105 protein-coding genes, 3 tRNA genes, 1 other RNA gene and 2 pseudogenes (1 of these 111 running past the window's edge) are annotated in these 110,552 nt (G+C 73.5%); 57 read left to right on the top strand and 54 right to left on the bottom strand.

The genetic code is table 11. From position 1 onward, the window contains the following. The 6 genes and pseudogenes from AB0N04_RS08035 to AB0N04_RS08010 all read right to left on the bottom strand — a co-directional run. A protein-coding gene (locus tag AB0N04_RS08035) for an NAD(P)-dependent oxidoreductase (RefSeq protein WP_360205688.1) crosses the window boundary here: on the bottom strand, positions 1-186 show its 5' portion. 732 nt of this gene lie to the left of the window's left edge; 186 of the gene's 918 nt are visible here — the first part of the coding sequence; the start codon lies at positions 184-186; its stop codon lies beyond the left edge, outside the window. A gap of 125 nt (positions 187-311) precedes the next feature. Next, a pseudogene (locus AB0N04_RS08030) lies at positions 312-1,013 on the bottom strand (sugar phosphate nucleotidyltransferase); the annotation flags it as partial. Between the two features lie 72 nt (positions 1,014-1,085). Continuing rightward, positions 1,086-2,078: an SDR family NAD(P)-dependent oxidoreductase gene (locus AB0N04_RS08025; RefSeq protein ID WP_360205685.1), complete on the bottom strand. Its 993-nt coding sequence runs from the start codon at positions 2,076-2,078 to the stop codon at positions 1,086-1,088. Between the two features lie 122 nt (positions 2,079-2,200). Continuing rightward, positions 2,201-3,718, bottom strand: coding sequence for a hypothetical protein (locus tag AB0N04_RS08020; RefSeq protein ID WP_360205682.1), 1,518 nt, complete (start codon positions 3,716-3,718; stop codon positions 2,201-2,203). 61 nt (positions 3,719-3,779) lie between these two features. After that, positions 3,780-5,294: a GT4 family glycosyltransferase PelF gene (gene pelF, locus AB0N04_RS08015; RefSeq protein ID WP_360205679.1), complete on the bottom strand. Its 1,515-nt coding sequence runs from the start codon at positions 5,292-5,294 to the stop codon at positions 3,780-3,782. A gap of 115 nt (positions 5,295-5,409) precedes the next feature. Next, positions 5,410-7,728: a hypothetical protein gene (locus tag AB0N04_RS08010; RefSeq protein ID WP_360205676.1), complete on the bottom strand. Its 2,319-nt coding sequence runs from the start codon at positions 7,726-7,728 to the stop codon at positions 5,410-5,412. 414 nt (positions 7,729-8,142) lie between these two features. Between AB0N04_RS08010 and AB0N04_RS08005 the strand changes: the two genes are divergently transcribed. Then, the gene (locus tag AB0N04_RS08005; protein ID WP_360205673.1) at positions 8,143-9,132 is read left to right on the top strand and encodes a tyrosine-protein phosphatase; all 990 of its coding nucleotides are present in this window, start codon (positions 8,143-8,145) and stop codon (positions 9,130-9,132) included. Here the strand turns inward: AB0N04_RS08005 and AB0N04_RS08000 are convergent. From AB0N04_RS08000 to AB0N04_RS07965, 8 genes are all read right to left on the bottom strand, one after another. Next, positions 9,119-10,024, bottom strand: coding sequence for an RNA polymerase sigma factor SigF (locus tag AB0N04_RS08000; RefSeq protein ID WP_360205670.1), 906 nt, complete (start codon positions 10,022-10,024; stop codon positions 9,119-9,121). The two genes, AB0N04_RS08005 and AB0N04_RS08000, sit on opposite strands and share 14 nt — an antisense overlap. A gap of 143 nt (positions 10,025-10,167) precedes the next feature. Then, positions 10,168-10,965 (bottom strand): RNA polymerase sigma factor SigF, encoded by a 798-nt coding sequence (locus AB0N04_RS07995; RefSeq protein ID WP_360205979.1) that lies wholly within the window; start codon positions 10,963-10,965, stop codon positions 10,168-10,170. A 327-nt stretch (positions 10,966-11,292) separates the two neighbouring features. Then, the gene (locus AB0N04_RS07990) at positions 11,293-11,586 is read right to left on the bottom strand and encodes a Dabb family protein (RefSeq protein WP_360205666.1); all 294 of its coding nucleotides are present in this window, start codon (positions 11,584-11,586) and stop codon (positions 11,293-11,295) included. Between the two features lie 139 nt (positions 11,587-11,725). Further along, positions 11,726-11,890, bottom strand: coding sequence for a hypothetical protein (locus tag AB0N04_RS07985; protein ID WP_188304848.1), 165 nt, complete (start codon positions 11,888-11,890; stop codon positions 11,726-11,728). 456 nt (positions 11,891-12,346) lie between these two features. Then, positions 12,347-12,433 (bottom strand) — tRNA-Ser (locus AB0N04_RS07980). Positions 12,434-12,535: 102 nt separating this feature from the next. After that, complete coding sequence (gene tadA / locus AB0N04_RS07975) at positions 12,536-13,045, bottom strand: tRNA adenosine(34) deaminase TadA (RefSeq protein ID WP_360205663.1); 510 nt, start codon at positions 13,043-13,045, stop codon at positions 12,536-12,538. Between the two features lie 44 nt (positions 13,046-13,089). Beyond that, a complete protein-coding gene (locus AB0N04_RS07970) occupies positions 13,090-13,650 on the bottom strand; it encodes a tRNA adenosine deaminase-associated protein (protein ID WP_360205660.1) in 561 nt (186 codons plus the stop codon). Positions 13,651-13,854: 204 nt separating this feature from the next. Next, positions 13,855-14,091, bottom strand: a complete 237-nt coding sequence (locus AB0N04_RS07965) for a hypothetical protein (RefSeq protein WP_360205657.1) — start codon at positions 14,089-14,091, stop codon at positions 13,855-13,857. Between the two features lie 162 nt (positions 14,092-14,253). On the opposite strand from AB0N04_RS07965, the gene upp reads away from it, so the two are divergent. Next, positions 14,254-14,889: a uracil phosphoribosyltransferase gene (gene upp, locus AB0N04_RS07960; protein WP_360205654.1), complete on the top strand. Its 636-nt coding sequence runs from the start codon at positions 14,254-14,256 to the stop codon at positions 14,887-14,889. Positions 14,890-14,965: 76 nt separating this feature from the next. Here upp and AB0N04_RS07955 read toward each other — a convergent pair whose 3' ends face one another. After that, positions 14,966-15,640 carry a LytR C-terminal domain-containing protein gene (locus AB0N04_RS07955; protein ID WP_360205977.1) on the bottom strand — a complete coding sequence of 225 codons (675 nt, stop codon included), beginning with the start codon at positions 15,638-15,640 and terminating at the stop codon, positions 14,966-14,968. Between the two features lie 251 nt (positions 15,641-15,891). Then, positions 15,892-16,188: a type II toxin-antitoxin system VapB family antitoxin gene (locus AB0N04_RS07950; protein ID WP_030061387.1), complete on the bottom strand. Its 297-nt coding sequence runs from the start codon at positions 16,186-16,188 to the stop codon at positions 15,892-15,894. A gap of 169 nt (positions 16,189-16,357) precedes the next feature. On the opposite strand from AB0N04_RS07950, the gene AB0N04_RS07945 reads away from it, so the two are divergent. Beyond that, positions 16,358-17,944 carry a helicase HerA-like domain-containing protein gene (locus tag AB0N04_RS07945; protein WP_360205652.1) on the top strand — a complete coding sequence of 529 codons (1,587 nt, stop codon included), beginning with the start codon at positions 16,358-16,360 and terminating at the stop codon, positions 17,942-17,944. 22 nt (positions 17,945-17,966) lie between these two features. Here the strand turns inward: AB0N04_RS07945 and AB0N04_RS07940 are convergent, their stop codons facing one another. After that, a complete protein-coding gene (locus AB0N04_RS07940; RefSeq protein WP_360205648.1) occupies positions 17,967-19,130 on the bottom strand; it encodes a hypothetical protein in 1,164 nt (387 codons plus the stop codon). A 207-nt stretch (positions 19,131-19,337) separates the two neighbouring features. Between AB0N04_RS07940 and AB0N04_RS07935 the strand changes: the two genes are divergently transcribed. Beyond that, positions 19,338-19,856 (top strand): YbhB/YbcL family Raf kinase inhibitor-like protein, encoded by a 519-nt coding sequence (locus AB0N04_RS07935; protein ID WP_360205645.1) that lies wholly within the window; start codon positions 19,338-19,340, stop codon positions 19,854-19,856. A gap of 46 nt (positions 19,857-19,902) precedes the next feature. Here the strand turns inward: AB0N04_RS07935 and AB0N04_RS07930 are convergent, their stop codons facing one another. Beyond that, positions 19,903-20,868: a YafY family protein gene (locus AB0N04_RS07930; protein ID WP_360205643.1), complete on the bottom strand. Its 966-nt coding sequence runs from the start codon at positions 20,866-20,868 to the stop codon at positions 19,903-19,905. Between the two features lie 95 nt (positions 20,869-20,963). On the opposite strand from AB0N04_RS07930, the gene AB0N04_RS07925 reads away from it, so the two are divergent. After that, positions 20,964-22,466 (top strand): MFS transporter, encoded by a 1,503-nt coding sequence (locus AB0N04_RS07925; protein WP_360205640.1) that lies wholly within the window; start codon positions 20,964-20,966, stop codon positions 22,464-22,466. Between the two features lie 154 nt (positions 22,467-22,620). Here the strand turns inward: AB0N04_RS07925 and AB0N04_RS07920 are convergent, their stop codons facing one another. Beyond that, positions 22,621-23,262 (bottom strand): HhH-GPD-type base excision DNA repair protein, encoded by a 642-nt coding sequence (locus AB0N04_RS07920; RefSeq protein WP_360205638.1) that lies wholly within the window; start codon positions 23,260-23,262, stop codon positions 22,621-22,623. Between the two features lie 396 nt (positions 23,263-23,658). On the opposite strand from AB0N04_RS07920, the gene AB0N04_RS07915 reads away from it, so the two are divergent. Next, positions 23,659-26,139 (top strand): terpene synthase family protein, encoded by a 2,481-nt coding sequence (locus tag AB0N04_RS07915; RefSeq protein ID WP_360205636.1) that lies wholly within the window; start codon positions 23,659-23,661, stop codon positions 26,137-26,139. Between the two features lie 139 nt (positions 26,140-26,278). Next, the gene (locus AB0N04_RS07910; protein ID WP_360205634.1) at positions 26,279-27,076 is read left to right on the top strand and encodes a VOC family protein; all 798 of its coding nucleotides are present in this window, start codon (positions 26,279-26,281) and stop codon (positions 27,074-27,076) included. 79 nt (positions 27,077-27,155) lie between these two features. On the opposite strand, the gene AB0N04_RS07905 is transcribed toward AB0N04_RS07910, so the two are convergent. Next, the gene (locus AB0N04_RS07905) at positions 27,156-27,908 is read right to left on the bottom strand and encodes a TetR/AcrR family transcriptional regulator C-terminal domain-containing protein (RefSeq protein WP_360205632.1); all 753 of its coding nucleotides are present in this window, start codon (positions 27,906-27,908) and stop codon (positions 27,156-27,158) included. A gap of 222 nt (positions 27,909-28,130) precedes the next feature. Between AB0N04_RS07905 and AB0N04_RS07900 the strand changes: the two genes are divergently transcribed. Next, on the top strand, positions 28,131-29,654 hold the full coding sequence (locus AB0N04_RS07900; protein WP_360205629.1) for an MFS transporter: 1,524 nt from the start codon (positions 28,131-28,133) through the stop codon (positions 29,652-29,654). A 33-nt stretch (positions 29,655-29,687) separates the two neighbouring features. On the opposite strand, the gene AB0N04_RS07895 is transcribed toward AB0N04_RS07900, so the two are convergent. After that, complete coding sequence (locus tag AB0N04_RS07895) at positions 29,688-30,695, bottom strand: MerR family transcriptional regulator (RefSeq protein WP_360205627.1); 1,008 nt, start codon at positions 30,693-30,695, stop codon at positions 29,688-29,690. Between the two features lie 94 nt (positions 30,696-30,789). Between AB0N04_RS07895 and AB0N04_RS07890 the strand changes: the two genes are divergently transcribed. Together AB0N04_RS07890 and AB0N04_RS07885 are read left to right on the top strand one after the other, a co-directional pair. Further along, the gene (locus tag AB0N04_RS07890) at positions 30,790-32,298 is read left to right on the top strand and encodes an alpha/beta hydrolase (protein ID WP_360205625.1); all 1,509 of its coding nucleotides are present in this window, start codon (positions 30,790-30,792) and stop codon (positions 32,296-32,298) included. Positions 32,299-32,473: 175 nt separating this feature from the next. Beyond that, complete coding sequence (locus AB0N04_RS07885; protein WP_360205622.1) at positions 32,474-33,196, top strand: helix-turn-helix domain-containing protein; 723 nt, start codon at positions 32,474-32,476, stop codon at positions 33,194-33,196. 36 nt (positions 33,197-33,232) lie between these two features. Here the strand turns inward: AB0N04_RS07885 and AB0N04_RS07880 are convergent, their stop codons facing one another. From AB0N04_RS07880 to AB0N04_RS07865, 4 genes are all read right to left on the bottom strand, one after another. After that, positions 33,233-33,679: a VOC family protein gene (locus tag AB0N04_RS07880; protein WP_360205620.1), complete on the bottom strand. Its 447-nt coding sequence runs from the start codon at positions 33,677-33,679 to the stop codon at positions 33,233-33,235. A gap of 107 nt (positions 33,680-33,786) precedes the next feature. Continuing rightward, the gene (locus AB0N04_RS07875) at positions 33,787-34,233 is read right to left on the bottom strand and encodes a DUF1772 domain-containing protein (protein ID WP_360205617.1); all 447 of its coding nucleotides are present in this window, start codon (positions 34,231-34,233) and stop codon (positions 33,787-33,789) included. Between the two features lie 298 nt (positions 34,234-34,531). After that, positions 34,532-37,012 carry an FtsX-like permease family protein gene (locus tag AB0N04_RS07870; protein ID WP_360205975.1) on the bottom strand — a complete coding sequence of 827 codons (2,481 nt, stop codon included), beginning with the start codon at positions 37,010-37,012 and terminating at the stop codon, positions 34,532-34,534. Continuing rightward, entirely contained in the window at positions 37,009-37,743 is a 735-nt protein-coding gene (locus AB0N04_RS07865; RefSeq protein WP_360205615.1) for an ABC transporter ATP-binding protein, read from the bottom strand. The genes AB0N04_RS07870 and AB0N04_RS07865 overlap by 4 nt, the downstream gene beginning before the upstream one ends. Before the next feature lie 86 nt (positions 37,744-37,829). Here AB0N04_RS07865 and AB0N04_RS07860 point away from each other — a divergent pair, with 86 nt between their 5' ends. After that, positions 37,830-38,438 (top strand): response regulator transcription factor, encoded by a 609-nt coding sequence (locus AB0N04_RS07860; protein WP_360205612.1) that lies wholly within the window; start codon positions 37,830-37,832, stop codon positions 38,436-38,438. A 63-nt stretch (positions 38,439-38,501) separates the two neighbouring features. Here AB0N04_RS07860 and AB0N04_RS07855 read toward each other — a convergent pair whose 3' ends face one another. Continuing rightward, complete coding sequence (locus AB0N04_RS07855; RefSeq protein WP_360205610.1) at positions 38,502-40,556, bottom strand: histidine kinase; 2,055 nt, start codon at positions 40,554-40,556, stop codon at positions 38,502-38,504. A gap of 331 nt (positions 40,557-40,887) precedes the next feature. Here AB0N04_RS07855 and AB0N04_RS07850 point away from each other — a divergent pair, with 331 nt between their 5' ends. From AB0N04_RS07850 to AB0N04_RS07840, 3 genes are all read left to right on the top strand, one after another. Next, on the top strand, positions 40,888-42,093 hold the full coding sequence (locus AB0N04_RS07850; protein ID WP_360205607.1) for a PP2C family protein-serine/threonine phosphatase: 1,206 nt from the start codon (positions 40,888-40,890) through the stop codon (positions 42,091-42,093). Between the two features lie 407 nt (positions 42,094-42,500). Next, positions 42,501-42,746 (top strand): hypothetical protein, encoded by a 246-nt coding sequence (locus AB0N04_RS07845; RefSeq protein ID WP_360205604.1) that lies wholly within the window; start codon positions 42,501-42,503, stop codon positions 42,744-42,746. Positions 42,747-42,900: 154 nt separating this feature from the next. After that, a complete protein-coding gene (locus AB0N04_RS07840) occupies positions 42,901-43,152 on the top strand; it encodes a hypothetical protein (RefSeq protein ID WP_360205601.1) in 252 nt (83 codons plus the stop codon). A 57-nt stretch (positions 43,153-43,209) separates the two neighbouring features. Here AB0N04_RS07840 and AB0N04_RS07835 read toward each other — a convergent pair whose 3' ends face one another. Then, on the bottom strand, positions 43,210-43,794 hold the full coding sequence (locus AB0N04_RS07835; RefSeq protein ID WP_360205599.1) for a DUF5994 family protein: 585 nt from the start codon (positions 43,792-43,794) through the stop codon (positions 43,210-43,212). A 241-nt stretch (positions 43,795-44,035) separates the two neighbouring features. Beyond that, entirely contained in the window at positions 44,036-45,304 is a 1,269-nt protein-coding gene (locus tag AB0N04_RS07830; protein WP_360205596.1) for a GNAT family N-acetyltransferase, read from the bottom strand. 200 nt (positions 45,305-45,504) lie between these two features. Between AB0N04_RS07830 and AB0N04_RS07825 the strand changes: the two genes are divergently transcribed. Then, entirely contained in the window at positions 45,505-45,933 is a 429-nt protein-coding gene (locus AB0N04_RS07825; RefSeq protein WP_360205593.1) for a CBS domain-containing protein, read from the top strand. Between the two features lie 124 nt (positions 45,934-46,057). Here the strand turns inward: AB0N04_RS07825 and AB0N04_RS07820 are convergent, their stop codons facing one another. Both AB0N04_RS07820 and AB0N04_RS07815 read right to left on the bottom strand, forming a co-directional pair. Next, positions 46,058-48,388 carry an FtsX-like permease family protein gene (locus tag AB0N04_RS07820; RefSeq protein ID WP_360205590.1) on the bottom strand — a complete coding sequence of 777 codons (2,331 nt, stop codon included), beginning with the start codon at positions 48,386-48,388 and terminating at the stop codon, positions 46,058-46,060. Continuing rightward, positions 48,385-49,143, bottom strand: a complete 759-nt coding sequence (locus AB0N04_RS07815) for an ABC transporter ATP-binding protein (protein ID WP_360205587.1) — start codon at positions 49,141-49,143, stop codon at positions 48,385-48,387. Before AB0N04_RS07815 ends, AB0N04_RS07820 begins: the two co-directional genes overlap by 4 nt. 134 nt (positions 49,144-49,277) lie before the next feature. Between AB0N04_RS07815 and AB0N04_RS07810 the strand changes: the two genes are divergently transcribed. Beyond that, positions 49,278-50,483 carry a sensor histidine kinase gene (locus AB0N04_RS07810; protein ID WP_360205585.1) on the top strand — a complete coding sequence of 402 codons (1,206 nt, stop codon included), beginning with the start codon at positions 49,278-49,280 and terminating at the stop codon, positions 50,481-50,483. After that, entirely contained in the window at positions 50,483-51,145 is a 663-nt protein-coding gene (locus AB0N04_RS07805) for a response regulator transcription factor (protein WP_360205582.1), read from the top strand. The genes AB0N04_RS07810 and AB0N04_RS07805 overlap by 1 nt, the downstream gene beginning before the upstream one ends. Positions 51,146-51,252: 107 nt before the next feature. Here AB0N04_RS07805 and AB0N04_RS07800 read toward each other — a convergent pair. Beyond that, positions 51,253-51,337 (bottom strand) — tRNA-Ser (locus AB0N04_RS07800). A 110-nt stretch (positions 51,338-51,447) separates the two neighbouring features. Here AB0N04_RS07800 and ffs point away from each other — a divergent pair. The 10 genes from ffs (at position 51,448) to AB0N04_RS07750 (ending at position 61,538) form a co-directional block, all read left to right on the top strand. Next, an RNA gene (ffs, locus tag AB0N04_RS07795) (signal recognition particle sRNA small type) lies at positions 51,448-51,538 on the top strand. Between the two features lie 71 nt (positions 51,539-51,609). Then, a complete protein-coding gene (locus AB0N04_RS07790; protein WP_360205579.1) occupies positions 51,610-53,790 on the top strand; it encodes a DNA polymerase III subunit gamma and tau in 2,181 nt (726 codons plus the stop codon). A 156-nt stretch (positions 53,791-53,946) separates the two neighbouring features. Further along, positions 53,947-54,285: a YbaB/EbfC family nucleoid-associated protein gene (locus tag AB0N04_RS07785; protein WP_148644036.1), complete on the top strand. Its 339-nt coding sequence runs from the start codon at positions 53,947-53,949 to the stop codon at positions 54,283-54,285. A 168-nt stretch (positions 54,286-54,453) separates the two neighbouring features. Then, positions 54,454-55,053, top strand: a complete 600-nt coding sequence (recR, locus tag AB0N04_RS07780) for a recombination mediator RecR (protein ID WP_218198914.1) — start codon at positions 54,454-54,456, stop codon at positions 55,051-55,053. After that, the gene (locus AB0N04_RS07775) at positions 55,046-55,762 is read left to right on the top strand and encodes a DUF5063 domain-containing protein (RefSeq protein ID WP_360205576.1); all 717 of its coding nucleotides are present in this window, start codon (positions 55,046-55,048) and stop codon (positions 55,760-55,762) included. Before recR ends, AB0N04_RS07775 begins: the two co-directional genes overlap by 8 nt. 327 nt (positions 55,763-56,089) lie before the next feature. Then, entirely contained in the window at positions 56,090-57,370 is a 1,281-nt protein-coding gene (locus tag AB0N04_RS07770; RefSeq protein WP_360205574.1) for an aspartate kinase, read from the top strand. Continuing rightward, on the top strand, positions 57,367-58,437 hold the full coding sequence (locus AB0N04_RS07765; protein ID WP_360205571.1) for an aspartate-semialdehyde dehydrogenase: 1,071 nt from the start codon (positions 57,367-57,369) through the stop codon (positions 58,435-58,437). The genes AB0N04_RS07770 and AB0N04_RS07765 overlap by 4 nt, the downstream gene beginning before the upstream one ends. A gap of 413 nt (positions 58,438-58,850) precedes the next feature. Continuing rightward, positions 58,851-59,396, top strand: a complete 546-nt coding sequence (locus tag AB0N04_RS07760) for a SigE family RNA polymerase sigma factor (RefSeq protein WP_360205568.1) — start codon at positions 58,851-58,853, stop codon at positions 59,394-59,396. Then, a complete protein-coding gene (locus AB0N04_RS07755) occupies positions 59,389-60,579 on the top strand; it encodes a hypothetical protein (protein ID WP_360205565.1) in 1,191 nt (396 codons plus the stop codon). The genes AB0N04_RS07760 and AB0N04_RS07755 overlap by 8 nt, the downstream gene beginning before the upstream one ends. Positions 60,580-60,746: 167 nt before the next feature. Next, on the top strand, positions 60,747-61,538 hold the full coding sequence (locus AB0N04_RS07750) for an SURF1 family protein (protein ID WP_360205562.1): 792 nt from the start codon (positions 60,747-60,749) through the stop codon (positions 61,536-61,538). Positions 61,539-61,617: 79 nt separating this feature from the next. Here AB0N04_RS07750 and AB0N04_RS07745 read toward each other — a convergent pair whose 3' ends face one another. Next, a complete protein-coding gene (locus AB0N04_RS07745; protein ID WP_360205559.1) occupies positions 61,618-61,845 on the bottom strand; it encodes a hypothetical protein in 228 nt (75 codons plus the stop codon). Position 61,846: 1 nt separating this feature from the next. Here AB0N04_RS07745 and AB0N04_RS07740 point away from each other — a divergent pair, with 1 nt between their 5' ends. Further along, entirely contained in the window at positions 61,847-62,002 is a 156-nt protein-coding gene (locus AB0N04_RS07740; protein WP_360205556.1) for a hypothetical protein, read from the top strand. A gap of 268 nt (positions 62,003-62,270) precedes the next feature. Here the strand turns inward: AB0N04_RS07740 and AB0N04_RS07735 are convergent, their stop codons facing one another. The 3 genes from AB0N04_RS07735 to AB0N04_RS07725 form a co-directional block, all read right to left on the bottom strand. Then, positions 62,271-64,100 (bottom strand): prolyl oligopeptidase family serine peptidase, encoded by a 1,830-nt coding sequence (locus tag AB0N04_RS07735; protein ID WP_360205553.1) that lies wholly within the window; start codon positions 64,098-64,100, stop codon positions 62,271-62,273. A gap of 114 nt (positions 64,101-64,214) precedes the next feature. Then, entirely contained in the window at positions 64,215-65,669 is a 1,455-nt protein-coding gene (locus tag AB0N04_RS07730) for an MFS transporter (protein ID WP_360205551.1), read from the bottom strand. A 186-nt stretch (positions 65,670-65,855) separates the two neighbouring features. Continuing rightward, positions 65,856-66,233: a nuclear transport factor 2 family protein gene (locus AB0N04_RS07725; RefSeq protein WP_360205549.1), complete on the bottom strand. Its 378-nt coding sequence runs from the start codon at positions 66,231-66,233 to the stop codon at positions 65,856-65,858. Between the two features lie 265 nt (positions 66,234-66,498). Here AB0N04_RS07725 and AB0N04_RS07720 point away from each other — a divergent pair, with 265 nt between their 5' ends. Further along, positions 66,499-69,279, top strand: coding sequence for an AAA family ATPase (locus AB0N04_RS07720; RefSeq protein ID WP_360205546.1), 2,781 nt, complete (start codon positions 66,499-66,501; stop codon positions 69,277-69,279). Positions 69,280-70,681: 1,402 nt separating this feature from the next. Here the strand turns inward: AB0N04_RS07720 and AB0N04_RS07715 are convergent. The 3 genes from AB0N04_RS07715 to AB0N04_RS07705 all read right to left on the bottom strand — a co-directional run bounded on the left by AB0N04_RS07715 (position 70,682) and on the right by AB0N04_RS07705 (position 73,550). Beyond that, positions 70,682-71,686: a hypothetical protein gene (locus AB0N04_RS07715; RefSeq protein ID WP_363363623.1), complete on the bottom strand. Its 1,005-nt coding sequence runs from the start codon at positions 71,684-71,686 to the stop codon at positions 70,682-70,684. 271 nt (positions 71,687-71,957) lie between these two features. Beyond that, positions 71,958-72,527, bottom strand: coding sequence for a hypothetical protein (locus AB0N04_RS07710; RefSeq protein WP_363363620.1), 570 nt, complete (start codon positions 72,525-72,527; stop codon positions 71,958-71,960). 267 nt (positions 72,528-72,794) lie between these two features. Then, complete coding sequence (locus tag AB0N04_RS07705; protein ID WP_363363617.1) at positions 72,795-73,550, bottom strand: GntR family transcriptional regulator; 756 nt, start codon at positions 73,548-73,550, stop codon at positions 72,795-72,797. Positions 73,551-73,630: 80 nt separating this feature from the next. On the opposite strand from AB0N04_RS07705, the gene AB0N04_RS07700 reads away from it, so the two are divergent. From AB0N04_RS07700 to AB0N04_RS07685, 4 genes are all read left to right on the top strand, one after another. Further along, positions 73,631-73,930, top strand: coding sequence for a hypothetical protein (locus AB0N04_RS07700; RefSeq protein WP_363363615.1), 300 nt, complete (start codon positions 73,631-73,633; stop codon positions 73,928-73,930). Positions 73,931-74,086: 156 nt separating this feature from the next. Next, positions 74,087-74,797 (top strand): GntR family transcriptional regulator, encoded by a 711-nt coding sequence (locus tag AB0N04_RS07695; protein ID WP_363363612.1) that lies wholly within the window; start codon positions 74,087-74,089, stop codon positions 74,795-74,797. After that, the gene (locus AB0N04_RS07690) at positions 74,794-75,210 is read left to right on the top strand and encodes an ATP-binding protein (RefSeq protein ID WP_363363610.1); all 417 of its coding nucleotides are present in this window, start codon (positions 74,794-74,796) and stop codon (positions 75,208-75,210) included. The genes AB0N04_RS07695 and AB0N04_RS07690 overlap by 4 nt, the downstream gene beginning before the upstream one ends. Before the next feature lie 116 nt (positions 75,211-75,326). Next, on the top strand, positions 75,327-75,584 hold the full coding sequence (locus tag AB0N04_RS07685; RefSeq protein ID WP_363363607.1) for a hypothetical protein: 258 nt from the start codon (positions 75,327-75,329) through the stop codon (positions 75,582-75,584). Between the two features lie 201 nt (positions 75,585-75,785). Here AB0N04_RS07685 and AB0N04_RS07680 read toward each other — a convergent pair whose 3' ends face one another. Beyond that, a complete protein-coding gene (locus AB0N04_RS07680) occupies positions 75,786-76,544 on the bottom strand; it encodes a glycosyltransferase (RefSeq protein ID WP_363363604.1) in 759 nt (252 codons plus the stop codon). 5 nt (positions 76,545-76,549) lie between these two features. After that, positions 76,550-77,338, bottom strand: a complete 789-nt coding sequence (locus tag AB0N04_RS07675) for a GntR family transcriptional regulator (protein WP_363363755.1) — start codon at positions 77,336-77,338, stop codon at positions 76,550-76,552. Positions 77,339-77,521: 183 nt separating this feature from the next. Here AB0N04_RS07675 and AB0N04_RS07670 point away from each other — a divergent pair, with 183 nt between their 5' ends. The 11 genes from AB0N04_RS07670 to AB0N04_RS07620 all read left to right on the top strand — a co-directional run bounded on the left by AB0N04_RS07670 (position 77,522) and on the right by AB0N04_RS07620 (position 86,286). Beyond that, entirely contained in the window at positions 77,522-77,896 is a 375-nt protein-coding gene (locus AB0N04_RS07670) for a hypothetical protein (protein WP_363363602.1), read from the top strand. Positions 77,897-77,982: 86 nt separating this feature from the next. Next, on the top strand, positions 77,983-78,279 hold the full coding sequence (locus AB0N04_RS07665; RefSeq protein ID WP_363363599.1) for a hypothetical protein: 297 nt from the start codon (positions 77,983-77,985) through the stop codon (positions 78,277-78,279). Beyond that, positions 78,276-79,565 carry a hypothetical protein gene (locus AB0N04_RS07660; protein WP_363363597.1) on the top strand — a complete coding sequence of 430 codons (1,290 nt, stop codon included), beginning with the start codon at positions 78,276-78,278 and terminating at the stop codon, positions 79,563-79,565. Before AB0N04_RS07665 ends, AB0N04_RS07660 begins: the two co-directional genes overlap by 4 nt. A gap of 32 nt (positions 79,566-79,597) precedes the next feature. Next, complete coding sequence (locus AB0N04_RS07655) at positions 79,598-79,918, top strand: hypothetical protein (protein ID WP_363363594.1); 321 nt, start codon at positions 79,598-79,600, stop codon at positions 79,916-79,918. Positions 79,919-80,006: 88 nt separating this feature from the next. Then, positions 80,007-82,220 carry a cell division protein FtsK gene (locus AB0N04_RS07650; protein ID WP_363363591.1) on the top strand — a complete coding sequence of 738 codons (2,214 nt, stop codon included), beginning with the start codon at positions 80,007-80,009 and terminating at the stop codon, positions 82,218-82,220. Between the two features lie 136 nt (positions 82,221-82,356). Further along, positions 82,357-82,608: a hypothetical protein gene (locus AB0N04_RS07645; RefSeq protein ID WP_363363589.1), complete on the top strand. Its 252-nt coding sequence runs from the start codon at positions 82,357-82,359 to the stop codon at positions 82,606-82,608. Between the two features lie 24 nt (positions 82,609-82,632). Further along, positions 82,633-82,815 (top strand): hypothetical protein, encoded by a 183-nt coding sequence (locus AB0N04_RS07640; RefSeq protein ID WP_363363586.1) that lies wholly within the window; start codon positions 82,633-82,635, stop codon positions 82,813-82,815. Positions 82,816-82,968: 153 nt separating this feature from the next. Beyond that, positions 82,969-83,862, top strand: a complete 894-nt coding sequence (locus AB0N04_RS07635) for a bifunctional DNA primase/polymerase (protein ID WP_363363583.1) — start codon at positions 82,969-82,971, stop codon at positions 83,860-83,862. Next, positions 83,859-84,866 (top strand): AAA family ATPase, encoded by a 1,008-nt coding sequence (locus AB0N04_RS07630; RefSeq protein WP_363363580.1) that lies wholly within the window; start codon positions 83,859-83,861, stop codon positions 84,864-84,866. Before AB0N04_RS07635 ends, AB0N04_RS07630 begins: the two co-directional genes overlap by 4 nt. Then, positions 84,863-85,123 (top strand): helix-turn-helix domain-containing protein, encoded by a 261-nt coding sequence (locus AB0N04_RS07625; protein WP_363363578.1) that lies wholly within the window; start codon positions 84,863-84,865, stop codon positions 85,121-85,123. The genes AB0N04_RS07630 and AB0N04_RS07625 overlap by 4 nt, the downstream gene beginning before the upstream one ends. Continuing rightward, complete coding sequence (locus tag AB0N04_RS07620) at positions 85,120-86,286, top strand: site-specific integrase (protein ID WP_363363575.1); 1,167 nt, start codon at positions 85,120-85,122, stop codon at positions 86,284-86,286. Before AB0N04_RS07625 ends, AB0N04_RS07620 begins: the two co-directional genes overlap by 4 nt. A gap of 77 nt (positions 86,287-86,363) precedes the next feature. On the opposite strand, the gene AB0N04_RS07615 is transcribed toward AB0N04_RS07620, so the two are convergent. From AB0N04_RS07615 to AB0N04_RS07605, 3 genes are all read right to left on the bottom strand, one after another. Next, positions 86,364-86,437 (bottom strand) — tRNA-Pro (locus AB0N04_RS07615). Between the two features lie 100 nt (positions 86,438-86,537). Continuing rightward, the gene (locus AB0N04_RS07610; protein ID WP_360205543.1) at positions 86,538-87,482 is read right to left on the bottom strand and encodes a metallophosphoesterase; all 945 of its coding nucleotides are present in this window, start codon (positions 87,480-87,482) and stop codon (positions 86,538-86,540) included. Between the two features lie 82 nt (positions 87,483-87,564). Beyond that, positions 87,565-88,176, bottom strand: coding sequence for an ABATE domain-containing protein (locus tag AB0N04_RS07605; protein WP_360205540.1), 612 nt, complete (start codon positions 88,174-88,176; stop codon positions 87,565-87,567). 122 nt (positions 88,177-88,298) lie between these two features. On the opposite strand from AB0N04_RS07605, the gene AB0N04_RS07600 reads away from it, so the two are divergent. Next, entirely contained in the window at positions 88,299-88,754 is a 456-nt protein-coding gene (locus tag AB0N04_RS07600; protein ID WP_360205537.1) for a GatB/YqeY domain-containing protein, read from the top strand. A gap of 148 nt (positions 88,755-88,902) precedes the next feature. Here AB0N04_RS07600 and AB0N04_RS07595 read toward each other — a convergent pair whose 3' ends face one another. Beyond that, positions 88,903-91,281: a transglycosylase domain-containing protein gene (locus AB0N04_RS07595; RefSeq protein ID WP_360205534.1), complete on the bottom strand. Its 2,379-nt coding sequence runs from the start codon at positions 91,279-91,281 to the stop codon at positions 88,903-88,905. Positions 91,282-91,705: 424 nt separating this feature from the next. On the opposite strand from AB0N04_RS07595, the gene AB0N04_RS07590 reads away from it, so the two are divergent. Next, the gene (locus tag AB0N04_RS07590) at positions 91,706-92,029 is read left to right on the top strand and encodes a WhiB family transcriptional regulator (protein ID WP_030240986.1); all 324 of its coding nucleotides are present in this window, start codon (positions 91,706-91,708) and stop codon (positions 92,027-92,029) included. A 45-nt stretch (positions 92,030-92,074) separates the two neighbouring features. Here the strand turns inward: AB0N04_RS07590 and AB0N04_RS07585 are convergent, their stop codons facing one another. Then, positions 92,075-93,202, bottom strand: coding sequence for an ArsA family ATPase (locus tag AB0N04_RS07585; protein ID WP_360205973.1), 1,128 nt, complete (start codon positions 93,200-93,202; stop codon positions 92,075-92,077). A 119-nt stretch (positions 93,203-93,321) separates the two neighbouring features. Continuing rightward, positions 93,322-94,392, bottom strand: a complete 1,071-nt coding sequence (locus AB0N04_RS07580; RefSeq protein WP_360205532.1) for an ArsA-related P-loop ATPase — start codon at positions 94,390-94,392, stop codon at positions 93,322-93,324. Between the two features lie 240 nt (positions 94,393-94,632). Here AB0N04_RS07580 and AB0N04_RS07575 point away from each other — a divergent pair, with 240 nt between their 5' ends. The 5 genes from AB0N04_RS07575 (at position 94,633) to AB0N04_RS07555 (ending at position 97,335) form a co-directional block, all read left to right on the top strand. Then, positions 94,633-94,791, top strand: a complete 159-nt coding sequence (locus AB0N04_RS07575) for a hypothetical protein (RefSeq protein WP_360205529.1) — start codon at positions 94,633-94,635, stop codon at positions 94,789-94,791. Continuing rightward, a complete protein-coding gene (locus tag AB0N04_RS07570) occupies positions 94,788-95,255 on the top strand; it encodes a RidA family protein (RefSeq protein WP_360205526.1) in 468 nt (155 codons plus the stop codon). The genes AB0N04_RS07575 and AB0N04_RS07570 overlap by 4 nt, the downstream gene beginning before the upstream one ends. 63 nt (positions 95,256-95,318) lie before the next feature. Then, a complete protein-coding gene (locus tag AB0N04_RS07565) occupies positions 95,319-96,185 on the top strand; it encodes an NUDIX hydrolase (protein ID WP_360205524.1) in 867 nt (288 codons plus the stop codon). Positions 96,186-96,331: 146 nt separating this feature from the next. Further along, positions 96,332-96,505 carry a hypothetical protein gene (locus AB0N04_RS07560; protein ID WP_360205521.1) on the top strand — a complete coding sequence of 58 codons (174 nt, stop codon included), beginning with the start codon at positions 96,332-96,334 and terminating at the stop codon, positions 96,503-96,505. Next, the gene (locus tag AB0N04_RS07555) at positions 96,502-97,335 is read left to right on the top strand and encodes an MBL fold metallo-hydrolase (protein WP_360205519.1); all 834 of its coding nucleotides are present in this window, start codon (positions 96,502-96,504) and stop codon (positions 97,333-97,335) included. Before AB0N04_RS07560 ends, AB0N04_RS07555 begins: the two co-directional genes overlap by 4 nt. 136 nt (positions 97,336-97,471) lie before the next feature. Here AB0N04_RS07555 and AB0N04_RS07550 read toward each other — a convergent pair whose 3' ends face one another. Continuing rightward, positions 97,472-98,146, bottom strand: coding sequence for a Crp/Fnr family transcriptional regulator (locus tag AB0N04_RS07550; protein WP_030240972.1), 675 nt, complete (start codon positions 98,144-98,146; stop codon positions 97,472-97,474). Between the two features lie 152 nt (positions 98,147-98,298). Continuing rightward, positions 98,299-99,357, bottom strand: a complete 1,059-nt coding sequence (locus tag AB0N04_RS07545; RefSeq protein WP_360205516.1) for a winged helix-turn-helix domain-containing protein — start codon at positions 99,355-99,357, stop codon at positions 98,299-98,301. 121 nt (positions 99,358-99,478) lie between these two features. Here AB0N04_RS07545 and AB0N04_RS07540 point away from each other — a divergent pair, with 121 nt between their 5' ends. After that, positions 99,479-100,318 carry an isocitrate lyase/phosphoenolpyruvate mutase family protein gene (locus AB0N04_RS07540; RefSeq protein ID WP_360205513.1) on the top strand — a complete coding sequence of 280 codons (840 nt, stop codon included), beginning with the start codon at positions 99,479-99,481 and terminating at the stop codon, positions 100,316-100,318. Between the two features lie 63 nt (positions 100,319-100,381). Here the strand turns inward: AB0N04_RS07540 and AB0N04_RS07535 are convergent, their stop codons facing one another. Next, the gene (locus AB0N04_RS07535) at positions 100,382-100,999 is read right to left on the bottom strand and encodes an RraA family protein (protein ID WP_360205511.1); all 618 of its coding nucleotides are present in this window, start codon (positions 100,997-100,999) and stop codon (positions 100,382-100,384) included. A 171-nt stretch (positions 101,000-101,170) separates the two neighbouring features. Between AB0N04_RS07535 and nth the strand changes: the two genes are divergently transcribed. The 4 genes from nth (at position 101,171) to AB0N04_RS07515 (ending at position 104,945) form a co-directional block, all read left to right on the top strand. Beyond that, complete coding sequence (gene nth / locus AB0N04_RS07530) at positions 101,171-102,040, top strand: endonuclease III (RefSeq protein ID WP_360205508.1); 870 nt, start codon at positions 101,171-101,173, stop codon at positions 102,038-102,040. Positions 102,041-102,057: 17 nt separating this feature from the next. Further along, positions 102,058-102,804 (top strand): CoA pyrophosphatase, encoded by a 747-nt coding sequence (locus AB0N04_RS07525; protein ID WP_360205505.1) that lies wholly within the window; start codon positions 102,058-102,060, stop codon positions 102,802-102,804. 46 nt (positions 102,805-102,850) lie between these two features. Then, on the top strand, positions 102,851-104,035 hold the full coding sequence (locus tag AB0N04_RS07520) for a MarP family serine protease (protein ID WP_360205502.1): 1,185 nt from the start codon (positions 102,851-102,853) through the stop codon (positions 104,033-104,035). Between the two features lie 208 nt (positions 104,036-104,243). Further along, positions 104,244-104,945: a metal-dependent hydrolase gene (locus AB0N04_RS07515; protein WP_360205499.1), complete on the top strand. Its 702-nt coding sequence runs from the start codon at positions 104,244-104,246 to the stop codon at positions 104,943-104,945. Between the two features lie 72 nt (positions 104,946-105,017). On the opposite strand, the gene AB0N04_RS07510 is transcribed toward AB0N04_RS07515, so the two are convergent. The 4 genes from AB0N04_RS07510 to nhaA all read right to left on the bottom strand — a co-directional run bounded on the left by AB0N04_RS07510 (position 105,018) and on the right by nhaA (position 108,594). Next, positions 105,018-105,227, bottom strand: a complete 210-nt coding sequence (locus AB0N04_RS07510) for a hypothetical protein (RefSeq protein ID WP_360205496.1) — start codon at positions 105,225-105,227, stop codon at positions 105,018-105,020. 144 nt (positions 105,228-105,371) lie between these two features. Beyond that, on the bottom strand, positions 105,372-106,391 hold the full coding sequence (locus AB0N04_RS07505; protein ID WP_360205493.1) for an alpha/beta hydrolase: 1,020 nt from the start codon (positions 106,389-106,391) through the stop codon (positions 105,372-105,374). Positions 106,392-106,554: 163 nt separating this feature from the next. Then, positions 106,555-107,031 (bottom strand): phage holin family protein, encoded by a 477-nt coding sequence (locus tag AB0N04_RS07500; RefSeq protein WP_360205490.1) that lies wholly within the window; start codon positions 107,029-107,031, stop codon positions 106,555-106,557. 189 nt (positions 107,032-107,220) lie between these two features. Next, positions 107,221-108,594 carry a Na+/H+ antiporter NhaA gene (gene nhaA, locus AB0N04_RS07495; RefSeq protein WP_360205488.1) on the bottom strand — a complete coding sequence of 458 codons (1,374 nt, stop codon included), beginning with the start codon at positions 108,592-108,594 and terminating at the stop codon, positions 107,221-107,223. 403 nt (positions 108,595-108,997) lie between these two features. On the opposite strand from nhaA, the gene AB0N04_RS07490 reads away from it, so the two are divergent. After that, a complete protein-coding gene (locus AB0N04_RS07490) occupies positions 108,998-110,248 on the top strand; it encodes a serine hydrolase domain-containing protein (protein WP_360205485.1) in 1,251 nt (416 codons plus the stop codon). A gap of 58 nt (positions 110,249-110,306) precedes the next feature. Here the strand turns inward: AB0N04_RS07490 and AB0N04_RS07485 are convergent. Further along, a pseudogene (locus tag AB0N04_RS07485) lies at positions 110,307-110,552 on the bottom strand (acetyl-coenzyme A synthetase); the annotation flags it as partial.

Below are 110,552 nucleotides of genomic sequence, written 5' to 3'. Positions count from 1 at the left end.
CACGTCGGGGGCCAGCTCGGCCAGTTCCTCGCCGAGCGGTCCGGCCTGCGCGGTGGCCAGGTCGAGCCGCAGGTCGTGGGCGGGCCGCCGGCCCGCGGTCAGCACGGTGGCACCGGGCAGTGACCGCAGGACGGCGGTGGCGTGACGGCCCAGGAAGCCGTCGCCGCCGAGAAGCAGGATCCTCACGCGGCCCGTCCGTCACTCTGGGCGCCCGCCGTGGCGGGCTCCTCGGCCTGGTCGTCCGGGGTGGTGCGCGCGGCCGGGAGCGGCAGCTCGGCCACGGCCGGGACCTTCTCGGCCGACTCGAAGGGCATCAGCACCGGGCGGATGGACGAGAACTCGGCGTTGGCCCGGTCGTAGTCGTCCGGGCGGCCGATGTCGAGCCAGTAGCCGCCGAACTCGTAGGCGGACGGCGGGGTCCCGGCGCCCAGCAGGTCCAGCACCAGCTCGTCGAAGCCCAGCGGAAGGCCGGGGGTGTACTTGGCGAGCGCCGAGCGGGAGACGCCGTAGACGCCCATCGACACGCGGTAGTCGATGCTCGGCTTCTCCTGGAAGCCGGTGATGCTGCCGGACTCGGTGGTCAGCACACCGAAGTCGATCTTCACCTGTCGGGCGTAGGTGGCGATGGTCAGCGGCGCACCGGACTCCTCGTGGTGGCGGAGCACCCCGGCGAAGTCCAGGTCGGTCAGGATGTCGCCGTTCATCACCAGGAAGTGCTCGGGCAGGCGGTCCTGCATGGTGAGCAGCGGGCCCATGGTGCCGAGCGGGCTGTCCTCGACGGCGTAGCCGACGCGCAGGCCCCACTGGGACCCGTTGCCGACGTAGGCGCGGATGATGTGGCCGAGGTGGCCGATGGCCAGGGTGACGGTCTTGAAGCCCGCGGCGGCGAGCTGGCGCATCACGATCTCGAGGATCGCGTGCTGGTCGCCGATCGGGACGAGCGGCTTGGGGAGCGCGGTGGTGTACGGGCGGAGTCGGACGCCCTTACCGCCGGCCAGGATCACTGCATGCATGGATTTTCCCCCACGGAAAGGATGTGCAGGACACGAACCTTGGAACCAGGTCGGGCAAGATCGTTACGACGGTCAGACGTTGTAGATGTCGGTCTTGTAGCGGGCCAGGTTGGACGGGTCGCGGAAGAACTCGATGGTCTGCTCCAGACCCTGCTCCAGGCTGAACTGCGGGGCCCAGCCGGTGGCCTCGCGCAGCCGGGTGGCGTCCGCGACCAGGCGCATGACCTCGGAGTTGGCCGGGCGGATGCGCTGCTCGTCCTCCTTCACCACCAGGTCGACGCCCATCAGCTTGCCGACCAGGGTGACCAGGTCGCCGACCGAGATCTCGCCGCCGGTGCCGGCGTTGAAGGTCCGGCCGACCACCGTCTCGGCGGGCGCGGTGCCGACCGTGCGGAAGGCGTTCGCGGTGTCCTTGACGAAGGTGAAGTCACGGGTCGGGCGCAGGTCGCCGAGGGTGATCTCGGTCTCGCCGGCGGCGACCTGGGCGATCACGGTCGGGATGACGGCGCGCATCGACTGGCGCGGGCCGAAGGTGTTGAACGGGCGCAGGGTGACGACCGGGGTCTCGAAGCTGGCGTGGTAGCTGTCGGCCAGCCGGTCCCCGCCGGCCTTGGAGGCGGCGTACGGGGACTGGGTGTTGATCGGGTGGTCCTCGGTGATCGGCACGGTCTGCGCGGTGCCGTAGGTCTCGCTGGTCGAGGTGTGCACCATGCGCGGGATCTCGAGGTGGCGCACCGCCTCCAGCACGTTCAGGGTGCCGGTGACGTTGGTGTCGACGTACGAGTGCGGGGCCCGGTAGGAGTACGGGATCGCGATGAGGGCGGCCAGGTGGTAGACCGCCTCGGTGCCCTTGACCAGGCCGTTGACCGAGCCCGGGTCCCGGACGTCGCCGAGGACGATCTCGACCGAGTCCAGCACCTCCTCGGACAGGGTCTCCAGCCAGCCGAAGGACGAGAAGGAGTTGTACTGGACCATCGCGCGGACCTGGTGCCCGTCGGCGACCAGGGTTTCGACGAGGTGGGAACCGATGAATCCCTCGGCTCCGGTGACCGCGACGCTGCTCATGCGTAATTCGCTTTCTCGATCTTTGGGGAGGCCGGGCTCTCGTGGTGACCGGCCGGTGGTGTTCAGCTGTTCCGGTGAAGCTGTTCAGCGGTGCACGCGGGTGCGTGCGCGTGTTCAGGTGTTCAGCGGTGCTGGGTGGTGCGGCCGAGCGCGGGCCCGGCGATTGCGGTGAGGAGGACGGCGGCCGTCCCGCAGCCGATCAGCTGCAGGACGATCGGGTCCGCCCCGGCCAGCAGCCCGGCGCTCTCGGCACCCGCGGCGGCCAGACAGATGAGGGCGGTGCTCCAGCTGAAGCCGAAGGCGTTCAGCAGCAGCGCCAGCCAGAGCGAGCCGCCGAGGAGCAGCATCGCGCCGAGCTGCGGGACGCCGAGCGCGGGGGCGCCGGGCCACAGCACGGTCGCGGCGGCGTCCAGCGCGGCCACGGTGGTGAGGTAGATGAAGAGGCAGCCGAGCAGGATCCCGCCGGTCCGGCGGGTGAACTGCCCGGAGGTGTGGCTGGTGCGCAGTGCGGCCACGGCCATCGCCCGGTAGCGGAAGAGCAGCCACTCGGCGAGCCCGAGGCTGAGCGTCAGCGCGATCATGGCCGGTCCGGTCGGGGTGGCGCTCGCGCCGTGCGCGGCCCCGGTCTCCACCGCCAGGTGGATGGTCCCGCCGAGGCCGGCGATCAGGGTGAGCGCGCCGCAGGCCAGGCCGAACAGCAGGTGCGGGACCTCCTGGCGGACCGGCAGCCGCAGCTCGACGTCCTCCTTCTCGCCGCGGCGGACGCAGAACAGCAGCTCCCGCGCGGCCAGCCCGACGGCGAGCACCAGCGAGGCGAGCAGCACGACCGTCCGGACGAGTTGCGGGACGTCCACGGCGAGCACCACGCCAGCGCCGACCGAGGCCGGGGCCAGTGCCAGCAGCAGGAACTTCTCCCGCCCGAGCACCAGCAGCACGGTGGCCGCGCCCAGGTAGAGGGACTGCCCGGCGGCGAAGCAGAGCGCCCCCAGCGGGCCGCCGACCACGTACGCGGCCGCCGAGGCCAGCAGCGCCCCCAGCGGTGCGCCGACGGCCAGGCAGACCGCGGCCTCCCGGCGCCGGAGCCGGCCCAGCCAGCGGTACGACCGGTGCGCCAGCGCCTGGTTGAAGCCCCAGCTGACCAGCGTCGCGACGGAGAGCGCGAGCATGCCCGAGGGCAGGCCGAAGCGCATCCGGTCGGCTGCGAACAGGTTGGCGCCGAGCAGGTAGCCGAGCCCGGGCAGGGCGAACACCAGGCCGCGCACCACGCAGCGCCAGGGGTCGGCCCGCCACGGGTTGGCGAACTCGGAGCTCGGGCCGGGGTAGCGGCGCTGGACCTTCTCGAACAGCTCCTCGGCGACGGTGAAGGCGTCCGGGCGGCCGTACAGCAGGGCCGCCTGTTCGTCGGAGAGGCCGTCGGACTCCAGGAACGCGGCGATCTCGTACGGGTGGACGGCGTCGGCGCAGACGTCGCGCAGGCGCTCGGCGAGCTCGTCCAGCGGGTCCGCGGAGAGGTCGAGCTGTTCCTCGGGTTCGGGCTGGACGGGCGCGGCCGGGCGGCGGCGCTTCAGCGGCAGGGTGCGCAGCTGCATCGTCCGCTCGGAGCCGCCCTCGTCCGGCACGAGCCGCAGCGGGCCGCTCATGCCGTCACCTCGGCGAGCTCGGCGGCGTCGCGGCACGCGCGCCCGTCGACGGTTCGCCCGTTCACGCGCCCACCTCGCTCGGCTCCGGGTGGGCGGCGGCGAGCTGCTCGTCCCAGTCGGGTGCGGGGGCCTCGTCGGTGACGGCCACCACGCCGTTGGGCATCCAGCGGGCGGTGCCGAGGAGCTCGGTGTAGATGCCCCGGAAGCCGTCGATGTTCTGGCGGAGGGTGAACTGCTCGATGACCCGCAGCCGGGCCTGCTCGCCGAGCCGACCGCGCCGCTCGGCGTCGCGCAGCAGCTCGATGGCGGCGGCCGCCATCGGCTCGGGCTCGCGCGGCGGGACGACCAGGCCGGTGTCCCCGACGGCCTCGCGGACGCCGCCGACGTCGGTCGAGACGGTCGCGCGGCCGCAGGACATCGCCTCGATCAGGGTGAACGGGAAGCCCTCGCTGATGCTGGAGAGCATGACCACGTTGCCGGCCGCGTACGCGTCGGTGATGTCGGCGACGCGGCCCTCGAACGCCACCGAGTCGGCGATGCCGAGCTCGGCGGCCAGGGCTATGCAGCCGTCCCGGTAGGCCTCGCCGCCCTTGGGAGTTCCGCCGAAGAGCCGCAGCCGCGCCTCGGGGATCTCGCGCTGGACGATGGCGAAGGCCCGGATCAGCGTCTCCAGGTCCTTGATCGGGTCGACCCGGCCGGCCCAGCTGAGGGTCGGCGTCTCGGGTTCGGGTCCGGCCGGCGGGAAGGCCGTCGGGTCCACGCCGTTGTAGACGGTGCGGATGTGCGCGGACGGCGTGCCGCCGCGCTCCTCCCAGCGCCGGTTGTACCGGTTGCCGGGGGTGACCAGCGCCGCCTGCCGGTAGCTCTCCTCGGCGAGCATCCGGTAGAAGCCGAGCAGCAGCGCCTTGACCGGCCACCGGTAGGGGCCGGTGCGGTAGCCGAGGTAGCGCTCGCGCAGGTAGATGCCGTGCTCGGTGAGCAGGAACGGTACGCCGTACTGCTGGGCGGCGATCAGCCCGGGCAGGGTGGCGAGGCCGCCGCTGGCCGCGTGCGCGACGCCGTCGGTGGGCGGCTCGACCGAGAGCGGCCGCAGGGCGTGCTCCAGCAGGTCGGTCGCGTTCAGGGCGTCGTGCAGGGTGGGCCGGGAGACGGCGGTGGGCAGGTAGTCGCGGGTCCAGACGTGCTGGAGGGTGCGCAGCGCGCGTTCGCTGCGCAGCGCAGGGCTGAGCAGGCCGCGCCGGGCGAGGTCGGCGAAGCCGTACAGCTCGGTGCCGAAGTGCGTGGTGTAGACCGGATCGAGGATGGAGTGCAGGAAGCGCTCGTACGCGTTGAGGAAGCGCCGCATCTCCTTGCCGCGGGGCGGTCCGGCCTCCGAGGCCGGTCCCCACAGCGGTGCGGTCGTGACGGACCGCACGTTGGCGGGCAGCTCCCAGGCCAGGGCTTCGTGGCCGGTACCGGTGACGGCGATGACGTCGAAGTCGACGTCGGGCATGCCTTGAACGAGCTGGTCGCACCAGACACTCACGCCGCCGTGCTGGTGCGGATACGTCCCCTCGGTGAGCAGGGTGACGCGCATCTCCTGTCCCCCCTCCTGTTCCTTGCGTCGGTGTCCGGCCTGGGTGGCCGGAACGGGAGCCGTGGCAGGGGCCGGGCCGGTTGCCCGGTCCGGCCCCGCCATCGGGTGCTACGGGTTACCGGTTGCCGGAGCGTCCGGTGGTGGTGGTGCCGAGCGAGGCCGCCCCCCCGGTGGCCTTACCGCCCTTGGCCGCGACGCCCTTGCCGGGCACCGTGACGCCGCTCCCGGGGACCAGGGACTTCGCCTTGGTGCGGGTGGTGTCGCTCGGACCCACCGGGACGGGGGTGGCGACGCCCTGCGGGACGACCTTCTTGTCCGCCGGGGCCGGAGCCGTGACGGAGTTGGCCGCGACACTCGGCGAGACGGCGGCCGGGGTGGCCGGCGCCGACGGGAGCTGCAGGGTGATGCTGCTCTGCAGGGTGCCGCGGGACACCCAGCCGGACAGCGTACCGGCGTAGGCCGAGCCGAACGCGGTCGACCCGATGACCAGCTTCTGGGAGGTGCCCGTCGGCATGGTGGCCTGGACCTGAACGCCGGACGGCGCGTTGACGGTCACCGTGTTGCCGATCCGGTACGCGGTGACCTGGCCGGCGGCCAGCGCCGCGTTCCAGGCCGCGCGCTTCTGGAACTCCTGGCCGATCTCCTTCTCGCCGAGGTTGACGATCGGGGTGTTGTCGGCGTGCAGGGCCCGGTAGTTGCCGAGGACCTTCTCCAGCACCGGGTACAGGATCCGGTCCTCGGAGAGGTTCGACTGGTGGATGAAGTGCGGACGCGGGTCGTTGCTCAGCACGTGGCCGAGGTCGATCCGGGCCTCCAGCGGCACGATGTACGACTGGTAGCCGGTGTTGACGTCCAGCGGGTGCGGCAGGCAGGTCGAGTTCGCGTTGTTCTCGCAGATCCCGCTGCCGCCGTTGGCCGCACTGGTGTAGATCCAGTTGTACTCGTCCGCCTCCTCCTTCGCCGTCCCGGCGTTGTAGAAGACGTTCATCGGGTACCGCGGCACGGTCAGCGTGGACGAGCCGACGGCCCGCTGGGCGGGCTCGCGGGACGCGTCGCTACCCGTGAACTTGATGCCGTTGGCGGCCAGCGCCGGCGCCAGGTACGGGTTGTCGCTGGTCTCCTGCGGGGCGGTCAGCAGACCGGAGTGCTCACCGGTGACGAGCGACTGCGGGTCGACGTTCAGACCGTTGGTCTTGGCCCAGTCGAAGTTGTTCTTGATCTGGGTCGAGATGGTGTTCTGGTCGGTCCAGACGGTGTTGCCCGCGGCGTCCTTGCTGCAGCGCCACGGCACCACCGACACGTCCTGGACGCAGCCCAGGTACGGGTGGGTGTAGGTGTGGTTGACCCACCGGTAGCTGTTCTGGTCGGCGATCATCTGGGTGGCGGTGGGGTCGACCGTGGTCTCGTGGTCGGCCTTCCAGTCCTCGCTGCCGCCACCGTTGAACACCATGTCCAGGGTGAAGTTGTTGGCGGTCTGCCACTGCTTGAGGAACTGCGCGTCCGCCTGCGTCATCCGGATCGGGTTGGCCGTGTCCGGGGTGCCGGGCGGGCAGGTGACGTCGCCGGGGGTGCACTTGAGGGTGGTGTCCCAGCGGTCGTCGGCCAGGAAGACGTCGTCCACGTGCGCCGCGAAGTAGTTGCGGTCGTAGCCGAGGTGGACGCCCTGGGTGATCCAGTCGACCATGCCGCGCGCCAGCAGGCGGTACTGCTGCTGGTACTGGTTGTAGACGAAGGTGACGACCAGTTCCTTGCGGCCGTCGTGGGTGTACTCCCCGACCAGCGAGCCGCGCGAGGTGGTGTTCGGGATCGCGGAGTCGACCAGCGGGACGAACGAGGCACCGGCGGGGAGGCTGGCCAGGGGCGTGGCCAGGTAGCCGTAACTCTCGCTGACGGAAGGGTCGTTGTCCTCGAACGGGACGCTGCCCTTCAGGTACCCGAACGGGCCCGAAGTGCCGGCGGCCGTGGTGGCGCCCTGGAAACCGTCCAGGGTGCCGTAGTAACCGGGATTCACGGCGTAGTTCAGCCCCACCGCGGGGCTGGCGAACGTGTACGCGTCGATCTGCCGGATACCGAATGCGGCTTCGTAGCTCGCGATGGCCGTCATCTCGGCGGCACTGTTGGGGAAGGGGTTTTCGTTGGGCAGCACGATGCCCTGGTACTTCCCGCGGGGCTGACCGTTCACCGTGTCACTCAGGAAAGCCGAGTTGATGACGGGACGGTTGGTGTCGTTGAGGTTGACGACCTTGTACGGGGTGCCCTGGCTCTTGAGCTCGGCGGTGATGGCCGCGACGGAGGGGCCCCCGTCGTCGATGACCAGGATGGTGAGGTCGATCCTGGGCGGCGTCGTGTCGCCGTGGGCCAGGGTGGTCTGCAGGCCGCTGGCCAGCAGAACTGCCGCCGCGCAGGCGGCAACTCTTCGGGTCGCTCGACCCATGGTTGATCCTCCCCTTGGTGCAGGCGCCTCGCTGCTCGGCGCTCGCCTGCCCTGTAGCTGTTCGCGGGCAGCAGGCTGCCCGGCGCCCATCCTGGTCGAGGGTCGGGCCTACGAGGGACCAATTGGGCGAGAGTGCAGCGAACCTGTTACCAACGTTCATGGCGATGCCATGAAGGCGCTGATTGTGACCGGAACTGGACCGGCTATGCAAATAATGAATTGGGAATGAAAAAACGGAAGCTGACCGCTACGCCTCGTTACTGCGCGTGCGCCTTCGGCAGGGCCCCCCGGCGCCTACACTGTCGTCGTCGCGGATGACACTCTTGCACATCTCGCCGACCCATTGGGCAGGTTCATGCAATATCGGGCACCGCTGTGCCATGTGACAGTCCGAATATGCAATGGAGGCGCCGCGTGGCCGATCAGCAGACCCAGTCCGGCGTAATCGGCGGTGCACGGAATACGTCGGCGGGGCCGGGCGGAACGGTGCTGGTCGGGCGCAGTCTCGGGTTGCGCGGCGCGGTCAACGCGCGCGACCTCGGCGGCTACCGGACGGCCGACGGGCGGTTCCTGCGGTCGGGCGTGGCCCTGCGCAGCGATGGCCTGAACCATGTCACCGAGGACGATCTGGGCCCGCTGAGCGCACTCGGCCTGCGCCGCGTGGTGGACCTGCGCAGCCTGGACGAGGTCCGCGCGGCCGGCCCCGACCGGCTGCCCGGCCTCCCGGTCGCCGAGCTCCCGGCCACCGCCCCGGCGACCACCGCGCTGACCGTCGAGGCCGACGGGCCCGGCGGCGTCACCCTGCACCACCTGCCGCTGCTGGCGACGGGCTTCGACATCCACCGGACGCTGCGCGGCGCCCTCGCGGACCGCGACCCCGACCGGCAGCGCGCCGTGCTCGGCGCGGGCCGGGCGGCCGGGATGATGACCGGCCTCTACCGCTGGTTCGTCACCGACCCGGTGGCCCGGGAGCGGTTCGCGACCCTGCTGCGGCTGCTGGCCGCCCCCGGGGGACCGCCGCTGCTGTTCCACTGCTCGGCCGGCAAGGACCGCACCGGCTGGGCCGCCGCGCTCGTGCTGACCGCGCTCGGGGTGGACCGCGGGGCCGTCGTCGCCGACTACCTGCTCACCAACGAGCGCGCCGCCCCGGTCGTCGACCGCGTGCTGGAGGACTTCGGCACCCGCGGCCTGATGCGCGAGCCGGAGCTGCTCCTGCCGGTCTTCCGGGCCGACCCGGACTACCTGGCCGCGGCCTTCGAGGAGGTCGGGGCCGGCTGGTCCGGCTTCGACGGGTACTGGCGGGACGGCCTGGGCCTGGACGACGCCGTCCTGGACGGGCTGCGGGCCAACCTGCTGGACGGCGACGGGGGGCCGGCCCGCGGCGCCCTGATCAGCCCTCGCTGATCAGGCCCTCGCGGAGCTGGGTGAGCGTCCTGGTGAGCAGTCGGGAGACGTGCATCTGGGAGATGCCGATCTCCTCGCCGATCTGCGACTGGGTCAGGTTGCCGAAGAACCGCAGCATGATGATCCGGCGCTCCCGCGGCGGCAGCTTGGCCAGCAGCGGCTTCAGCGACTCCCGGTACTCGACGCCCTCCAGGGCGAGGTCCTCGTAGCCGAGCCGCTCGGCCAGCGGGCCGTCGCCGTCCTCCTCGCCGGGGCTGGAGTCGAGCGAGCTGGCGGTGTAGGCGTTGCCCACCGCGAGGCCCTCGACCACGTCCTCCTCGCTGACGCCCAGGCAGGCGGCCAGCTCGGCGACGGTGGGGGAGCGGTCCAGCCGCTGGGACAGCTCGTCGCCGGCCTTGGTGAGCGCCAGCCGCAGCTCCTGGAGCCGCCGGGGCACCCGGACCGACCAGCTGGTGTCCCGGAAGAAGCGCTTGATCTCGCCGACCACGGTGGGCATCGCGAAGGTGGGGAACTCCACCCCGCGCTCCGGGTCGAACCGGTCGATCGCCTTGATCAGGCCGATGGTGCCGACCTGGACGATGTCCTCCATCGGCTCGTTGCGGCTGCGGAAGCGGGCCGAGGCGTACCGGACCAGCGGCAGGTTGAGCTCGATCAGGGTGTCGCGGACGTAGGCGTGCTCGGTGCTTCCGGGCTCCAGGGCGGCCAGCCGCAGGAACAGCGAGCGGGAGAGCGTCCGGGTGTCCAGGACGGAGCCGGGCGGCGGCTCGGGCGGCGTCTCCGGGCCGGGGGACCCGGCGGACGGGACCCGCTGGAGCGGGATCCGGTCCTCGGCGACCGCCGTACCGTTGGCCTGACCAGCGTGGATCTCCGCAGTGCCCAGCTCTCCGGACATGCACCCACCCCCTCGTGACTGACACTTGAACGGGAGCCGTCGCGCGGAGGTTCCCGCCGGGGCCCTCCCCCTCCATACCGGAACACGGCCCACGGCAAACCCGAACGTCGCGAGATGTCACGCGGGGGTAACGCGCTGCAATCTCAGTCTTCCCACGAGTTGCCGGTCCGAAGCCTCGTCAGGATGCGCGAGAGCAGCCGCGAGACGTGCATCTGGGACATCCCCAGCTCGGTGCTGATCTGCGACTGGGTGAGGTTCGCGAAGAACCGCAGCATCACGATCCGGCGCTCCCGCTCGGGCAGCTGGACCAGCAGGTGGCGGACCATGTCCCGGTGCTCGACCTCGGCCAGCGCGGAGTCCTCGTAGCCGAGCCGGTCGAGCAGGGCGAGCCCGCCCTCGTGCTCCTGCGCGGCCTCCAGGGAGGCCGCGTTGTAGGCCCGCCCGGCGTCCAGGCAGGCCCGGACGTCCTCCTCGGGGATCCGCAGGCTGGCGGCGATCTCGGGGACCTTGGGGGTCCGGCCGTGCAGCACCGTCAGCTCCTCCATCGCGCCGCTGACCTGGACCCAGAGCTCCTGCAGCCGGCGCGGGACGTGCATGGTGCGCACGTTGTCCCGGAAGTAGCGCTTGATCTCGCCGAGGATGGTCGGCAGGGCGTAGGTGGGGAACTGCACCCCGCGGCCGGGGTCGAAGCGGTCGATCGCGTTGATCAGGCCGATGGTGCCGACCTGGACGACGTCCTCCATCGGCTCGCTGCGGCTGCGGAACCGGGTGGCCGCGTACCGGACCAGCGGGATGTTCACCTCGATCAGGGCGGCTCTGACCCGCTCCCGTTCGGGGGCGCCGGCGGGCAGCTCCGCGAGCCGTTCGAAGAGCACCCGGGTCAGTGTCCGGACGTCCACCGCGGGGCGGCCGCCGGGGCCGCGCAGGCCCTCCGGGCGCAGCTCGCCGGCCGGACTGATGATCGCCGCCAAGACCTCGTCCACCGACACGCCACCCCTCCCTAAGTCGACAACGACGGGCCCTGCGGATCGGGTGTCGCGGCTGGTTGATCACCTCGCCATGTCCGGCAAAACCGGTCATAGCATCACAAGGCGGGCGCAGGTCGGGCAAGCACCCGGTGGAGGTGTGTTGGTGCGGCGCCGTCCGTCCGTCCGGGCCCCCGGCGGGGCGCGGCAGGGATCGTTCCGGGACAGAGCAAGCGCCCCGTCCGACGGGCGGACGGGGCGCGGGCGGTCCGTCCGGGGGACGGGCCTCGGGTGCGGCGGGGATCAGACCTCGACGTCGGCGATCACCCAGGTGGCGAACTCGCGCCACTGCCCGGCCGCGGCCTGGTGGGCCGGGTGGGTGAGGTACGCCTGCAGGGCCTCGCGGTCCTCGACCAGGCTGTTGATCGCGTAGTCGTACGCGATGTCGCGCTCGGTGGTGTTCCAGCCGCACTCCCACTCGCGCAGCTCGGGGATCTGCGGGCCGAGCTCCTCGAAGGCCTTGGCGCCGGCGAGCGCCCGGTCGTCGTCCTTGGTGACGCCTTCGTTGAGCTTGAACAGGACCAGGTGCCGGATCACGATTGCCGCTCCTCGCGGACGGGGGTGGGGACCCGCCCACGGTAGCCGGTGGGCGCGGGCCCGGCGACGGCCGTCCGCGGGCTGACCGCCCGCCGGCCGCGGAGGCCGGCCGGGCGGGCCGTTCACGAGGGCCGGGGGCTCACTTGATCAGACCGGTCATGAAGGTGCCGACCGCCTTGGCCGCGTTCGAGATGCCCTCGAAGCCCAGCTGGACGAGCTCGGCCGAGCGGGCCGGGGACGTGATGATCGAATAGAGGACGAAGATGAGCAGGAGGGCCATGCCGATCTTCTTCGCCTGCGCCATCGGTGCCGTCCTCCCTGCCGTGGGCCGCCGCCGTCCTGGTCCCCGATCGGCCCTGCGGAAGCAGCTTATCCACCGGACGGGCTATCAAGTGTGCGACGCGTTCGCCCGACGGGACGAAGGTCCCCGCGAGTGAGGCCTTTCTCCGGGTGCCCGGTCGCGGCTCCGGCGGCAGGATGGAACGCGTACCGGGGATCTGGCAGGAATTCCCGGTGCGTGGATCCGGAGCTCCCCGCTGTGGGGCCGGTGCCGCGGCTTCCCCCCCGACGCGGCGCCGGTTGTGGGACTCCGCAGGGGGGAGCGGCAGTTTCCCCCGAGCCGCTCCCCCTCCAGGCTCCGTACCCTCCGGGCGTTGGTGGTCATCGGCCCGGAGTGCGGAGCCCTTTCCGCGCCCGAGGGTGCGCGGGAACGCCGAAGGCCCGTCCGTTCTGCAACGGACGGGCCTTCGGGCTTTTCCAGCGGTAGCGGTGGGATTCGAACCCACGGTGGAGTTGCCCCCACACACGCTTTCGAGGCGTGCTCCTTTGGCCGCTCGGACACGCTACCGAGGGGAACTCTACCGGACGGGTGGCGCGGTCACGAAATCCGTATCGGCGCGGGGGTCGCGCGCCCGGTGCGGCCGGTGCCGGCGGGGGCGCGGCTGCGGTGTCAGCGGTGGGTGTCGAAGAACTCGCGCAGCTGCTCGCCGCACTCCTCGGCGAGGACGCCCCAGATCACCTCGGGGCGGTGGTTGAGCCGGCGGTCGCGCATCACGTCGAAGAGCGAGCCGGCCGCGCCGGCCTTCTCGTCGAGGGCGCCGTAGACGACCCGGTCGATGCGGGAGAGCACGATGGCCCCGGCGCACATCGTGCAGGGCTCCAGCGTGACGACCAGCGTGCAGCCGCTCAGCCGCCACTCCCCGACCTCCGCGGCCGCCTGCCGGATCGCGACCACCTCGGCGTGCGCGGTGGGGTCGCCGACCGCCTCGCGCTCGTTGTGGCCGCGCCCGATCACCTCGCCGTCCGGGCCCAGGACGAGCGCCCCGACCGGAACGTCCCCGGTGGCCGGCGCCAGGGCGGCCTCGGCGATCGCGAGGCGCATCGGCGCCGCCCAGCGGTCACGGACCGGGTCGGGGCGGACGGGGGCGGGGAGCGGGGCGATCCGGGGGGCGGTCTGCATGGCATCCAGTGTCGGGCATCCGGTGGAGGGCACCGGTGCGGTCGCTACCGGACCGCCTCCAGGACCTCGCCGCAGCCCAGGGCCTCGGCGATCTCCTCCAGGGCGTCGCCCGGGACGGCGCCCTCGCCGCTGAGGGCGAGCAGCTCCTCGGAGGGGAGGCCGAACTCGGTCAGCAGGTGGGAGTCGCCGAGCGGACCGACCGGGACCCCGCCGGGTGCGTCGGCGTCCTCCTCCTGGTCCTCCTCCCCGCTCTCCTCCAGCTCGACGACCAGGTCGTCCAGGTCACCGAACTCGCTCTCGCCGGCCTGGTCGACCAGTTCGTCGGTGAGGACGGAGCCGTAGGAGCTGCGGGCGGCCGCGGCGCCGTCGGAGACGAAGATCCGCGGGTCCTCCTCGCCGTCCACCCGGACGATGGCGAACCAGGCGTCCTCCTGTTCGATGAAGACCAGGACGCTGTCGTCGTCCTGCGCGGAGTCGCGGGCCAGGTCGGTCAGGTCGGCGAGGGTTTCGACGTCGTCGAGCTCCGTCTCGCTCACATCCCACCCGTCCTCGGTGCGAGCAAGCACTGCAGCGAAGTACGCCACCAGGGACACTCCCAAGATCATCGGTCTCGGCTGTCGGCGCGTTCGGGCAACGCGAAGTCTGGCCGCCCCCGCGCCAGAGGCGGTCCGCTTGTTCGGACCGTCCCATCGGAATCGTGACAGAAAGCCCGCCCTCGCGGGGGGTGTTCGGCAGCGCGTCTTTGCAGGTCGTGTCGGAAGGGCGGGGCGGGGGTCGGTGAACCGGGGCGGATCGGGCGGCAGCCCCCGTCAGATCCGGAAGGTTCGCATCCGCATGGCCTCGCGCATCCGCCGCTCCTTGGTCCGCCGGGGCTGCACCCGCTCCCGCAGCTCGCGGGCCTCGGCGAGCTCGCGCAGGAAGACGGCCCGCCGTTTGCGGCGTTCCGCCTCGGTCTCCGGAGGGTCCTGCGGCGGGCCGGCGCGCCCGCCCGACCGGCCGGTGGGCTCGTTCGTCGAGCCGCCCCCCGCGTTCGGGTTGCTCGTCATAAGACGTGACATTCCCAGATCGGCCCGGTTGATACCACAGGAGGTGCTTCCGTCCGGAGATTCGCGGTGCGTCACGGCGTGTCACGGACGGGTGACCGGCGACGCGGCCGGGGCGGACGCGGCGAGTCGTACAGGCGTCCGGCGCCGGGCTAACCTCGGTACATGCGTCTCCACGTCGTCGACCACCCCCTGGTCGCCCACAAGCTCTCCACCCTGCGCGACGAGCGCACCGACTCGCCGACCTTCCGTCGCCTGACCGACGAGCTGGTGACCCTCCTCGCCTATGAGGCCACCCGGGACGTCCGCACCGAAGAGGTGGAGATCACCACGCCCGTGGCGGTCACGCTCGGCACCCGCCTCAGCTACCCGCGCCCCCTCGTCGTGCCGATCCTCCGGGCCGGCCTCGGCATGCTGGACGGGATGACCCGCCTGCTGCCGACCGCCGAGGTCGGCTTCCTCGGCATGGTCCGCAACGAGGAGACCCTCGAGGCCTCCACCTACGCCACCCGGATGCCGGACGACCTGTCCGGTCGCCAGGTCTACGTGCTCGACCCGATGCTGGCCACCGGCGGCACCCTGGTCGCGGCGATCCGGATGCTGATCGAGCGCGGCGCCACCGACGTCACCGCCGTGGTCCTGCTGGCCGCGCCGGAGGGCGTCGAGGTGATGCGGCGCGAGCTGGCGGACCTGCCGGTCACCGTCGTCACCGCCGCCCTGGACGAGCGGCTGAACGAGAACGGCTACATCGTCCCCGGCCTCGGCGACGCGGGCGACCGCCTCTACGGCACCGCGGGCTGAGCGGACCCACCCCCCTGGACGTCGAGAGCCCCCCGGCACCGTGCCGGGGGGCTCTCCGCTGTCGTGGGGCGCCGGGTCAGCAGCTGCCGGTGACGGTCGGGGTGGGGGAGGGCTTGGTGGCCAGGGCGAGGGCCGCGGCGGCCTGGGTCTCGTCCAGCAGGGCGTTGTAGCTGTCGCCGACCACGAAGTCGACGCTGCCGTCGGTGCGGGCGTCGGCGGTGGCGGTGGCCCCGGCGATCTGCGAGGTGAGCAGGGTGGCGGCGCCGGCGCCGGCGGGCCCGGCGATCACCTGGGCGGTCCCGGGCACCTTCTTGTCCAGCTCGGCCGGGGCGTTGCCGACCTTGCCGATGGTGAAGCCGCGCTTCTTGAGCTCGTCGGCGGTCCGCCCGGCCAGCCCGGCCTTGGTGGTGGCGTTGTAGACGTTGACCGTGACCGCGGTCGGCTGCGGGATGGCGTGCGGGTCGCCCTGGGCGGCGGCCGGCGTGCCGGAGGCGGCGGGTGCGGCGCCCGGGGTGGGCGCGGCCAGCGGCTTGCCGGAGGGCGTCGCGCAGGCCTGCGCGGAGGCGTTGCGGTTCTTGCCGCTGAAGATGTCGTAGAGCTGCACGCCGCCGAGGCCGATCAGGGCCAGGGCGACCAGCGCCGCCAGCGCGGCGATCACCTTGCGGCTCTTCTTCGGGGGCCGGCCGAGCCGCGGGTAGGCGTTGCCGGTGACGCGGTACTGCTTCCCCTTGAGGCCTTGGGGAGTCAACATGCTCACGGTTTGTCTCCCCCTCGTGCCGGGGCGGGGTCGGGATGACGGGTCGGCCGGTCCGGTGGTCCCCCGGTGCGGGCGGATCCCCTGGTCGCGGCCGTAGTCAGCAGCCTAGTGCCGACAGGCTGCGAAGGTACTAAATGATCATCATCTGGAGTACTCCGGCACCCGAACGGGGGTACCCGGGTACGCGCGAACCGCCCTCCGCCGGATGGCGAGGGGGCGGTCCGGTGGCCCGTGACGAGGGTCCGTCACTCCATCTCGAGGACGCGGGCGTGCAGCACCTGGCGCTGCTGCAGCGCGGCGCGCACGGCCCGGTGCAGGCCGTCCTCCAGGTAGAGGTCGCCGTGCCACTTCACCACGTGGGCGAAGAGGTCCCCGTAGAAGGTCGAGTCCTCGGCCAGCAGGGTTTCGAGGTCCAGTTGTCCCTTGGTGGTCACCAGCTGGTCGAGCCGCACCGGACGCGGGGCGACGTCAGCCCACTGTCGGGTGCTCGTCCGGCCGTGATCCGGGTACGGCCGCCCATTGCCGATGCGCTTGAAGATCACACGGAAAGCCTACCGTTTGGGCGGCGGATGGCGCAGCAGCCGCGACGCCGCCACGCGCTCCGGTGTGAGCTGCGGGCGTGTGATTGCGGCTGTTTGATGGGAAATGTCGCGAACATCGCCCCGGAATCCCCCCGGGTTCGGACCCCGCCCCTCCCAGGAGTGTGCCCCGATGTCCTCAGCCCCCACCCCGTCGGCCGTCCGGGAGATCGCCGACGGGTACGCCTTCACCGGGCCCGCCCTCGACCTCGGCGCGGTGCTGCTGGACGGCACCGCCCACCGGGACGCGCAGGTCCGCGTCCCGCTCGGCGTGCTCAACCGGCACGGGCTGGTCGCCGGCGCCACCGGCACCGGGAAGACCAAGACCCTCCAGCTGATCGCCGAACAGCTCTCCGAGCAGGGCGTGCCGGTGTTCCTCGCCGACGTCAAGGGGGACGTCTCCGGCGTCGCCGCGCCCGGGGTGCCCAGCGAGCGCACCGGCGCCCGCGCGGCCGAGGTCGGCCAGGACTGGACACCGCAGGGCTGCCCGGTCGAGTTCTACTCGCTCGGCGGCCAGGGCGCGGGCATCCCGATCCGGGCCACCGTCACCAGCTTCGGGCCGCTGCTGCTGGCCAAGGTGCTGGACCTGAACGAGACCCAGGAGTCCTCGCTCAGCCTGGTGTTCCACTACGCCGACGCCAAGGGCCTGGAGCTGTACGACCTCAAGGACCTCACCGCCGTCATCGCCTTCCTCACCTCGCCCGGGGGCAAGGAGGAGCTGCGGACCATCGGCGGCCTCTCGGCGGCCACCGCCGGGGTCATCCTGCGCGGGCTGACGGTGCTGGAGAACGAGGGCGCCGGGGCGTTCTTCGGCGAGCCCGAGTTCGACACCGCGGAACTGCTGCGCACCGCCCCGGACGGTCGCGGCGTCGTGTCGGTGCTGGAGCTGCCCGCCGTGCAGGACCGGCCGCGGCTGTTCTCCACCTTCCTGATGTGGCTGCTCGCCGACCTCTACCAGGAGCTGCCCGAGGTCGGCGACCTCGACCGGCCCAAGCTGGTCTTCTTCTTCGACGAGGCGCACCTGCTGTTCAAGGGCGCCTCCAAGGCCTTCCTGGAGGCCATCACCCAGACCGTCCGGCTGATCCGCTCGAAGGCCGTGGGGATCTTCTTCGTGACCCAGTCGCCGCGCGACGTCCCGTCCGACGTGCTCGCCCAGCTGGGCAACCGGGTGCAGCACGCGCTGCGCGCCTTCACCCCGGACGACGCCAAGGCGCTCAAGGCCACCGTCTCCACCTTCCCGCGGTCCTCCTACGACCTCGGCGAGGTGCTGACCTCGCTCGGCACCGGCGAGGCCGTGGTGACCGTCCTGTCCGAGAAGGGCGCGCCGACCCCGGTCGCGGCGACCAGGCTGCGGGCGCCGCGCTCGCTGATGGGGCCGATCGAGGCGGGTGCGCTGCAGGCCGCCGTGGACGCCTCGCCGCTGACGGCGCGCTACCGGGACGCCGTCGACCGGGAGTCGGCCTACGAGAAGCTGGCGGCGCGGGCGGCCCGCCCGCCGGCGGTGGAGCCGGGACCCGCCCCCGGGCCGCGGGAGCCGGCGGAGCAGGAGCCGGCGCCGCGCGCGCGGCGGGCGGAGCAGGAGGAGCCGGCGGGCGCGGGCGGGCTGCTCGGCTCGCTGCTGAGCAACCCGACGGTGAAGTCCTTCGCGCGCTCGGCGGGGAGGCAGCTCGGGCAGGAGATCTCGCGCAGCCTGTTCGGGACCTCCCGGCGGCGCCGGTAGCGGTGGCGGTGGACGACAAGCCCTAGGCCAGGGCGGCGCCGATCCGGTCCAGCGAGGAGAGCCGCATCAGGCCGTAGTGGTAGAACTCGACCTCCGGGACGCCCAGTTCGCGCAGGACGGCGATCTTGGCGGCGAGGTCGGCCGGGCCGTCGCAGTCCACGGCCATCGGGCGCAGGATCACCGCCAGGTCCTGCGGGCGGACGCCGTGCAGGGCGAAGGCGGCGACCTTCTCGCGGACGGCCTCCGGGGTGCGCGCGTAGCCCAGCGTCTCGATCCGGTCGGCCGCCGCGGCGAGGGCCGGCAGGTCGATGCCGGACAGCCAGCCCCTGCCCGGGCCGGCGCCGTCCATGAAGGTCAGCCGCATGCCGTGGCGCCGGGCCTCCCCGGTCAGGTCGGCGGCGAGCGCGGTGACGGTGGCGGCGGAGGCGTCCACGTAGGCGGCGAACGCGCCGCCGGCGAGCTCGTCCAGGGCGCCCGGCTCGGCCGCCGCGCCCTCGTCGGCCAGCCGGCGGCGCAGCTCGGTGCGGACGGCTGCCGCCACCTCCTCGGCGGGGACGCCCGCGCGGACGGCGGCCGCCTGGCAGTGCTCGCAGAAGCAGACGCCGAGCAGCGCCTCGGCGACCGGGCCCAGTTCCTCGAAGTAGCGCTCGTGGTGGAAGCCGTGGCGCAGCCCGTGGAAGTGCAGCGACTCGGCGCGGACGGCGTCGACGCCGTACCGGGCGAGTTCGGTGACCAGGCCCAGCGCGTACGCGCGGACCTCCGGGTGGGCCGGGCACAGCTCGGTGAGGTGGCGGTCGCCGAAGGCGTTGGCCGGGGCGCAGTCCGGGTGGACGAAGCCGAGCCGGTCGTTGTGGCAGAACACCGTCCAGGCGTGCAGCCGCATCCCCCGGCGGCGGGCCTCGGCGGCGGCCTCGGCGAACGGGTCGCGGTCGCCGATCGCGGTGGACGGGACGGGCGCGAGGCGGCGGCCGCGCCAGTGCGCCGGGTCGGGGCGGAAGTAGGCCGCGCCCGGCTCCAGGTAGCGGATCACCCGGTGCGGGTTGTGCGGGAAGACGTCCCGGGCCTGGTGGTAGACCGAGGCGAGGGTGACGCCGCCGACCCCGGCGCGGTCGGCGAGGTTGCCGAAGAAGGTGTCGGCCCCCTCGTCGAGCAGGTCGGTGGCGAAGGCGAGGACGGACGACTCCACGGTGCGGCTCCGGAGCAGGGGGCGGGTGCGCCGACCACGCTATCCGCAGGGGTGGAATTGGTCTATACCTGGCCACCCGGGCGGACCAGCGGCCCACCGGCGGGGATCGGCCGCCCCGGTGGCGGCCCGCACTACAGTGAGCCGTGTCGTTCCGACCCGGGCTCCCGGCCCGTGGCCGTGCCAGGCCCGTTGAGAGGTGACCGCCAGATGAGCGTCCGTCCGCCGCTGCCGTACGACTTCCTGCCGCAGGTGCCGTCCTTCCCGCTGACCAGCGAGGACGTCACCGAAGGCGGGACGCTGGACCGGGAGTTCGTCCACGCCGGCGGCAACCTCTCGCCGCAGCTCGCCTGGTCGGGCCTGCCGGAGGGCACCCGGAGCATCGCCGTCACCTGCTACGACCCGGACGCCCCCACCGGCTCCGGCTGGTGGCACTGGCTCGCCCTCGGCCTGCCCGCCGACACCGCCGGACTCCCGCGCGGTGCCGGCTCCTCGGACGCCGACCTGCCCGGCGCGGCCTCCTTCCACGGCCGCAACGACTTCCCCGGCAGCCGGTACGACGGCGCGGCCCCGCCGCCCGGCGCCCCGCACCGCTACGTCTTCGCCGTGCACGCCCTGGACGTGGAGAAGCTGGACGTCACGGCCGACACCCCGGCCGCCCAGATCGGCTTCCACCTCACCTTCCACACCCTGGGCCGGGCGCTGCTCACCGCCGAGTACGGGGTCTGAGCGGGCCGTACCGAACCCGGCCGCCGGCCCACCGGGCGGCGGCCGGTCAGCGGTCCTCGCCCGCCGCCCGCGCGGCGCGGCCGGCGAGCGCGCGCAGGTGGGCGACCAGCTCCGGCGGCTCGTGCACCTCGAACTCGCAGCCCAGCATCAGCAGCCGCACCGCCGTCCACTCCGGGGAGTCGGTGCGGGCGCTCAGCCGGCAGCGCTGCCCGTCGACCGGCTGGATCACGGCGTCGTCCTGGTTGAACCGCTGCCGGACGGTGCCCGCAGGGGCGTGCACCGTCGCGACCAGCGTCCGGGTCGGCGCCGGGCGGCGCAGCTTCGCCGCCACGTACGCGGCGGCGTCCTCGGCCGGGAGCCGTCGCGGGGTGAAGCGGGCGCCGGTGGCGAGCGGCTCGCCGAGCCGGTCGACCCGGAAGAGCCGCCAGTCGTCGCGGTCCAGGTCGAAGCCGACCAGGTACCAGCGGCGCCCGGCCGAGACCAGCCGCTCCGGCTCGACGTGGCGCCTGGTCTCGGCGCCGTCGCCGGCGCGGTAGGCGAACCGCAGGCGCTCCCGGTTGGTGACGGCGCCGGCGAGCACGGTGAGGTCGTCCGGATCGACCGTCGGGCCGTCACCGGTGAGCAGCGGTACGGTCGCGGAGTTGAGCGTGCCCACCCGGTGCCGCAGCCGGCCCGGCAGCACCTGGAGCAGCTTGCCCAGGGCCCGCACCGAGGCCTCCTCGATGCCGACCACGGCGTGCCCGGCGGCGGCCCGCAGCCCGACCGCGATGGCGACCGCCTCCTCGTCGTCCAGCAGCAGCGGCGGCATCGCCGTGCCCGCGACCAGCCGGTAGCCGCCGACCGCGCCCATGGTGGCCTGCACCGGGTAGCCCAGCTCGCGCAGCCGGTCGACGTCGCGCCGGATCGTCCGGGGGCTGACGCCGAGCCGCTCGGCCAGCTCGCTGCCCGGCCACTCGCGCGGGGTCTGCAGCAGGGACAGCAGGTTCAGCAGCCGTGCCGGGGTGTCGGTCATGCCCCCAGGATGCCGGAGAACTGGGACAGGACCTGACCTACATGGGCCGTATCGTCTCGGACGTGCCGACGAGCAGGACGAGCGAGGAGTACCGAATGAACACCGCGAAGAGCGCGGACCCGGACCGGCGGAGGTGGATCGCGCTGGCGATCGTGATGGTCGCCTCCTTCATGGACCTGGTGGACGTCACCATCGTCAACATCGCCATCCCCAGCATCCAGCAGGACACCGGCGCCTCCTTCAGCGCCGTCCAGTGGGTCACCGGCGGCTACGCGCTGGCCTTCGCGATCGGGCTGATCACCGGCGGCCGGCTGGGTGACATCCACGGCCGCAAGCGGCTCTTCCTGGTCGGGATCGGCGGGTTCACCCTGGCGTCCGCGCTGTGCGGCCTGGCCACCGGCCCGGAGATGCTGGTCGGGATGCGCCTGCTGCAGGGGGCGACGGCGGCCCTGATGGTGCCGCAGGTGCTGTCGATCATCCACGCCACCTTCCCGGCGGAGGAGCGCGGCAAGGTGTTCGGCATGTTCGGCGCGGTGGTCGGCCTGGGCGCCGTCTCCGGGCCGCTGATCGGCGCGCTGCTCACCGAGTGGGACCTCCTCGGCCTGGCCTGGCGGCCGATCTTCCTGATCAACCTGCCGGTCGGCGTCGCCGGACTCCTGCTCGGGCGCCGCTTCATCGACGAGTCGCGGGCCGAGCAGGCGCTCAAGCTGGACCTGGTGGGCGTCGCGCTGGCGAGCCTCGGCCTGCTGATGCTGATCTACCCGCTGACGCACGGGCGGGAGGCCGACTGGCCGCTCTGGGGGTACCTGTCGATGGCCGGCAGCGTGCCGGTGTTCGCCCTGTTCGTGGCGTACGAGCGGGTCAAGACGCGGCGGGACGGCTCGCCGCTGGTGGAGCTGTCGCTGTTCCGGGTGAAGAGCTTCGCGGCCGGCATCGGCGTGCAGCTGGCCTTCGGCGTGGTCTGCGGGATCTTCTTCCTGGTCTGGACGCTGTACATGCAGGTGGGGCTGGGCTGGAGCCCGCTCAAGGCCGGGTCCACCGGCATCCCGTTCTCGCTCGCGGTCTCCACGGCGGCCGGGCTGTCCGTGCAGAAGCTGGTGCCGCGGTTCGGGCGCCGGGTGCTCCAGGCGGGCGCGCTGGTGATGGCGGCGGGCGTGCTGACCTACATCTGGGAGGCGGACCGGTACGGGACGGCGATCGCGCCCTGGCAGATGGCGCTGCCGCTGGTGGTGATGGGCCTCGGGATGGGCCTGATCGTCGCGCCGATCACCGACGCGATCCTGGCGGAGGTGCCGCGCGAGCACGCCGGCTCGGCGTCCGGGCTGATCAACACCGTCCAGCAGATGGGCAACGCGCTCGGGCTCGGGCTGGTCTCGGTGGCCTTCTTCGGGGCGATGGACGACGTGGTCGCGCCGCAGGCGGTGGGCACCGCGTTCGGCGGGGCGTTCGTGCACGCGATGTGGTGGGTCGCGGGGGCGCTGGCGGTGGTGTTCGTGCTGATGTTCGCGCTGCCGCGGCGCAGGGCGGTCCCCGCGGCCGCTCCGGCGGCCGGTCCGGTCGGCGCCGGGGAGGCGGAGCGCGAGTCCGTCCTGGTCTGAGGGCCGTCCCGGACGGCGGGGCCCCGGTCGCACCGTGCGACCGGGGCCCCGCCGCACGCCGGGAGGGTCGTGGACCGTACGGCGGTGCACTCCTCGGTGCCGGGCCGGCCCCGGGTCGGGCCTGGTGCCGGCCCCGGTGCACCCGGTGGCGGCGTCAGCGCGCGCCGGCCCCGGTCGGGCTCGCGGCCGCCGCCCGGGTGGTGGTCTTCGCCGCGGACTTGGCCTCCTTGGCGGCGCGCTTGATCTCCTGCTTGAACTCCCGTACCAGGTCGAGGGATTCGGGCCCGGTGATGTCGGCGACGGAGCGGTGCGCGCCCTCCTCGCCGTAGCTGCCGGCCGCCTCCCGCCAGCCCTCAGGCTGCACGCCGTACTGCTTGCCGAGCAGGGCCAGGAAGATCTGCGACTTCTGCTTGCCGAAGCCGGGCAGCGCGTTGAGGCGGCTGAGCAGCTCCTTGCCGGTGCGGGCGTCCTTCCACAGCGCGGCGGCCTCGCCGTCGTACTGCGCGACGAGGAACTGGCAGAGCTGCTGGACCCGTTTGGCCATCGCGGCCGGGTAGCGGTGCACGGCGGGTTTCGCGGAGAGCAGCGCCACGAACTCCTCCGGGTTGTACCCGGCGATCTCGTGGGCGTCCAGGTCGTCCCGCCCGAGGCGCCGGGCGATGGTCAGCGGGCCGGTGAACGCCCATTCCATCGGGACCTGTTGGTCCAGCAGCATGCCGACGAGCGCAGCCAGCGCACTCCGTCCGAGCAGTTCGTCGGCCTCGGGCTGCTGTGCGAGCCGGACGGTGACGTTCATGGGCTTGCCCTCCTCGGAGTTGACGTCGGGTCGGCGCCCAGTCTGGTGGACGGGCCGGGAGGGGAGGCGGTCAACACGCCCGTAGCGTGGGAAGTCGTGGAGTTGCCGGCCTTGCCGTGACTGGTTTGTTCGTTGGCGGAGCGGTTGTTGGGGTCACGGGTTCCGGCGGTCGGGGGAATTCGCGGGACATTTTTTGCCCGCAGTCCAGTGGTGGTGGGGAGTTGGGGGAGGGGGCGCCCGGCGGAGGGGGGCGGTGGTGCGGGCGGCGCTCGGGGCGCGGCCCGCGCTCGGCCGCCCGTGGGTCATCTCATATGACTGTTTCCGTTGCGACGGTGCGCGGGCTCGTCCGCGGGTCATTCTTGGTCCAAACGACGCGTCCAGAAAGGCTCGCCCGCCGTGACCCAGCCGTTCGAACTGCCGTCCTTCTACGTGCCGCACCCGGCGCGCCTCAACCCCCATCTGGACGGAGCGCGGGCCCACTCCACCGAATGGGCCCGCGAGATGGGCATGTTGGAAGGGTCCGGGATCTGGGACCAGGCCGACCTGGACGCCCACGACTACGGCCTGCTCTGCGCCTACACCCACCCCGACGCCTCCGCCGAGGCGCTCTCGCTGGTCACCGACTGGTACGTGTGGGTCTTCTTCTTCGACGACCACTTCCTCGACATGTACAAGCGCACCAACGACCGCGCGGCCGGCAAGGCGCACCTCGACCGGCTGCCGCTGTTCATGCCGGCCGACCCGGCGGCCCCGGTGCCCGAGCCGGAGAACCCGGTCGAGGCCGGCCTGGCCGACCTCTGGCGGCGCACGGTGCCGGCGATGGGCGAGGACTGGCGGATCCGCTTCGCGCGGAGCACCCGCAACCTGCTCGACGAGTCGCTCTGGGAACTCGCCAACATCGACGCCGGCCGGATCGCCAACCCCGTCGAGTACATCGAGATGCGCCGCAAGGTCGGCGGCGCCCCGTGGTCCGCCCAGCTCGTCGAGTACGCGGCCAACGCCGAGGTACCGAAGGAGGTTTCGGGCTCGCGCGCGCTCCGGGTGCTGATGGACGCCTTCTCCGACGGCGTGCACCTGCGCAACGACATCTTCTCCTACCAGCGGGAGGTGGAGGACGAGGGCGAGCTCAGCAACGGCATCCTGGTGCTGGAGCGGTTCCTGGACTGCTCCACCCAGGAGGCCGCCGAGGCGGTCAACGACCTGCTCACCTCGCGGCTCCAGCAGTTCGAGAACACCGTGTTCACCGAACTGCCGTTGCTGTTCGCCGAGAAGGGACTCGGCGCAGAGGAACGCGCCCGGGTGATGGCCTACGTCAAGGGGCTGCAGGACTGGCAGTCCGGTGGCCACGAGTGGCACATGCGCTCCAGCCGGTACATGAACGGCGGTGGTGCGGCGGCCGGTTCGGGGAGCGCCGGGGTGGCGCCGGGCACCGGTGGCGCGCTGCCGGGCACGGTGCCCGGTGGCGAGTGGTGGGACCCGTTCCGGATCGGCGGCATCGGCACCGCGGCGCTGGACATCCTGCGCAGCGGGGCGTCGGCCGGCGGGGTCGGCGCCCCCTCCGTCGGCCAGGCGGCCGGCGCGGCCGGCCCGGGCGGGGTCGCGCCGGCGGTGCGGCGGGCGCGGTCGCACAGCCACGTGCCGTTCCGGACCGTCGGGCCGTCCCGACTGCCGGAGTTCGACCTGCCGTTCAGCGTCACGCCGAGCCCGCACCTGGAGGCCGACCGGGAACGCGCCGTCGCCTGGGCGGAGCGGATGGGCATGCTGGAGGCGGACCCGGGCATCCCCGGATCGGGAGTCTGGGACGCCGCGTCCATGCGGGACTACGACCTGCCGCTCTGCTCCGCCGGCATCCACCCCGACGCGACGGCCGAACAACTCGCCCTCACCAGCGACTGGTTGAGTTGGGGCACCTGGGCCGACGACTACTACCCGGCGGTCTTCGGCCGCACCCGCGACCTCGCCGGCGCCAAGCACGCCACCGAACGGCTCTCGCTGTTCATGCCGGTCAACGGCGGACCGGCCCCCGAGCCGGCCAACGCCCTGGAACGCGGCCTCGCCGACCTCTGGCGGCGCACCGCCGGGCCGATGACCGCCGAGGCCCGGCGCACCTTCCGCACCGCCGTCGAGTCCATGACCGCCAGCTGGATCTGGGAGCTGAACAACCAGGTGCAGAACCGGATCCCGGACCCGGTCGACTACCTGGAGATGCGCCGGGCCACCTTCGGGTCGGACCTCACCATGAGCCTCTCCCGCCTCGCCCGGGAGCAGGCCGTGCCGCCCGAGGTGCACGCGCACGGCTCGATGCGCTCCCTGGAGGGCTCGGCCGCGGACTACGCGTGCATGATGAACGACCTCTTCTCGTACCAGAAGGAGATCGAGTACGAGGGCGAGCTGCACAACGCCGTGCTGGTGGTGCAGAACTTCTTCGGCTGCGACTACCCGTCGGCGGTGCGCATCGTCGGGGACCTGATGCACTCCAGGCTGGACCAGTTCCAGCACGTCGTGGCGAAGGAACTCCCCGTCCTGTACGAGGACCTGGACCTCTCCGCGGAGGCGCGCCGGGCGCTGGACGGGTACGTGGTGGAGCTGGAGAACTGGCTCGCGGGGATCCTGGTCTGGCACCGGGACTGCCACCGGTACGGGGAGGAGGACCTGCAGCGGCACTTCGGCGGGGAGCGCGTCCGGGCGACTCCGGCCCGGGTGCCCGCCGCCCCGGCGGCGCGGTCGGCTGCCGCGGCTCCGGCCGTCCCGGCCACCCCGGCTGCCCCGGAGCCGGCCGCGGCGGCGGTGACCGCGGCCCTGCCGCTCGGGCCGACCGGCCTCGGGACGGCCGGGCTGCGGCCGCCGCCGGCCGCCGGGGTGACGGCCCTGGGCTGACCCGGGCCGACCGGGCAGGGCGGGGCACCCGCGCGGACGATCCCGCGCGGGTGCTCCGCCTTCTGGCTAGGGTGGCCCGGTGGGGGGCCGGTGCGCCGCACGCCGCGGGCGCACGTCTCCGCGTGAGAGGGCTGGAACGATGGCCGGATTCCCCGAGGGCGCCCCCTGCTGGGCCGACGCGATGTTCACCGACCTGGAGGGCGCCAAGGCGTTCTACGGCGACGTGCTGGGCTGGACCTTCGGCGAGAGCGCGTCGGAGTACGGCAACTACACGCAGGCGTACTCGGACGGCAAGGCGGTCGCCGCGATCGTGCCGCCGATGCCCGGGCAGCAGGCGCAGTCCGCCTGGTGCCTGTACCTCGCCTCGCCCGACGCCGCGGCCACCGCGCAGCGGATCGGCGCCAACGGCGGGGAGCTGGTGATGGGCCCGATGCAGGTCGGCGACTTCGGCACCATGGTGATCGCCAGGGACCCGGGAGGCGTGGTGTTCGGGGTCTGGCAGGCCGGTTCCCACCAGGGCTTCGAGAAGCAGGGCGAGCCCGGCGCGTACAGCTGGGCCGAGGTGGTGACCCGCGAGCCGGCGAAGGCGGACGCGTTCTTCCCCGCCGTCTTCCCGTACGGGGTCAGGAAGATGGACACCGAACAGGTCGACTACCGGATGTTCCGGGTCGGCGACCTGCCGGTGCTGGGCCGGATGGCGGCGGAGGGCGACTTCCTGCCGCCCGGGGTGCCCTCGTACGTGAGCGTCTACTTCGCGGTGGACGACACCGACGCGGCGATCGAGCGGCTGCGGGCGCGCGGCGGCACGGTGCACTTCGGGCCGATGGACAGCCCGTTCGGCCGGTTCGCGGCGGTCGGCGACCAGCAGGGGGCGGCCTTCGGGATCATCGACCTGGGCCGGACGGAGGGGGAGCAGCCGCCGACGGTGGAGGTCTGATCCGGCCGGTGGTCCGGCCGGCGCGACCTGCCCGGCCTGCTCGACGCTCCGTGCCCCGGGCCGGCCCGGCCGCCCCGCCTCAGCCGGACCGGCGCGCCCGGTGGGCCGCCTCGACGCCGTCCAGGACCAGCCGGACGCCGCTCGCGAAGCCGTCGTCCCGCCCGCGGGCGACCTCGGGCTGCGCCTGGCCGGTGTACAGCCGGTGCAGCCGCGGGTGGCCTTTGGTGGCCTCGATGACGGAGGGCAGCAGCTGGTCCAGCCACTCCTGTTCGTCGCGGCCGCGCCGGGCCAGCGCGCTCAGCCAGGCGGCCTCCACGCTGGCCGCGCCGATGGTGTAGCCGAGGATCGCGCCCATCGCCTCGTTGGCCTCGACGAGTTCGAAGCCGGCCGACTCCAGGAGGGCCAGGAAGGTCTCGGAGAGCCGCATCCAGCTGGGGCCGAAGTAGACCAGCCCGACGTCGCCGAGCACCGAGACGATCCACGGGTGGCGCAGGATGACCGCGCGCACGCCCTCGGCGCAGCCGGTGACGGCCTCGCGCCAGTCGGCCGGGGCCGGGCCGGCGTCGGTGTCCGGCAGCGGGAGCTCGCCGAAGACCTGGTCGACGGCCAGGGCGAGCAGCTCGTCCTTGTTGGCGACGTGGGTGTACATCGAGGTGGCGCCGGCGTTCAGCCGGGCGCCGAGCTTGCGCATGCTCAGGGCCTCGATGCCGTCGCCGTCGAGGATCGCGAGGGCTTCGGTGACGATCTGTTCGCGGCTGAGGGCCGGCTGCTCGCGCCGGCGCGGTCGCTGCGGGCGCGTCCACAGCGACGGGATGTCCTCTGACCTGGCCACCGTCGGGCCTCCTCTCCTCGGCGCGCGCCTGCTCGGCCCGGCCTGTCCCGCTCAGCATAAGCCGGACCGCACACTGTACGGCGTTGCGAACAGTGTGCGGTGACCGTACAGTGTGCGGCGCGGCGCGCGCCGTTCCGACGGGGGTCGGTGGGAGGCGTGCCCGCGGCGACTTCCGCGCGGCACCGGCCGACGCGACGATTCCGACGTTCTGGAGGGGGTGCGGTGAACCGTCATCCGCGACGCTGGCTGATCCTGGTGGTGCTCTGCCTCAGCAGTCTGGTGCTGGTGATCGACAACATGGTGCTCACGGTGTCCGTCCCGCAGATCGCGGCGGACCTGGGCGCCGGGGCGCAGGACATCCAGTGGATCATCGACTCCTACATCCTGGTCTTCGCCGGCCTGCTGCTCACCTCCGGCAGCCTCTCCGACCGGTTCGGGCGGCGGAAGGTGATGATCATCGGCCTGGCGCTGTTCGGCGCCGCCTCGCTGGTCGCCGCCGTCGCCGACAGCCCCGGCCAGCTCATCGCCGGACGCGTCCTGATGGGTGTCGGCGGCGCGCTGGTCATGCCGAGCACCCTGTCCATCCTGATCACCGTCTTCGACGACGCGGAACGCCCCCGGGCGATCGCCGCGTGGAGCGCGGTGGCCATGATCGGGCTGGTGGGCGGCCCGGTGCTCGGCGGTGCGCTGATCGCCCACTACTGGTGGGGCGCCGTCTTCCTGCTCAACGTCCCGGTCGCGGCCGTCGCCGTGCTCGCGGCGGTCCTGCTGATGCCCGAGTCCAGGGGGCCGGTGCGCCGACCCGACCTGCCCGGCATGCTGCTCTCGATGACCGGGATGACCGCCCTGGTCTGGTCGATCATCGTGCTGCCCCGGGACGGCCTCGGCAGTCCGGGCACCCTCGGGCCGCTCGCCGTCGCGGTGCTCGCGCTGGCCGGGTTCGCGCTCCGCCAGGTCCGCACCGACGCGCCGATGGTCCCGCTCTCGCTGTTCCGCGACCGTGCCTTCACCGGGGCCAGCTTCTCGCTCGTCCTGCTGGCCTTCGCCAGCGGCGGGCTGATGCTGGTGCTCACCCAGTACCTCCAGTTCGTCCTGGAGTTCTCGCCCACCGACACCGGCCTCGCGTTCATCCCGCTGGCCGTTGCCTCGCTCGCGTGCAACGCCGCCGGCGCCGCACTCGGCGCCAGGGTCGCCCCGAGGGTGACCACCGCGGTCGGCATGCTCGTCATCGCGGCCGGGTTCGGGCTGCTCGCCACCCTCTCGGTTGGGGACGGCTTCGCCAAGGTCGCGCTCGCCATGCTGGTGCTCGGCGCGGGCTCTGGCCTCGGGATGCCGGCCGCGGCCAACGCGTTGATGAGCGCCGTCCCCGCCGAGCACGCCGGCGTGGGCTCCGCGCTCAACGACACCGTCCAGCAGTCCGGCGCCGCACTCGGCGTGGCCGTCCTCGGCACCGTCCTGTCAAGCTCCTACACCCGGGAGATGCCCGCCGGCGCGCCCGACGCCGCCCGGGGCGCCGTCACCGAAGCGCTCGCCGAAGCCGCCGCCACCGGGGACGGCGGGCTGGCCGCGGCCGCCCGCGACGCCTTCAGCACCGCGACCTCGGTCACCTTCACGGTCGGCGGGGCCGCCGTCCTGGTCGCCGCGGCGCTGACCCCGGTGCTGATGCGGGACGGGGGCGGGCCGGCCGGGGCCGCCGGGGGCGGGGTGGAGCCGGCGGCGGGCTCGGCGGCGGAGCCGGTCGGCTGAGGCGGACGGGCCCGGCTCACCCGCCGGGCCCGTTCACCCGGCCGGGCCCGCCTCCGCGGTCGCGGCGACCAGGGCGGGCGGCAACGGCATCCAGGACTCCGGGGCGGTCGGCCCCTCGCTGGTCAGCTGCTCGTCCAGCGCCGTGCGCAGCCAGGTGTGGGCCGCGCCGAGCGTGGTCTCGCCGGGCCCGGTCAGCTCGCCCGCCAGCTCCCAGTAGCGGCCGATGACCGGATCGTCGGTGATGGTCAGCAGCGCGCTGAGCCGGGTGCGGAAGGCCGGGGTGTCCCGGGTGCTCCAGGAGGCGGCGTGGGCGTCGACGAAGCCGTCCAGCGCCTCGCCCCGGTGCGGCGCCCGCCCGGCCGACAGCTCGGCCGAGGCCAGCGCGTACGCCCCCTCGAGGCCCTGGTAGAGCACCGTCGGCCGGTGGTCCCGGTTCGTCCTGGCCTTCTCGTTCGGGCCGTGGCCCCGGCCCGAGCAGCCCCCGAGGGAGAGCGCGTGCAGCCGGGCGAAGGCCAGCACCTGGCCGGGCGTCGGGTCGGCCGGCGGCTGCGGGACGGCCGCGTCCAGGATCGACGCGGTCAGCCCGGCCGGCATCCGGGGCGGCAGCATCCGGCGCCAGAAGCGCGCCAGCGCGGTCGTGTCGGGCGGCGTGCTCAGCCCGCCGATCAGCGCCAACCGGTCGGCGCGCTCCTCCGGCGGGCAGTCGTGCAGCAGCCGCAGCGCAGCCTCCCGCCAGCGCAGCGCGGTCAGCTGCGAACCCAGCTCGCGCAGCTGCCGGGCCACCGCGTCCTCCAGGGCGTCCCCCAGCACCTCGTCCTGCTCCAGCAGCCGGCCGACCTCCGGGACGGGCAGGTCCAGCGTGCGCAGCGAACGGATCAGCCGCAGCCGTTCCAGCGCCTCCGGCCCGTACCTGCGGTGGCCGCCCGAACTGCGGCCGGCCTCCGGGAGCAGGCCGCGGTCGGAGTAGAAGCGCACGGTCTTGACGGTGACGCCCGCGTGCTCGGCGAGCTCACCGATGCTCCAGAACTCTGCTGGTGACACGACTTGAACCTCCCTCAGGGGGAGTTCCTACGGTACCGGCGAACCCGGACGGCCGGTCGGCCGCCCCGGAGGCACTGACCGCGAGGAGTCGACCATGACCGCGTTCGTACTGGTACCGGGCCACTTCACCGGAGGCTGGATCTGGGGGGCGGTGGCCGACCGGCTGCGGGCGGCCGGAGCCGAGGTCCACGCGGCCACGCTCACCGGGCTGGGGGAGCGGCCCGCACCGCACGCCTCCCTGGACTCCCACGTCGCGGACGTGCTCGGCCTGATCGACGCCGTCGCCGACCCCGAGCTCGTCCTGGTCGGCCACGACTACGGCATCCACCCGGTGCTCGGCGCCGCCGACCTCCGCGCCGACCGGATCGCCCGGATCGTCTACCTCGACGCGGGCCTGCCCACGGACGGCGACCGGGCCGTCCAGCTGGTCCCCGACCAGGCCGCCCGCGAACTGCTGCTCGACCCGGCCGACATCCCCGCCGACGGGCTGCTCCCGGCCCCCGGGCGCGGTGACTGGCACCGCTGGGGCAGCCCGGCCGGCCTCACCGACCAGGACCTCGACCGGCTCACCGCGCACGCCGCCGGCCAGCCGGTGGCCACCCTCACCGAACCGCTGCGGCTCACCGGCGCCGTCGCCGCCGTACCGACCACCGGCGTCTTCGGCACCGCGGGCGGCATCAGCACCGCCACCGTCGAGGCCATGGTCGCGACCGGCATGCCGCAGTTCCGCCCGCTCGCCGACCCCCGGGTGACCTTCTTCGACCTGGACACCGGCCACTGGCCGATGCTCTCCCGCGCCGACGACCTCGCCGACGTGCTGCTGCGGGCCGCCGCCGGCGAGGGCCACCGGATCAGCCCGCCCGACACCGACGGGACGCCCGCCTTCCACCGCCCGCACGTCCTCGACACCCCCGAGCACCCGCTGCCGGACTGCCCGCGCGAGCGCATCGGCAACCTCGACCTCTACCTGCCGCGGGCCGACGGGCCGCAGCCCGCCGTCCTGTTCGTCCACGGCGGCCCCGTCCCCGCCGACGAGCGGCCGCAGGACTGGCCGATCTACACCGGCTACGGCCGCTGGGCGGCGAGCCTCGGCGTCGTCGGGGCCGTCGTCGGCCACGGGCTGCACGACCTCCTCGGATACCCGCAGGCCGCCGCGGAGATCGCCGCCGCCGTCGACGCGCTGCGCGCCGACCCCCGGGTCGACGGCGACCGGATCGCCCTCTGGTTCTTCTCCGGCGGAGGTCTGCTCACCACCGACTGGCTCGCCGCGCCGCCCGCCTGGCTGCGCTGCCTGGCCGCCAACTACCCGGTGCTGGCGCCGCTGCCCGGCTGGGAGGCCGTCGACCGGCGCTTCCGCCCGGCCGAGGCGGTCGCGGGCGCCGGCCGGCTGCCCGTCGTGCTCACCCGGGCCGGACTGGAGGGCGAGGCCATCGCGGCGACCGTCGAGCGCTTCGTCGCGGCGGCGCAGGACGCGAAGGTCGACCTGCAGCTGATCGACGTCCCGCACGGGCAGCACGGCTTCGAGGTCACGGACCACATCGACGAGGTCAGGGACGCGCTGGTCACGGCGGCCGGATCCGTCATCGGCCACCTGCGGGCCTGATCCCGCGGGGGGCCGATCCCGCCGGGGCGGCTCCGGGCGGGGGCGGAGCCGCTCGGGTTCCGTCCACGCCCGGCGGCCCGGGGACCGCTCCCCGCCGGGGCGGCTCCGGCCGCGCGCGGGAGCCCGTCCGGCAGCCACGGGGGTGTCGCCGGACGGGCCCGCGTAGCCTCGTGACATGGCCCCCGAGTACGCGGAGCGGACGTCCCGGCTGTCCGGCGCGGTGGTGTGGACGCGGCAGGCCGTCGGGCCGGACACGGCCGACGGCCCGGCCGGCCTGGTGCTGCCCGACGGCTGCATGGACCTGCTCTGGACCCCGGGCCGGCTCCTCGTCGCCGGCCCGGACAGCCACGCCTTCCGCCCCGGCCCCGGCCTGGCCGGCCCCTGGGCCGGCATCCGCCTCCCGCCCGGCGCGGCCCCCGCCCTGCTCGGCGTCCCCGCGCACGAACTGCGCGACCGGAGGGTCGAGTTGTCCGACGTCCTGGACGGCCCCAGGGTGCGCCGCCTCACCGGGCGGATCGACGCCGCGCCCGACCCGGCGGCCGTCCTGGAGGACCTCGCGCTGCGCCTGGCCGCCGACGCGGCACCCGTCGACCCGCTCGTCCGGGTCGTCGCCACCGCCCTCGCCGCCGGCCGGCCCGTCGCGGCGACGGCCGCCGCCGTCGGCCTCGGAGCCCGGCAGCTCCACCGGCGCTCGCTGACCGCCTTCGGGTACGGCCCCAAGACCCTCGCCCGGATCCTCCGGCTGCAGCGCGCCCTCGCGCTGGCCCGCGCCGGCGCTCCGCTCGCCGACACCGCCGCCCGTGCGGGCTACGCCGACCAGGCCCACCTGGCCCGGGACGTGCGGGAGTTGGCCGGCACCCCGCTGACCGCGCTGCTGCCCCGCCGGGAGGCCCGTTGACCCGGCGGAGCCCGGCCGGGCCGCTCCCCGCCCGGGTCACTCCCCGGCGGGCGGCTCCCCGGCGGGTGGCTCCCCGGCCGACGGGAGGGGCGCGAGCAGGTCGACGCCGTTCCCGTCCGGATCGTGCACCACCGCGTAGCGCTGCCCCCAGAAGGCGTCCCACGGCTTCAACTCCCCGTGGTACCCGGCCTCGACCAGCTCCTCGTACACCGCGTCCACCTGCGCCGGGCTCGCGCACCGGAACGCCAGCGAGACGCGGCCGCCGCCCGACGGTGGCCGCCACTGCGGATGGAACGAGCGGATGGTCGACTCCGGATCGAGCGCCAGGAGCAACCCGCCCGGCAACTCGGCCTCCACGTGGGGCAGTTCCTCGGCCCCGTCGGGGAACTCCAGTCCGAGCCGCCGGTAGAACGCGATCGAGGCGGCCAGATCGGAGACGGCGAGACCCACGAACCCGAACCGCGGCGTTGATGTCCTCTTCATGCCCGCCACGGTAGGCACCCCCGGCCCGCCCGGTCTTGAACGAATCGGACACCGTCGTGCCGGTGCCGGTGCCGGTGCCGGTGTCGCGCACCGCGTCCGGCCCGGCCTCACACGAGGGCGACGACGAGCAGCACGAACGCGGTCACGATGACGGCCACCCGGCCGTAGTGCAGGCGGTCCCAGCGGCCGAGCTGCTCCCGCCAGTCCGCGGGGGCGTTCTCCGGGGTCCACTGCGCGGCCCGGGAGTTGATCGGGACGAGCAGGGCGACGGACATCAGCACGCTGAGGACGAGCAGTCCGGCGGCGGTGGCGACCAGACCCGCCCCGGTGCCGCCCCAGGACACCGCGGACCAGGCCACCCCGAGCACCAGCGAGCCGATGTACCAGAAGGGCATCACCCGCCCGAGCAGCCGGGCCCCGTTGCTGCGGGCGGCGAGGCCGCCGTTGTGCGGCAGCCCGTCGACGATCGGGTTGACGAAGACCGCCACCGCGAACTCCACGCCCACCAGCAGGCCGACGACCACGACGGTGACGACGGCGAGTGCGTTCTGCATGTCCCCTCCCAGGGTTCCGATGCGGCGCGCGAGCTTGTCTAGCGCCGCTAGGTTCTGAGGCAATGCTAGATGTGTCGCCGCTTGAGTTCCTAGCAGTGCTAGGAAACCTTCGGCTCGGCTCGGCTCGGCCCGGCCTGGCCCGGTCGGGACGTGACGGGCCGTGGGGCACTCACGGCGAAGGCCCGGACCGCTCAGCGGTCCGGGCCTTCGGCCGGTGGCGGGCGCGCCTCGGGTGGGGCGCCGGCCGGGCGGTGCCGCGGACAGGCGGCGGTGGGGGCGGCGGGGGTGACGGGAGCGGTCACGCCGGGCGGCGGAGGCCGCGCAGGGTGGTGCGGGCGGGGAGCCAGGTGCCGAGGGCGGCGAGCCCGGCGGCACCCAGCAGGACCAGGGCGAGTTCGGTGACGGGCACGGCGGCCCCCGCGGTGCCGCGGGTGATGCCCTCCGCGTAGGTGGTGAGCACCGCGAAGGCGACGGCGAGACCGAGCACGCCGGCGAGGGCGACGGAGACCACGGTCTCCCAGCCGAGCATCCGCCGGATCTGACGGCGGGTGGCGCCGGTCAGGGCGAGCGCGGCGAACTCGTGGCGGCGGGCGGAGATGCTCATGGCCAGGGTGTTGAGGACGGCGATGGCCACGAAGGCGATGATCAGCCCGAGGGTGACGTAGCCGATCTGGGCGCCGGTCCGGTTCTCCGAGGCCGCCGCGGCGGCGTGGTCGAGCACCCCGAGGCCGGGTTCGCCGTGCAGGGCGGCGGTGAGGGCCTGCCGGGTGAGGCCGTCGCCGCGGACCAGCAGTTCGTCGTCGAGCGGCACGTCGACGTGGGCGGCGACCAGGTGGTGCGCGAGGGTGAGGTCGCCGAATCCGAGGCCGCGGCCGTAGAGGGCGACCACCGTGACCTCGGTCGGGGTGCCGTCGGCGAGGGTGAGGCGGACGCGCTGGCCCAGCCGGTAGCCCAGCCCGTCGGCGGCCGCGGCGGTGTCGTCCTTCAGCGCTCCGAGGTCACCGGCGGTGACACCGAGGTCGAGGGTGTCGGTCAGGCGCTCGGGGGTGACGGCCTGCACGCTGCGCTTGGTCAGTCCGTCGCGGACCTGGCTGTGCAGGACGCGGGTCACGGTCCGGACGCCCGGGACGGCGGCGAGGGACCCGGCGGCGCCGGCCGGGGCGTGCGGGCCGACCACGAAGTCGGCGGTGTTGCCGCGCTCCCGCTGGGCGGCGGCCGCCTGCCCGGTGGTGGTCTGGGTGAACAGGATGGTGCAGGCCATGGCGATCAGCAGGGTCAGCGGGGTCACCACCGAGGCCAGCCGGTGCGCCCCGGCCCGGAGGTTGTGGACGGCGAGGTAGCCGCCGACCCGGGACGCCCTCAGCGGCAGACCGAGGAGGGCCGTGCCGACCCTGGCCACCAGGGGGCCCAGCAGGGAGAACGCGGTGCACCAGAGCAGGACGGCGATGAAGCAGGTCGGGGTCGAGGCCTGGTCGGAGTGCAGGACGGTCAGCAGGGCGGTGAGCACGACGGCCGCGGCGGTGGCGAGCACGCCGAACCCGATCCGGGTCCAGGCCGGCCGGGGCGGCTTGATCTCCGCCTCGCCGAGGGCCTCGACCGGCTTGATGGCGGTGGCGCGCCGGGCCGAGATCCGGGCCGCGCCCCAGCCGGCCAGCAGGGTGGCCGCGGCGGCGGCCAGCACCGGGAAGGGCGAGAGCACGACCGGCAGGTTCGCCGGGATCACGTCCAGGGCGACGAAGCGTCCGTGCAGCCAGCCGCCGAGGGGAAGGCCGGCGGCGGCACCGAGGGCTCCGGCGGCCAGGCCGACGACGAGCGCCTCACCGCCGATCATCTTGCGGACCTGCCGCCCGGTGGCGGCCACGGCCCGCAGGACGGCGATCTCCCGCTGCCGCTGCTGGATCGACAGGCCGAAGGTGCCGACCACGATCAGCAGCGCGACCAGCAGCGAGGTGCCGGCCAGGACGGCGCCCATGCTGACCAGGCGGACCTGGGCGTTGGCGGCGTCCGGGAACTCCACCAGCCCGCGGTCGTCGCCGGTGCGGGCCACGGCGGCCGGGACGGCCGGGACGGCGGGTGCGGCGGCGAGCAGCGCCCGGACGTCCGCCGCCGCGGAGGGGGCGGCCGGGAAGACGCCGATCGCGCTGACCAGGCCGTCGTGGCCGGCGAGCAGCCGGGCCCGGTCGGACGCGAAGAAGACCGCCGCCTGGCTGTCGAACCCCTGGGCGGTGACGCCGACGACGCGGAGGTTCAGCGTCGCCGCGGCCGTCCGGGCCGCCGTGGTGGCACCGGGCGCCAGCCCGGCCCGGGCCGCGGTGGCCGCGTCGACGACGACCTCGTCGGGGGCGGCGGGCGCACGGCCGGCCGCGAGGGTGAGTCCGGCCAGCGGGGCGGACTCCCAACCGTGGCCCCAGGAGTTGCCGGTGGGCCCGGCGGGCAGCAGCACCGGGAAGGTCACCTCGGCGGCGACGGCCCGCACCGACGGCAGCGCGGCGATGCGGTCGGCGAGGGCGGCCGGCACCCAGGCGTGGTCGGCGATCGGCTTGGCCTTCTCCTTGACCTTCCCCTTGCCCTTGTCCACGAAGGAGTGCACGTCCTGGTCCCCGGACACGACGATCGGCGCGGCCGCGTAGCGTTCGGGCCGGACGGTGCCGGTCAGGCCGGTGACCAGGAGGGTCCCGCAGCCGCAGACCAGGGCCGCGGCGCAGAACAGGGCGACGAAGGCTCCGACGAACCCGGCCCGGCGGTGCCGGAGGGTGGTGAGGGCGAGGCTCAGCATCATCGGTTCCACGCTCCCAGGCGGATCATGCGGTCGGCGACCTTGGCGGCGGTCGGCCCGGACATGGTGTCGGCGACCCGGCCGTCGGCCAGGAACAGCACCTCGTCGGCGTAGGACGCGGCGACCGGGTCGTGGGTGACCATGACGATGGTCTGACCGAGCTCGTCGACGGTCTGCCGCAGCAGCGTCAGGACCTCGCGGGCCGTCATGGTGTCCAGCGCGCCGGTGGGTTCGTCGGCGAAGACCACCTCGGGGTTCGAGATCAACGCCCGGGCGATGGCCACGCGTTGCTGCTGGCCGCCGGAGAGCTGCCCGGGCCTGTGCCCGGTGCGCTCCTGCAGGCCCACCCGGCGGACCAGGTCGGCGAGGCGCCCGGCGTCGGCCCGGCGCCCGGCCAGCCGCAGCGGCAGCGTGACGTTCTGCTCGACCGTCAGCGAGGGGATCAGGTTGAACGACTGGAACACGAAACCGGCTCGCTCCCGCCGCAGTTCGGTCAGCTTGGTCTCGCTCAGCCGGGACAGGTCGGTGTCCCCGAGCCGGACGGTGCCGGCGGTCGGGCGGTCCAGCCCCGCCGCGCAGTGCAGGAAGGTGCTCTTGCCCGAACCGGACGGCCCCATCACGGCGGTGAAGCCGCCCTTGGGCAGCCGCACCGTCACCTCGCGCAGCGCGGCGACCGCACCCCGCCCCTTGCCGTAGACCTTGCTCACGGCGTCCAAAGTGATCGCTTCGCTCATGTGCTCCAGCCTGCCGACCCCTGAACCCCCCTCCCAGGGACGCGATCACGCGGCACCCGTGACATCGTCACGGGTAGGGTCGGGACATGATCAGACTCCTGTTGGCCGAGGACCAGCACGTGGTGCGCGGGGCGTTGGTGGCGCTCCTCGAACTGGAGCCCGACCTGGAGGTCGTGGCGGAGACCGACTCGGCCGACGAGGTGGTGCCCCGGGCGATGGTCTTCCTGCCCGACGTGGCGGTGCTGGACATCGAGATGCCGGGCCGGCTGGACGGCCTGCAGGCGGCCGCGGCGCTGAAGGAGAAGCTGCCGGACTGCCGGACGCTGATGCTGACCTCGCTCGGCCGCCCCGGGCTGCTCCGCAAGGCCCTGGACGCCAAGGTGGACGGCTTCCTGCTGAAGACCGTCCCGCCGGCGGAGCTGGTCGCGGCCATCCGTCAGGTGGCCGCGGGCGGAAGGGTGTTGGACCCGGGGCTGGCCGTCGCCGCCTGGGACCTGGCGGACAACCCGCTCACCCCGCGCGAGAACCACGTGCTGCGGGAGCTCGCCGAGGGCGCCGAGCCGCCCGAGATCGCCACCCGGCTGCACCTGTCGACCGGCACCGTGCGCAACGTGCTGACCGCGGTCGTCGGCAAGCTGAACGCCCGCAACCGGACGGACGCGGTGCGGATCGCCCGGGAGGCCGGCTGGCTGTGACGGGGGCCGCCCGCCGGCGGTGATAGCGGGCCGGCCGCGGGCGGTGCTCCCGGGCCCGGCGGGTCAGTCCAGCGGTACCTCGGCGCGCAGCAGGTACCACCCGTCGTCCGGCCCGGCGGCCAGGGTGCCGCCCGCCTCGGCGAGGCGGACCGTCAGACCGCCGATCCCGGAACCCGGCGCGGTGACACCGTCCGGGACGCCGTCGTTCTCCACCTCCAGGCGCGCCGAGCCGCCGGCCACCGAGGTGGCGATCCGGGCGTGCCGGGCGCGACTGTGCCGCAGGATGTTGGTCACGGCCTCCCGCAGGACCACGCCCAGCACGGCGCCCGCCGCGGCCGGCACCGGTTCGTCGTCCAGCTCCACCGTGATGGCGGCGGCTTCCAGGACCCCTGCCGCCGAGGCCAGTTCGGTGGTGAAGGACAGCCTGGGGCTGTCGTCGGCCAGCGCCCCGAGCTCGACCTGCCCGCGCCCGGCCAGGTGCACGATGTCCGCCAGCTCGGCCCGGCAGCGGTCGGGGTCGGTGTCCGTCAGACGCCGGGCGAGTTCGGCCTTGAGCAGGATCGCGGCCAGGCCGTGCCCGAGCAGGTCGTGCAGGTCCCGGGCGGCGCGCAGGCGCTCGGTGACGACGACGGCCCGGGCCAGCCCGGCCGCCGCCCGTTGCAGCTCCCGCACCAACCGGACCAGGCGCAGCACCGCGTACACCACCACACAGGTGATCAGCGCGTTGACGGCGGTCATCAGCACGGCCGCCGGACCGGAGCCGCCGATCGCCCCGGCGGCCACCACCAGCGCGCCGGCCAGGGCCGCGCCCGCGCGCAGCGGCAGGGCGATCAGCAGCGAGCCCGCGAGGATGCCGGCCGCGCCGATCCAGTTCCGGCCGAGCCAGGGCAGCGGCAGCAGGGCGAGCACCGCCGAGGCGAGCAGGGCGCGGCGGGCGTGGCGGGTCGCGTCCTGGATGGAGAACCGGACCTGGAAGGCGCAGAAGGCCGCCGCGCACACCACCCCGAGGGCGAGCCGGGGCGCGGGGACGAACAGCAGCGCCTTGGCGCAGAACACGGCGAGCAGGAAGTAGTACAGGCCGAGCGCGGTGCGCAGCTCGGGCGGATCGGCGGCGGGCGGGGCGGCGGCGGCCGCCACCGACGCCTCCACGGCGAAGCGCCCGTCCGGCTCCAGCCCCGCGGTCAGGCTGCCGCCGGCCTCGCGGACCCGGTCGGCGAGGCCGGCCAGGACGTCCGCGCCGAGCGCCGCCGTCCGCACGCCGTCGCTGACCACGCGCAGCATCACCGTCCCGGCCCGCTCGTCGGTGGAGACCTCGCACCGGCGGGCGTCGCCCACCCGGACCACACCGGTGACCGCCTCGCGCAGCACCGTCGCCAGCACCGTCCCGGCCGGTCCGAGCGGCTCGCGGTGCCCGATCCGGATGTCGGCCGCGACCCCGGCCGAGGCCAGCAGGGCGCGGGCGCTCGCCGCCTCCGGGGCCAGCGAGAGGCTGCGCAGCTCGGCGGCGGTGGCCCGGGCGGCCGCCAGCGTCCGGCGGGCCACCGCGATCAGGGCGTCCAGGGCGGACGGCTCCCGCCGGGCGGCCAGGTCGTGGATCTCGGCCAGCCCCGCGGACAGCCCGCTGCCCAGGCGGGACGCGATGCGCAGCCGCTCGTCGGTGACCGCCGAGGCCGCGAGGGTGAGCCGTGCGGCGTGCACCCGGGTCGCCAGCAGGGCGAGCGTGGTGACGGCGTAGAGCATGGTGCCGCCGAGCGCGACGGTCAGCAGCATGTCGACGGTGTCCCGGACCCCGGCGGCCCGGGCCGCCTCGACCAGCACCGCACCGGCCGCCAGCAGGGGCAGCAGCAGTCGGCGGCGCTCCAGCAGCAGCGAGGCGGCGGGCAGGCAGAGCAGGCCGATCGAGACGTCGAGCGCGCCCACCGCCACGAAGGCGAGCGCCAGCTCCACGGCCGTCCAGCCCTCCCGGGCCGGGGCCGGTACGGGGTCGGGCCGGGTGTGCCGGAGCTGGAGCGCCACCAGCGCGAGGCAGCCGACCACGATCGCCACCCCCGCGACCGGCGCCGTCGGCACCCGCCCGAACCCCTTCAGCAGGTGCGCCGCGGCCAGCGCCGCAGCCACCGAAACCACCAACGCCCGCGCCGTGCGCGGCCCGACACCCCGCCCCCGTGCTGCCTCCACGCGCGCATCGTACGCCGGGACGATCACCGGCCCCGGCCCGTCGGCAGTCGGCCCGGGCCCCGGGCGGATGCTCCGGCGCGGGTGAGCGCGCCGGCGGGCGGCCGGTGGGCAGGAGTGCGACCGGGGGCGGAATGCACCGCCGTCGGGCGTAATGGAAGGACCCGCCCCGGCGAACTGTGCCGGGGTGCCGGGGTGCCGGGGTGCCGGGGTGCCGGGGTGGACCGAGCCGGTGACGGGTGCCGCGACCGGAGGAGGACGGCGGTGAGCGAGGATGAGCGGTGAGCGGCCGTCCGGTGCAGCGGGACGCGACCGGGCGCAGGGGCGCGGCGAGCGGCTGCTGGGCGCGCTGCTCGACCGGGCCCACGAGCTGCCGCCCCAGCTGATCGCCCCGCTGGTCGCCGACGTGGTGCGCGGGCTCGGCGGCCGTGACCCGGCTCTGCTGCTGCAGGACTACGGCCAGCTGGTGCTGGTACCGCTGCTCGGGCGGGGGCCCGCGGCCGGGGAGCCGGTGCCGATCGACGGCTCTCCCGCGGGTGCGGCCTTCCTGCGCGGTGTCCCCGTCGAGGAACGGCAGGCCGACGGGGTACGGGTGTACCTGCCGTTGCTGGACGGCGGTGACGAGGCCGGGATCCTGGCCCTCACGCTGGACGCCGTCGATGACGACGACCGGCGGTTCCTGCGGCGCCTCGCCGCCCTGGCCGCCGATCTGCTGACCACCAGGAGCGGCTACACCGACCGGATCTTCCAGGCCCGCCGCCTGGAACCGATGAGCGTGGCCGCCGAGATCCAGTGGTCGCTGCTGCCGCCGCTGTCGATGACCGTCCACCGGGTCGCCGTGGCCGGCATCCTCGAACCCGCCTACCAGGTGGCCGGTGACAGCTTCGACTACGCGCTCAACGACGACCTCCTGCACGTGGCCACGATCGACGCCATGGGCCACGGGCTCGACGCCGCGACCATGGCGACCGTCGCCATCGGCGCGTACCGGCACGCCCGGCGCGCCGACATCGGGCTCGCCGAGATCTACGCGTTCATGGACCGGGCCGTCGCCGAACAGTTCGGCCCGGACCACTTCGTCACCGCGCAGATGATGCGGCTGGACACCCTGACCGGCCACCTGCAGTGGGTCAACGCCGGACACCCCCGGCCGCTGCTGATCCGCGACCACGTCGTCGTCGAGCGGCTCGACAGCGAGACGACCCTGCCGGTCGGCTTCGGCGGCGAGGAGCCGGTGATCAGCGAGCGGGTGCTGCGGCACGGCGACCAGGTCCTGTGCTTCACCGACGGCCTGGTCGAGGAACGCGAGCCCGGCGGTGAGCAGTTCGGGGAGGAGCAGCTGATCGACTGGGTCAATCGTGTCGAGCGCTCCGTGACCGGGGTGCGGGCCGTGGTGCGGGCGCTCTCCAACGTCCTGAAGGAGAAGCGGGGCGGGCGCACGAGCGACGACGCCACGCTGTTCCTGATCGAGTGGCGCTGACCGGGCCGGCCGGCGTGGACTGAGACGGGACGGCCGACGCCGGGAGGATCGGTACCCCGCGCCGGCTGCCGTGACCGGCCGGGTCGGTGCGGTGCGGGCGGAGTACCGTGGGGATCGGGGCGGCCCGGCCACCGCCGCGCACGGTGGCCGCGTTCACGGGGCGCCGGAGCCGAACCGGCCGGTCCGGTCAGGGCGTTGACCGTACGCCTCGGACCCGTCGCGGGCGTCGGGCCGGACGCCGAAGCCCGGGACGACGTGCCGCCGGGGCAGACGCCCGTCGCCACCGGCACCGGCTCCCCGAGGGGTCGGGCGTGCGTCCGGTCGATGCGTCCTGAGGGACGGCCCAGTGCGACGGCCTCGTGGGACCGGGCTCCTCGGGCAGACAACAGGAGAGGCGGTGCGGCGAGATGTCCGTCTACGTGAAGCTCTCGGCCGATGCCCGCGCGCCGGCGGAGCCCTCGAAGGGCCCACTGGACCTGCAGTACGAGGACGGTGCGGACGGCGTCACCTTCGAGTACGACCTGCATCCGAGCGGGGCGCTGCGCGTCCTGCGGGTCTTCGAGGACACCCCGTACCGGATCGAGGTCTGCTTCGGCCCCGGGGCGTGGCTCCAGGTCGTGGGCAGCTACCTGCGAAGCGGCGCCGAGTACTGACGGCGATCACTGACGGCGCTCCGTGCGGACCGCCGCCCTCGGGGGCGGTCGCCGGGCCGCTCGGCGGTGGCCGGTCGGACTCCACCGGTCGCTGCTGGTCCGCCCCGCCCATACAGTCGTCTCCGGGGCGGGATCGTCGGCACGGGAGGCCATGATGCGGCACTACCGATGGGTTCTGGAGACACAGGACGACGACGGCCACTGGTCCCGGCAGAACGGCGCTCCGCCGCAGGATCCACTGGAGTACGACGGGCCGCCGCAGCAGGCGGCCAACCACCTGCGGGACGTGTTCGTGCGCACGCTCTCCCGGCCCGTGCCCGGGCCCCGGGCGGTCAGGATCCGGCTCTGGGACGGGGCCGACACCGTCGGCCGGCCGCTGGCCGAGGCCGAGTGGTCACGGGAGTGACGCACCCGGCCCGCGGAGCGGTGAGGCCTGTCCGGCGGACGGCTCGCGTGCCGCCGGCTACGCGGGGACCGGCCAGGAGGCGGCCCGGCCGCGGGCGACCTCCGCCCGCCTGCCGGCCTCGCCGGCGCTGCCGGAGGGAGCGACGGCCGAGGGCAGGAAGTCCGGAGGGGACCCCGTCCCCGGTGCGCCGCTGCCGCTGCCCGTCTCCACGGCGAGCAGACCGCTCGCGGCCATGGTGTTCGCGGGGCTCGCGGCTTCGGCCATCAGCCGGGCGGCACCGACGGCATCCGTCTCCGGCGGGACGACCAGCAGGTTCAGCCGGCGCGGGGCGTACGAGAACACCGCGATCGAGTGCTCGTCCTGCTCGGCGGAGAACCAGCCCGCGTGGACGGTGTGCCCGGTGACCGGGATCCGGTGGGGGACGACGGGCCACTGCGCGGGGTTCACGGTGATCCGGGTGATCCGGCCCCACCGCTCGTCGATGTCGGCGGCCAGGGCGGGGAGTTCGAGGAGAAGATCACGCGAGCGGGGCCACCAGGCGCCGTCCAGGCGGCCGGGCCGCACGCCACCAGGCGTGAGGGACAGCCGTGCGGGGGAATCCGGGGCGACCGGCGTCGTCGCACGATCGAGCGTCGTGGTCATGATCGGAAAACCTGTCTCCGGGTCCGGCCCGAGAGGTCGGGCCCGGCATTGCCGTTCGCCGGAGACGACGCCAGTATCCGGTGCCGGCATGCGAAGTGCCTTCGGTGATATCCAGGCTACTCTCGGTCCGGCCCGAACCCGGCATGGTCGCGGTGGTGAGTTCCGCTCGGAGCCGGCGTCTCCGGACGGACCACCGGACCACCGGACCACCGGACCACCGGACACGACGGCGGTGGCCTGCTCAGACCCGCCCGTAGCGGGCCGCCTGGTCGGCGAACTCCCGGGCCATCTCCGCGGAGACGGTCGGACGGGTGCGGTGGATGGCGTCCAGGTACTCCTGGGTTTCCGGCCGGGTCCGCTCGCCCGTGTCGAGGGTGTGCTCGAAGGTGCTCTGGGCGACCGCCATGGCGACCTGCCGGATGTCGGCGGGGGTGAAGCCCTCGCTGGCCGCGGCCAGGACCGCCGTGTCGGCGGCGGTACCCGTCCTCGCCGTGTAGCCGGCCCACAGTGCGTCGCGGGCCGCGGAGTCGGGCGGTCCGACCGGCAGGACGTAGTCGAACCGGCCGTGCCGCAGGAACGCCGGGTCCAGGGCGGCCACCGAGTTGGTGGCGCAGACGAGGAGCCGGTCGTCGCGCTCACGGAACCGCACGATCGACTTGAGGAGTTCGTTGACCACGCCGACCGACGCGGGGGAGGCGAGGCTGCGGGTACCGGCGACCTCCTCGACCTCGTCGATGAACAGCAGCACGTGGTCGAGCTGCGCCACCTCCTCGAAGCGGTGGACGAGTCCGGCGGCCAGCCCGTCCTCGGACGCGAGCCGGGAGGGGAAGAGCTCGATGAACGGCCAGCCGAGCCGACCGGCCACGGCCTTGGCGAACGTGCTCTTGCCGGTGCCCGGAGGGCCGAACAGCACGACCGCGCGGGGAGGTTCCACGCCGTGGGCGTCCGCCAGCTCGGGGTTGGCCAGGGGCAGCACCAGCCGTCGTTCGATGAGCCGCTTCTCGTCGGCCATGCCCGCGAGCCGGTCCCAGAGGTGGGCCTCGGGCATGACCGCGCCCAGCACGGCCAGGACCGTCGCGTCCTGGGCGCCGACCGCCTCCCACTTCTCGAAGTACGTGAGCCCCCGGTGCGGGCGGAACCCGGAGTTGACCAGTGCGGTGGCGCCGGTCTCCCCGTCCGGCAGCAGCGCCGCGACGATCCTGGCGCCGGCGTCCCGCAGGCGGTGCTCCAGCGCCGACAGCAGGGCGGTGCCGATGCCCAGGTGCCGCCAGGCGGGATGCAGGGCGATGCGCAGCACCCACGCGCGGTCCCCGTCCACCCGGCCCACCGCCGCGCCCACGAGGTGTCCGTCGGCCGTCACGACGACGCTCGGGTTCCGCGCCTGCAACGCGGAGACCACGTCGGAGAGGCGGAAGACGGCGGTGTGATCCGTGGTGGCGCTGTCGGCGTCGAGCCGCACCACCGCTTCGAGGTCCTCGGGCGTGAAGTCCCGGACGTGCCAGACAGCCATGTGCCGCTCTCGAAGGTCGCGAGCCCCCGGACTTCCATCATGGGCCGCCCCCGGTGCGTCCGCCCGACTTCCCGGGCGGGGGAGTAGGGTCGGAGTCATCCAGGGCAACCCGCATTCCGGTACCCGTTCCGGCTTCGTCCTGGGTGAAGGGCAGTCCGGCAGCCCGCGGTGGGCGGTCGGAGACGGGAACGGTGAGCACCGTGACCACCCACTCCCCGCAGCCGGTACGGCGCGGCCGCGGCCTCACGGTCGCCGACGCCATGGACCCCTGCGACTACCAGATAGCCGACGACAAGACCGTCGTCCAGGCTGAGGACATCCTCCGCGGGGCGGGCGTCGAGTACCTGCTCGTCCGCGACCACGACGGCCGGTGCGAGGGGCTGGTCACCCGGGCCGCACTCCGCCCGTTCCTGGACCGGCCCTGGGACGGCGAGCGCACCGCGATCAGCGCCACCTCCCACCAGCGCGGCCCGTTCACCTGGCCGACCATGGGCCTGGCGCTGGCCGCGATCGCGATGCGGGTCAAGCACCTGTCGGTCTGGCCCGTCGTGGACGAGGACGGCTACATCCTCGGCGTGCTCACCGCGGACCGCGCCACCCGCCGGCTCACCGTCGCACCGACCGCGTGACGCCGCCGCCCCGGACCGGGTGAGGGGTGGCCCCGACACGCCGCGGAGGCCCGGGCCGCGTCACGCGGTCCGGGCCTCCGACCGGGCGACCCCGCTGCCACTCCGACCGCCGCTCCCTCCCCGGCTACTCCGTCCGCAGGACCTCCGCCACGGGTGCCCGCGCCGCGCTGCGGGCCGGGAGGTAGGCCCCCAGTGCGGCGATCACGGCGCCGGAGAGGGCCAGCAGCGCCACCGCCGGCCAGCTCCACACCCGTAGCAGCGAGTCCGGCAGATCGAGCCCGGTGCCGCGTCCGGTCATCGGGACGATGATCCGGTGCGCGAGCATCCCGAGCGGTGCGCCGATGATCCCGCCGACCGCACCGAGCGCCGCCACGGACGTCACCACCATGGCGGTCACCTGGCGCGGCGTCATGCCGATCGACTTGAGCATCCCCAGGTTCCTGCGCCGCTCGCGGGTGTTGAGGAGCACCGTGTTGAAGACGCCGAGGCCGGAGACGGTGATCAGCATCAGGGTGAGCGTCGACACCACGCTGATGACGACCTTCTCGATGGTGTCGGAGGCGTCGTTCACCGACGCGTGCAGCCCCGGGTCCGTGCCGGCGGCCGCGGCGGCGTAGGCCTGCGGGTCGGTGCCCTCGGTGAGCTGGACGGAGAAGCCCTGGGCGCGCCGGACCGGGCTGAGCGGGATGAACCGGTTCCAGTCGAGGGTGGTCACGTCCCAGCCGTCGGTGGTCTCGCCGACGATCCTCTGCGGCCTCGGCCCGTCGCTGCTGTCCAGCGTGATCGTGTCGCCGAGGGACAGGCCGCGCCGGTGCCAGAACCCGGAGGAGACCACCACCTCGTCCGGCCCCTCGATCCAGCGCCCCCGGACGAGGTCCGGATGCAGCTCGGCCGTGTCGCCGCTCTCGACGCCCACCCTGACGGCGTCCGGCGAGCCGGCCAGACGGGTTTCCACCACGCTCCGCGCGGACACGTGGGCGGTGCCGGGCAGCGAGCGCAGCAGCGCGAGGAGCTGGTCGTCGGAGTGGGCCGGGCCGGGCGGGTTCCACTCGGGGTCGTTGAGGTCGACGCGCACCTGGATCCGGTCGGTCTGGTTCCGCACCTGCCCGAACTCGATGACCGAGGCGGAGATGCCGAGCGCCATCGTCACCGTCATGACGCCGAGCACGACGGTCGACAGCGTCAGGGCGGTACGGCCGGGCCGGGTGAACGGCCACCCCAGGCCGAGGCTGACCGGGCGCGGCAGGCGCGACCCGCCGAGCTTCCGCTGGACGGCCAGTCCGCGTCCGGTCCGCTGGGCGCCGCCCGCGCTGATGGCGACGGCGGCGGGAAGACGGCGGGCGCGCAGCGCCGCGACGAGCGCGGACAGCGCGACGAGCACCGGCATCCCGATCAGCACGACCGGGTGGACCCACGTCGGGACGGTCGCCCTGTCGATGACGAGTTCGTTGCCGAAGATGCCGAAGAACGCCTGGTGCACCAGCTTCTTCCCGACCAGGCCGCCGATCACCGAGCCGAGCGCGCTGCCGATCACCGCCGGGACGGTGACCATGACGAGGTAGACCGCCGTCACCTGGTTCGGCGTGAATCCGAGGGCCTTGAGGACTCCGATGTGCCGGAAGCCCGCGACGACCGCGCCGCTGACGACGTTGCCGACGATCAGCACGGAGACGATCAGTCCCAGGACGCCGAAGACCGTCAGGAACGGCACGTAGGTGTTCGGGCCCTTGGCGAGGTTCGCCTTGAGGGCCAGGTAGGAGCCGGTCCCCGTCAGGGCGTCCGGAGGCAGGCCCCTGGTGGCGGCGGCCGTGCCGGCCTTCAGCGCCGAGTCGGAGCCGGCGTCCGCGAAGCGGTACATCATCTGGAGCGAGGCCGGGTGCAGGGCCCGGGCCTGGTCCGGTGTGACCCAGCCGCCCGCGGACCGGCCGGCAGAGGAGGCGTAGCCGACGACCTTGAGCCGCACGCCGTCCGGGGTGACGACCTCGTGCTCGGACCGGATCTCCAGCCGGCCGATGGACGGGGGCGCGTTCAGGACGATCTCGCCGGGGCCGGTCGGCCAGTGGCCGGCGCCGAGTTCGAGGGTGTCGACCGGGGTGTCCGGCCGGTCGCGGCCGACGACGGTGAACGCACCCGACATCCCGATCGGATGGTCGCCGGTCTCCGAGGGCGAGTGGAGGACTGCCGCGGGATAGGGGCCGGCGACGGCCGTGACGCCGGGGGCGTCCGCGGCCCGGGCGATCTGCGCCGCGGTCACCTTCGAGCCGTCGAACTCGGCGGTGACGTGTGCGCCGTTCGCGGCGTCGTAGGCCCGGTCGAACGGGCCCGACACGGCGGCCAGCAGGCCCAGCGTGGCGACGGCCATGGCGCTGGAGACCATGACGACGACGCCGAGGACGAAGGTCTGGAACCTGCGCCGCCGCACCGCCGCCCGGGCGGCCCGCCAGACGGCGCTCATCGGGCGACCCCCGTGGCGCCCGCGACCCCCGCGCCCACGGTGCCCGTGGCGCCGTCCACCGAGCCGTCCCGGGCGATGCGCCCGTCCGCGACCTCGATGACCCGGCGCGCGCACCGCGCGGCGAGCCGCGGGTCGTGCGTGACGATCAGGAGCGTCTGGCCGAGCCGGTTCAGGTCCGTGAGCAGCTGCATCACCTGGTCGCCGGAGCGGCTGTCCAGGGCGCCGGTCGGCTCGTCGGCCAGCAGCAGCGCCGGCCGGTTCATCAGGGCCCGCGCCGTGGCGACCCGCTGCCGCTCGCCGCCGGACAACGAGGCGGGGTGGATGTCCCTCCGGTCGGCGATCCCGAGCTCGTCCATGAGCTCCAGGGCGCGCTCGCGGGCCGCCCGGGCCTTCATCCCGACCAGCTGTCCGGACAGGGCGACGTTGTCCAGGGCCGGCAGGTCGTCCAGCAGGTTGAAGAACTGGAAGACCATGCCGATCCGGCGGCGGCGGAACAGCGCCAGGCCCTTCTCGCCGAGCCTGGCCAGGTCCTCCCCGCCGACGACGACCGATCCTCCGGTCGGCCGGTCGAGCCCGGACACCATGTTGAGCAGCGTCGACTTCCCGGAGCCCGACGGCCCCATCACGGCGACCGCCTCTCCCGCGCCGATCGTCAGCGAGACGCCGTCCAGCGCCGCGTGGTCGCCGAAGTCCTTCCGCACGTCGGTGAGCCGGACGACGACGTCCCGTTCCTCGTAACCGCCAGTGTTGGTCATGGCGAGAACACTGCCGATCAGCCCGGTCCGGCGGCATCGGAGCGTCGTCCACGTCCCGCGGCCGGGATGCCGACCCCGGGTGTACACCCCCGGTCCGATGCCCCCCCGGACGATCACGTGGCTACGATCGCGCCATGCCCACGACCCCGCCCGCGACGCCGTTCCACCGTGTGACACCCGGCGCGTGGACGGCGCTCGCCTGGTGCGTGTCCACGCTGTACTCGTTCGTCGTCCAGATCCGCTGGCCGGGCGAACAGCTGCAGCCCTGGGGCGAGAAGAGCCACCGCATCGAGCCGTTCGCGATGGACCACCGCGAACTGGCGACGCTGCTGCTCGCGGCGGCCCTGCTGGCCGTCGCCTGCCGGATCCTGACCCGCCGTCCGCTCGCTCCGCTGGCGCTGCTGGTGCTCAGCGCGCTGGTCCTGACCAACGGCCCGCTGCACACCACCAGCATCGCGCCCCAGCAGTACCTGCCGGTCTGTGTGGCCCTCTGCTTCACCGCCGCCACCGAGGCGCGGCGGACGTCGCTGTACGGCGCCGGGCTGGCCCTGGCCGGGCTCCTCGGCTACGTCGGCACGCGCCTGGCGCTGGGGTTCCGGGTGGGCACCTCGGTCGAGGCCGTCGTCCTGATGATGGTCGTGGTCGCCTGGTTGGTCGGGAACTCGCGGCGTCAGGAACGCGAGCACACCGAACAGTTGCGCTCCCGGGTCGCGGAGCAGGCGGTGACGGCCGAACGGCTGCGGATCGCCCGCGAGCTGCACGACATGGTCGCGCACAGCATCGGCGTCGTCGCGATCCAGGCCGGGGCCGCCAAGCGCGTCATCGAGACCCAGCCGGAGGGCGCCCGCAAGGCCCTCGGCGCCATCGAGGACACCAGCCGCGAGACGCTCGCTGGGCTCCGGCGCATGCTCGGCGCCCTCCATGACGCCGAGTCGGGCGGGGCCGGGAAGCCGCTCGCCGGGCTCGGGGACGTCGACAGGCTGGTGGAGAACGTCCGCAGCGCCGGGGTCCGGGTGGACGTCGAGTGGCGCGGGGAGCGGCGCCCGCTGCCGCCCGAGGTCGACCTGTCCGCGTTCCGCATCATCCAGGAGTCCGTCACCAACGTGGTGAAGCACTCCAGGACGCAGCAGTGCCGGGTCTCCGTGGTCTTCCGGGAGGCCGACCTGTCCGTCGTGATCGTCGACAGCGGCTCCGGAACCGGCAGGGGAGAGGGCACCGGCTACGGTATCGCCGGGATGCGCGATCGGGTCAAGCTGCTGAACGGCGACTTCACCGCCGGTCCGCGTCCCGAGGGCGGCTACCGCGTGACCGCCCGTCTCCCCGTCCCGATGGAGGTCTGATGCCGGTCCGCGTGGTGCTCGCCGACGACCAGCCGCTGATCCGCGCCGGCCTCGTCATGGTGATCAACGACATCCCGGACATCGAGGTCGTCGGCGAGGCCGGGAACGGCGCCGAGGCCGTGCAGCTGGTCCGTGAGCTGGCTCCCGACGTGGTCGTCATGGACGTCCGCATGCCCGGCATGGACGGCATCGAGGCCACCCGGATGATCACGCGGGAGGCCGGTGCCCCGCACGTCGTCGTCCTGACGACGTTCGACGACGACGACAACGTCTACGACGCCCTGCGGGCCGGGGCTTCGGGATTCCTCGTCAAGGACATGGCCCTGGACGACATCATCGCCGCGGTCCGGGTCGTGGCCGCCGGGGACGCCCTGATCGCCCCGAAGGTGACGCGCCGCCTGATCGAGGAGTTCGCCGACCGCCCGCAGCGGGCCGCCGCCCCGCCGCCCAGGGAGATCCGGGGGATCACCGGCCGCGAGCTCGAGGTGCTGACGCTGATCGGACGAGGCCTGTCGAACGCCGAGATCGCCGAGGCGATGTTCATCAGCGGCGCGACCGTCAAGTCGTACGTGACGCGGCTGCTGGCGAAGCTCGACGCCCGCGACCGCGTCCACCTCGTCATCATCGCCTACGAACACGCCCTGGTCTCACCGACCGGCTGACCTCCCACTCCCGCTTCGCCGACACCGCCTGCCCCCGGGATCCCCCGCCGGGCCTGCGGGAACGACGAAGGCCCGGACCGCGTGACGCGGTCCGGGCCTTCTGCCGGCGGAGGATACGAGATTCGAACTCGTGAGGGGTTGCCCCCAACACGCTTTCCAAGCGTGCGCCCTAGGCCTCTAGGCGAATCCTCCGTGGGAGAGCTTAGTACATGTTGAGGGGTGGTCGCGACCAGCTATCCCGGAGGCTCGGAGGCGGGGTGGCCTGTGGATCGTCGGGGCGGGGATCCGGTACTGTGGGTGTCAGCCCCTCGTGTGGCGTTATCTCTCTGAACCCCCCCAGGGCCGGAAGGCAGCAAGGGTAGGAGGGCTCTGGCGGGTGCACGGGGGGTCTTTGCGTTCCCGGGGCCGGTGGGCGGGGGCGAGGGGCGACGCGTTTGTCCGTGCGTCCCGATATCGTCGGGGGTGTGTCCCTAGCCCTGTACCGCCGCTACCGCCCCGAGACCTTCGCGGAGGTCATCGGGCAGGAGCACGTGACCGCTCCGCTCCAGCAGGCCCTGCGCAACAACAGGGTCAACCACGCGTACCTGTTCAGCGGGCCGCGCGGCTGTGGCAAGACCACGAGCGCACGCATCCTGGCCCGCTGTCTGAACTGTGAGCAGGGGCCGACGCCGACGCCCTGCGGCGAGTGCCAGTCCTGTCGCGACCTCGCGACCGGCGGGCCCGGCTCGATCGACGTGATCGAGATCGACGCGGCCTCGCACGGTGGCGTCGACGACGCGCGCGAGCTGCGGGAGCGGGCCTTCTTCGCGCCGGTGCACAGCCGGTACAAGATCTTCATCCTGGACGAGGCCCACATGGTGACCTCGGCGGGGTTCAACGCGCTGCTCAAGGTGGTGGAGGAGCCGCCGGAGCACCTGAAGTTCATCTTCGCGACCACCGAGCCGGAGAAGGTCATCGGGACGATCCGGTCCCGGACGCACCACTACCCGTTCCGGCTGGTGCCGCCGGGCACCCTGCGCGACTACCTGGCGGAGGTCTGCGGCCGGGAGGGCATCCAGGTCGAGGACTCGGTGTTCCCGCTGGTGGTCCGCGCCGGCGCGGGTTCGGTGCGTGACTCGATGTCGGTCATGGACCAGCTGCTGGCCGGTGCCGCCGAGGGCGGCGTGACGTACCAGATGGCGACGGCGCTGCTCGGGTACACCGACTCGGCGCTGCTGGACGAGGTGGTGGACGCCTTCGCCGCGCAGGACGGGGCGACGGTGTTCCAGGTGATCGACCGGGTGGTCGAGGGAGGGCACGATCCGCGGCGCTTCGTCACCGACCTGCTGGAGCGGCTGCGCGACCTGGTCATCCTGGCCACCGTTCCGGAGGCGGGGGAGAAGGGGCTGATCGACGCCCCGGCGGACCGGGTCGCAGTCATGCAGGCGCAGGCGGACGCCTTCGGTGCGGCCGAGCTGAGCCGCGCGGCTGACCTCGTCAACACCGGGCTGACCGAGATGCGCGGCAACGCGGCGCCCCGGCTGCAGCTGGAGCTGATCTGCGCCCGGGTGATGCTGCCGGGTGCGTACAGCGACGAGCTGTCGCTGCAGGCGCGGCTGGACAAGCTGGAGCGCCGGGCGGCCGCCGGCGGGTTCGCCGCTCCGGCGGGCCTGGCACCGGCGGGCCCGGCCCCCGTGGCGGCTCCCGCGGCTCCCGCGGCCCCCGCGGCTGTTCCGGTCGCGGCCCCCGCGGCCGCGCCCGTCCCGGGGCCCGCCCCGGTGGCGGAGGCCGCTCCGGTGCAGGCCCCGCCCGTCCAGGCGGCCCCGGCTTCCGCGCCGGTGGCGCCCGCGCCCGCCGGGCCGGCGCCCGGTGCCTGGCCGATCCCGCGCAGCTTCCCCCCGGCCGGTGCCCCCGCGCCGCAGGCGCCTGCTCCGGCGGCGGAGGCCGCCCCGGCGCCCGCCCCCGCCGCGCCCGCCCCCGTGGCCGCCCCCGCGCCCCCGGTTCCCGCGTCCGCGCCCGGCGCGCAGCCGTCGGCCGCGGCGCAGCAGGGTGCCGCGCAGGTCCGGCAGCTGTGGCCGCAGATCCTGGAGGCGGTGAAGAACCGCCGCCGTTTCACCTGGATCCTGCTCAGCCAGAACGGTCAGGTGGCCGGGTTCGACGGCAGCGTGCTCCAGGTGTCGTTCATCAACGCCGGCGCCAGGGACAGCTTCGTCGGCAGCAACAGCGACGACGTGCTGCGCCAGGCGCTGGGCGACGCGCTGGGCGTGGACTGGCGGATCGAGTGCATCGTCGACCCGTCCGGCGGCGGCAGCCTCGGTGGCGGTGGCGGCGTCCCGGCCGGTGGCGGTGCCCCGGCCGGGGGCGGCTGGGGGGCTCCGGCCCGTCCGGCGGCCGCCGCGCCGCCGGTGCCGGCCCCGGTGCCCGCGCCGGTGCAGCCGCAGTCCTCGCCGCAGCCGCAGGCCGCCCCGGTGGCGTCCCCGCCGGTCCAGGCCGCGCCGCCGGTGGCGGCCGTGCCGGCCCGCCCGGTGCAGTCCGTGCGGCCGGAGGACGACGTCCCGGAGGAGGACGACCCGGACCTCAACGAGGACGCGTTCTCCGGTCAGGACCTGATCATCCGCGAGCTGGGGGCGACGGTCCTGGAGGAGATCCACCACCGCGGCAACTGAGCGACGGGCCGCCCCGGCAGCACGTAGGCTCGGCCGTGACGACGCGAGCTGGACTGCGGACGGGCGACGCGCCCCGTCCCGCACGCGGATGGCGCGAGCGGGGCGGGCACGTGGACGACGGGGCGGGCCAGCAGGCACGACAGCGAGGAGTGAGCCGTGTTTCCCGGTGGTGGCCAGCCCAACATGCAGCAGCTGCTGAAGCAGGCGCAGAAGATGCAGCAGGATCTCGCGAAGGCGCAGCAGGAGCTGGCCGAGGCGAAGGTGAACGGTTCGGCGGGCGGTGGCCTGGTCGAGGCCACGGTGACCGGTGCCGGTGAGCTGGTGGCGCTGACCATCGCCCCGGCCGCCGTCGACCCGGAGGACACCGAGACCCTGGCCGACCTGATCCTGGCGGCCGTGCGGGACGCCAACCAGACGGCGCAGAAGATGCAGGCCGAGCGCATGGGCCCGCTGACCCAGGGCCTGGGCGGCGGGATCCCCGGTCTGCCGTTCTGACCCCTCCGGCCCCGGAGCCCCGGGGGCCCGGAGCCCCGGGATTCTGGAGTTCAGACAGCGGACCCATGTGATTTATGTGGGAGTCGGGCGTCGGGCGGTGTGTCCGGCGCCCGATTCGTTGGATGATGGCACCGGAGCACCACCGACCATCCGAAGGAAGGCGCGACGTTGTACGAGGGCGTGGTTCAGGACCTGATCGACGAGCTGGGCAGGCTGCCCGGTGTCGGTCCCAAGAGCGCCCAGCGGATCGCCTTCCACGTCCTGCAGGCCGACCCGACCGACGTGCGCCGTCTCGCGCACGCGCTGCTGGAGGTCAAGGACAAGGTCCGTTTCTGCGCGGTCTGCGGGAACGTCGCGGAGGCCGAGCAGTGCCGGGTCTGTCTGGACCCGCGCCGCGACCTCGCCGTCATCTGCGTGGTGGAGGAGCCCAAGGACGTCGTCGCCATCGAGCGCACCCGTGAGTTCCGCGGCCGCTACCACGTGCTGGGCGGCGCGATCAGCCCCATCGAGGGCGTCGGCCCGGACGACCTGCGGATCCGCGAGCTGCTGTCGCGCCTCGCGGACGGCACGGTCACCGAGCTGATCCTGGCCACCGACCCCAACCTGGAGGGGGAGGCGACCGCCACCTATCTGGCCCGGCTCTGCAAGCCGATGGGCCTGAAGGTGACCCGGCTGGCGAGCGGTCTGCCCGTCGGCGGGGATCTGGAGTACGCGGACGAGGTCACCCTCGGCCGCGCCTTCGAAGGGAGACGACTGCTCGATGTCTGACCGGACGCTCAACCAGCAGCCCCACACGCCCCACCAGCCGTCCCACGGACAGCCGCACGGGGACCACGCGCCGCACACCCACGCGCACGGCTCGGAGCCGGACGACTTCGCCGTGCAGATCGCCGACTCGGTGGAGAGCTTCGTGCTCGCCGTCACCGAGGTCGCCAAGGGCGACGAGCCGGGCAGCGCGGTCTCGCTGCTGCTCCTGGAGGTCTCGCAGCTGCTGCTGGCCGGCGGCCGGCTGGGCGCCATCGAGGACGTCGTCCCCGAGGACCGCTTCGAGCCCGACGCGGGGCCCGAGCCGGACGGCGAGCAGCTCCGCGAGCGGCTGGCCGTGCTGCTCGCCCCGATCGACGTGTACCACGAGGTCTTCGACCCGTACGGGCCGCCGGAGAAGCCGAACGCCTTCCGGATCTCGGACGACCTGGCGGGGGTGGTCAGCGAGCTGCAGCACGGGCTGACGCACTACCGCGAGGGCCGGGTCAGCGAGGCGCTGTGGTGGTGGCAGTTCTCGTACCTCTCCAACTGGGGCACGACCTGCACGGCGGTGCTGCGCGCGCTGCAGTCGCTGATCGCGCACGTGCGGCTGGACAGCCCGATCGGGGCGGTGCCGGACGGCGCCGACACGGACGACGACGGGCTCACCGACGAGCAGCTGGAGCAACAGGCCGGCGACCTGATGGCGGCCGAGCTGGGTCTCGGGCGGTAGCGGCGCCCGGCGCGGCCGGCCGTGGCGGACGGTGACCGGCTCCGGCGGAGTGTGACGGATGCCTCAGCGGTCCGGGCGGGGAGGGAAACCCGCCGGATCGCCGTCCGTCCGTCCGCCGATTCTTCGGGGCACCGCCGGATCGCCCGCAGACCTGCCGGTGGCGCAGCCCGGCGGGCCGACCACCTGGTGAAACAGTCGTCTCATCATGTGGAAGGCGCCGGTCGGGGCACCCCTGCTCGGTAGACTGGCGCCGACCGCATGCCCCCGTTCCCCCGGGGGTGCGGGGGCCCGGAGCCCCCGGAAGACGACACAAGTCGAGGAGCGCACGTGGGCCTTGTCGTGCAGAAGTACGGCGGCTCATCCGTTGCGGATGCCGAGGGCATCAAGCGCGTGGCCCGTCGAATCGTTGACGCCAAGAAGGCCGGCCATGAGGTCGTCGTCGTGGTGTCCGCGATGGGCGACACGACGGACGAGCTCATCGAACTCGCGGAGCAGGTGTCACCGCTCCCTGCCGGCCGTGAGTTCGACATGCTGCTGACCGCTGGAGAGCGCATCTCCATGGCGCTGCTGGCCATGGCGATCAAATCCCTGGGTCACGAGGCCCAGTCCTTCACGGGCAGCCAGGCCGGTGTCATCACCGACTCCGTCCACAACAAGGCGCGCATCATCGACGTGACGCCGGGCCGCATCCGCACCGCCCTGGACGAGGGCAACATCGCGATCGTGGCCGGGTTCCAGGGCGTCTCGCAGAGCAGCAAGGACATCACCACGCTGGGCCGCGGCGGGTCGGACACCACCGCCGTCGCGCTCGCCGCCGCGCTCAAGGCCGAGGTCTGCGAGATCTACACCGACGTGGACGGCGTCTTCACCGCCGACCCGCGCGTGGTGAAGAAGGCCCGCAAGATCGACTGGATCGCGTACGAGGACATGCTGGAGCTGGCGTCGTCCGGCTCCAAGGTGCTGCTCGACCGCTGCGTGGAGTACGCGCGGCGCTACAACATCCCGATTCACGTACGCTCGTCCTTCTCGGGTCTCCCCGGGACGATCGTCAGCAACGACAACCCGAACAAGCCCGAAGGGGGCGAGATGGAGCAGGCCATCATCTCCGGAGTCGCCCACGACACCTCGGAGGCCAAGGTCACGGTCGTCGGGGTGCCCGACAAGCCGGGCGAGGCGGCCCGCATCTTCCGCGCCATCGCGGACGCCGAGGTCAACATCGACATGGTGGTGCAGAACGTCTCCGCCGCGTCGACCGGGCTGACCGACATCTCCTTCACCCTGCCGAAGACCGAGGGCCAGAAGGCCATCGACGCGCTCGGCCGGGTCAAGGAGGGCATCGGCTTCGAGTCGCTCCGCTACGACGACGCGATCGGCAAGATCTCCCTGGTCGGCGCCGGCATGCGCTCCAACCCGGGCGTCACCGCGACCTTCTTCGAGGCGCTCTCGGCGGCCGGCGTCAACATCGAGCTGATCTCCACCTCGGAGATCCGCATCTCGGTCGTCACCCGCGCCGACGACGTGCCGGAGGCCGTCCGCGCCGTGCACAGCGCCTTCGGACTGGACAGCGAGTCGGACGAGGCCGTCGTCTACGGGGGCACCGGGCGATGACCCGGCGGCCGAACCTCGCCGTCGTCGGCGCCACCGGCGCGGTCGGCGAGGTGCTGCTCGGCCTGCTCTCGCTCCGCCAGGACGTCTGGGGCGAGGTCCGACTCGTCGCCTCCCCGCGCTCGGCCGGCCGCAAGCCGGTCGTGCGCGGGGAGCCCGTCGAGGTCGTGCCGCTGACGGAGGAGGCCTTCGCGGGGATCGACGTCGCCGTGTTCGCCGTCCCCGACGCGGTCTCCGCCCAGTGGGCGCCGATCGCCGCGGCCAAGGGCGTCGTGGTGGTCGACGACTCCGCGGCCTTCCGCACGGCCGGGGACGTACCGCTGGTCGTCCCCGAGGTCAACGCGGCCGCGCTGCGGATGCGGGCCCGCGGCATCGTCGCCAGCCCCGCCAGCACCACCCTCGCGATGATCGCCGCCGTCGGCGCCCTGCACGCCGAGTACGGGCTGGTGCAGCTCGTCGTCGCCTCCTACCAGGCCGCCTCCGGCGAGGGCCGTGACGGCGAGGCGGCGCTGCGCGAACAGACCGCCCTGGTGGCCGGCGCGGAGCTCGGCCGGCAGACCGGCGACCTGCGCGCGGTGATCGCCGACAACGGGCCGTTCGCGGCCCCGCTCGCCCTCAACGCGGTGCCCTGGACGGGCTTCCTGCGGGACGGCGGGTGGTCCTCGGAGGAGATGGGCATCCGCGACGAGGCCCGCAAGATCCTCGGCCTGCCCGCCCTCAAGGTCTCGGCGACCTGCGTCCGCATCCCGGTCGTGCGCACCCACGCGCTGGCCGTGCACGCGCTGTTCGAACGCGAGGTCACCCAGGAGCACGCGCAGCAGATCCTCCGGGACGCCCCCGGCGTGGTGCTCTACGACGATCCGGCGGCCGGGGAGTTCCCCACCCCCAACGACGTGGTCGGCACCGACCCGGTCTGGGTCGGCCGGGTGCGCCGGGCCCTGGACGAGCCGGACGCGCTCGACCTCTTCCTCTGCGGCGACAACCTGCGCAAGGGCGCGGCGCTGAACCTGCTGCAGATCGCGGAACTGGTGGCCGGTGAGCTGACGGCCGGACAGGCCGCCGAGGACTGACCGGGGCTCAGCGGGGGTGGCGAAACCGCAACCCCTGCCGGGCGGTGGCGGAACCGTAACCCCGGCCCGGGGCGGCGGAACCTTCACCCCCGCCGGAGCGGACCGGGCCCCCGCCGCGTCCGGTCCTCCCCGCCCGCCCGGTACAGCACCTGACGGTCCGGACGGCATCCGGAAGGCGGGCGCGTGTCCGCTCCTCGACACAATCTGTCCGGAATCCCGCTGGAATCCCCTGGAGGCCTCTTCGGCCGATGCGGAAGAATGGCCCCCGGGCTGGGCAACCATGACAGGGGATCGAGTGTCCAACGGGCGTGGCGAACGTGATGGTGGGAGCAGGGGCGGGCATCCCGGCGAGGGCCGTGGTGACCTTCCCCTCGCGTACCCCGCGGCCGGCGAGTAGGCCGGAAGACGACCAGATGACCGCGGTCGCACCCGGTGCGGCGGGCTCCGGCGCCGGCACCGACGCCGGTACCAGCGAGGACCTGCTCACCGAGACCTACCAAGCCCACTACCGCTCCCTGCTGCGGCTCGCCGCCCTGCTCCTGGACGACCTGTCGACCTGTGAGGACGTCGTCCAGGAGGCGTTCATCCGGGTGCACGCCGCCCGCCGCCGGGTCCGTGAACCGGAGAAGACCCTCGCCTACCTGCGGCAGACCGTCGTCAACCTGTCGCGCTCCACGTTGCGCCGGCGGATCCTCGGTCTGCGGCTCCTGCCAAAGCCCATGCCTGACATGGCCAGTGCAGAAGAAGGCGCCTACGATGCGCTGGAGCGCGACCAGTTGAAGGCCGCGCTGCGTGGTCTGCAACGCCGTCAGCGGGAGGTTCTGGTGCTGCGTTACTTCGTGGACATGACGGAGGCGCAGGTCGCTGACACCCTCGGCATCTCGCTCGGGTCCGTGAAGGCCTACGGCTCCCGCGGACTCGCCGCCCTGCGGTCCCAGATGGAGGCCGGACATGGCTGACGGTGCCAGGCAACGGCCCTCCGGCGGCGCCGACGACGGGTTCTCCGCCGAGGAGCGGGCCGTCCGGGACCTGATGCGGCGGGCCGTCGCGGACATCCAGCCCGAACCCGGCGGCCTGCCGCGGATCCGGTACGCCGTACCCCGCCGTCGCGCCGCCCGGCGCGGAGCCTGGACCGGCGCCGCCGCCCTCGCCCTCGCCGTCGCGATCGCCCTGCCCGCCCTGCACGACGGGGAACACCTCGGCCTCTCCGGCGGCCCCGGCTCCGCCGACGCCAAGAGTCCGGCCGCCACCGCCCCCACCGGCACCAGGACCGGCGGCACCACCGGCTCCGGCACACCCCCGCGCACCGGCCCCGGCAGCGGCACCAGCGACACCGCACCACCGTCCGGCACCCCCACCGCCTCGCCCAGCTCCGGCAGCACCACCACCCGCGCCGACGGCACCACCACCGCCCCGGCCCCCGCCACCAGCACCGGCGACAGCCCGATCACCCCGCTCTGCACCCGTGCCGACCTCGGCCAGGGCAGCGCCCAGACCGGCCCCGCCGACTCCGACGGCCGGATCACCGGCTCCTTCACCGTGCTCAACGTCTCCGACCACAGCTGCCGGCTCGGCGGCCCCGGTGCCGTCGCCGTCACGTCCGTGACCGGGATCGACCGCGGCCGGGTCCGCACCGCCGACCGCACCGCCGGCGACCCTGCCGTGACCCTCCCCGCGATGGACGCCGAGCCGCCCGTGCTCGCCCCGCAGGCCGGCTACCGGGTGCCCTTCACCTGGATCCCCGACCGGACCGGCTGCCCCACCCGCGGGAGCGGCACCGCCACCACCACGCCCGCCGGCCAGGGCGGCGCCAACCCCGTCGCCGCCGGCACCCCGGCCCCCGCCGCCACCGGGGCGGCACCCGGCTCCGGCGCCTCGGGGGCCCCCAGCGTCGGGCCCCCGGCCAGTTCGTCCCCCAGTGCCGGGCCGACCACCGTGCCCAGTCCCACCGCCACCGCGACGGCCGGTCCGCCCCCGGCGCCCGCCGGCGCCACCATCGCCCACACCCCCGCCCCCGGCAGCCCCGCGGCCGCCACCGTCACCCTCCCGGTCGGCTGTGGCGGGACGTTCTACCGCGGCGGGGTGCAGGCGGCGGGCGGCGCGGCCGCCCCGCAGCCCTCGGGATCGCCCGCGGCGGGGTGAACCGGCGGCGGCCCGGGGCCGCCGCCTCCGCGCCGTCGGTCCGGCCGCGGCACGCCCCCGCCGTGGCCCCGCCCGTCCGGTCGCCCGGGCCGGCTCCGCCCCGCCGCGGTCCGTGCCGCGGACCCCTGTGGTCGGAGCGGGTGTGAGGACTGGTTACCGTGGGGGGTGTGTACCGGTTCCTCCTGACCCCGCGCTGGCTCGGCGGCACCGCGCTGGCCGTGGCGGCCGTGGCGGTGTGCGTCTGGCTGGGCTCCTGGCAGCTCGGCCGGTTCGAGGACCGGTTCTCCTCCCACCGGGAGGCCGAGCGGACCGTCGCCGCCGCGGGTGATCCCAGGCCGATCGAGAGCCTGCTCAACCAGGCCGCCCCGCAGGTGACCACCGAGACCGTCGGCCAGCCCGTCACGCTGACCGGCGACTACGACCCGGAGCACCAACTGCTCGTCCCGGACCGGGTGGTGGACGGCAGGCAGGGCTACTACGTGCTCACCCCGCTGCGCACCGCCGACGGCCACGTCGCCGCGGTGGTCCGCGGCTGGGCGCCCGGCGAGCCCGCCGGGGGCGCGTCCGCGATCGCGCCGCCGCCGGCCGGGCAGGTGACCGTCACCGGCCGGCTGCAGGCCGGTGAGACCAGCGGCAGCAACGGTGCGGTGGCCGGCGGCCTGCCGGCCGGCCAGCTCGGCACCGTCAACCGGGCGGCACTGCTGAACGCGCTGGCGTACGACGGCTGGTACGACGGCTGGGTGGCGGCGGACGCCGCACCGGCCGGGCTGACCCCGGTGCCCACCGTCCAGCCGCAGGGCGGCGACGGGCTCAGCCTGCGGGCCTTCCAGAACCTGGGCTACACCCTGGAGTGGTTCGTCTTCGGCGGGTTCGTGGTCTTCATGTGGTTCCGCCTGCTGCGTCGCGAGGCGGAGGCGGAGCAGGACCGGGCCCTCGGCTTGGACCCGGTCCTGGACTGACCGCCGCGATCGGCCGCGCGCCGGCCGGTTCGTCGCTCCGACGCGCTCGATGCATCGGCGGTTCGGCGCTCCGACCCGCTCAGCGCTTCGGCGCACCCGGCACGGTGGGTGCGCCCGGCACGGCCGGCGCCGTCGGCACGGGCACGGCGGGGGCGCTGCCCGGCTTGGCCGGGACGCCCGGCACCGCCCCGGGGGAGCCCGGCACCGCACTCGGGGACTCGGTGAACGCCGGCGCGACGTCGCCGCAGCGGCCGCGGCCGCCGTTCACGGTGCCGTCCGAGTCGTAGTGGTCGATGTGGTGGTGCACCGTGCGCCCCGTCTTCGACCCCTTCGAGCCGCTGGACCCGCTCGACCCGCTGGACCCGCTGGAGCCCTTCGACCCGGACGAGCCCTTGGACCCGCTCGACCCCTTGCCGCTCCTGGCGGGCAGGACCACCGGGGCGTCCCCCTCGGACGGCTGGTAGACCGCCGGCCGCACGACCGTGCCCGCGCCCGGCCGGGCCGCCCCCCACGCGCCCGAGCGGGTCGCGGTGGAGGCCGGTGCCTTCGGCACCGCCGCGGTCGGCGGGGCCGAGGGGGCCGACGGGACCGCGGGCGTCACCGTGCCCGACGGGCCGGGCGCCGCGGGTGCGGCCGGCGGCGGGCAGGACGCCAGGTCGTCGGACCGGCCGGAACAGCCGGTGAGCACCAGGGCCCCGACCGCCGCCACCCCCGCGACCACCAGCAGGCGTCTCACACCGTCCCCCCGCCACCGAGGTGCCGCCGGACGAAGTCGATCTCCAGCCGCAGCTGCTTGATCCGCTCCTCCACCACCAGCGACCCGTGCCCGGCGTCGTACCGGTAGACCTCGTGCGGCGTGCCCAGCCGCTCCAGCCGCTCGACGTAGTTCTCGATCTGCCGGATCGGGCAGCGCGGGTCGTTGACCCCGGCGCTGATGTAGACCGGCACCCGCACCCGGTCGACGTAGCTGAGCGGCGAGGAGGCGGTGAAACGCTCCGGGACCTCCTCGGGGGTGCCGCCGAAGAGGGTGCGGTCCAGCGACTTCAGCGCCTCCATCTCGTCGGCGTACGCGGTGTGGTAGTCCGCGACGGGCACCGCGGCCACGCCCAGCGCCCAGGCGTCCGGCTGGACCCCGAGGCCGAGCAGGGTGAGGTAGCCACCCCAGCTGCCGCCGGTGAGCACGAGCCGCTGCGGGTCGGCGAGGCCGCTGGTGACGGCCCACTCGCGGACGGCCGCGATGTCCTCCAGCTCGATCAGGCCGACCCGCTCGCGCAGGGCGTCCGTCCAGGCCTGGCCGTAGCCGGTGGAGCCGCGGTAGTTGACCCGGACGACCGCGAAGCCGTGGTCCAGCCAGGCGGCCGGCCCGGCGGCGAAGGAGTCGCTGTCGTGGTGGGTGGGGCCGCCGTGGATCTCGAACACCGTCGGGTGGGGGCCCTCGCCCGCGCCGGCCGGCCGCTGCACGAGCGCGTGCACCCGCCCGCCGGGCCCGTCCACCCAGACGTCCTCGACCGGGACGGAGCCGGGCGGCACCGCGCCGGGCGCCCGCAGCACGACCGCCCCGGCGGTGGAGCGGACGGCGGAGGGCTCGGCCGCGGAGGACCACAGGTACTCGACGGTGCCGTCCGGACGGGCGGTGGCGCCGCCGACCGTGCCGCGCGGGGTGTCCAGGCGGGTCAGCCGGCCGTCCGCCAGCGCGTACGAGAACAGCTCGCTGCGCGCCTCGTACTCGTGCTCGACGAGCAGCTCCGCCGCGCCGGGCCGCCACTGGGCGGAGACGTCGCCGGGCAGCGCGCGCCCCTGCTCGTCGCGCAGCGGCAGCGCGGTCTCGGCGCCGGTGGCGACGTCCCAGATCATCGGCTCCCAGCGGCCGGTGCGCTGGTGCGCGACCAGCAGCCGGGTGTCGCCCTCGACGGGGGCGAAGCCGAGGCAGGCCACGCCGCGCGGCTCGTCGCGGCCGGTGACCTCGTCGAGCTCGGCGACGGTCGTGCCGTCGGCGAGGCGGACGACGCGGATCGCCGAGTGCATCGCGTCGCCGTGCTCGGTGTGGTCGATGGCCAGCAGCGCGCTGTCGTGGCTGATGTCGCCGACGCCGCCGTACTCCTCGTGCCGGTAGATCTCGACGGCCGCGGCCGCGCCGGGGCGCCACAGGTGCAGGGTGGTGCCGTCCTCGTCGGTGGACCGGCCGACGACCACGGTGCCGTCACGGCCGAGCGCCAGGCCCGCCGAGTAGGAGGCGGCGAGGCCGGGCACGGCCTCCTCGTCGGGGCCGCCGGCGAAGGGCTGGCGGCGCCAGACGCCGAACTCGTCCCCGTCGTGGTCGTCGAACCACCACACCGACTCGCCGTCGGGGGCCAGCTCGGCGTCGGTGGTGCCGTTCGGACGGTCGGTGACCTGGCGGTGGGTGCCGGTGGCACGGTCCCAGGCGTAGACCTCGTAGGTGCCGGTCGCGTTGGACACGTACAGCGCCCGGTCGGGGGCGTCCTCCGCCCAGTCGGGCAGTGACACGCGTGCCGCCCTGAACCGCTGCTCCCATGCCGGGACGGCGCTCTTCTCCTCGCTCATCCGACCATCCAACCCGATCGGGGGGACGGAACGGAACGGGCGGGTGGCTCCCGCCCGCCCGCCCGCACCGTTCCGCCCCCTCGGCGCCCCGCCGCCGGGGCCCGCCCGCGCCGCTCACGCCCGGCGCGGCAGCAGCCTGACCAGGCCCACCAGCACCAGCTCCAGCACCGCCAGCGCCGTCACGCTGCGGCCGAACGCCGCCACCGGATCCCCCGCCCCGTAGTACAGGAGTCCGATCAGGGCGATGCCGAGAGCCCCGCCGACCTGCTGCACGGTGGCCAGCACCCCGGCGGCCGAACCCGCCAGCCGCGGCTCCACCCCGGCCAGCACCACGGAGGTCACCGGCGCGATCACCAGGCCCATTCCGAGGCCGTCCACGAAGAGCCCCGGCGCCAGCCACCACACCCCGGCCGCCGGGGCCCCGTACACCGCGAGGGCGAGCAGGCCCAGGCCGGCGGCCATCGACAGCCCGCCGAGGGTGATCGTCCGCGGCCCGCCGAGCCGCTCCGCCACCCGGTGCACGGCGTTGGACGTGATCAGGTAGCCGACGCCGATCGCCGTGAACACCAGCCCGGCGCCGAACGCGTCCAGGCCGCGGCCCAGCTGCAGGTGCAGGGCGAGCACCAGGAAGAACGAGGCCTGGCCGAGCCAGAAGGCCAGCTGGGCGAGCAGCCCGGCGCCGAACGCCCTGCTCCGGAACAGCCCGGTGTCGACCAGCGGGGAGCCGGTCGCCCGGGTGCGGTGCTGGTGCACGGCGAAACCGGCCAGCAGGGCCGCCGAACCGGCCAGGCAGAGCAGCGTCCACGACGGCCAGCCCAGCTGCGGGCCCTGGATCAGCGGCAGCACCAGGCCGGTCAGCGCGGCGGTGACCAGCAGCACGCCGACCGGATCCAGACCCGGCCGCCGCGGCGCCCGCGACTCCGGCAGGCACCGGCGCACCAGGACGAGGGCGGCCAGGCCGACCGGCAGGTTGATCAGGAAGCAGCTGCGCCAGCCGAGGCCGAGCACGTCGGCCCGGATCAGCAGCCCGCCGATCAACTGGCCGAACACCGCGCCGACGCCCATCGTCAGCCCGTACCGGGCGAACGCCCGGGCCTGCGCGGCGCCGCTGAACGCCGTCCGCAGGATCGCCAGCACCTGCGGGCCCATCAGGGCCGCCGCCAGCCCCTGCGCGACCCGGGCGCCGACCAGCGCGGCGGCGGTCGGGGCGAAGCCGCAGCCCGCGGAGGCGAGGGTGAACAGGGCCAGCCCGAGGCCGAACACCCGTCGGCGGCCGTAGCGGTCGCCGAGCCGGCCGGCGGTGACCAGGCCGGCCGCGAGGGCCAGGCTGAACCCGGCCATCACCCACTGGACGACGGCCGGTCCGGCGCCCAGGTCGGCCTGGAGGGACGGGACGGCGACGTTGACGACGAAGACGTCGAGGGAGGTCATGAAGGTGGCGGCCAGGACGACCGGCAGCAGACCGGGCGGGGCGCCGGGGCGGCTCGCGGCGGGTCGGTCCTCGGCGCTCGTGCTCCCGGTGGATCGCCTGGCGGCGGGTCGGTGGGCGAGGTCGGGGGCGGTGCTCATCGGGCTCTCCTCGGTGGGGCGGGGCCAGGGGCAGGGCCAGGGGTCGTCGGCGGGGGCGGGGCGTGGCGCCCGGGGGCGGTGGGGGTCGCCCCCGGGCGCCCCCGGCCGGGGTGGGGCGCCCGGGCGGTCGGGGCGCGGCCGGTGTCGGGTGCGCGGGCCGGCGTCCGTCAGGAGTCCGGGTCGGCGTCAGGCACCCGGGACGCGGTCCAGGAAGCCGTACACCGCGCCGATCCGGCCGTCCGGCGTGGCGACCAGCACGTCGAAGCCGATCACCACCGGCTCGGCGCCGGCCGGTCCGAGCAGCCAGGTGAACCGGGCGACGTCGTGGTGCGCGTCCACCGGGCCCAGGGTGAACTCCAGCCCGGGGAACTGCGCCTGGGCCGCGCCGATCAGCGCGTCGACGGCGTCCCGGCCGGTCACGGCGGCCAGCGGGTCGGTGTAGCCGCCGTCCTCGGCCCACACCTCGTCGACCAGCTTGCGGCGGGCGGCCGGGTCGGTCTCGTTCCAGACGGCCAGGTAGCGCTCGGCGAGCTGCTGGAGGGTGCCGGCGGTGATCTCGGTCATGGTCATCTCCCGTGTTCCGGTGGGGTGTTGGGCGGTCGTTCCCGCTGCACACCACGGTAGGGACGGGCCGGCGCGGGCGAATCGGTCACGTATCGGCAAGGGGGTGCGTAACCCGGCGCTGCGGGGTACGTAGGTGTGCGGCCCGTCGCCGCCGCCGCGCCGCCCGTCGCGATCCCGGTCCCCGCCCGCGCCGCCCGTCGCGATCCCGTCCGCACCGTCCCCGTCCGCCCGCGCCGCCCCGGTCCCCGCTCGGTAGGGTCGGGGGATGCTGTACGGGAGGGAACACGAACAGGCTGCCGTGGACGGACTGTTGGCCACGGCGCGCGGCGGCGGCAGCGGAGTGCTGCTGCTCCGCGGGGAGCCGGGCATCGGCAAGACCGCGCTGCTGGAGCACGCCGTCGCCCGGGCGGGGGAGGCGTTCCGGGTGGTCCGGGCGGCCGGCGTCGAGTACGAGGCCGAGCTGCCCTTCGCCGGCCTGAGCCTGCTGCTGGCGCCAGGTCTGGACCGGCTGGAGGTCCTGCCGGCCCCTCAACGGCGCGCGCTGGAGGCGGCGTTCGGGCTCGGCGACGGGCACGCCCCGGCGCCGGCCGACCGGCTGCTGACCGGGCTCGCCACCCTCGGCCTGCTCGCCGAACTCGCCTCCGAACGGCCGCTGCTGTGCGTCGTCGACGACCTGCAGTGGCTGGACCGCGCCTCCCTGGACGCCCTGCTGCTGGCGGCCCGCCGGCTCCAGGCCGAGGGGGTGGCCCTGCTGCTCGCCGCCCGCACCGGCGGCACCGCGCCGGACCTCCCGGCCACCGGCTTCCCCGAGGTCCACCTGGCCGGCCTGCCCGCGCCCGACGCCGTGCGACTGCTGGAGCACCGGGCCGGCCCCGGCCTGCCCGCCGCCGTCCGCGGCCGGCTGCTCGCCGAGGCGGCCGGCAACCCGCTCGCCCTCACCGAACTCCCCGTCGCCGTGGCCGCGCAGACGCCCGCCGCCGGGGCCGGGACGGCCGGAGCGGGCTCCCCGTCGCCGGCCCCGGGCGGCCTGCCGCTCACCAGCCGGCTGCTGATCGCCTTCCACGGCCAGGTGACCGGACTGCCCCCGGCCACCCAGACCCTGCTGCTGGTCGCCGCCGCCGAGGAGAGCGGCGCACTGGACGTCGTGCTGCCCGCCGCGGCCGCCCTCGGCGTCCCCGCCGAACACCTGGGCCCCGCCGAGGAGTCGGGCCTGGTGACGGTCGCGCCCGACCGGCGGATCGCCTTCCGGCACCCGCTCCTGCGCGCCGCCATCCTGCAACGCGCCCCGCACCACCAGCGACTGACCGCCCACCGGGCCGTCGCCGGGGCGCTCCCGGACGGCGACCGCCGCACCTGGCACCTCGCCCTCGCCGCCACCGCCCCCGACGCCGCCCTCGCCGACGCCCTGGAACGCACCGCCGTCCGCGCCGGGGCCCGCGGCGCCCACGGCGCGGCCGCGGCGTACGAGCGGGCTGCCCGGCTCACCCCGGACCGCGACGGCGCCACCCGCCGCCTCGTCCTGGCCGCCGAAGCCGCCACCGAGGAGGGGAGGCTGGCGCAGGCCGAGGCGCTCGCCGAGGAGGCCGGCGGACGCACCGACAGCGCCCTGGCGCACGCCCTGCTGGACCAGGTCCGGGCCACCGCGCACTTCTGGCGCGGCTCCTACCCGACCGCCCACCGGCTGCTGCTGGACGCCGCCACCGGGGTCGCGGCGCCGCACGCCGCCCGGATGCTGTTCCAGGCCTTCCACGCCGCCTGGTACGCGGGGGAGGAGCCGGTGGTCGCCGTCCTCGACCGGCTGGCCGCGCTACCGCTCGCCGAGGACGACCCGCTCACCCCGCTCGCCCGCCACCTGCCCGCCGCAGTGCTCCCCGCCCTCGGCCACCCGGGCCCCGGCCACCCGGCCCCCGCCCGCCGGCAGCCGCCCACCGCCCGCGACACCGCCGCGGCCGCCCGCGGGGCCGGTGCCGAGTCCCCCGCCGACCTCGTCCAGCTCTGTGGCGCCACCCTGATCCTCGGCCGCGACGAGGAGACCGCCGAACTCGGCGGCGAGCTCGTCGCCGAGGCCCGCGCCAAGGGCGCCGTCGGCGTGATGCCGACCCTCCAGTTCTTCCTCGCCGAGGCCGAACTCTTCCACGGCCGGCACCGCGACGCCGAGCTCACCGCCACCGAGGCGCTCGCCCTCGCCCGGGACACCGGGCAGCACCAGTGGGTGAGCCAACTCACCGCGCTGCTCGCCTACCTGGCCGCCCTGGACGGCGCCGAGGACCGCTGCACCGGGCTCGTCGCCGAGTCCCTGGCCACCACCGGCCCGCAGACCGCCGCCCCCGCCGCCGGCCTCCCCTGGGCGCACTGGGCGCTCGCCCTGCTCGACCTCGGCCACGGCCGGGCCGGCGCCGCCGCCGACCGACTGCACACCCTCACCAGCGGGCCGCACCGGCACCACGTCAGCGCCACCCGCGCCGTCCCCGACCTCGTCGAGGCCGCGGTCCGGCTCGGCGCCCCGGATCGGGCGGCCGAGGCCTACGAGCGCTTCGCCCGCTGGAGCGCCGCCGCCGACCGCCCCTGGACGGAGGCCCTCCGGCTCCGCTGCCAGGCACTCCTGGGCCCCGACGAGCTCGCCGAGTCCGCCTACCGAGCCGCCCTCGACCTGCACGGGTCCGCGAACCGGCCCTTCGAACAGGCCCGCACCGCCCTCCTCTACGGCGAGTGGCTGCGCCGCTCCCGCCGCCGCACCGACGCCCGCCCCCACCTGCGCGCCGCCCTGGAGACCTTCGAACGCCTCGCCGCCCACCCCTGGGCCGCCCGCGCCCGCACCGAACTCACCGCCACCGGCACCCCGGCCCCCGCCCCGGCCGACACCCCGCACGCCTCGCCGCTGACCCCCCAGGAGCTCCAGATCGCCCGCCTGGCCGCCCGCGGCCTCACCAACCGGGAGATCGCCGCCCAACTCTTCCTCAGCCCCCGTACCGTCGCCCACCACCTCTACAAGGCCTACCCCAAACTCGGCATCACCTCGCGCGCCGAGCTCCCCGCCGCGCTCTGACCCGGCCCCACCCACGCCGAGGGCCCCCGCCGGATCCGTCCGGCGGGGGCCCTGAGCCACAGTCATGCTGTCGGTCGCGCAACGACGACAGAGGCCCTGCCGGATTTCTCCGGCAGGGCCTCTGCACTGGGTCGGGGTGGCGGGATTTGAACCCACGGCCTCTTCGTCCCGAAGCAACCTGGGCACCCGCCCGACCTCGGCGCGCAGTGCGGCTGACCTGCCCGAACGGTCCCTGGGTGTCCGTGGCCGTCTGCCAAAGTGCGGACCCGTTGTAGCGCAGTTAGACACTCACCCCACGCCGGTTCTTGCGATGTGAGGGCCAGCACTAGCGGCGGCAGTAGAGGCTTCCGAACTCGGAAAGCTGCTGTAACTGTTCCTCGATCCGATAGGGAGGATGCCAGCCGCTCCCACACGCCAAGACAGTACCGTTGCTGCCTCGATACTCGGCTACAACTCCCCCATGATGGCTACACGCTCCACGTCGGCCGAGTGCATCTGATCCCGACCCATCTGCGCAGTGTGAGCCCTGGTAGCTCCACGTGACCGCTGTGTAGGCGCGAGTGGGCGTCGAAGTGGCTACGACCCCTGCAGTCGGCTGAGCAGCCGGATCGTTGTCCCACCCTTGAACGCGGGCAAGGATCGGCAGGACAACAAAGAGCCAGAGTGCGAACAGCGACAGCGCACCGAGGCAGCAACCTCTAAGAAGCACTGAAGCTGCATGGATCGGGTGCTTGCAGGCGGCTCGAAAGGCGGCTCTCACGGTTGATATGAACCGGTTTGACACGACATCCTCGCCATGTTGTGGGCTATACCTCAAGTCCCGGATTGGCGCGCACTGTAGCAGCGGGCGGCGGAGCGGCTTTGGCCGGTGTCCTGTCCGGTCTAGGGCCGGGCGTGATCGCCTTGTGAGCGGCCTCAATCATGCGATCGGCGATCCTGCAGTTCCATGCGCTAGCACGGGACGAAAAGGGGCGCCAAAACGATCAAGGCCAGCGTGGGAGGGCGTGACATTCGGAGTCATCATTGGGGGTGCCTGCGGGACGGTTTCGAGCCGCCGACATCTGCTTTGTAAGCTCGTTCGACCTCACGTACAGGCTCGGCGAAGCCACACACCCCTCCCGGCACCTGGGCGCCAGCGGCCTCCATTGCCGTCTCATATCCGTCGGTGTTGCCGTCAGGATCTGCCGTCAGCGGATCCCCGGAGTGGGGATGATTCGGACCCACTGCCGCTTCGCCTAGTGAGGTCCGGGGTGGTCACGGACCGATGCAGAAACGCAAACACACTGCCCAGAGCGTTGGCCTGCGTTGGTCTCGGTCCTGCCAGAACAGCCCCCGATCTCAAGATCTTCTCGCGAAGCCCTACCAAGTGAGCGAACGAGCGCCATTCTCTCGTCGCGCCGTCTCAGAAGCCCAGAATGTTTCGCAGCTCAGCGACGCGGTCCATGGCCGCGCGCGGGCCGTACGCAGCGATGCTCGAAAGCGTTGCGGCGGCCCCAGCAGCAATCGGCATGCCCTCTCCGGGGTAACCAAGCATGATCCAGGAGCAGGCGACGACAGCCGTGGCCGACACGACAGCGGCCAACCGCAAGCCGGCTGCGCGGCGTTCTGGCGCAACCACGCCTTCAAGATCGGCCTCAGAGAGAAGCTGCCCAATCTTCGACTCTGCATAGTTGTTAGAAATAGTGACCAGAGTGCGCGCGAGATCCTTCATGGACTCAACCCCTCGCGTATCCATCTGATCCTCCATCTGCTGGAGTTTGGCCGCCACCAGGGCGGCATTCTTCTTCACCGAGTGACGCCTCGGTGAGAACCGTCCGAGACTTCCGTGGACTCGATGAATACGCAAGACAGAACGCCTGACATTGGCGCAGGCTTGGTCCAATCCGCGTACAGCCACAGGTCGCTCATCACCAACCGATGAGTAGACGGCTTCACATTGCCGAATCGCCGCCCCGGTGGTGAGCAGAAAGCGATAACGTGAAACACTGGGGTTGTGATCGGAAGCCCAGATCAAAATCGGCGTAATGATAGCGGCAGTCAGGACGTTTCGGGGCTGCAAGTCCTGCGCAAGCTGTCCGGTCTCAACCGTTTTTGCTACGGCCACGACCATGTCGCCACCCAGGACTCCAATAATGAAAGTCAGAATCCTGTACCGGAGGCGAATTTCTCCAGCAGAGCTTTCGCCTGCAATTCGCAAAGAGTCCGATGGTAGATCCGAGAGACCCAGGGAGTCTAGCGAGCTAGACATTTCTTGAAATGCCTTCTCTGCAGTTCTAGAATTCCACTGAATCCACTTTTGGCGCGTCATTGGCAGGCGCTTGATGATCCACAAGGGGCCCTTGTAGGCAAAAATAGCCAGGGCTATGAAAATTGCATCCGCGAACACCACTTGCTGGATTTTCGACAAGAGCTGAAAGTTGATTACCAATTCTCCCCCAACACTTCGGACCCGAGGAGGATCGTAGCGGTCCACACCGTCGCATGAAGGGTGATTGACGCGTTCAGCGACTGCATATGGGACTCGACCCCGCGGTGACGGGTCACGCCACAACATTTTTCAAGATCATGTACGGGCCAGGGCGATACCCTCTTCTGACCTGCGGCGGACGTCGCCTCAGGTGGATTGCGCCCTTGACCTGATGGAACTGAATTCGGCAGTGAGGCTGCGTCAGTGCCATTTAGGAGTGGTTGCCGTTCGAGCCGCTCCGCGGGGGTGGCAACAACAGGTCACGTTCCGGGTGGCTTTCGCCGGTGACGTTGCCCTGGACGCCGAGGTCCTGGCGGGCAGCGTCGTGGAACTCGTTGATGGCGCCGAAGACGGCGCGGTTGCGGGTGCGCCACTCGTCAAGAGTGCCTTGGACTTTGCCGCCGGCCTGCCAGTCGACTTCGAGGGCAGCCGCGTTGAGCCGGTGCGCAGCCTCTACGACCTCGTCGCCGCCGAGGAGCATGATGCGCTCGAAGGCACGGCCGCGCTGCCAGTTGGCCTCCGCCAGCTCCGCGGTGAGCTCGTGCTCGCCCTTGTTGCTCGCGTGGATGCCTTCCTTGTGCTCGTAGAGGTGGACGGCGAGGAAGACGCACGACCTGATCCTGTCGATGTAGCCCTCGTACGCGTGGAGCTTCTTCTCGTCCCACCGGGTCAGCAGCTCGTGTTGCTTCCGGCGCCGCTCCATCGCGTGGTTGGTGAGGTGCGTCGTCAGCGCACCCACGAGGACGGCTGCGATCGTCACAATCTGTTCGGCCGCGGCCAAGTCTCCCCCAAGACATGAAGTTCTCTTGATGTCTTGAGGATTCTAGGAGTTGGACGGGATGCGCCGCCCTACTAACGGCCGACTTGCCGCATGTCTGTCGGTGCGCGCTGTGGGCATGCGGGCTGAAACACCGGGGCGCTGTGTCAGCTGGCGTGGGAGCATCCGGCGCGGGCGCGTGACACTGTGACAACTGTGACGACCGCGCCTGATGTTTCAGCCGGATCTGAGGCGGAGGCGGTCCCGCTGCGTGCGGAAGTCCGTGGACGCTCAAGGGGTGATGGGTACTTCGTAGACCAGTTCGCAGAGGCCTGCGGGGAGGACGATGTCGGCTGTCTCGACCGCGCGGCCGTCGTCGGCGACGTACGTGCGCCGGATGTGCGTGACGAGGGAGCCGCGCTGCACGCCGAGGAGTGAGGCTTCCTCGTCGGTCACGTGCCGGGGTTCCGGCTGTTCCGTGAAGTGGCTGACCGTGATGCCGATCTCTGCCATGCGGCCGACCACGCCGGCGCCGGCAAGCGGCCCGCCCTCGGGCAGGACGATGATCGTGCCTGCGGTGAGGGCGTAGGGCTCCCAACTGGTAGACAGCTGGATCGGCTTGCCGTCGGCGAAGTACTCGTAGGACGTGCGGACGCAGAGGTCGCCCTCGGCGATGCCGAGGCGGGCTGCGATGTCCGCCGGCGCCGGGACCTTGGCGTCAGTGCGGCTCTCCCAGGTGCCCCGCCGGCCAAGGCTGGTCATGTCGGCCTGGAAGGGTGAACCTCCGCGGTCTTCGCGCGCTCGGGAGCGGACCAGTCGAAGTCGCTGGCGCGGCTCGGCGACGAACGTGCCTGAGCCCGCGCGGCCTTCCAAAGCGCCCTGGAGGATGAGGAGTTCCTGCGCGCGGCGCACGACGTTGTCGCCTACGCCGAGCTCGCGCGCGAGCTGAGCACGCGAGGGCAGACGGTCGCCCGGTGCCCATTCCCCGCTGGCGATGCGCTCTTGCAGGGCGTCTGCGATACGCAGGTACGGAGGTTGCTCACCCATATGGAAAATCTAGTCCACTAGGTCTAATCTAGTTAACTAGCTTCGCTCTGAGTGGCCAAGGAGCTACGGAGGGGTGTCCTGTGTTCTCGTGCGATCGGGCACGTGCTGACGGCATCGCTGCTGGTCTCTTGGCCCTCGGGCTCGATCCGCAGATGAAGGATCACGGCAATCACGCCTGCATAGAGACGGAGGTGCCGGACTCGACAACGGCCGAGTCGTGGGGAGTTCTCCTGGCGTTGCTGGAGACAGCCGACCAGTTCGGACTTGTCAGCAGCGCCAGCCGCGGCCTGATCGCATGGGCCGCCGTCCGCATGGATGCGCCCGCGACGGACGATGCAGTCGCCGTCGCGGGGCAGTGCCATCAGCTGTATGGGAGCTGATCAGCGTGTTCGACCTTACCCGCCCCGCCCCGACGTGGACCAGGCGTCAGCTCGTTGCGTGTTCGAGCTGTCGTGCCCCGGCCCCGCTGCTGTACCGCAGCTCCACCGATGACCACCGGAGGTGGTGAGCGCGCCATGGCCGTCCGATACACACGCGTGGCCGAGGACCTCCGGCGCCGAATCGGCTCCGGGGCCCTCGCGGCCGGCAGCAAGCTGCCCTCGGAAAGTGAGCTTGCCGCGACCTACGAAGTCGGCTTGCCGACCCTGCGTCGGGCTCTGGACGAGCTCCAGTCCGAGGGGCTGATCGAGAAGTTCCACGGCAACGGGAACTTCGTTCGCCGTCCGGTCCAGCCGATCACTTATTCCGGCGGGCGCCACCTGCAGGACCTGCCGGCGGCTTGCCCGCCTGCGCTGCGGATCGAGGTCACCGTGACCGAGGTCAAGGCAGCGGGCGAGCTCCAGTCGTTGCTCCGGGTCCGCGCCAAGACTCCGGTGGTCGAGCGTGTCTACCTCAGCGAGCAGGCCGGTCGCCCGTGCAGTCTGGCGCGCGTTTACGTGCCGCGTGCGCTGGACGCTCCTCTCCCGGAAGCTCCGTGGTCGCCCTGGGGCGACGACGTTCGCGCGCATCTGCTCGCGCGCGGCATCCCGTGCGCGGCGACTGCCGAGCGCGTCACTGCGCGCTTTCCGAGCGCCGAGGAGGCCGATGCGCTTCGCATCGTTGCCCGGATTCCCGTCCTGGCGATCGAGCGCACGTCGATGGATAGAGCCGGCCGCGTGGTGATGGGCGTGTTGCTGGTGCTCCCCAGCGACCGAGCCGAGGCGGTCTTCTCGACCAGCGGGCCAGAGCTGGCGGGGGTCGGGAAGTGACGAGGCCCATCGGAACGTCTCAGGCTTGGCTGGCTCGTCATCAGAAGTCCGCTGGTGCCGCCCGGAGCCTGCTGCGGGAGTTTCTGGCCAGCATCGATAGCAGCCAACAGTTCCTGGAAATCGGCCAGTTGGTCCTATCTGAGCTCGTCAGCAATGCCGTGCAACACGCGCGGATGCCGGGTCGTCTGATCTTCGTCCGATTCGAGATGGAGCCCGGACTGCTGCGCATCGAGGTTCACGACGCCAGTCGGCGGATCCCGATGATGCGTACGACGGGCGATGAGGACGAGTCCGGCCGCGGGCTGCGGTTGGTTGACCAGCTCGCGAAGGAGTGGGGCGTGCGCCCCCGTGAGGGTGGTGTGGGCAAGGCGGTCTGGGCGTTGGTTGCCCCAGCGGACGGGGGTGCGCTGTGAGCACTGACCAGACCGCGCAGCATCAGCAAGAGGCCGAGGAGAGTACGCGGTGATCAGCATGAACGACGGAGAGATGAAGGCGTTCGGCCCGGTCGTGGCCTCGATCGACGGGCATCATGCCCGAGGCGGAGTTCTTCAGGCTCCCCGACGCGCTTGCGGCGCTGCTCAGGGAGATCGAGCCGCTGACGGTGTGGGCATGGCACCGGGACTTCATTGAGTGCGGCCTCGGTCGGCCGGGTGCGGCGGAGTTCATCGCGGGTCAGGTGCGGCGCACGGGCAGCTGGACGCTGGCGCTCTACGTCGGCGATCTGTTGGAGCCTGCTGAGCCCCACATGATCAGGATCCGCCCGGCCTATACGGCGGCGCCGAAGTGAACGCGCAGGCCTCTGTCCGGCTCAGCGTACGCGGCTGACGGATTTCGAGCAGGGAGGGGAAGTGCAGCCGCTCCGGGCCGATCGTGCCCGAAGGCCGGCCAGGCCACCCCATCCCTGAGTCGCTGACTACGGCTGAGCCCGGACATCTCCAGGACGGAGAGGTGTCCGGGCTCTTGCCGTTCCGGCCGCGGGACGAAATGCTCAGGCCCCGGCGGGGTACTGCCACGCCAGCCCCGCAAGCAACTCCGCCCTGGCTTCGATGACCGCCATCCGGGCCTCGCGCTCGGCGCTGTCGACGTGGGCGGCCTGGCTGGTCACCTGGCCGGGCCACTTGCGGTAGTGCAGGCCGACCTCCGCCGTGAACCAGCCGCGACTCACCGCGCTGAGCGCGAGGAGGAGCCCGGTGTCCTCGGAGGCGGGGAGGGCCATCCAGCCGCCGAGGGCAATCAGCAGGTCGCGCCGGATACAGAGCGTCGCTGGGTGGACCTGGGCGCGGTAGTCGTGGGCCTTCCAGTGATCCAGGACGGCGCCGCGTTCGATGGGGCCGGCGGGCGGGTCCTGGTCGAAGCCGACGAACGAGCCGTCTGGGAGCAGGTCAAGGACGCGGGAGGTCGTCCAGCCGATCTCGGGGTTCGAGGTGAGCGCGGCGATATCGCGGGCGAGGGCGCCGGGGGCCAGCATGTCGTCAGCGTCCAGCACCTTCACGTACTCGCCCTCGGCCCGCGCCAGCGCCATGGTCCGGGCCATGCCCGCACCGCCCGGTCGGCCCTGGCGGAAGCTGATCCGGACGTCGTCGGGGATGTAGGGGGCGACCTGGTCGCTCTTGCCGTCTTCCTGGATCAGCCAGAGCCAGTCCCAGCCCTCCGGCAGTTCCTGTTCGCAGAGTGACTTGTAGGCGTCCGGCAGGAACAGCGCGGACGGCGGGTGGACGGCAGTGACGATGATGATGCGCCGCTGCACGGCCCTCACCACCTTTCCAGTTGAGTGGTGAAGGTCAGCTCCGTGCGGTCGCCCGGGAGGGTGACGTCAGCGATGTCCACGACGCGGCCCTCGACGTCGAAGGATGTCTTTCGCAGGACGAGGACGGCGGTGCCGGGCGGCAACTCCAGTTCCTCGGCCTCCTCGGCCGTCGGCGGCCGCGCGGTGACGCGCTCGGCGATCCGGTCGACCTCGATGCCGACCGTGTGGAGCTGGTTCTGCGTCCCGCCGGGCCAGGGCTCCTTCGTGGCGTCCAGAAGGTCGGGGTTGCCCGCGATCATGTCGTGGACCAGGTACGAACGGGTGAGATTGAAGGGAGCCGTCTCCGTGCGGTAGCGCGTATGGAAGACGCGCTCCAGCAGAGTCGTTCCTTCTATCACTCCGAAGGCGGCCGCCCACTCGGCGTCCGCGGGGATCTGCCGGTATTCGGCAGTGAAGACCAGGTCGTCCAGCTCCAGACCGGTGTCGCGCTCGGTCGCGCCGGTCTGCTGACGCTCCGCCAGCGAGCCGCGCGCGCGGTTCTTCTCCCACTGGTGCCGGTCGTTGCTGCGCTGTACGAGCTTGCGTGCCTTGCGGACGAAGGTGCCGCGACCGTGCTGCTTCTCGATCAGCCCTTCGGCCTGGAGGAGGGCCAGGGCCTGGCGGACGGTCGGGAGGCTCTTGCCGTACTGCCCGACGAGGCTCGTCTCCGCCGGCAGCCGGTCACCGGGCTTCAGTTCGCCTGCCCGGATGAGCTGACGAAGGTCGTCCGCGATGCGCTCATACGCCTTCGCCATGGTGATCACCGTCCTGGTCGTCTGCGGAAACCAGCATACGAGTCCTCAAGAGGACTTGACGAGTTGGGGTGGCGTAGCTCATAGTCATGGCAACTCCTAAAGAGGACCTGAGGACAGGATCTCTTTAGGAGTTGCGGGCGGCTGGGCATGGCCGGATCCGCTTCCGATCCCGAGGGGGGCCAAATGCAACTCGCAATCGGTGACGTCGTCCGCGACCGGAGCGACATGGCGCTGGGCACGGTGGCCGGTGCCGCCGAACAGGCGGACGGCAGCGTTGTGGTGATCCAGCTCTCCGGCGGGGAGTTGCGCCAGGTCCGGCGGTACGACCTGGAGCTGGTGGGCCGCCGACCCGAGTCGGAGGCGGGCGGCGGGAGTGTGGCGTCGTGGGGCATCCGCGGTGTCGCCTTTGTCGTGGCGACGCTCGGCGGCGGAGCCGAGCTGGCCTCTGGCGGCGGCTGGCTGCTGGCCTCTCTGGTTGGCCTCGGCTCCTCCTCTGCCGTCATGACGGCCTTTCAGGCCGTGCAGCGGATGGCCGTCCCGCGGCGCATCCACGTCTGAGTAATCCGTTGCCAGCGGCGGCGGTCGACGGATCAAGGAAGCCCGCTGTCCTGGCTCTCTCCATCCCTTCCAGGAGCAGGAGAAGCATGCGCACTTCGTTACACGATCGACAGTCCGGCGAGGCCGAGGAGTTCGAAGAGCAGGTCGGTCGGCTGCCAGAAGACGAGCAACTTCCGGAGTTTCTCCATGAGTTGTTCGTCGGCTGGGCGGGCGAGTCCGACACTGAGCGCGCTGTTCGCGTGGACGCCGCCCAGGGCATCCTGGCGGATCTTCGCGAGGACGCGCCTGAGCTGGTTGCGTACGTCGCGGAGCTACTGGAAGCCGCCACGTTCGTGGCACGCTGCGCCGACTGCCGGTCGTTCCGGCCGGGGTCGGCCGCATGAGCCGGCCGACCGTCTACAGTTCGCGGGCCGCACGGCAGTTGGACGCGGTCGCCGTGGAGCTCGCGCGGGCACAGGCCGGGCGGGACCGCGCCGAGGCCGATGCCGTGGCACTGAGCGCGCGCATGGCCGCCGAGCGGGAGCGCCAGGCGGCGTTGGCCGAGTTGCGGGCGGCCGCGGAGGCCGAGCGCGAGCGGCGCAGGGCGCGGCGGCGCTCCGAGCGGGTACGAAGGCGGGCGGACCGCCGCGAAGCTCTGACCGGCCGTGCGGCGCTGCTGGCCACTCTGGCGGTGATCGCACTGTTCGTGGTGGTGGCGCTGCCGGCGCAGATCAGCTTTCTCGCTCAGCGCTGGCCGCTGCCGATGGCGCTGGCCGGCGGGAGCGCACTGGAGTCCCTGACATGGGTCTTCGCACTGCAAGGCCGGGTGCGGGACGCGCGCGGCCTGTCCGCGGCGATACACCACGCGGGCATCTGGGTCGCGGCCCTGGGCGCCGGGGGCGTCAATCTCACCCACGGCGCGCAGATGTGGGGGATCGGCTTCGCGGTCGTGGCCGCGTGCGGCTCGCTCGCCGCGCCGATCACCTGGCACATGTACTTGCACTCGCAGCGTGAGGATGTCGGGGACCCGCGCCAGGCACGGCGCGACCGCCAGCGGAGGCGCCATCACCGCAAGGTGGCGCAGACCGCGAGGTGGCTGGCCAGCGCGCTGCCTTCGGAGCTGGCGTCGGACGAGTTGTGGGCGCTGGCCTGGCGGGCGGTGCACGGTGCCGAGCCGGGGGTTACCGCGGACCTGCTCGGCGCGCACGCCAAGGCGTCAGCGGCGGTGGCGAAGTACTTGTGTCCAGGGGACCAAGCCGACGTGGACCTGCTCGCCGAGCCTGCCGTCGGTCGGCCTGCGCTGTGGACGACCGATGCGCGGGCCGCCGTGGAAGCCGGCTTCGCCGCTGCCCGCCCGGTCGCCGCACTCCTGCGGGCCGACGCCAACAGCTCTGCACCGGCAGTGCCGCCAGCGGGGCGTGCAACCCCGTACAGCCAGCTCAGGGGCCGTACAGGCGCAAAACGCACACCCCGTACAACCTCCGTACCGGCCGCACCGGACGACGCCGCGATGGAAGCGAAGCGCCGTGCGGCACGGGCAGCGATCCGGCGCACGCTCGCCGACGGCCGCGTTCCCTCGCCGACCGAGATCGGGCGGACACACGGCATGTCCCCCGAGTGGGGTGCCAAGCAGATCCGGACCGTTCGGACGGAACGGCAGCCCGCCCCCGTCGGCGCGACCGACAAGTGACCGAGTCATCCCCAACCTGAATGGACTGTGCGATGAGCCTCATCGTGGCGTACGTGCACGCCACTCCCGAGATCAAGGTCACCGGGAAGCGACAGGCCGACGGCTGCCCCGTTCTGACGCTGGCGACCGCGACGAGCGAGATCGACATCTTCGGCCCGAGCCCGGCGTTTGACGGTCCCGCCGCGCACCTCGCGTTCGCGGAGGCGCTGGCCAGCGCGGCGCACGCGTTCCTGGAGCTGGCCCGGGACTACGCCGCCGGGGCACAGCCGTGGCAGCTGGACAGGCCGGGCGGAGCCGAGCCGGAGAACGTCCCGGACGCCGTCGCCGAAGCCGACACGGCGCGCTCGCTCTGAGACGCCGACGAACTCCCGGGAAACGCCCCGCCTGGCAGCACAGCGCGTCCCGGGTCCCCTTCGCCACCGACGTGAGGAAGGATCCACAGTGAACCACGACGACGAGGGCGACGACGCGCGCGAGCTGTTCGCGCGCCTCGAAGCCGAGTTGAACGCCGACCGCGACGGCAGCCCGGCCGGCCTTGGCCAGGGCGGGCCCCAGCGTGAGCGGCACGGCACCGAACCTGCCCCGGCCGTCAACCAGGGCAGCCCTGAGACGGACTCGGTGTACGAGGAGGCACCCGCCGCGCCGGTCGACAAGCCGGCGCCCGCCGGTCCGGGGTGGCTGGAGCGCGTCCAGTCGGAGAAGCGCCGACCGGTGGTCCCGGCCTGGCTCCGGAGCAAGGCCGAGTTTCAGGCAGCGGCTCGCTGGACGGTGGGCCACTACGCCCACACGATCGCCTTCCACGCGGCCCGTCTGCCAGCCTACGCCGGCAAGCTCGCGGTGCGCTCGCCCCGCGGTGCGTCCCGCGCGATGCAGGAGTTCCGCCGGTGGACGCGCGACCTCGAAGGCGAGCCGATCCGCGCGTACGCCGTCGCCACCGAGGACGCCGAGCTGTACCTGAAGCTGACCCGTCAACGCGACCGGCGGGTTGCCGCGCGCGGCTGGCTCACCGTCCTGTACGCCCTGACCGCCGCTGCGTTCGTCCCGCTGCTGGTGCTGGGCACTCCCGGTTGGATCCAACTGGCACTCGTCGCCGCCGTCGTGCTCGGCCTCGGCGCAGCAGGGGCACCGGCCGATCAACCGCTGATCTCCCGCGCGGTGATCGCGGCGACGGTGCAGCGACTGACCTCTGAGATGGTGGAACGGGCGCTGTCCGTGCTGGCAATCAGCGGTATGACCCAGTACCTCTCCAAGGGCGGCCGCGTGGAGTTCACGGCTCCGATTACCCGCGACGGGCCTGGTTGGCGCGCCGACGTCCAGCTCCCGCCCGGAGTCACGGTCGGCGAGGTGATGGAGAAGCGCGACAAGCTGGCCTCCGGTCTGCGCCGTCCGCTGGGCTGTGTGTGGCCGGAGCCGATGGCGGGCGAGCACCCGGGCATGATGGCGCTCTGGGTTGGCGACCAGGACATGAACAAGACGCGCCAGCCGGAGTGGCCGCTGCTCAAGGCCGGGACCGTGGACCTGTTCAAGGCGGTTGGCTTCGCCACCGACCAGCGCGGGCGCTGGGTCGACGTCACCCTGATGTACGTCGCGGGCGTCATCGGCGCCATCCCGCGCATGGGCAAGACCTTCCTGCTACGCCTGCTCCTGCTGATCGCGGCCCTGGACCCGCGCGCCGAGCTGCACACCTACGACCTCAAAGGCACCGGCGACCTGGACCCGGTCGGGGAGAAGGTCTCGCACCGCCACCGGGCCGGCGAGGACGACGAGGACATCAAGTACGCCCTGGAGGACATGCGCTCGATCCGCGAGGAACTGCGCCGCCGCGCCAAGGTGATCCGCTCCCTTCCGCGAGACATCTGCCCCGAGTCCAAGGTCACCAGCGAACTGGCCGACAAGAAGTCGCTGGGGCTGCACCCGATCGTCATCGGCGTGGACGAGTGCCAGAAGTGGTTTGAACACCAGCTCTACGGACGTGAGTTGGAGGAGATCTGCACGGACCTCGTCAAGCGCGGTCCGGCGACCGGCATCGTTCTCCTGCTCGCCACGCAGCGCCCGGACGCCAAGTCGCTGCCGACCGGCATCAGTGCCAACGCCTCCGTCCGGCTGTGCCTCAAGGTCATGGGCCAGCTGGAGAACGACATGGTCCTGGGCACCAGCTCCTACCGCAACGGCATCCGGGCCACCACGTTCGCGTGGGCCGACAAGGGCATCGCCTACTTCGTCGGTGAAGGCGCGGACGCCCGGATCGTGCGGGCCGTCAACATCGACGCCCCTACGGCCGAAGCCATCGCCACCCGCGCCCGAGCGGTGCGCGAGCGGGCCGGCCTGCTCACCGGATACGCCGCAGGCAAGGACAGCACGCCGGCCGACGGACCGTCCTACGACCTGTTGGCGGACATCCTCGCTGTCGTCCCGGCCGCCGAGGCGAAGGTGTGGTCGGAGACCGTCGTCGCCCGGCTCGCGGAGCTTCGTTCGGAGGTCTACGCCGGGTGGGCGCCCGACCAGCTGACCGCCGCGCTCAAACCGCACGGCATCAGCACCGGCCAGGTCTGGGGCACCGCCGAGGACGGTAAGGGCGCCAACCGGCGCGGCGTCACCCGCGCTCACATCGTCGCCGCTGCTACGAAGCGTGATCAGAAGCGCGATGCGGCCTGACCGTCGTCGGCGCTAGGTCTAGCACTGGCATCCGCTAGACCTAGCGCCCCCGCTAGCACGCTCAAACCGCCCTGAACAGGGATCTATCGCCTAGCGCCCCGTATCTCGGGGCGCCCGTAAACGCCAGGGAGGATGCATGTCCAGCGCCCTGCTGACCGCTAGCCCCGTCCTGCTCTTCATCACGCTGGGTTACACGCTGCTCTGCGCGGCCAGCCCGTTCGGTGACTGCCGCAAGTGCCGCGGCTTCGGCTTTCACCTCAAGTACGACCGCCGCGGCCGGCCCTGCCGGGGAAAGCACTGCCGCCGCTGCGACGGCATCGGCAAGCGCATCCGGGTCGGACGCCACCTCTACAACCTCGCGCGCCGGCTGTGGGCCGGCGCCCGCTGACGTCCTCACGAAGGGAGTCCGGCCATGGCCGTCACTGTCTCCACCGCTCTGATCTTCTTCGTCATCACCGTGGTCCTTGTCTGGGCCAAGCGTGTCAGCACCCTCGCCGCCGCTGCGGTCTGGCTCTCGGGCTTCACCGCCGCCGCGACCGTGGTGGCAAGCCCCGTCCACGCCCTGCTCACCGCACTCACCACAGCCGGTCGCTGAGCCACCAGCCGACTCGGTGACAGCCGACGCCCGACTGGCCGGCAGCAAGGCCGGTTGTTGATGCGTCAGCCATACCCGGGGCAGCGGACGACGGATCAGGAAGCCCACTGCCCCGGCCTCCATCCCATCCAGGAATAAGGAGGTGCTCCAAGGATGCACCACACCACCCCCTGCCCGCTGCTGCGGGCCGCATTCAAGGCCATCGAACGCGGTTGGCACGTCTTCCCGTTGGTGCCCGGCGAGAAGCGTCCGGCCGTCAGGGCCTGGGAATCGCGCGCCACGACCGACCGTCGGTGCGCCGCCCGGTGCTGGACCGCGGGCCGCTACAACGTCGGTGTCGCCATGGGGCCTTCCCGGCTGGTGGTCATCGACCTGGACGTGCCCAAGCACAGCCAGGACCGGCCGCCGGCCGGGACACCGGCCGGAGTGGCTGACGGCCGGGACGCCCTTGCTCACCTCGCCGAGCAAGCCGGGAAGCCGTTCCCGGGTGAGACCCACACCGTTCGAACCCGCCGCGGGCTCCACCTCTACTTCGCGGCCCCCGCAGGTGTGGAACTGCGGAACACCGCCTCGGTCCTTGGATGGAAGGTCGACACCCGGGCCTGTGGCGGCTACGTGGTCGGCGCCGGCAGCACGGTGGACGGCAGCCGCTACCTGGTGCTCCGCGACGAAGAACCCGCGCCGCTGCCGGACTGGATCCGCGAGCTCCTCGTGCCGGCATCCCTGCCGCCGCAGGTGCACGTCACCACCAAGCTGACCGCCGGCGACCGCCACCGCGCCTACCTGGACGCTGCGGAGGGACGTGAGCTGGAGCGCGTCACCGGCGCCCGCCCGGGGCAGCGGAACCGGGCCCTGTACCTCGCCTCCGTTGCGCTGGGGCAGCTCGTGGCCGGTGGCGAGCTGTCCGCCTCCGAGGTCGCCGAGCGGCTCGTCTCGACTGCCCTGGCGAAGGGTCTGGCCGAGCGGGAAGCCCGTGCCACCGTCGCCTCGGGCTTCCGCGCCGGGGCCAAGCGTCCGCGTACGGTCGCGGCGAGGAGGGCTGCGTGAGCGAGTCCTCGTACATCCCGGGAGTCGGCTCGCCGGACCCCCTGCCGTTGCAGCCCACGCAGCAGCGCATCCGTACCGCTTGGACCGCCGACGAGCTGATGGCGGCGCAGTTCCCCGAGCCGCGTTGGGCGGTTCCCGGCATCATCTCGGAAGGGGTCAACCTCCTCGCCGGGCCGCCCAAGGTCGGCAAGTCGTGGCTCTCGCTCGGCCTGGCGCTCTCGGTCGCCGCCGGGGGCCAGGCCCTTGAGCGCGTACAGGTGGACTCCGGCCCAGTGCTCTACCTGGCATTGGAGGACACCGCGCGCCGCCTGCAGACCCGGATGCGCAAGATCCTCGGTACCGCTCCGGCGCCGTCCACGCTGACGCTCGCCACCTCGTGCCCCGCGCTGCCGCAGGGCGGAAGCGAGGCCATCGCGCAGTGGGTCGAGCGTCACCCGGACGCCCGGATGGTCATCATCGACGTCTTCGCGAAGATGCGCGGACTGTCCATGCCCGGTGCCTCCGCCTACGACGCGGATTACGCGGCGGTGGGGCACGCCAAGCGGATCGCCGACCACTACGGCATCGCGATCGTGCTCGTCCACCACGTCCGCAAAGCCGGCTCGGACGACTTCCTCGCCGAGGTCTCGGGCACCAACGGCCTGGCCGGTGCCGCCGACGCGACCCTGGTCCTCAAGCGCGCCCGGGGCCAGGCCGACGGGGTCCTTCACGTCACCGGCCGCGACGTGGACGAGACCGAGTACGCGCTCCGTTTCCACCCGGAGGCGGGTGCCTGGCAGCTCCTCGAAGGCACCGCGGCCGACCACACCATCGGGGACACCCGCGCCGCGATCCTGCGCTTCGTGCGCGCCAACCCGGGGGCCAGGCCGAAGCAGATCACCGAGGGGACCGGCCTGGAGCCGGCCCTCGTCCGGCAGACCTGCTCGCGTATGGCCAACGACGCTCAGCTCTTGAGGCGGGCCGGCGGCTACGCCGTCCCGAACGAGAACGGGGGACAGGGATGACCAGTCACAGCCGTCACAGTGTCACCGCCGTCACGGCCAGCCCGCGGTACCTGAGCCGTGAGCAGCTTCCCGCGCCCGTGCTCTACCGGGTGGCTGACGTTATGGAGCTCCTGCATATGAGCCGGAGCGTCATCTACGAGCTGATCCGCGAGGGCCGCCTCCGGACCGTCCACGAGGGCCGTAGCCGGCTGATCCCGGCCGCAGCCATCACCGAATACGTCGCGCTGCTGGAGCGCGAAGCGAGGGGGAAGCAGTGACCACCCGACGCAGCAGGGGGGACGGCGGTCTCCACTGGGACGAGAAGCGGCAGCGCTGGATTGCTACCGCTCACCTCGGCTTCGACCCGAGCGGGAAGCGCATCGTCAAGCGCGGTAGCGGTAAGACCAAGACCGAGGCCAAGAACAAGCTGAAGGAGATCCTGCGGGACCACGAAGACGGGCTGGCCATCGCTCCGACGGGCTACACCGTGGAGAACGCCGTCAACGACTGGCTGGCCTACGGCCTGGCGGGACGGGACGAGGAGACCCTGAAGACCTTGACCATTCTCAGCGGGACGCACGTGATCCCGTCGCTCGGCGCGCGCAAGCTCCGCGACCTCAGCGCCGAGGACGTGGACCGATGGCTCGCCGGGAAGGCCAAGACGTTGAGTACCCGCACCTTGCAGGCCATCCACTCCTGCCTGAACCGGGCCGTCAAGCGCGCCATGGCCCGGGACAAGGTGAAGCGCAACGTCGTGGAGCTCTGCTCGGTCCCCACCGGCCAGCCCGGCCGGCCGTCGAAGGCGCTGACGTTCGCTCAGGCCGAGGCGGTGCTCAAGGCAGCCGAGAAGAGCTCGATGTACGCCTACATCGTGGTCTCGCTGCTCACCGGGGCGCGCACCGAAGAGCTCCGCCCACTGACCTGGGATCACGTCTTCCTGAAGGGTCAGCCGAATGCCGATCCGCCGGTGCCACCGCACATGGCCGTGTGGCGCTCTGTGCGGGCCGGTGGCGACACCAAGACCCGGAAGTCCCGGCGCACCATCGCGCTCCCGGCCCGGTGCGTGGAAGCGCTCTGGGATCACTGGGTGGATCAGGGCTGGGACCGGCTCGCGGCCGACGACAAGTGGGAGGAGAGCAACCTCGTCTTTCACTCGGCTGTCGGAAAGGAGCTGGATCCGTCGCACGTCCGCCGGGCCTTCCGGACGGCCATCAAGACGGCGGAGGGGCTGACGGCTCAGGAGTGGACGCCCCGTGAGCTCCGTCACAGCTTCGTCTCGCTGCTCTCGGATCGCGGGGTGCCGCTGGAGGAGATCTCGCGGCTCGTCGGACACTCCAGCACGGCCGTGACGGAGGAGGTCTACCGGAAGCAGATCCGGCCGGTGATCCAGACGGGTGCAGTCGTCATGGATGACCTGTTCCAGCAGGATCCTGAGCGGTAGTCACGCAGTTAGTCACGCAGAACGAGGAAGGGCCCTACCGGATCTCTCCGGCAGGGCCCTTGCCTGCTACTACTGGGTCGGGGTGGCGGGATTTGAACCCACGGCCTCTTCGTCCCGAACGAAGCGCGCTACCAAGCTGCGCCACACCCCGGTCCTGCGTTTCGTTGCTCTGTCTCCGTCGCAACGAGTAGAACTCTACCGGACGCTCGCCGAGACACGAAATCCGGTTCTCGGCGGGCGTCCGCCGCAGGTCAGCGGGGGGCCGGGGTGAGGGTGAGGAGGGTGGCCTCCGGGGGGCAGGCGAAGCGGACGGGGGTGTAGCGGTTGGTGCCGCAGCCGGCCGAGACGTGCAGGTAGGAGCGGCGTCCGCCGGCCTGGTGGGTGGAGAGGCCCTTGACCCGCCGGGTGTCGATGTCGCAGTTGGTGACGAGGGCGCCGTAGAAGGGGATGCAGAGCTGGCCGCCGTGGGTGTGCCCGGCGAGGATCAGCGGGTAGCGGTCGGCGGTGAAGGCGTCGAGCACGCGCAGGTAGGGCGCGTGGACGACGGCGAGCGAGAGGTCGGCGTCGGCGGAGGGGCCGCCGGCGACCTCGCTGTAGCGGTCGCGCCGGATGTGCGGGTCGTCGAGTCCGGTGAACTCGAGGTCGAGGCCGTCGACGGTGAGCCGGCCGCGGGTGTTGGTGAGGTCGAGCCAGCCGGCCGAGTCGAAGCCGTCGCGGAGCTTCTCCCACGGGTTGTGGACGGCGCCGGTGATGCCGCGCCGGGCGCTGCCGTCGGCGTTGTTCAGGCCGTGGTCGCCGCTGCGCATCGCCTGGAGGTAGCGGGCGGGGTTCTTGCGGGCCGGGCCGTAGTAGTCGTTGGAGCCGAAGACGTAGACGCCGGGGAACTCCATGAGCGGCCCGAGCGCGTCGAGGGTGGCGGGGACGCCGAGCGGGTCGGAGAGGTTGTCCCCGGTGTTGACGACGAGGTCGGGGCGGAGCCCGGCGAGGCTCTTCAGCCAGCGCTGCTTCTTGCCCTGTCCGGTGACCATGTGGATGTCGGAGACCTGCAGTACCCGGATGGGCCGGGCGCCGTGGGGCAGGACGGGGACCTCGACCCGGCGGAGCCGGAAGGAACGGACCTCGTACCCGACGGAGTAGGCGAGGCAGGCGGCGCCGGCGGCGGCGAAGCCGAGGGGAACGGAGTACAGCGGTCGCATCGCCCCATGCTCTCAGACGGTGGATCAGCCGGTGAACGCCCGGTGGCCGGTGGGAGGCCCGGGTCGGCCCGTCGGGCGCGGGTCATTCCCGGGTGCGCCGGACCCGCAGGGCCCGGACCTTGTGCCGGTTGCCGCAGCGTTCCATCGAGCACCAGCGGCGCCGGCCGGGGCGCGAGGTGTCGACGAAGACCAGCCGGCAGTCGGCGGCCGCGCACGCGCGGATCCGGTCCGCGTGGGGGCCGGTGAGCAGGGCGATGGCGTCCCGGGCGAAGGTGGCGGCGAGCTGGTGCCCGTCGGCGGGCAGCGGGGCGGCGGCGGTGCCGTCGGGGGCGATCTGGGGGGCGAGCGGCGGGTGGGCGGCGGCCCGGTTGAGGACGGCGTAGTCGTCGGCGGCGCCGGGGCGGGCGTGGGCGCGGGCGGCGGTGAGGCGCCAGAGCGCGTCGCGCAGGGTGCGGGTGGCGGCGAGCTGGTCGGGGTCGATCCGGACGGCCCCGGCGGGCAGCCGCAGCCGGGAGCGGGGCAGCCACCGGGCGAGGTCGGACGGCTGGTGCAGGGCCTCGTGCCGGGCGTACGGGCCGGGGCCTCCGGTGGTGAGCAGTTCGAGGCAGAGGGCGCCCGCGTCGAAGCGGAAGGCGGTGCCCCGGGCGGTGGTCAGGGTCAGTCCGGCGGGGGTGGTCCGGTCTCCGTCCGTCATGTAACCAGGCTAGGCGGTTACGCCGGGGCGCCGGGTCCGGATCCGGTGCCCGGGCCCGCCCGCGACCAGCGATCCCGGTTAATGGCAAGCGGGTGAACTCCGCAGGTGGGAGACTCGGGGCCATGACCACGCTCAAGGCGCAGCTGCAGGAGGACCTCACGGCTGCCATCAGGGACCGGGACGAGCTGCGCTCGTCCACCATCCGGCTCACGCTGTCCGCCGTCACCAGCGAGGAGGTGGCGGGCAAGGAGAAGCGCGAGCTGTCCGACGCCGAGGTGCTCAAGGTGATCGGCCGTGAGACGAAGAAGCGCCGGGAGGCCGCCGAGGCGTTCGACGCCGCCGGCCGTGCCGACCAGGCCGCCCGGGAGCGGGCGGAGGGCGAGCTGCTGGCGGGGTACCTGCCCAAGCAGCTCTCCGACGAGGAGCTGACGGCGATCGTGGCGGCCGCCGTGGCCGAGAGCGGCGCGACCGGTCCGCAGGCGATGGGCGCCGTGATGAAGCTGGTGAAGCCGAAGGTGGACGGCCTGGCCGAGGGCGGCCGGGTGGCCGCCGCGGTGAAGGCCGCGCTGACGGGCTGATCCCCGCCGGGCCGCCCGGTGCCGCCCGGGCCGTCCCGGGCGGCCGCCGGAAACCACGAGGGGCGCCCTCCGAGAGTGATCTCGGAGGGCGCCCCTTCACCGTGCGGCGCCTTCACCGGGCCGGGCCGTTCGGCCGCCCGGTCGGCGCTCAGCCGTTGTTGCCGCCGTGCTTGCCGCCGTTGCCGCCGATGACGCCCGGCGGGAAGGTGAACCCGCCGCCGATCATCCCGCCGGCGTTGTTGTTGCCCCCGCCGGGGTTGCCGCCGGGGCCGCCGCCGTTGTTCCCGCCGGGGTTCCCGGCCGGCGGCGGCGGGTTGCCGCCGGGCTGGGCGTTCGGGTCGGCCGGCGGGGTGGCCCCGCCGGTCGGCGTGGCGTTCGGGTCCGGCTTGGGCGCCGGGTCCGGGATGTTGATGGTCTGCAGCTGGTCCTTGGGCGTGCCGCGCAGGGCCTGGTCCATGGCGAGCTTCCAGATCGGGCCCGGCCCGGTGGCGCCGAAGACGCCGTCGCTGCCGTAGTAGGTGTCACCGATCTTGATGTTCTTCATCTTGACGCCGCCGGCCGGGCCGCCGAGCCAGACCGAGGTGGCGAGGGACGGGGTGTAGCCGCTGAACCAGGCGGCCTTCTTCTCGTCCGTGGTACCGGTCTTGCCGGCGATCTGGCGGCCGTCCTCCAGGCCGAGGGAGGCGCCGGTGCCCTTCTCCGTCACGTTGAGCAGGACGGTGTTGAGCGCGTCCGCGGTGTTCTCGGAGAAGGCCTGGCTGCAGCTGGACTGCGGGACCTTGACGTCCTTGCCGTCGACCGTGGAGATCTTGGTGATCGCGACCGGGGTGCAGTACTTGCCGCGGGCGGCGAAGGTCGCGTAGACGTTCGCCATGGTCAGCGGGCTGAGCTCCAGGGTGCCGAGGACCATCGAGGGGACCTCCTGGAAGGGGTCGCCCTTGGCGGACTGGGTGATGCCCAGCTTGTTGGCCATCTGCTTCATCGCGCAGAGGCCGACCTGCTGCTCCATCTGGACGAAGTAGGTGTTGACCGAGCGGGCCATCGCCTCCTTCAGCTCGTACGGGCCGACCTCGCTGGGCGACTCGTTCTTCACCGTGGCCTTGGGCTTGTCGGTGTTCTTCCAGGTGCCCGAGCAGGTGGACATGTTCGGGTAGTCGATCTTGTTCTCGGACGGGAACGGCTGGGTGGGCTGCATGCCCGACTCCAGGGCCGCCGCGGCGAGGATCGGCTTGAAGGTCGAGCCGGTCTGGAAGCCGTTGCCGCCGCCCATCGAGGCGTCGACGTTGAGGTTGACGACGGTCTGGTTCTTGTTCGGGTCCAGGCCGTACGGGCGGGTCTGGGCCATCGCCAGGATCTTGCCGGTGCCGGGCTCCATCATGGTCGCGGCGGCCGACACCGGGTCGGTCACGAGGACCTTCTTCGGGTTGGTCACGGCGGCCTGGGCGGCGGCCTGCTTGTCCGGGTCCAGCGTGGTGTAGATGTTCAGGCCGCCGGTGTCCCACAGCTTCTTGCGGTCCGCGGCGTTCTTGCCGAACACCGGGTCCTGCTTGACGACGTGGCGCACGTAGTCGCAGAAGAAGCCCATGCCGGCCTGGGCGGTGATGCAGCCGTTCTGCGGGTCCTTGTACTTCAGGCCCAGCGGGGCGGCCTTCGCCTCCTTGGCCTGGTCCGCGGTGATGTGCTTGTTCTCGAGCATCTTGTCGATCACGACGTTGCGGCGCTTGACCGTGTTGTCGGGGTAGCGCACCGGGTCGAAGGACGACGGGTTCTGCACCATGCCGGCCAGGGTGGCGGCCTCGGCGACGGTCAGGTCCTTGTTGCTCTTGCTGAAGTAGCGCTGGGAGGCGGCCTCGACCCCGTAGGCCTGGTGGCCGTAGAAGGTGATGTTGAGGTAGTTGGTGAGGATCTGGTCCTTCGTCAGGTCCTCCTCCAGCTTGATCGCGACCTTGAGCTCCTGGATCTTGCGGCCCAGGGTCTTGCGCTGGGCCTCCAGGACGGCGGCCTGGTCGTCGCCGGCCTTCTCGACGTTGACGTTCTTCACGTACTGCTGGGTCAGCGTCGAGGCGCCCTGGGAGGCGGTGCCGCTCTCGGCGTTCTTGCTGATGGCGCGCAGCACGCCCTTGAGGTCGACGGCGCCGTGCTCGTAGAACCGGGCGTCCTCGATGTCGACCTGGGCGTGCCGCATGAACGGCGACATCTGGTCGGCGGTGATGACGGTGCGGTCGCGCTCGTAGACCTTGGCGATCAGCCCGCCCTTGGCGTCGAAGATCTGGGTCGCCTGGGTGAGCGGCGGGGTCTTGAAGTCGTCGGGGATGTTCTCGAAGCTCTCCGCCGTGTCCTTGGCGGTCAGCCCGATGGCGCCGACGGCGGGCAGGGCGAGGCCTGCCAGCAGGACTCCGGAGAGCACGCTGACGCCCAGGAACTTCACTCCGTGCCCCGCGAAGTCCAGCGGTGATCCGCTGCGCTTGCCGCGCGGAGCTCCGGGGTTGCCTGGGGGCTGGGGTGCCTGGGGGCGCTTCGGTGCCATGAGGAGAACCCTACGTCCCCGAATCCCGCACATAGGGGCAGGTGTTCGCCTAGGCTTGTCACAAGCTTGCGACAGCTTCGGTGCGTCAACATCATTCACTCTTGTGAGTGCGGAGACTTGCCCGAATTGCCCTTTCTTGGGTGGGTTTTGAGGCAGCTGTGGCCTGCTGTGCACCTGTGGGCGGTAGCGCTCCGTAGCGACGCGCGTGGCGAGAGTGGCCTCGGCGTGTTTGGCAAGGCTTGCGACCTGCGATCACTCCAACGAGTGAGCTGACCGATACCCATAGTCCAATCGGGTCATTCGAGATTGAGCCCGAAGGGGCTGTTGCAAGCTGTCGTTCTTCCGTAACGTCCTCAACTGGCAACGGTGAATATGCCGTTGCCGCCGTGGGGGAGCCTCGAATACGGGAGAGGACGGCGCCGGGATGGGCTGGGTTGACGACTGGAGTGCGCAGGCCGCCTGCCGCACGAGTGATCCGGACGAGTTGTTCGTCCAGGGGGCCGCGCAGAACCGCGCGAAGGCGGTGTGCAGCGGCTGCCCCGTCCGCACGGAGTGCCTCGCGGACGCGCTGGACAACCGGGTCGAGTTCGGAGTCTGGGGCGGGATGACGGAACGCGAGCGCCGGGCACTGCTGCGCCGCCGCCCGACGGTCATCTCGTGGCGGAGGCTGCTGGAGACGGCCCGCACCGAGTACGAGGAGTCCCTCGCCACCGGTGTGATACTGACCGACTACGCCCAGGCGGGCTGACCGCCCGACCGGGGCGGTGCCCGGCCGGGCCGGCCGGACCGGCGCCTACGCGGCGCCGCTGAGCCGGTCCCCGATCGCCCGCAGGCCGTCCAGGTCGTGCACGTCGCCCGGCAGCGCGGCGACCTCCACGATCGGCACGTCCGGGTAGACCGAGACGAAGCGGTCCCTGGTGCGCCGTTCCCGCCCCATGATCTGCATCCGCTCGGCGTGCAGCCGCAGCAGTCCCGCCGCGAGCTGTTCGGCCTCGGGCGAGGAGTGCTCCGAGCCGTTCTCCTCCAGTGCCTCGGCGGCCGCCAGCGCCCGCTCCGCGGTGAGCTGCGGCGCGCCGGAACCGTGCACCCGGTTGAGCACCAGCCCGGCCAGCGGCATCCGGTCGGCGGCGAGCCGGTCCACGAAGTACGCCGCCTCGCGCAGCGCGTCCCGCTCCGGCGCGGCCACCACCAGGAACGCCGTGCCCGGCGCCTTGAGCAGCTGGTACGTGCGGTCGGCGCGCTCGCGGAAGCCGCCGAACATCGAGTCCATCGCGCTGACGAAGGTCTGGACGTCCGTCAGCAGCTGGGCGCCGAAGATCTTCCCCAGGGTGCCCGTGAGCAGGCCCATGCCGGCGTTGAGGAACCTCATCGCGCTGCGGCCGCCGACCTTGGCCGGGGCGGTCAGGATGCGGATCACCCGGCCGTCGAGGAAGGACCCGAGCCGGTTGGGCGCGTCCAGGAAGTCCAGCGCCGAGCGGGACGGCGGGGTGTCGACGACGATCAGGTCCCACTCCTCGGCGTCGCGCAGCTGCCCGAGCTTCTCCATCGCCATGTACTCCTGCGTGCCCGCGAAGCCGGCCGACAGGGACTGGTAGAACGGGTTCTCCATGATCGCCCTGGCCCGCTCCGGCTCGGCGTGGGCGAGCACGACCTCGTCGAAGGTCCGCTTCATGTCGAGCATCATGGCCTGCAGCTCGCCGTCCCCGGCGACGCCCTTGACCACCCGCGGGGTGTTGTCCAGTTCGGTCAGGCCCATGGACTGGGCGAGGCGCCGGGCCGGGTCGATGGTGAGCACCACGACCTTGCGGCCGCGCTCGGCGGCGCGCAGTCCGATCGCCGCGGCGGTGGTGGTCTTGCCGACGCCGCCGGAACCGCAGCAGACGATGATCCTCGTCCCCGGGTCGTCGATCAGGGCGTCCACGGCGAGCCGGCTGCCGGTGGCCCGGACGCCGCCGCCTCCGCCGGCCGCTCCGCCGTTCGTCGCCGCACCGCCGGTCGCCCCGCCGCCGCGCGTTCCGCTGCCGGTCGTTCCGCCGTTCGTCACGCCGCCCCCTGCCGCTTCAGTTCGGCCGCCAGCCGGTACAGCCCCCCGAGGTCCACGCCCTCGCCCAGCAGCGGCAGTTCGTACGTGGGCAGCCGTAGCTGCTGCAGGTCGGCGCGCTGTTCGCGCTCCAGCTCGACGCGTTCGGCGTGCTCCCGGGCCTGTTCCAGCAGCGGGTCCAGCAGCGGCTCCACGGCGGCCCGGACGGTCTCCGGGCGGCGCGAGCGCCCTCCTAGCCCGGCCTCGCCGAGCGCCAGGGCGACCTCCTCGCGGTGGTCCCCGTCGACCGCGGCCACGGCGGCGGCGTCCAGCACCGGCGGCCGGACCATGTTGACCAGCACCCCGCCCACCGGGAGCCCGGCCTCGCGCAGCTCGGCGAAGCCGTCGACCGTCTCCTGCACCGGCATCTCCTCCAACAGGGTGACCAGGTGCACCGCCGTCTCCGGCGACTTCAGCACCCGCATCACGGCCTGCGCCTGGGTGTGTATCGGGCCGATCCGGGCCAGCCCGGCGACCTCGGCGTTGACGTTCAGGAAGCGGGTGAGCCGCCCGGTCGGCGGCGCGTCCATCACGACGGCGTCGTACCGTCGGCGGCCGTCGGGGCCCTTGCGCCGGGCCGCCTCGCAGGCCTTCCCGGTGAGCAGGACGTCCCGCACGCCGGGCGCGATGGTGGTGGCGAAGTCGACGAAGCCGACCTTCTGCAGCGCCTTTCCGGCCCGGCCGAGCTTGTAGAACATCTCCAGGTACTCCAGCAGCGCCAGCTCGGTGTCGATGGCCAGCGCGAACACCTCGCCCGCCCCGCCACCGGCCGGCAGGCCCAGCTGGGTCCGGGAGACCGAGGCGATCCGGCGCTCCTCGTACGGGAGTGCGGCGATCCCGAACAGCTCGGCGACGCCCTGCCGCCCCTCGACCTCGATCAGGAGCACCCGCCCGCCGTCGGCGGCGAGCGCCAGTGCCAGCGCCGCGGCCAGCGTGGTCTTCCCGGTGCCGCCCTTGCCGCTGACCACGTGCAGCCGGACGCCCTCCCAGTCGGGGTCGCGCCGGGCCGCCTGGCCGGGGGTGCGTGCCACGCTCCTTCTCCGTCCGTCTCCGTGGGCCGGAGGCCGCTCCGTCGGCCGGCCCGTCCTGCGGTGCCCTCTCGCGGGGCGCCCCGTGACCAGGGTGCCCTCTCGCGAGGGTAACCAGGGACCGCGCCGGATGCCCGGAGCACCAGGGGGGCCGGGCCTGAATCATGCCCCCTTTGTGGGCCACCTCACACGCCGGTCCGCCGACGGCGCCGATCGCCGCGGCCGCTCGTCTAGAGTCTGGCCATGACCAAGTGGGAATACATGACGGCGCCCCTGCTGGTGCACGCCACCAAGCAGATCCTGGACAACTTCGGCATGGACGGCTGGGAGCTCGTCCAGGTCGTGCCGGGCCCGAACCCGGAGCAGCTGGTGGCCTACTTCAAGCGGGAGAAGAGCGCATGAGCAAGGTCGAGGCGAAGCTCGCCGACCTGGGCCTGACCCTGCCGCCGGTGGCGGCTCCGGTCGCCGCGTACGTCCCGGCCCTGCGCTCGGGCGAGTTCGTGTTCACCTCCGGCCAGCTGCCGGTCGTCGGAGGCAAGCTGCCGAGCACCGGCAAGGTCGGTGCCGAGGTGTCCCCGGAGGAGGCCAAGGAGCTCGCGCAGACCTGTGCGCTGAACGCGCTGGCCGCGATCAAGTCGGTGATCGGCGACCTGGACCAGATCGAGCGGGTCGTGAAGGTGGTCGGCTTCGTCGCCTCCGCCCCCGACTTCACCGGCCAGCCCGGCGTGATCAACGGCGCCAGCGAGCTCCTCGGCAAGGTGCTGGGCGAGGCCGGGGTGCACGCCCGCAGCGCGGTCGGCGTCGCGGTGCTGCCGCTGGACGCCCCGGTCGAGGTCGAGCTCCAGGTGCGCGTCAAGACCGCCTGAGGTGATCACGAAAGGCGGGGTTGGGCCTGTCCAACCCCGCCTTCGTGCGCTTAGCATCCGGGCATGGACCATCGAGCGACGACGCTCCCGATGCCGCCCGGTTGGCCTGCCCGGATCCGGGCGGTCGACTCCGGCGTGCTGACCCCGCCGGTGCCCCGGCCCGCCGCGACCGTCGTGCTGCTGCGCGACGCCCCCGACGGCCCGGAGGCCTACCTGCTGCGCCGGCGCACCTCGATGGCCTTCGCAGCCGGCATGTACGCCTACCCGGGCGGCGGGGTGGACCCGCGCGACGCCGAGGTGGAGACCGGCTGGGCCGGCCCCTCCCCCGAGGAGTGGGCCCGGCGGCTCGGGGTGGACGCCCGGACGGCGCGGGCGGTGGTCTGCGCGGCCGTCCGCGAGACCTTCGAGGAGGCCGGCGTGCTGCTGGCCGGGCCGGACGCCGACAGCGTCGCCGCGCCGCGCGACTGGTCCGCCGAGCGGGCCGCGCTGGAGGCGCACGAGCTGTCCTTCGCCGAGTTCCTCCGCGACCACGGCCTGGTCCTGCGCAGCGACCTGCTGGCCGGCTGGGCCCGCTGGGTCACTCCGGAGTTCGAGGAGCGCCGCTACGACACCTGGTTCTTCGTGGCCGTGCTGCCGGCCGGCCAGCGCGCCGCCCTGGAGGTCGGCGAGGCGGACCGGGTGGCCTGGCTGACGCCGGCCGAGGCGGTCCGCGGCCATCGGGAGGGCCGGTTCGGCATGCTGCCGCCGACCGTGACGGTGCTGCGCGAGCTGTCGCCGGTGCGCTCGGCCGCCGAGGCGCTGACCGCGGCCGCCGGGCGCTCGCTGGAGCCGGTGCTGGGCCGGGCCGAGGTCCGGGGCGACCGGATGACGGTCCGCTGGCCCGGGTACGACGAACTGACCATCGACGGGGACTTCCCCGAGGACGCCTGACCGCACCGGGCGCCGGACCGGTCACCCCACCGGCACCCCGGTCACCCCGGCGGCACCCCACCGAGCACCGGACCCGGCGTCGCACCGCCCGCCGGCCGGACACCGCACCACCCGACACACCGTCGCAGAGAGAGGACCGACGCCCGATGACCCACAACGACGTGGCTCGCCGGACGGCACCCGAGATGCCCGCCCGCCGCCTGACCCCCCGCACCACGGCCTGTGACGGCCCGGTCCCGTTCACCGACCTGGCCCAGCGCGCCATCGTCCGGATGCTGCCGCTGAGGGCCCTGTACCGCGACGGCGGGGGCGGCCGGTGAGCGGACTCCTGCCGGGTGACCCCGCCGCCGCCATCGGCGGCGAGGCCACCCCCCGGGCGCTGTGCGTACTGGCGCCGAACCCGTCGCCGATGACGCTGGACGGCACCAACACCTGGCTGCTCTCCGAGCCCGGCTCGGACCTCGCGGTGGTGATCGACCCGGGCCCGCTGCACGAGGGCCACCTGCGCCGGGTGATCGACCACGCGGAACGGCTGGGCAAGCGCGTCGCGCTCACCCTGCTCACCCACGGCCACGCCGACCACTCCGAGGGCGCGGCCCGCTTCGCCGAACTCACCGGCACCGAGGTGCGCGCCCTGGACCCGGCCCACCGGCTGGGCTCGGAGGGACTGGTCGACGGCCAGCGCCTCGACGTCGGCGGCCTCGACCTGCGGGTGGTCGCCACTCCCGGTCACACCTCGGACTCGCTGACCTTCCACCTGCCCGCCGACGGCGCCGTCCTCACCGGTGACACCGTGCTCGGACGCGGCACCACGATGGTCGCCCACCCGGACGGCCGGCTCGGCGACTACCTGGACTCGCTGCGCCACCTGCACACGATGGCCTCCGAGCACGGCGTGCGGACGGTGCTGCCCGGCCACGGGCCGGTGCTCGCCGACGCCCTCGGCGCGGTCGACTACTACCTGGCGCACCGGGCCACCCGGCTCGCCCAGGTGGAGACCGCGGTCGAGGCGGGCTGCCGGACGGCGCCCGAGGTGGTGGCCCGGGTCTACGCCGACGTGGACCGGGCGCTCTGGCCGGCCGCGGAGCTGTCCGTGCGGGCGCAGCTGGAGTACCTCGCGGACCACGGGCTGATCCCCGACCAGGGCTGATCCCGACCGGGGCTGATCCGCGACCAGGGCCGAGGCCGCGCCGGCTCCTCCGGCGCCCGCCCGTCCGCGCCGGGGCGCGCCCGCGAACGCCGAAGGGCCCGTCCATCCGGACGGGCCCTTCGCGGCGTCGGGAGCGTCAGCGCGAACGGCGCGACAGCCGCTCGACGTCCATCAGGACCACCGCGCGCGCCTCCAGCTTCAGCCAGCCGCGGCCGGCGAAGTCGGCGAGCGCCTTGTTGACCGTCTCGCGGGAGGCGCCGACCAGCTGGGCCAGCTCCTCCTGGGTGAGGTCGTGGGCGACGTGGATGCCCTCCTCGGACTGCACGCCGAACCGGCGGGAGAGGTCCAGCAGGGCCTTGGCGACGCGGCCGGGCACGTCGGAGAAGACCAGGTCGGACATCACGTCGTTGGTCCGGCGCAGTCGGCGGGCGATGGCCCGCAGCAGCGCGATGGAGACCTCGGGGCGGGCGTGCAGCCAGGGCTGCAGGTCGCCGTGGCCCAGGCCCAGCAGCTTGACCTCGGTCAGCGCGCTGGCGGTGGCGGTGCGCGGGCCCGGGTCGAACAGCGACAGCTCGCCGATCATCTCGCTGGGGCCGAGGACGGCGAGCATGTTCTCGCGGCCGTCCGGGGAGGCGCGGTGCAGCTTGACCTTGCCCTCCGCGACGACGTACAGCCGGTCACCCGGGTCGCCCTCGTGGAACAGCGACTCACCACGGGCGAGGGTGACCTCGGTCATGGAAGCGCGCAGCTCGCCGGCCTGTTCGTCGTCGAGTGCCGCGAAGAGTGCGGCGCGCCGCAGAACGTCGTCCACGTGCTTCCTCCTTCTCGGCCGTCCGGCGGGTGGGCCGTCCGGCGCAAGTTCCGTACAGTGCTCTGCATCACCAAGCATGGCGCATGTCGCTCCGATCATATGAGGAGGGGGTGCGCCGAGGTGTGCTGCGCGGGGCCATTCGTACCGCCGGGTCACCGGGCGGCCGGGCCCCCGGTCACCGCCGGGTCGAACGCCTCGCCGGGCCGGTCGAACCCGCTGTCGGCCGGATCGAACAGCACGTCGCCCACCGCCGTTCGGGCGTAGAGGACGCTGTGGCCGGCCCGGTGGGCGCTGGTCAGACCGGCCGCGCGCAGGGCGGTCAGGTGCTGCGAGACGCCGGCGGCGGACAGCCCGGTGCGGCGGGCCAGCTCGGTGGTCGAGGCCGGGGAGTCCAGTTCCGCGAGCAGCCGGGCCCGGGACCGGCCGAGCACCGCGGCCAGCGCGTCCGAGCGCTCGGCCGTCCCCGGCCGGGACTCCCACAGGGTGGCGGCGCCGCGCGCCGGGTAGCTCAGCTGCGGGGGATCCGGTGGCAGCACCCTGGTCAGCACCCGCGGCCAGACGAAGGCGGACGGCAGGAGCAGCAGCCCGGCCCCGGCGTTCAGCCGGGTGACCGCGCAGTGCCGCCGGTCCAGGAGCAGCGCCGTGCCGTCCCAGCGGACCGTCTCGTGCAGGTCGTCCAGCATCCGCGCGGTGCCCTGCGCGGCGGCCTGCCGGGAGCGGTGGAACACGTCCGCCTCCAGCAGCGTGCGGATCCGCGCCCAGTACGGGGCGAGGGCGAGCTGCCAGTACGCCTCGATCTCGGCGGTGAGCCGGGGCAGCTGTGCCGCCGGGTCGCGGTACAGCGGCTCCAGGACGGGCGGCAGGCGGCCGCCGGCCTCGGCGGCCAGGACGTCGAGGTCGGCCCGGACCTGGGCGGCGCCGGTGGCCGCGATCGCCGTCAGCTCCTCGGCCAGGGTGGGGGAGGACCCCGCCGGGGCGGGGTTGAGGAAGTCCGGCAGGTGGCCGGTGTGCGGGACCATCCCGGCCAGCCGGCCGCGGTCCAGCCCGGTGGCGGCCAGCCGCCCGCGGACCTGCTCGGCCCAGCGGCGGTGCGGCTCGGGGACGGCGGCCCCGGCGAGGGCGCGCAGACCGCCGACCACCTCCTGCATCGGGGAGACCGCGAAGCGGGTCAGCGCCACGTCGTTCGCGGAGAAGTGCAGTGCCGTGCGCATACGGGCCCCTCCCCGGAGATTCGGCCCCAGCTTAATCACTGGTGGGCGCTGCGGGCCGGGCCGGACGATGCGGGGGACGGACGCACCACCGGACGGCACCGAAAGACGACGGAGATCCCGCATGTCCACTGGCACCACCACCCACGCCCACCCGGCCCGCGAGCGGGCGCTGCGGCTGCGCGAGCTCCTCGCGGACGGCGTCCTCGTCCTGCCCAACGCCTGGGACGCGGGCAGCGCCGCCGTCATCGCCTCGGCCGGCGCCCCGGCGATCGCCACCACCAGCGGTGGCGTGTCCTGGTCGCTCGGCCGCGGGGACGGCCACCGGCTGGCCCGGGGGGAGGCCGTCGAGGCGGCCCGCCGGATCGTCGCGGCCGTGGACGTGCCGGTCACCGTCGACGCCGAGGGTGGGTACGGTCCGCTGCCCGCCGACGTGGCCGCGACCGTGACGGCCCTGGTCGGGGCCGGTGCGGTCGGCGTCAACCTGGAGGACTCGACCGCCGTCGGCGGCCCGCTGCACCCGGTGGCCGAACAGGCCGGGCGGCTGCGCGCGGCCCGGGCGGCGGCGGCCGCGGCCGGCCTCCCCGAGCTGGTGCTGAACGCCCGCACGGACGTCTTCCTGTTCGGGCTGGGCGGACTCGACGACGTGCTGGCCCGGGCCGGGGCCTACGCCGCGGCGGGCGCCGACGGCCTCTTCGTCCCCGGGCTGCTGGACCTCGACCTGCTCGCCGAGCTGTGCCGGCGCTCCCCGCTGCCGGTGAACGCGATGGCCGTCGCCGGGGGGCCGGGCGTCGCCGAACTCGCCGCCGCGGGGGTGCGGCGGGTCACCGTCGGCACCGGCCTCGCCCAGCTCGCCTACACCGCCGCCCGGCGCGCCGCCGCCGAACTGCTCGGGCCCGGGACGGTGCGGGAGCTGGACGGCGCGCTCGGGTTCGGCGACCTGAACGGGCTGTACGGGGGCTGAACGGGCCGTACCGGGGCTGACCGGCGACGGCCCGGGTGCCCGGGCCGTCGCCCCGCCGGTCCGTCAGCCGGTGAAACCCAGCTCGCCGAGGCTCTGCTCGATCCGGGCGCGGTGCGCGGCCTCCCAGTCGTCCAGCGACTCGGCGGCCTCCTTGGCCAGCTTGGCCCGGGCCGCGGCCAGCGTCGGCGCGCGCCCGGCGGCGGGGACCACCACCACGCCCTCCTCGTCGGCCACCACCACGTCCCCGGCCGCGACCAGGACGCCGCCGCAGCGCACCGGGCCGCCGTGCGCCCCGAGGGCCCGCTTCGCCCCCGGGATCGGGATCACCCCCCGGGCGAAGACCGGGAAGCCGAGCTCCCGCACCTCGCCGAGGTCGCGGATCAGGCCGTCGGCCACGAATGCGGCGACGCCCCGGCGCTGCGCCACCGCGCACACGTTGCCCCCGGCCAGCGCGTGGTCCGGGTCGCCCGACTCGACGACGATCACGGCGCCCGGCTCGGCCCGGTAGATCGCCGCGTGCAGCATCAGGTTGTCGCCCGGCGGGCACCGTACGGTGAACGCCGGGCCGGCCACCCGGGGCGCCCCCGACCAGAGCGAGCGGATGCCGGCGTCCATGACCCGCTCGCGCCCGAGCACGTCGGCCAGGGTGGTGGTGGGGATGTCCTTGAAGTCCTCGTCCATGGTTCCTCGTCCTCCGGGTGGGGATGCCGTCGAGCGATGGTTCCACGGCCCGTCCGCGACGCTCCCGGACGGGCGCCCGCACGCACCGGGGCCTGCCGGGGCGCGGCCCCTCCGGGCACCGGTCGGGCTGATCCGCCCCGACGGGTCGGCCGGTCGAAGTAGCCTTCGTGCATGGCAGAGAGCAAGGTCCGGAAGGCCGCGGCACCGAAGGCCCGGCCGGCCGTGAGGGCGAGGAAGCCGGAGTCGCACCTGGCGATGGTGCGGCGGGCGCGGCGGATCAACCGGGAGCTGGCGGAGCTGTACCCGTACGCGCACCCGGAGCTGGACTTCGAGAACCCGTTCCAGTTGCTGGTGGCCACGGTGCTGTCGGCGCAGACCACGGACCTGCGGGTGAACCAGACGACGCCCGCACTGTTCGCGAAGTACCCGACGCCGGAGGACATGGCGGCGGCGAACCCGGAGGAGCTGGAGGAGGTCATCCGCCCGACCGGCTTCTTCCGGAACAAGGCGAAGGCGCTGATCGGCCTCTCGGTCGCGCTGCGCGACGGGTTCGGCGGCGAGGTGCCGGGGCGCCTGGAGGACCTGGTGACGCTGCCGGGCGTGGGCCGCAAGACCGCCAACGTGGTCCTCGGCAACGTCTTCGGAGTGCCCGGGATCACCGTGGACACCCACTTCGGGCGGCTGGCCCGGCGGTTCGCCTGGACGGCCGAGGAGGACCCGGTGAAGGTCGAGGCGGTGGTCGCCGAGATCTTCCCGAAGTCGGAGTGGACGATGTTGTCGCACCGGGTGGTCTTCCACGGCCGCCGGATCTGCCACTCCCGCAACCCCGCCTGCGGGGCCTGCCCGATCGCCCCGCTCTGCCCGGCGTACGGGGAGGGCGAGACGGACCCGGAGAAGGCGCGCAAGCTGCTCAAGTACGAGATGGGCGGCCGGCCCGGCCAGCGGTTGAAGCCGCCGGCGGACTTCCCCGGCGAGGCCGCCGCACGGGCCGACGCCGACGCCCACCTGGGCCGGGTCGCGGACCTGGCGGTGGGCGAGTGACGCGCGGGGCGCAGGAGATGCCGGAGGCGCGGGAGGCCCGGGTGATCGAGCGGGACGGCCTGCCGGCCTGGCTGGAGCCGGTGCGGGAGGCGGCCGAGCGGGTCCTGCCGGAGCAGCTGAGCCGCTTCCTGCCGCCGGCCGAGGGCGGCCGGGCGGCGGCGGTGCTGATGCTCTTCGGCGAGGGGCCGGACGGGCCGGACCTCCTGTTGATCGAGCGGGCCCGCTCGCTGCGCTCGCACGCCGGCCAGCCGTCCTTCCCGGGCGGCGCGCTGGATCCGGAGGACGGCGACCCGCAGGGCCCGGGCCCGGTCGCGGCGGCGCTTCGGGAGGCCTGGGAGGAGACCGGGCTGGACCCGGCCGGGGTGCAGGTGTTCGCGGCGCTGCCCGCGCTGTACATCCCGGTGAGCCGCTTCGTGGTGACCCCGGTGCTCGGCTGGTGGCGGGTGGAGTCGCCGGTGCGGCCGGTGGACCGCGGGGAGACGGGCGCGGTGTTCCGGGTGCCGGTCGCCGAGCTCGCCGACCCGGCGAACCGGGTGCGGCTGCGGCACCCCTCCGGGCACGTCGGGCCGGCCTTCGCGGTCGCCGGCCGGCTGGTCTGGGGGTTCACGGCGGGGGTGATCGACCGGGTGCTGCACCACAGCGGCCTGGAGCGGTCCTGGGACCCGTCCCGGGTCGTCGACCTCTCGGACGAGGCGCTGGCCCTGGTCCAGGGAGACCTCGACCACTCCAGCGCGCTGCCGGGCGGCGACGCCGGCTCCTCGTGAGGGGCCGTCGGTACGGCCGGGCCGGGGGCCGTGGGAGGGTGTCGGGGTGAACGTCCTGGATGTGCTGCTGATCGCCGCTGCCGTGGGATTCGCCGTGTCGGGCTACCGGCAGGGCTTCGTGGTGGGTGTGTTGTCCCTGGTCGGGTTCCTGGGCGGCGGGCTGCTGGCCGTCCAGTTGCTGCCGCTGCTGCTGGACCACCTCAGCCCGGGCACCACGGCCTCGGTGGTGGCCGTGGTGGTGGTGATCGTGTTCGCCGCGATCGGCCAGGCGGTCACCGCGCACTTCGGCTGGAAGCTCCGCGGGCACATCGACCGCCGTCCGGCACGGGTGCTGGACGCGCTGGGCGGCTCGGCCGTGAACGTGGTCTCGATGCTGCTGGTGGCCTGGCTGATCGGTTCGGCGCTGGCCGGGGCGTCGCTGCCGACGGTGTCCAAGCAGGTCCGCTCCTCGGCGATCCTCGGGGGCGTGCAGAACGCGCTGCCCGACGACGCGCCGAACTGGTTCTCGGACTTCTCCAAGGTGCTCGCCCGCAACGGCTTCCCGCAGGTCTTCAACCCGTTCGAGCACGAGCCGATCACCCAGGTCGACACGCCGGACCCGGCGCTGGCGGGCACCCCGGCGGTGGCGCGGGCGAAGCAGAGCCTGGTCAAAGTGGTCGGCACCGCCACCTCCTGCGGCAAGACCCTGGAGGGCAGCGGGTTCGTCTTCGCCCCGCACCGGGTGATGACCAACGCCCACGTGGTGGGCGGGGTCGACGAGCCCACCGTGCAGATCGGCGGGACGGGCCAGCTGTACGACGCGACGGTGGTCCGCTACGACTGGCAGCGCGACATCGCGGTGCTGGACGTCCCCAAGCTGAACGCGCCCCCGCTGACCTTCGCGGGCGAGGCGAAGACCAACGACAGCGCGATCGTGGCGGGCTTCCCGGAGAACGGCGCCTTCAACGTCCAGCCGGCCCGCATCCGGGGCCGGATCCAGGCCAACGGCCCGGACATCTACCACCGCGGCCAGGTGGTGCGCGACGTCTACTCGGTCCGCTCGCTGGTCCGCCAGGGCAACAGCGGCGGCCCGCTGCTCACCCCGGACGGCCAGGTGTACGGCGTGGTGTTCGCCAAGTCGCTGGACAGCGCGGACACCGGGTACGTGCTGACCGCGGCCGAGGTGCGGGAGGACGCGGAGAAGGGCAGCACCGCGAGCAGCCGGGTGGACACCCAGGGCTGCGCGCTCTGACCGCGGCCGGCGGGCCGCACCCGCCGGCCGGGCCCCCGCCCCGGTCGGCTCCGCCCTCCGGCGGGGAAGCACCGGGGACGCGCCGGGGGCACTCCGCCGGATGTCCGTCGGATCGTCAGTCCCCCCTGGTAGCCTCTGCCGCGCTCACCCGTTCGGCTCAACCGGGCGCCGTCCCGGAGTGAGTCGCACGGGAGGTCGGGGAAGTCCGATGATGGGTCACTCGCACGCGGTCAGCGGGGCGATGCTGTACGCGGCCTCGGCGCCGTTCCTGCCCCCGCTGCTGCTGCACACCACGCTGCAGCCCGCGGACATACTGATGGGCACCGTGCTGTGCGCGGGTGCGGCCCTGCTGCCGGACCTCGACCACCACGACGGCTCGATCGCCAACTTCCTCGGCCCGCTCTCCAAGGCCCTCTGCCGCTTCGTGGCCTGGGCCTCGGGCGGGCACCGGCACGCCACCCACTCGCTGCTCTTCGTCGCGCTGATGGGCGGCGGCACCTGGGCCGGGGTCACCTTCCTGGGCCGGAACTTCACCCTCGCGCTGACGTTCTTCCTGCTCGCGCTGGCGATCCGGGCGCTGCGGCTCTGCCCGCCGGGGGACGGTCCGCAGACCTGGATCACCATCGTCGGGCTGTCCGCGCTGGGCACCTTCGGGATGAACACCTGGATGCCGAACTCGCCCGGCTGGCTGCCCTACGCGGTGGCGCTGGGCACGCTGGCGCACCTGCTGGGCGACTGCCTGACCAAGAAGGGCGCGCCGCTGCTGTGGCCGCACAAGGAGCGCTACGAGGTGGTGCTGATCAAGCGCAGCGGCAACAGCGTGGAGACCAAGGTGCTGGTGCCGATCATGTCGGTGGCGACCTTCGTCCTGCTCTGGTTCACGGCGCTGTCGCCCACGATCGTGAACTGACCGGCCGGGCGCCGGGGCCGCCGGGCCGCCGGCCGGTCGGGCCGGTGACGCCGGGCGGAGCGGCGCGGGGCCTCAGGTCTCGCGCCGCAGTCGTGCGCCGACCCAGCGGGCGCGCCGGCCCAGGATGCGCGGGATGCCGAGCTGGCGCTGCGCCGGCCGCTGGCGGCGGTCGAGGCCGTCGAAGCCGAGGTCGTCCGCCCGGTCGGGGCGGTGGGCGGAGCGCTGGGAGCTGTTCTGGCGTTGGGCGCGCGGGGCACCGCCGCGATCGGGCATCCAGGTCATACCGGAATGGATGCCCCTGGGCCGGTGGGGGTAATCGCCCGGGTCGCGTCGAAGTTGTCCTATGCGCTTGTCATATGAGCTCAGCGTCAAGGGAGTTGGGGGCCGAAGGCCCTTCCCGCGGGACCCGCCGAAAGGGCCCGTGCCTCACTCCTTGTGGTGGCCGATCCAGTCCAGCAGCTCCGCGGTGAACTGCTCCGGGACCTCCTCGTGCGGGAAGTGCCCCACCCCGGGCAGCAGCCGCCAGCGGTACGGCGCCGCCACGTACTCGCCGCCGCCGAGCGCGGTGCGCGACAGCAGCACCGGGTCCGCCGCGCCCTGGACGTGCAGGGTCGGCGCCGTGATCGGCTTCTTCATCCGCCGGGCGAACTGGATGCCGTCCGGGCGCGCCATCGAACGCAGCAGCCAGCGGTACGGCTCGATCGAGCAGTGCGCCGTGCTCGGGATCTGGATCGCCTGCCGGTACGCGTGCTTGGCCGCCCCGTCGAGCTGGTTCGGCCCGGTCCAGGCGTCCAGGTAGTGGCCGACCAGCGCGGCGTCGTCGGCCACCAGGCGGCGTTCCGGTATCCACGGCCGCTGGAAGCCCAGCACGTGCTCGAAGGCGGCCGCCTGGCGGCGGTCGGTCAGCAGGGCCCGGCGCAGGTCCCGGGGGTGCGCGGCGGAGACGACGGTGAGGCTCTGGATCACCGACGGGCGCATCACCGCCGCGACCCAGGCCAGCGTCCCGCCGGAGGCGTGGCCGACCAGGTGCGCCCGGCGTTCGCCGAGCGAGCGGATCACCCCGGTGATGTCCAGCGCCAGGTTGCCCGGGTCGTACCCGCGCGGGGTGCGGTCGCTGCCGCCGATGCCCCGCAGGTCGAGGGCCACCGCCCGGTAGCCGGCCTCGGCCAGCGCGGTCAGCTGGTGGCGCCAGGCCCACCAGTACTCGGGCCAGCCGTGCACCAGCAGCACCAGCGGGCCCGCGCCGAGCTCGGCGATGTGGAACCGGGCGCCGTTGGCCGCCAGGTCGCGGTGCGTCCACGGGCCGGCCTGCCGGACGCTCCAGGCCTCGGCGGCGTCGTCGACGGCACCGCCGGCGGCCTCCTCGGCGGGCTCCCGTCCGGGGGCCGGGGCGGGGCCGGATGCGGCGGACGGCTGCGCGGGTACGGGCTTCTGGTCAAGCGGCATACCGAGAGCGTGTCACATCCGTGCGCCGGACACGTGCCCGGCACTCGCTCCCGGCGGGTCCGGGAGCGCCCGGCGGGCCGCCGTCCGACGCACCGGCGCGCCGCCGCCGGGGAGGGACGGGCGGGCCGCCGGACCGGCCGTCACCGGACGGGCGGGCGGGCGGTTACGGGATGCGGCCCAGGCCCCGGTCGATCTCCTCCTGGGTGGCCGGGCGCGGCCGGGCGTTCTTCAGCACGTCGGCGGTCCTCTGCGCGCCCTCGATGGTGCGGTGCGGCTTCTCGATCTTCTTGAACGAGCGCCAGGCCAGCAGCCCGAGCACCACCGCGAGCAGCACGTAGGCGGCCGCCACGATCAGGAAGGACCAGCCGAGCGAGAGGCCCAGCGCGTGGATGCCGAACGCGGCGGCGGCGCTGAACATCGGGACGGAGGCCAGCAGCACCACGCCGGCGACGGCCAGTGAGACGCCCCCGGACACGCCGCGCTTGACGTCCGCCCGGATCTCGGCCTTGGCGAGCGCGATCTCGTCGTGGACGAGCGCGGACAGGTCGGCGGTGGCCGCCGCGAACAGCTGCCCCACCGAACGCTCGCCCTCGTAGGGCGCCCGGCCGTAGCTGGACGGGTCTGCGGCTCCTGCGGGCATCAGCGGTTCTCCTCTGCGGCTGTGCGGCGTGACGCCGCCGTGTGGTGCGGTTCCGGAGGCCGGTGGGGGCCCGGAGGCGTCCGTGGACTGTCGACAGCTCAGAATCATGCCCCTACCGGTCAGTCGCACACCACTCCGGGGCCCCGCCGGGGGGACGTGTCCCGGGCCGGGGAGGGCCGCCGGAGGGCCTCAGGGCGCCTTCCCGGGCCCCTCCTCGCGGGGGTGCCGGGTGAGGTCGGCGACCCGGGCCCGCCAGGCCGGGTCGTCCTGCTGGTAGACGTCCGGGACTCCGTCGCCGTCCACGTCCCGGTCCTCCTCCTCGCACAGCGCGCGGTAGTGCCGGTTGCGCAGCTTGAGCAGCACGGTGGCGATCGTCGCGCAGAACAGCGAGCCGACCAGGACGGCGGTCTTGGCCAGGTCGGCGAGGGCCGGGTCGCCGGGGAAGGCCAGCTCGCTGATGAGCAGCGAGACCGTGAAGCCGATGCCGGCGAGCACCGAGACCGCGAAGAGGTCGGCCCAGCTGAGCCGGGGGTTCAGTTCGGCCCGGGTGAAGCGGGCGGCCAGCCAGGTACCGCCGAAGATGCCGACCGTCTTGCCGACCAGCAGGCCGATGACGATGCCGAGCGGCATGGCCTGGGTGAACACCTCGCGCAGCGCCGGCCCGGAGATCGTCACCCCGGCCGCGAACAGTGCGAACACCGGGACGGCCAGGCCGGCCGAGAGCGGGCGGACCAGGTGCTCGATGTGCTCGCCGGGGGACTGCTGCTCGTCGCCCTCGCGGTGGCAGCGCAGCATCAGGCCCATCGCGACGCCGGCGACCGTGGCGTGGACGCCGCTCTCGTGCATCAGCGCCCAGGTCAGGAAGGCCAGCGGCACGAACAGGTACCAGCCGTGCACCCCGCGCCGGTGCAGGAACCAGAACAGCACCAGGCCGGCCAGCGCCAGGCCGAGCGCCCAGAACTTGATGCCGGAGCTGTAGAAGACCGCGATGATCAGGATCGCGATCAGGTCGTCCACCACGGCGAGGGTCAGCAGGAAGGCGCGCAGGGCGGACGGCAGGTGGCTGCCGACCACGGCCAGCACGCCGAGCGCGAAGGCGATGTCGGTGGCGGTCGGGATCGCCCAGCCGCCGGGGTGGCCGCCGCCGCCCGAGTTGACGAGCGTGAAGAGGACGGCGGGCAGGGCCACACCGCAGACCGCGGCGACCACCGGCAGCAGCGCGGCGCTCGGGGTGCGCAGCTCGCCCGCGACGAACTCGCGCTTGAGCTCGATGCCGGCCACGAAGAAGAAGATCGTCAGCAGGCCGTCCTTGGCCCAGTTGCCGAGGGTGAGGTCGAGGTGGAGCGGGCCGGACGGGCCGACGGTGTGGTCGAGGACGCTCTGGTAGGCCTGCGGCCAGACGTTGGCCCAGATCAGGGCCACCACGGCGGCGACGAGCAGCAGCACGCCGCCGACCGTCTCGGTCCGCAGGGCGTCGGTGATGAAGGTCCGCTCGGGCAGGGACAGCCGGCCGAGGAACTGCCGGCGGGTCGTCGGCTCGGGGACGGGCGGCTGGTCGGTCACGCGGGACCTCCTGGGGCTGGGAGCGGCAACGGATGCACGGGTGGTGCAGTTGCCGACCAGACTTCCCGGCGCGCCCTGTGACGCCCGGTCTCCTGCTCGGGGACCTTGATGCGTCCTTAGCAGTCTAGCGGGATCGTTCGGGTGACGACCGGATCGTCCTACTGAAGGACTTAAGCCCTGCCGACGGCTTCCGCACCCCCGGGGAGCACCCGCCCTGCACCCGGATGGCCCCGGCCGCATGCAGTCGGGTGAACCCGTCCCTATCGTCGGTCGCAGGCGCCGCCCGACCCGGGGCGGCGCGCCCCCCCGGTGGGGAACGGCCGGGACCGACCGGAGGCACGACCATGCCCAGACCACCCCTCTTACCGCCGTCGCGGCGACTCCCCCGGTGGAGCGCCGACCGATGAACACCGCGCTGTACCCCCCGGTCGGTACCGACGTCCCCGCGGACCTCGACCACCTGCTCCGCCCGCTGTTCCACGCCGCGGGCCCCGGCGGCGGCATCGCCGTCGCCGTGATCCGGGGCGCCGAGCGGACGGTCGCCTGCCGGGGCCACTCCGACCGCTCCGCCGAACGCCCCGTCCGGGCCGACACCCGGTTCGAGCTCGGCTCCGTCACCAAGACGTTCACCGGCCTGCTGCTCGCCGAGATGGCCGCCCGGGGGGACGTCCGCTACGACGACCCGATCGACCGCTACCTCCCCGCGCACGCCGCCCCCGGCTACCCGCACGAGCGGCCGATCACCCTGCTCCACCTGGCCACCCACACCTCGGGCCTGCCCCGGTCGCCGGTCGGTCTGCTGCCGGCCGTGGCCCCCCGGTGGTTCACCCGCCCGTACGCCACGTTCGGCCCCGCCCACCTGCTCGGGGCACTGCCGCGGACCCCCGTCCGGGGGACTCCGGGCACGCAGGTGCGCTACTCCAACCTCGGCTGCGGACTGCTCGGGATGCTGCTGGCCAACGCGGCCGGACAGCGTTACGACGACCTGCTGGCCGCCCGGGTCTGCGGGCCGCTCGGCCTGGTGGACACCTCCTGCGGGCCCGGCCCGGAGGACGTCGCCCGGTACCGGCGCGGCCGCCGGGTGCCGTCGTTCCGGCTGCCGGCCCTGCCCGGCGCGGCGGCCCTGCGCTCGACCGCCGACGACATGCTCCGCTACCTGCAGGCGCACCTGTCCCTGGACGCCGTTCCGCTCCCGGAGCCAGCCGACGCGGCGGTGCTGCGGACCGCGCTCGGCGAGGTCCGCCGGCCGCGGGCCGGGCGACGCCGCGGCGGCGGGACCCGGATCTGCCTGGGCTGGAACCAGCGCTCGGGGGCAGGCCCGGACCGGACGCCCGGGGGCGGGCCGGGGGAGGACGAGGGGGTGGAGGAGGAGCTGGTGTTCCACACCGGGTCGACCCGCGGCGGTACCGCCTTCGTCGGGTTCAGTCCACGGGCGGAGGTGGGCCTCGCGGTCATGGCCGGGTCCCGGTCGCTGCGCAGCCGCGGCTTCGTCCAGCGCGCGTACGACACCCTGCGGACGCTGGCCGCCGACCGGACGGCCGGGAGCGACGGCGTCGGCGGCGAGGACGGCGGGGCCGCGGAGGGTGGGGCCGGCGGTGCCCGGTCCACCGGGCGCGGTGGGCGGGCCGCGCCGGGCGGGGTGGTGCCGGAGTGACGACGGTGCCCCGGGCGGTGGTCACCGCCCGGGGCACCGGTCAGACCGGTCGCGCAGCTCAGCCGTTGCTGGCGGTGGGCGGGAGCTGGGCCTGGATCTGGCTCATCACGGTGCTGTCGGCGAGCGTGGTGGTGTCGCCGACCTCGCGGCCTTCGGCGATGTCGCGCAGGAGGCGGCGCATGATCTTGCCGGAGCGGGTCTTGGGGAGCTCGCCGACGACCTTGATCTGCTTGGGCTTGGCGATCGGGCCCAGGGTGCGGCCGACGTGGGCGCGCAGTTCCTCGACGAGTTCGGGGGTGTCGGT

Origin of the sequence: Kitasatospora sp. NPDC051702 (assembly GCF_040681575.1) — a bacterium.
In the GTDB taxonomy this organism is placed as follows: domain Bacteria; phylum Actinomycetota; class Actinomycetes; order Streptomycetales; family Streptomycetaceae; genus Kitasatospora.
Note: the sequence above shows the minus strand (reverse complement) of the source record. Positions and strands in the feature narration are given on the sequence as shown.

Bases quoted from the DNA above. Each gene is read 5' to 3' on its own strand.
- AB0N04_RS08025 (WP_360205685.1), bottom strand. From the start codon at position 2,078: ATGAGCAGCGTCGCGGTCACCGGAGCCGAGGGATTCATCGGTTCCCAC.
- AB0N04_RS08020 (WP_360205682.1), bottom strand. From the start codon at position 3,718: ATGAGCGGCCCGCTGCGGCTCGTGCCGGACGAGGGCGGCTCCGAGCGG.
- pelF (WP_360205679.1), bottom strand. From the start codon at position 5,294: ATGCGCGTCACCCTGCTCACCGAGGGGACGTATCCGCACCAGCACGGC.
- AB0N04_RS08010 (WP_360205676.1), bottom strand. From the start codon at position 7,728: ATGGGTCGAGCGACCCGAAGAGTTGCCGCCTGCGCGGCGGCAGTTCTG.
- AB0N04_RS08000 (WP_360205670.1), bottom strand. From the start codon at position 10,024: ATGTCCGGAGAGCTGGGCACTGCGGAGATCCACGCTGGTCAGGCCAAC.
- AB0N04_RS07985 (WP_188304848.1), bottom strand. From the start codon at position 11,890: ATGGCGCAGGCGAAGAAGATCGGCATGGCCCTCCTGCTCATCTTCGTC.
- tadA (WP_360205663.1), bottom strand. From the start codon at position 13,045: ATGCAGACCGCCCCCCGGATCGCCCCGCTCCCCGCCCCCGTCCGCCCC.
- AB0N04_RS07970 (WP_360205660.1), bottom strand. From the start codon at position 13,650: ATGATCTTGGGAGTGTCCCTGGTGGCGTACTTCGCTGCAGTGCTTGCT.
- AB0N04_RS07965 (WP_360205657.1), bottom strand. From the start codon at position 14,091: ATGACGAGCAACCCGAACGCGGGGGGCGGCTCGACGAACGAGCCCACC.
- upp (WP_360205654.1), top strand. From the start codon at position 14,254: ATGCGTCTCCACGTCGTCGACCACCCCCTGGTCGCCCACAAGCTCTCC.
- AB0N04_RS07955 (WP_360205977.1), bottom strand. From the start codon at position 15,640: ATGTTGACTCCCCAAGGCCTCAAGGGGAAGCAGTACCGCGTCACCGGC.
- AB0N04_RS07945 (WP_360205652.1), top strand. From the start codon at position 16,358: ATGTCCTCAGCCCCCACCCCGTCGGCCGTCCGGGAGATCGCCGACGGG.
- AB0N04_RS07935 (WP_360205645.1), top strand. From the start codon at position 19,338: ATGAGCGTCCGTCCGCCGCTGCCGTACGACTTCCTGCCGCAGGTGCCG.
- AB0N04_RS07930 (WP_360205643.1), bottom strand. From the start codon at position 20,868: ATGACCGACACCCCGGCACGGCTGCTGAACCTGCTGTCCCTGCTGCAG.
- AB0N04_RS07925 (WP_360205640.1), top strand. From the start codon at position 20,964: ATGAACACCGCGAAGAGCGCGGACCCGGACCGGCGGAGGTGGATCGCG.
- AB0N04_RS07920 (WP_360205638.1), bottom strand. From the start codon at position 23,262: ATGAACGTCACCGTCCGGCTCGCACAGCAGCCCGAGGCCGACGAACTG.
- AB0N04_RS07910 (WP_360205634.1), top strand. From the start codon at position 26,279: ATGGCCGGATTCCCCGAGGGCGCCCCCTGCTGGGCCGACGCGATGTTC.
- AB0N04_RS07890 (WP_360205625.1), top strand. From the start codon at position 30,790: ATGACCGCGTTCGTACTGGTACCGGGCCACTTCACCGGAGGCTGGATC.
- AB0N04_RS07885 (WP_360205622.1), top strand. From the start codon at position 32,474: ATGGCCCCCGAGTACGCGGAGCGGACGTCCCGGCTGTCCGGCGCGGTG.
- AB0N04_RS07880 (WP_360205620.1), bottom strand. From the start codon at position 33,679: ATGAAGAGGACATCAACGCCGCGGTTCGGGTTCGTGGGTCTCGCCGTC.
- AB0N04_RS07875 (WP_360205617.1), bottom strand. From the start codon at position 34,233: ATGCAGAACGCACTCGCCGTCGTCACCGTCGTGGTCGTCGGCCTGCTG.
- AB0N04_RS07870 (WP_360205975.1), bottom strand. From the start codon at position 37,012: ATGATGCTGAGCCTCGCCCTCACCACCCTCCGGCACCGCCGGGCCGGG.
- AB0N04_RS07865 (WP_360205615.1), bottom strand. From the start codon at position 37,743: ATGAGCGAAGCGATCACTTTGGACGCCGTGAGCAAGGTCTACGGCAAG.
- AB0N04_RS07860 (WP_360205612.1), top strand. From the start codon at position 37,830: ATGATCAGACTCCTGTTGGCCGAGGACCAGCACGTGGTGCGCGGGGCG.
- AB0N04_RS07850 (WP_360205607.1), top strand. From the start codon at position 40,888: ATGAGCGGTGAGCGGCCGTCCGGTGCAGCGGGACGCGACCGGGCGCAG.
- AB0N04_RS07845 (WP_360205604.1), top strand. From the start codon at position 42,501: ATGTCCGTCTACGTGAAGCTCTCGGCCGATGCCCGCGCGCCGGCGGAG.
- AB0N04_RS07840 (WP_360205601.1), top strand. From the start codon at position 42,901: ATGCGGCACTACCGATGGGTTCTGGAGACACAGGACGACGACGGCCAC.
- AB0N04_RS07835 (WP_360205599.1), bottom strand. From the start codon at position 43,794: ATGACCACGACGCTCGATCGTGCGACGACGCCGGTCGCCCCGGATTCC.
- AB0N04_RS07830 (WP_360205596.1), bottom strand. From the start codon at position 45,304: ATGGCTGTCTGGCACGTCCGGGACTTCACGCCCGAGGACCTCGAAGCG.
- AB0N04_RS07820 (WP_360205590.1), bottom strand. From the start codon at position 48,388: ATGAGCGCCGTCTGGCGGGCCGCCCGGGCGGCGGTGCGGCGGCGCAGG.
- AB0N04_RS07815 (WP_360205587.1), bottom strand. From the start codon at position 49,143: ATGACCAACACTGGCGGTTACGAGGAACGGGACGTCGTCGTCCGGCTC.
- AB0N04_RS07810 (WP_360205585.1), top strand. From the start codon at position 49,278: ATGCCCACGACCCCGCCCGCGACGCCGTTCCACCGTGTGACACCCGGC.
- AB0N04_RS07805 (WP_360205582.1), top strand. From the start codon at position 50,483: ATGCCGGTCCGCGTGGTGCTCGCCGACGACCAGCCGCTGATCCGCGCC.
- AB0N04_RS07775 (WP_360205576.1), top strand. From the start codon at position 55,046: ATGTCTGACCGGACGCTCAACCAGCAGCCCCACACGCCCCACCAGCCG.
- AB0N04_RS07765 (WP_360205571.1), top strand. From the start codon at position 57,367: ATGACCCGGCGGCCGAACCTCGCCGTCGTCGGCGCCACCGGCGCGGTC.
- AB0N04_RS07760 (WP_360205568.1), top strand. From the start codon at position 58,851: ATGACCGCGGTCGCACCCGGTGCGGCGGGCTCCGGCGCCGGCACCGAC.
- AB0N04_RS07755 (WP_360205565.1), top strand. From the start codon at position 59,389: ATGGCTGACGGTGCCAGGCAACGGCCCTCCGGCGGCGCCGACGACGGG.
- AB0N04_RS07735 (WP_360205553.1), bottom strand. From the start codon at position 64,100: ATGAGCGAGGAGAAGAGCGCCGTCCCGGCATGGGAGCAGCGGTTCAGG.
- AB0N04_RS07730 (WP_360205551.1), bottom strand. From the start codon at position 65,669: ATGAGCACCGCCCCCGACCTCGCCCACCGACCCGCCGCCAGGCGATCC.
- AB0N04_RS07725 (WP_360205549.1), bottom strand. From the start codon at position 66,233: ATGACCGAGATCACCGCCGGCACCCTCCAGCAGCTCGCCGAGCGCTAC.
- AB0N04_RS07720 (WP_360205546.1), top strand. From the start codon at position 66,499: ATGCTGTACGGGAGGGAACACGAACAGGCTGCCGTGGACGGACTGTTG.
- AB0N04_RS07705 (WP_363363617.1), bottom strand. From the start codon at position 73,550: ATGGGTGAGCAACCTCCGTACCTGCGTATCGCAGACGCCCTGCAAGAG.
- AB0N04_RS07685 (WP_363363607.1), top strand. From the start codon at position 75,327: ATGCCCGAGGCGGAGTTCTTCAGGCTCCCCGACGCGCTTGCGGCGCTG.
- AB0N04_RS07675 (WP_363363755.1), bottom strand. From the start codon at position 77,338: ATGGCGAAGGCGTATGAGCGCATCGCGGACGACCTTCGTCAGCTCATC.
- AB0N04_RS07670 (WP_363363602.1), top strand. From the start codon at position 77,522: ATGCAACTCGCAATCGGTGACGTCGTCCGCGACCGGAGCGACATGGCG.
- AB0N04_RS07665 (WP_363363599.1), top strand. From the start codon at position 77,983: ATGCGCACTTCGTTACACGATCGACAGTCCGGCGAGGCCGAGGAGTTC.
- AB0N04_RS07660 (WP_363363597.1), top strand. From the start codon at position 78,276: ATGAGCCGGCCGACCGTCTACAGTTCGCGGGCCGCACGGCAGTTGGAC.
- AB0N04_RS07655 (WP_363363594.1), top strand. From the start codon at position 79,598: ATGAGCCTCATCGTGGCGTACGTGCACGCCACTCCCGAGATCAAGGTC.
- AB0N04_RS07645 (WP_363363589.1), top strand. From the start codon at position 82,357: ATGTCCAGCGCCCTGCTGACCGCTAGCCCCGTCCTGCTCTTCATCACG.
- AB0N04_RS07640 (WP_363363586.1), top strand. From the start codon at position 82,633: ATGGCCGTCACTGTCTCCACCGCTCTGATCTTCTTCGTCATCACCGTG.
- AB0N04_RS07635 (WP_363363583.1), top strand. From the start codon at position 82,969: ATGCACCACACCACCCCCTGCCCGCTGCTGCGGGCCGCATTCAAGGCC.
- AB0N04_RS07625 (WP_363363578.1), top strand. From the start codon at position 84,863: ATGACCAGTCACAGCCGTCACAGTGTCACCGCCGTCACGGCCAGCCCG.
- AB0N04_RS07610 (WP_360205543.1), bottom strand. From the start codon at position 87,482: ATGCGACCGCTGTACTCCGTTCCCCTCGGCTTCGCCGCCGCCGGCGCC.
- AB0N04_RS07605 (WP_360205540.1), bottom strand. From the start codon at position 88,176: ATGACGGACGGAGACCGGACCACCCCCGCCGGACTGACCCTGACCACC.
- AB0N04_RS07600 (WP_360205537.1), top strand. From the start codon at position 88,299: ATGACCACGCTCAAGGCGCAGCTGCAGGAGGACCTCACGGCTGCCATC.
- AB0N04_RS07595 (WP_360205534.1), bottom strand. From the start codon at position 91,281: ATGGCACCGAAGCGCCCCCAGGCACCCCAGCCCCCAGGCAACCCCGGA.
- AB0N04_RS07590 (WP_030240986.1), top strand. From the start codon at position 91,706: ATGGGCTGGGTTGACGACTGGAGTGCGCAGGCCGCCTGCCGCACGAGT.
- AB0N04_RS07575 (WP_360205529.1), top strand. From the start codon at position 94,633: ATGACCAAGTGGGAATACATGACGGCGCCCCTGCTGGTGCACGCCACC.
- AB0N04_RS07570 (WP_360205526.1), top strand. From the start codon at position 94,788: ATGAGCAAGGTCGAGGCGAAGCTCGCCGACCTGGGCCTGACCCTGCCG.
- AB0N04_RS07565 (WP_360205524.1), top strand. From the start codon at position 95,319: ATGGACCATCGAGCGACGACGCTCCCGATGCCGCCCGGTTGGCCTGCC.
- AB0N04_RS07560 (WP_360205521.1), top strand. From the start codon at position 96,332: ATGACCCACAACGACGTGGCTCGCCGGACGGCACCCGAGATGCCCGCC.
- AB0N04_RS07545 (WP_360205516.1), bottom strand. From the start codon at position 99,357: ATGCGCACGGCACTGCACTTCTCCGCGAACGACGTGGCGCTGACCCGC.
- AB0N04_RS07540 (WP_360205513.1), top strand. From the start codon at position 99,479: ATGTCCACTGGCACCACCACCCACGCCCACCCGGCCCGCGAGCGGGCG.
- AB0N04_RS07535 (WP_360205511.1), bottom strand. From the start codon at position 100,999: ATGGACGAGGACTTCAAGGACATCCCCACCACCACCCTGGCCGACGTG.
- nth (WP_360205508.1), top strand. From the start codon at position 101,171: ATGGCAGAGAGCAAGGTCCGGAAGGCCGCGGCACCGAAGGCCCGGCCG.
- AB0N04_RS07525 (WP_360205505.1), top strand. From the start codon at position 102,058: ATGCCGGAGGCGCGGGAGGCCCGGGTGATCGAGCGGGACGGCCTGCCG.
- AB0N04_RS07515 (WP_360205499.1), top strand. From the start codon at position 104,244: ATGATGGGTCACTCGCACGCGGTCAGCGGGGCGATGCTGTACGCGGCC.
- AB0N04_RS07510 (WP_360205496.1), bottom strand. From the start codon at position 105,227: ATGACCTGGATGCCCGATCGCGGCGGTGCCCCGCGCGCCCAACGCCAG.
- AB0N04_RS07505 (WP_360205493.1), bottom strand. From the start codon at position 106,391: ATGCCGCTTGACCAGAAGCCCGTACCCGCGCAGCCGTCCGCCGCATCC.
- AB0N04_RS07500 (WP_360205490.1), bottom strand. From the start codon at position 107,031: ATGCCCGCAGGAGCCGCAGACCCGTCCAGCTACGGCCGGGCGCCCTAC.
- AB0N04_RS07490 (WP_360205485.1), top strand. From the start codon at position 108,998: ATGAACACCGCGCTGTACCCCCCGGTCGGTACCGACGTCCCCGCGGAC.